The organism is Variovorax paradoxus (assembly GCA_016806145.1).
Classification (GTDB): Bacteria; Pseudomonadota; Gammaproteobacteria; order Burkholderiales; family Burkholderiaceae_C; genus Variovorax.
The window spans coordinates 4,850,761-4,966,103 of the sequence record CP063166.1; the positions used below are offsets into that span (position 1 = coordinate 4,850,761).

Consider the following 115,343-nt stretch of genomic DNA (forward strand, 5'->3'; position numbering starts at 1 on the left):
GGCGTGCTCTATTGGGAGCTGCCGCGCGGCGAGAGCACCGACACGCCGGTGGCGAAGCTGCTCGCGAAGACGCGCTACAAGTCGAGCACCACCACGCGCAACCTGCGCACGGTCGAGAAGCTGATCGCGGGTTGAGCCGCCCAGGGGCCACGGCATAGGGGCAATCGCCCCTGCGCAAGGCACGGGATTTGCAATAGATTGAAAGGCCGACCGACGCGTCGGCCTTTTTCATTCGAGCGCCACGATGCACCCCTCCAGAATCATTCCAACAGTCCTGCTCGCCGTGACCGCGGCGACGCTTTCCGCCTGCGGCGGCGGTTCCAGCGGCGGCTTCGCCGCGCTTCCCATCGGCAGCGCGCCGCCGCCGCCGTCCGCGCCGCCGCCGGCCCCGCCCGGCGCGCGCTTCGATCCCGCGCTGTGCGTGCAGCAGGCCGGCACGCCGCACGGCCAGACGGCCGGCATCAGCGGCACCAGCCTGATGGTGACCTCGGCCCACTACGAGGCCTCGAAGGCCGGCTGCAAGGTGCTGGCCACCGGCGGCAGCGCGATCGACGCGGCCATCGCGGTGCAGGCGGTGCTCGGCACGGCCGAGCCCTTCGCCTCGGGCCTCGGCGGCGGCACGCTGATCACCTACTACGACGCGGCCACGCGAGCCGTGCGCACCTTCGACGGCCTCTCGGCCGCGCCCGCGGCCACCGGCGGCGCGACCACGCTCTACCAGGCCGTGGCGCAGGACGTGTCGAGCGTCGCGCCCTACAACGTCTGCAAGAGCGGCCTCGCGGCCGGCGCGAGCATCTCCTCGCAGCAGGGCAACACCAACATCTCGGCGCGCGCGGTGGGCATTCCCGGCACGGTGGCGGTGCTCGACCTGGTGCACCGCGCCTACGGCCGCAAGGCCTGGAACGCCCTGTGGGACGACGCGATCGCGCTGGCCGAGAACGGCTTCCCGATGACCAGGTACATGTACTCGACGCTCTATGCCGACAGCGCCGAGTTCGACGACGACGGCAACACGGTGGACGCCGGCAGCGGCGTGCCGGCCTGGGTCAACTCGGCCGGCACGGTGCGCGGCGCGGCGCGCTGCAAATACCCCGATATCGCGAAGCGCTACTGCGACCCGGCCGATGCCACGATGCAGAAGCCGCTGCCGATCGGCACGCTCATCAAGAACCCCGAGCTCGCCCAGACCATGAAGCTGGTGCGCGACGGCGGCAGCGCGGCCTTCTACGATCCGGCCCGGCCCACGGTGCAGGCGATCGTGCAGCGCACCACCGCCGCCAGCCTGCCCTGCCGCTCGGTCCTGCCGACCGCGGGCACGCCCGCCAGGCCGGCGGTGGCGACCACCATCGCCTCGATCCCGAGCCTGATGCAGCCGACCGACTTCGCGGCCTACCAGGCGGTGGAGCGCAAGCCGCTCGTGGGCACGCGCTTCGGCACCACGATCTACACCCAGCCCGCGCCCTCGTTCGGCGGCTTCGTCACGCTCTATTCGCTCGGCATCCTCGAGCGCAAGAAGCTGCAGGACGAGAAGGCGCTCGACACGCCGCGCTTCGTCTACTACGCCGCGGAGGCGAGCCGGCTCGCCAACGTCGACCGGCGCGCCGTGATCGGCGACCCCGCCTGGTCGAACGTCAACGCGCGCGCCTCGGTGCTGCTGAGCGAGGCCGAGCTCGACCGCCGCGCGGCGCAGATCGGCGACAAGGCCTTCGACACCGCGCCCGCGGGCAACATCGGCAGCTTCGTGGCGGCTGACCCGGCGCTCTACGACACCATGGCCGCGCTCGACAAGGGACGCGCCGCCGCGCCGGCCACGCGGCTGGCGCAGGCTCGCCCCACGGCGCGCGACGAGGACTGGAACACCACCAGCAACGTGGCGGTGGTCGATGGCTACGGCAACGCGCTGTCGATGACGACCACGATCAACACGCACTGGGGGGCGCACATGGAAGCGGCCGGCATCATGCTCAACGACGTGATGTCGAACTTCTCCGCCGGCTCGAGCGCGCCGCCGAGCACCGGTTCGGACGTCAACGGCTACCAGGGCACGAAGCGGCCGCGCACCTCGATCGCACCCGCGATCGCCTTCGATGCCGAGGGCCGGCTGCGGCTGGTCTGGGGATCGGCGGGCGGCGGCCCGATCCCCGACTACATCGTCAAGAGCTTCATGGGCCACGTGGTCTACGGCCTCGACCTGCAGGCCGCGATCAACGCGCCCAACTTCACGGGCCAGAACGGCGTGGCCGAACTCGAGGCCGGCTCGGCGCTGGCGCCGCTGGCCGACAGCCTGCGCGCGAGCTATGGCTACGACACCGACACCCTGCGCGTGACGGGCCTGCTCAGCGGCCTCAGCGGCATCGCGGTGACGCGCGACGCGAACGGCCGCGCGGTCTACAGCGGCGCGGCCGACAACCGGCGTTCGGGCGCGGCCTTCGGCTACTGAGCCCGCGCGGCGCGCACGAAGAAAAGCCTGGCGGTGCCAGGCTTTTTCATGGGGCGCGGATCAGCAGCCGAGCAATTCGGCCAGCTGCAGGATGTCGCGCGCATGCAGGTTGTTGGCCACCACCGGCGTCACGTCCTTGGGCTGCGCGCGGCCGAACTCGAAGGGCCGCTCGATGTAGCCGGTCTTGAGGCCGCAGGCGCGCGCGGCCGCGAGGTCGTCGTGGTGCGCGGCCGCCAGCATCACCTGGCCCGGCGTGACGTCGAACACGCCGGCCACGCCGAGGTAGGTGCGCGGGTCGGGCTTGTAGGCCTTGAAGACCTCGGCCGACAGGACGCAGTCCCAGGGCAGTCCGGCGCGCTTGGCCATCTCGGTCAACAGGCCGATGTTGCCGTTCGACAGCGAGCAGATGGTGAACTTGCGCTTCAGGCGCGTGAGCCCTTCCACCGCATCGGGCCAGGCCGGCAGCCGGTGCCAGGCGCGGCTCAGTTCGCGCCGCGCGGAGGCATCGAGCCGGTCGCTGAGGCCGAAGTCGCGCAGCACCTGCTCGAGCATGCTCAGGTGCAGCTCGTCGAGCAGGGTGAAGCCGCCCTCGCCCGCGGCGATGCGCTCCATCACCTGCTTCATCGCGGGCTGGTAGCCGGCGCGCCAGGCCAGCGCGAAGGTCGCGCCGTCGACGCCCGGCAGGGCCTGTTCGGCCTCGGCGGCGATGCCGCTGTGCCAGTCGACCACGGTGCCGAAGACGTCGAAGGCCACGACCTTGAGGTCGCTGGCGTCGAAATCCGCGTTGCCCATGGCGGCCTCAGCGCGAAAGCTGGCTCGCGGCGCGCGCGAGCTGTTCGATGCGGGCCCAGTCGCCGTCGCGGATGGCGTCGGTCGGCACGATCCACGAGCCGCCCACGCAGGCCACGTTCGACAGCGCGAGGAACTCGGCCGCGTTGCCCGCATGGATGCCGCCCGTGGGGCAGAAGACGACGTCGCCGAACGGCCCCTGCCAGGCCTTGAGCATCGGCAGGCCGCCGGCCTGCAGCGCGGGGAAGAACTTGAGCTGGGTGTAGCCGTCCTCCTGGGCCGACATGATCTCGCTGCCGGTGGCCACGCCGGGCAGAAGCGGCAGGCCGAGGTCGTGGCAGGCCTTGCCGACCGCACGCGTGTAGCCCGGGCTCACGCCGAACTTCGCGCCGGCCAGCGCCGAGGCCTGGGCATCGGCCGCGCTGCGGATGGTGCCCGCGCCGGCCACGGCCTCGGGCACTTCCTTGGCGATGATCTCGATGCACTCGAGCGCCTGCGGCGTGCGCAGCGTCACCTCGAGCATGCGGATGCCGCCGGCGACCAGCGCGCGCGCGAGCGGCACGGCGTGCTTCACGTCGTTGAGCACGATCACCGGGATCACCGGCGCGTCGCGCATCACGTCGAGGGAAGTCAGTGCGTTCTTGTCGTTTACAGCCATGAGCAGGCTCCTTCTTCAGCAGTCAATGCATTGCGCCGCATGCCGGCGAACAGTTCGCGCCCCAGGCCGTGGCCGTCGGCGAAGCGCTGGGCCTCCGACAGCGTGGCGGCCTCGCGCCCGGCCCACTCGTCGGCGGGCAGCAGGACCTCGAGCGTACCCGCGACGGCGTCCAGGCGTATGACGTCGCCGTCGCGCACCTTGGCCAGCGGTCCGCCCGCGGCCGCCTCGGGCGACACGTGGATGGCGGCCGGTATCTTGCCCGAGGCGCCGCTCATGCGGCCGTCGGTGACCAGCGCCACGCGGAATCCCTTGCCCTGCAGCACCGACAGCGGCGGCGTGAGCTTGTGCAGCTCGGGCATGCCGTTGGCCTGCGGGCCCTGCCAGCGCACCACGCAGACCACGTCGCGCTCGAGCTCGCCGGCCGTGAAGGCCTTCTGCAGCGCGGCCTGCGAATCGAACACCCGCGCGGGCGCCTCGACCACATGGCGGTCGTCGGGCACCGACGAGACCTTGATGACGCTGCGACCCAGGTTGCCGCCGAGCAGCTTCAGGCCGCCGGTGGCGCTGAAGGGCGCGGCGGCGGGCCGCGTGACGGCATCGTTCTGCAGCGCGGCGGCCGGCGTCCAGCGCAGACGCTTCTCGTCGGCCTCGCCATCGAGCGACGGCACCTCCGCGAATTCGCGGATGCCGCCCGAGCGCACCGTCAGCACGTCGGCATGCATCAGTCCGGCCTCGACCAGCTCGCCGATCACGAAGCCGGGGCCGCCCGAGGCCTGGAACTCGTTCACGTCGGCGCTGCCGTTGGGGTACACGCGCGTGAGCAGCGGCACCACGTCCGACAGCTTCGAGAAATCGTCCCAGTCGATCACGATGCCCGCGGCGCGCGCCACGGCCACCCAGTGGATCAGGTGGTTGGTGGAACCGCCGGTGGCGAGCAGCGCGGCCATGGCGTTGACGATGCAGCGCTCGTCGACCATCTCGCCGATCGGTGGGCACTGGAAGGCGGCTTCGCCCGCCTTGCCCAGCACCGTGCGCACGGCCTCGCGCGTGAGCGTCTCGCGCATCGCGTCGCCGGGCTGCACGAAGGCCGTGCCGGGCACGTGCAGGCCCATGGCCTCGAGCAGCATCTGGTTGCTGTTGGCGGTGCCGTAGAAGGTGCAGGTGCCGAGCGTGTGATAGGCCGCCATCTCGGCCTCGAGCAGGCCCTGGCGACCCACGAGCCCCTGCGCGGCCTGCTCGCGCACCTTCGATTTCGCGTTGTTCGACAGGCCCGAGGGCATCGGGCCCGCGGGCACGAACACGGTGGGCAGGTGGCCGAAGTGCAGCGCGCCGATCAGGAGGCCCGGCACGATCTTGTCGCACACGCCGAGCATCAGCGCGGCATCGAACATGTCGTGCGTGAGCGCGACCGCGGTGCTCATCGCGATCAGGTCGCGGCTGAACAGGCTCAGCTCCATGCCGGGCGTGCCCTGCGTGACGCCATCGCACATGGCGGGCACGCCGCCGGCCACCTGCGCGGTGGCGCCGAGGCGGCGCGCCTCGTGCTTGATGATGTCGGGGTAGCCCTGGTACGGCGCATGGGCCGAGAGCATGTCGTTGTAGGCGGTGACGATGCCGATGTTGGGCGCGCGCTCGGCGACCACGCGGAACTTGTCGTTGGCCGGGATGCCGGCCACGGCATGCGCCACGTTGGCGCAGCCCATGCGGTCGGAGCCGCGGTCGCGCTGGCGCAGTTCGGCCAGGCGCGCGAGGTAGGCGCCGCGCTGCGCCTTGCTGCGATCGCGGATGCGATCGGTGACGTCGAGGACGATGGGGTGTGTGCTGCTCATGGGGATGTTGTGTCGGTGGCTCTGCCGATCGATCGCCACTGTCGCGTGGGGCGACCTCGAGATGGATTCATCGTAGCAAGGACGACGCCAGGGCCCGATGGAAATAGGGCACCGTGCCAATACGAATCCACGCCTGGATACCGATGCTTGCAGAACACCGGACGCGGGCCCGCGCGAGCCCGCGTTGCGGCGCATTCCGCGCGCCGCGGCGGCCTCGAATCAATCGAGCAGCTTGACCTCGACCCGACGCGCCTGCGCATCGTTGCCGCTGCCGGCCGTGACGGGCGGGCGCAGCAGGTCGATCTTGTCGGCCGGCACGCCGAGGCCGACGAGCACGTCGCGCACCGTCTCGGCACGCTTCTTCGCGAGCTGTTCGTTGACCGCCGCATCGCCGGTGGTGTCGTGGAAGCCCGAGACCACGGCCTTGCGGCCGGCCTCGACGCCCTTGATGACCGCGGCCAGCGCTTCCGCGGCGCCGGGCGCGAGGTCGGCGCTGCCGGTCGCGAAGTAGAAGTTCACCACGCCGTTGGCGACGCGGATGCTGGCGCCGTCGGGGATCGTGACGGTGACGGTCTCGGTGACCTCGGCCACCGTGGCCTGGGTGGCCGGGGCCGCGGCCGGCACCGTGATGGCGGTCTGCGCCGTCGCGGAAGCCTTCGCGGGCGTCTTGTGCCACGCCGCGAAGCCGATCACCCCACCGACGATCAGCAGCAGCAGGATCGCGATCAGTCCGAGGGCGAAATTCTGCTGGCTGTCGTCGGTGTTGTTCGTCACGCGTGCTCCATAGGATGAAAGCGGCCGGTAAATAATGGGGTGGTCAACCATGATCAGGAAATTGTAGGCATGGGTCCTTCTCCCGACACTGTAGGCGCTGGCCCCACCTCGGGCTCGGACCCGGCGCCCAATCCCGGGCCGCCGGGTCTGGATCCGATGCCGAAGCCGCTGCGCGACCCGCAGCCGATGCTCGAGCGCACCATCGCCGAATGGGGCGGCCACGAGGACCTCTGGCTGTTCGGCTACGGCTCGCTGATCTGGCGGCCCGAGTTCGATTTCATCGAGCGCCGCCCGGCCTGGGTGCGCGGCTGGCATCGCGCGCTGAAGATGTGGAGCCGCGTCAACCGCGGCAGCGTGCAGACGCCGGGCCTGGTGTTCGGCCTGCTCTCGGGCGGCAGCGTGCGCGGCATGGTGTTCCGCGTGCCGGCCGCGCAGGGCCTGGACACGCTGCGCCGGCTCTGGCTGCGCGAGATGCCCACCGGCGTCTACGACCCCAAGTGGCTGCGCTGCAGCACCGCCTCGGGGCCGGTGAGCGCGCTGGCCTTCACGCTGTCGCGGCGCAGCCCCAACTTCACGGGCGAGCTCAGCGACGAGCGCTACCGCCACATCTTCGCCAATGCCGTGGGCCGCTACGGCAGCTCGCTCGACTATGCGCGGCAGACGCTCGAGGAGCTGCGCCGCCATGCCATCCACGACGTGGCGCTCGCGCGGCTCGTCGCGCTGGCCGTCCCCGCCGACACATCGGCCGGGCACACTGCATCGCCGGCCCCGGCCGATTGCGATGTGGTGCCGCCTCCGGTATACGTCGCAGGGTCTTCCGACAAGAAATCCTCTCAACCTTCCGGACCCTCCGGATCTCCCGACAAGGACCAACAATGAAGAACTCCTCCCGCCGCCTCGCCGGCGCCGCCACCGCCGTGCTCGCGGCCACCTTGCTGGCCGCCTGCGGCACGCTGGGCGGCAAGCCCGCCACCACGGTCGACCTGGTGCCCACCGGCGCGATCACGCCGAACCCGACCACGGGCACCGTGACCTTCACCGCGCTCGAGCATGGCGTGCGCGTGGCCGGCATCGTGCGCGGCCTGCCGCCGAACACCGAGCACGGCTTCCACATCCACGAGAAGGGCGACTGCGGCGACAACGGCAATGCCTCGGGCGGCCACTTCAACCCCAGCGGCGGCACGCACGGCAAGTTCGCCGCGCCCGGCAGCCATGCGGGAGAACTGCCGAGCCTGGTGGCCAACGGCGCCGGCGAGGCCCGCTTCAGCGTCGAGAACCATGCGATCTCGCTGACGCCGGGCGCCGCCAACAGCGTGATCGGCCGTGCGCTGGTGGTGCACCGCGACAAGGACGACTTCACGACCCAGCCGGCCGGCAACTCGGGCCCGCGCATCGCCTGCGCGGTGATCGGCAAGTAAGGGCTTCGTTCAGCCGGCGCGCTGTGCGCCGGCTGCCTCGCGCGCGCGCCACAGCGCCTCGGCGCGCGCCAGGGCCTCGGGAGTGTCGATGTCGGTCACGACGCCGGCATCGTCGAGCGCCAGGTCAGCTACCGAATTCATAGCACGCAAAGCCCGCAGCACGGGCGCCGCGCCGAAGTTGCCTTCGAGCGCGGCGAGCGCCGCATGGCAGCCGGCGGCAAAGCCCACCGGATGCCCGCGCTCCCCCTGGTAACTCGGCTGCGCCGCCTGCACGCCGCCCGCGAGCGCCGCGGCCACCGCGCGCATCGTTTGCGGCAGCACGAGCGGCAGGTCGCCCGGCAGGATCAGCCAGCCGGCCGCGGCCGCCGTGGCGCGCACCGCGGCGGCAATGGAATCGCCCATGCCCGGATGGCCCGCGTCCTCCACATGCCAGGGCAGGCCGCTCGAGCGCACCGCGTCGAGCGTGCGCTCGAGCACCGGTTTTCCGGCCAGCGGCGCGCGCAGCTTGGAGCCGCTGCCGCCGGCGGCCACGAAGCGTTCGCCGCGGCCCGAGGCCAGCACGATCACGGTCGGGGGATTCGCGAGGGAGGTCACGGCGCGAGTATCGCTTGCGCAACAATGCCGTCATGACTTCCCCGACTTCCAAAGAATCGCTGGCCGCGCTGCGCAAGAGCTACGAGCGCGCCGAGCTCGGCGAGGCGCACAGCGCCGACGATCCGCTGCGCCAGTTCGAACGCTGGCTCGACGAGGCCATCGACGCCCAGGTGCCCGAGCCCAACGCGATGACCTTGTGCACCGTCGGCAGCGACCTGCGGCCCTCGAGCCGCATCGTGCTGATCAAGGGCTACGACGCGCGCGGCCTGGTCTGGTACACCAACTACGAGAGCCGCAAGGGCCGCGAACTCGCGGGCAACCCCTATGCCTCGCTGCAGTTCCACTGGGTCGAGCTCGAGCGCGTGGTGCGCATCGAGGGCCGGGTCGAGAAGGCCGGCGCCGACGAGAGCGACGCCTACTACGCGAGCCGCCCGCTCGATTCGCGCCTGGGCGCCTGGGCCAGCCCGCAGAGCGAGGTGATCGGCGGGCGCGAGGTGCTGGTGAAGAATGCGGCCGTCGCCGCGGCGAAGTACCTGCTTTCGCCGCCGCGCCCGCCGCACTGGGGCGGCTACCGGCTGGTGCCCGACCGCTGGGAGTTCTGGCAGGGCCGCAAGAGCCGGCTGCACGACCGGCTGCGCTACCGGCTCGAGGCCGGCCAGTGGACACGCGAGCGGCTAGCCCCCTGACAAATCAGGCCTCGCAGGCCGTCACCTTGAATTCGACGCGGCGATCGAGCGCATCGCTCGCATCGTCGGCGCCCGTGCCCACGATGTTCTCGCGGAAGCCGGCGCCGGCTTCGCGCAGCTTCTTCGCCAGCGGCGGGGCCTCGCCCACCAGCCGGGTCTTGACGGTCACCGCGCGCTGCAGCGACAGCCGTTCGTTGACGGCCTCCGAGCCCGTGCGGCTGGTGTGGCCGGTCACGACCACGCAGGAATCGATCTGCGCGGCCTGGCGCGCGATCTGGCGCAGCCACATCGGGTAGGCGGCGCTGATCTTCGGGTCGGCCAGGAAGTCGGTCGAGCCCGGCTTGAACAGGAACTTCACGCTGAGGTTGTTGGTTTCGAGCCCCAGCCGCGCGAGCGTGCCGAAGGTCTTCTCGGCATCGGCGGTGCGACCGAGCTGCGACTGCGTGAGATACAGGCCGCTGTAGACGCGCAGCTGCTGCCCGTCGGGGCGACGCGAGGCGGCGTCGTAGCGCGCCAGCGCCTCCTGCAGCCGGCCGGCCTCGTAGGCGGCGGTGGCTTCCTGCATCACGGTCGCGGTCGGCAGGCGCTCGAGGTAGAGCGCGTCGGCGGCCTGGCCCGGCTGGGTCTCGGCGGTGCGGATGTAGCCCTCGACGCCGCGGTCCTTGCCGTTGACCGGGCTGTCGCGGAAGAAGGCCGTGGGCCGGGTGTCGAGCGAGGCATCGCTGATGCGCGCCACCGACTGCGCGATCACCACGCCGCTCTTGATCTCGGTCAGCGCCAGGTTCAGCCGGTAGGGCGAGCCGCCCGCCTCCTTGTCGCGCACCAGCGTGCCGTTGAGCACGTACTGCGCGGTGGCGATCTCGGTGCTGTTGAACGGCGTCACGGTGAACTGCTTGAACTGCGCCTGCATGCGCTGGACGATGCGCTGCTCGGCCACGCGCGTGACCTCGGTCTGCTGGCCGCTGGCGCTCTCGAGCAGCGGGTCGATGACGATGCGGCTCTGCTTCATCGACGACTCGACCTTGGCGAGGAAGCCCGGCAGCTTCTTGGTCTGCACCATCAGGTCGTCCACCGCCTGGTCGACGGCCTGTTCGAAGGGCATCGCATTGCCCGGCTGCGGGCGCTGCGCCGCGCAGGCCGCGAGCAGCACGGCGGCGGCGCCGAGCGCCATCGCGCGCAGCGCGCCGCGCAGGCTGGAGGGGATCTTCATCATCAGCATTGGCTCCTCAAGTACGTCATGTCCTGGTCCGACAGCGGCTCGCCCACGGCGGCGCGCATGTTGATCTCGGTGCAGCGCTTCGTCGGCGCCGGCCGGCGCGCGGGCGCGGGCCGGTCGGCCTCGTGTTCCGCCACGCGGGCCGGCGGCGCCTCGGCCGGCGCGCGCGGCTTCGGCGGCGGCCGCGTGGCCGCCTTCTCGCTCGGCCGGTCGACGGCGGCCGGCGGCTTCGCCGGTTCGGGCGCCGGTTTCTCCTCCGGCTTGGGCACGGCCAGACAGGGCGTGCGGCACGGCTTGGCCTGCGCCGCCGCGGGCGTGGCGGCGCCCAGCAGCAGCCATGGCGCGATCGCCGTCGCGATCAGCACCATCGCAGCAACGGGCATGGATCGCGTCTGGCAAATCATCAGCGGGGAAATGTAGAGCGGCCGGCGGCGCTCCACATCTCGCCAAACGGCCACCCTGCCGAACGGCATAGGGGGCGCGGGGCGGGCAGGAAATCGAAAGGCTACGGTTTCGCGTGGCCCGCGGCCGCTCTCAGGGCAGCCACTGCACCCAGAGCATCACCAGCGTGAGCGTGGCCAGCGCCAGCAGCGTGGAGACCGCGACGCTGGCGGTCACCAGGTCCTCGGCGCTGCGGTAGCGCTGCGAGAACAGGAACACGTTGGCGCCGATCGGCAGCGCGGCCGCGACCACCATCACCGTGAGCGGAAGGCCGCGCACGCCGAGCGCCCAGCCGATGATCGCCACCAGCAGCGGATGCAGCAGGTTCTTGACGCTGGCCTGCACCAGCGCGCCGCGCCAGTGGCGCCCCACCGGCGTGAGCGCCAGCGTGATGCCCACCATCACCAGCGCGACCGGGCCGAAGGCCTGGCCCAGCAGCTCGATGGTGCGGTCGACCGGCTGCGGCATGACCCAGCCGCTCTGCGCGAACAGCAGGCCCGCGATGATCGGCAGCGGCACCGGATGGATGATGGCGTTGCGCAGCGCGCGCAGCACGGTGCGCAGCATCGAGCGCTTCTCGGCGCCGCTGACCACCGCATGCTCGCGCGCCACCGCGAGCTCGAGCACCACGGTGGCGCTGGTCATCAGCACCAGCGAATGCAGCGAGATCAAGGTCAGCAGCACCACCATGCCGGCCTCGCCATAGGCCAGGCCGACCAGCACGATGCCGATCATCACGGTGTTGCTGTAGGTGTTGGCGAGCGCGAGCACCGCGCCCGTGCGGTTGAAGCCGCGCAGCGCCAAGGTGGCCGCGAACAGCAGCCCCGAGGCGATGAAGTAGGCGGCCACCGGCTTGAAGCGCAGTTCCTCGACGTGCACGCCGCTCATCGCGCGGAACAGCAGCGCCGGCGCGAGCAGCAGGAAGATCAGGTTGGAGAGGTCCTTGACCGCGGGGCCGCCGATCCAGCGGCGCCTCCCGGCCAGGTAGCCCGCCGCGATCAGCAGCACGACGGGCAGGAGGGAGGAGATGACGAACGAATTCACCGGTCGAGGATAGCCGAGCGTTCGCGCCGGCCTCCCTCCCCCGCCAGGGGAAGGAGGCACCCTCCGGTCAGAAGGTCACGCGCACGCCCACCTTCAGCGACCGCCCCGGCAGCGGCGCGGCCGGATACACCGTCGTCGTCAGGATCGAGGTCGCGCTGTACGCCAGCTTGTTGCCGATGTTGTCGATGCGCGCATACCAGGTGAGGTTGGCGCGCTGCACCTTCATGCGGTAGGCGATCGAGGCATTCCACAGCGTATAGGCATCGGTCTCGCGCGCGCCGACGCCCGGCACGCGGTGCTGCGCGGCGTTGTAGTCGAAGCCGACGCGGCCGCTCCACGGGCCGTTGCCGTAGACCAGCGTGGCGCCCACGCGCACCGGCGCGATGCGCGGCAGCGGCTCGCCGGTGTCGGTGTTCTTCGCGCGCACCAGGTCGCCGCGCCATTCGAGGTCGAGCGTGCCGGCGTCGGCCATGCGCGCGAAGCCGTCGCTGCCCAGCAGGCGCAGGTTGCCGCTGGCCTCGATGCCGGTGAAGCGCGCGCGCACGCCGTTGTAGAGGTACTCGGCCAGCGTGTCGGTGACCTCGGGATCGGTCACGACCTGGCCCTCTTCGTCGAGCGTGCGGCCCGAGGCGGTCAGGCCGATGTAGTTGCGAAAGCGCGTGACGTAGGCGTTGACGCGCGCCGTGTTCGGCCCCGACTTCCATTGCGCGCCGAGGTCGAAGCCGGTCGACTGCTCCTTGCTCAGGTTCGGGTTGCCGACCTCCCACGCGGCCGTGGCCACGTGCGGGCCGTTGGCCAGCAGCTCGTAGTCCTTGGGCGCGCGCTCGGTGTAGGCGATGTTCGAGGTCAGCTGCCACTGCGGCGCGAGGTTGACCAGGGCGCCGAAGGCGGCGCTGTTCGGGTTGAAGGTGCGCTCGCCGATCGCGAAGCGGTTGATGCTGGGATCGTCGGGATAGCCGAGCGAGCGCACCGTGACGCGCTCGGTGCGCGCGCCGAAGCTCAGCTTGCCCCACGAGGTGCCCATCTCCTCGTAGAGGAACAGCGCGCGCGAGCGCGTGCGGCTGTGCGGCGCGAAGGCTTCCTCGCCGTCGGCAGCGAAGCGGTTGGTCTCGGCGCTGAAGCCCATCAGGCCTTCCAGCGGCCCGATCTTCTCGTGCCGCACCTCGACGCGCAGGTCGTTGCTCATGTTCGAGAAGGTGGTGCCGGCCTCGGCGCCCTCGAACTCGGTGTGGCGGTAGTTGGTGTGGCTGAGCTTGGCGTGGACGCTGCGGATGATGCCGCCCGGGCGCCATTCGCCCTCGATCGCGTAGCGGTCGGACTTCATCGCGATGGTCACGTCGTCCTCGGCCACGGTGCCGTAGTTGCTGCGGTAGGTGCTGGCCGAGGCGCCGATCCAGCCCCGGTCGAAGAACAGCGTGCCGCCGATCGCGCCGCCATGCGCCTCGTTGGCCGAATTGCAGATCTTGCGCGCGCGCCAGGGCGAACCGGGCTTCTCGCAGTTGAGGTCGATCGGCGCCGAGACGTCGCTCGAATCGCGCTTGAAGGCATCGGCATGCAGCGCGAAGCGGCCGTTGCCGCCCTCGAGCATCACGGCGCCGTTCTTCTCGCGGTTGCCGGTGGCATAGCCGAGGTCGGCGCGGCCGCCGAAGCCCTCGATCGGCTCGCTCGGGATGCGGTTGTCGATCAGGTTGACCACGCCGCCGACCGCGCTGCCGCCGTACTGCAGTGCCGACGGGCCGCGCAGCACCTCGACGCGCTCGGTGACCAGCGCGTCGACCGGCACCGCGTGGTCGTAGCTCAGCGCCGAGGCGTCGGGCGCGCCACCGCCGTTCTGCAGGATGCGGATGCGGTCGCCGTCCTGGCCGCGGATGATCGGCCGGCTGGCATTGGGGCCGAAGTAGGTGCTGCTGACGCCGGGGATGTTGTCGAGCGTCTGGCCCAGGGTGGACTGCGAGCGCAGCAGCAGTTCGTCGCCCGAGAGCGTGGTGGTGGGCGCGATCAGGTCGCTGGCACCGAGCGGGTTGCCGGTGACGGTGATCTCGCGCAGGCTGGTGGTGGGTTGCTGCGGGTTCGGCGAGGGATCGGTGGGTGCGGTCTGGGCCAGGGTGGCGACGGAGGCGAGCGAGAGGACGGCAGCGCCGATGGCGTTGCGACGGAATTGGGGGGTCATGAATGAAAACTCGTTGAATCGATGAGCGACCGCCGGCCACCCGTGCGCGACGGGTGGCGGCGAATCGGAAACGGGGGATTCAGCGAGCGACAGGCGGGCCGCGTGCGTCGAACAGCGCGACCCAGCGCGCCAGCGCCTCGCCCTGCAGCCAGGCGAAGGTGGCGAAAGGCAGCAGCACCGGCAGCACCACCAGCGGCACGCCGAGCGCGCTGGCGCCGTGCGAGAGCTGGTCGTAGAGCCGGCACTCGGCATCGGTGTGCAGCCCGAACAGGCTGGCGATGCCATGCGGATGCACATGCTCGGCCCGGGACGCCGTGGCCTCGGCGGCCGTGGCCGTCGCCAGCCCGGGCACGTGCAGCGTGCGGTGCATCAGCCCGAGCGTGCCGGACAGCCACAGGGCCACCGCCAGCACGACGAGCATCGCGCGGGCGGAGACGGGGACGGGACGGCGGAGCGGGTGCACGAGGGAAAAGCTGGCAGGAATCGGGCCAGGACGGCCCGGGAGCGAAGCGGTCAGGCCTTCTTCACTTCTTCACGCGCGCGGCGAAGGTCTTCTGGAACTTCTCGACCTTCGGTCCCACGACGAAGGCGCAGTAGCCCTGGTTCGGGTGGTTCAGGAAATAGTCCTGGTGGTAGGCCTCGGCGGTCGAGTAGTTGTCGAGCGGCTTGACCTCGGTCACCACCGGCGAGGCGTAGGTCTTGCCGGCCTCGATCTCGCGGATGACCTCGTCGGCCACCTGCTTCTGCGCCTCGGTCGTGTAGTAGATGCCGCTGCGGTATTGGGTGCCGACGTCGTTGCCCTGGCGGTTGAGCGTCGTGGGGTCGTGCACCACGAAGAAGATCTCGAGGATCTCGCGCAGGGCGATCTGCGCCGGGTCGAAAGTCAGCTTGACCACCTCGTTGTGGCCGGTGCGGCCGGTGCAGACCTGCTCGTAGCTGGGGTTGACCGTCTGGCCGTTCGAATAGCCCGATTCCACGTCGACCACCCCCTGCACGCGGTCGAACACCGCCTCGGTGCACCAGAAGCAGCCGCCGCCGAGCACGATGGTTTCGGTGGAGGAAGGCGAAGAGGTCATGGGGGACTCCAGGAACGGACTGACAAGGGAACCCGATATTGTCGCGGCTTGACGCATTCGATGCGGCTCACTACATTACTAACCCGCGAGTCATTAAACAATGCCCACTCCCCGATTCCTTGCCGACAAGCTCTGCCCGGTCCGCGCCAAGCGCGAGCGGCGCAAGGAGGCGCGCCCCGGCGAACTGCTGGCGGCGGCACTCGATCTGTTCGTCGAGAAGGGCTATGCCGCCACCCGCTCGGAAGAAGTGGCGGTGCGTGCCGGCGTCTCCAAGGGCACGCTGTTCCTCTATTTCCCGAGCAAGGAAGAGCTGTTCAAGGCCGTGGTGGTCGAGAACCTCGGCGGCCGCTTCACCGAGTGGAACCAGGAATTCGAGACCTTCGAGGGCACCACGGCCCAGATGCTGCGCTACTGCATGCGCGTGTGGTGGGAGCGCGTGGGCCTGACCCAGGCCTCGGGCCTCACCAAGCTGATGATGAGCGAAGGCGCCAACTTCCCCGAGCTGGCCGACTTCTACCGCCAGGAGGTGGTGCGGCCGGGCCATGCGTTGCTTCGGCGCATCATCCAGCGCGGCATCGACCGCGGCGAGTTCCGGCCGGTCGACGTCGACCACACCATCTACTCGGTGGTGGCGCCGATGATCTTCCTGATGCTCTGGAAGCACTCGGCCAACCTGTGCGTCGACGAGGGCGACAACTTCGACCCGCTCAAGTACATCGAGATGCAGGCCGACGCGGTGCTCTACGGCCTGAGCACCCGGCCGCGGGCCGAGGCGGAACCCGACGAAGCCGCTGGCCCGTCGGGTGCCGCCTAAAATTGAAGGTTTGTCCTGACCCGCCCCCAGAAGGAAAACCCATGAGCACCGCCCCCACCCTCGAGCGCTTGCGCTTCAACATGATCGAACAGCAGATCCGCCCCTGGGATGTGCTGGACCTGGAAATCCTCGACCTGCTGGCGGTCATCCGCCGCGAGGACTACGTGCCCGAGGCGCACCGCGCGCTGTCCTTCTTCGACATGGAACTGCCGCTGCTCGACGGCTCGGTGCCCGGCGAATTCATGCTGTCGCCCAAGGTCGAGGCGCGCACGCTGCAGGACCTGCACGTGCAGAAGCACGAATCGGTGCTCGAGATCGGCACCGGCTCCGGCTTCATGGCCGCCCTGCTCGGCGCCCGCGCCGCCAAGGTGCTGTCGCTCGAGATCAATCCCGCGCTGGCCGCCCGCGCCGCCGAGACCCTGCGCCAGAACGGCGTGACCAACGTCGAGGTGCGCCATGCCGACGGCGCCGTGCCGCTGCCCAGCGGCCCGAGCTTCGACGTGATCGTGCTCAGCGGCTCGGTCGCGCGCATTCCGCAGAACCTGCTCGGCTCGCTCAAGGTCGGCGGCCGCCTGGCGGCGATCGTCGGCGACGAACCCATGATGCGCGCCCACTTCGTGAACCGCACCAGCGAGAGCAAGTGGGACACGATCCAGCCCTGGGACACGGTGGCGCCGCGCCTTTTGAACTTCCCCGAGCCGTCGCGCTTCGCGTTCTGATCGGGCCGGCCGCATGATCGATCAAGTCCGCCCCGCCGACCTCGCCGCCTGGTTTGCACAGGACGCCGACGCACCCGCCGTGCTGCTCGACGTCCGCGAGCCCTGGGAGCTGCAGACCGCGAGCGTCGCCCCGGCGGGCTTCACGCTGCTGGCGATCCCGATGAACGAGATCCCCGCGCGCCTGTCCGAGCTCGACGAGAACCAGCGCATCGCCTGCCTGTGCCACCACGGCGCCCGCAGCCAGCGCGTGGCCGCCTTCCTGCACCAGAACGGCTTTGCGCAACTGGCCAACGTGGCCGGCGGCATCGACGCCTGGTCCGCGCAGCACGACCCTGCCGTGCCGCGCTACTGATTCTTCCGCTCCCAAGGACTTTCAATGCCTCCCAGGCCCCGGCTCCTGCCTCTTTCCGCAGCCATCGCAAGCCTTCTTGCCACGCTGCTCGCATCGCCGGCCCAGGGCCAGACACTGAACGAACTCTACGAATCGGCGCGTGGCTTCGATGCCACCTACCAGGGCGCGCGCGCCCAGTACGACGCCAGCGTGGCGCGCGCCGCGCAGGCCAAGGCCGGCATCCTGCCGGCCGTCGGGCTCAGCGCGGGCGTGAACCGCAACAACCTCGACATCGACGTCATCACGGGCAACCAGCAGGGCAGTTCCTCGCGCGACTTCACGCAGCAGAACGTCGGCATCAACGCCATCCAGCCGCTGTACCGACCCGCCAACTGGGCCACCTGGGAGCAGGGCAAGCGCCAGGCCGAGATCGCGCAGTCGGTGTTCACCATCGCCGAGCAGGACCTGATCGTGCGCGTGAGCCAGGCCTATTTCGACGTGCTCGCGAGCCAGGACAGCCTGTCGCTGGTGCGCGCGCAGAAGGCGGCCGTGTCCGAGCAGCTCGCCTCGGCCAAGCGCAACTTCGAGGTCGGCACCTCCACCATCACCGACTCGCGCGAGGCCCAGGCCCGCTACGACCTCGTGGTGGCGCAGGAGATCGCGGCCGAGAACGACCTGCGCGTGAAGAAGATCGTGCTCGACCAGCTGGTGGGTCGCCCCGGCAGCGTGCCGGTGCCGCTGGCGGTGCCCGTGGTGCTGCCGACCGCGCAGCCGGCCGACATCGAGGCCTGGGTCTCGCAGGCCGATGCCGGGCACCCGGCGATCCGCCAGGCGCAGCTCGGCGTCGACGTGGCGGGCCTCGAGATCGAGAAGGCGCGCGCCGGCCACAAGCCCACGCTGGACGCCAACCTCGGCTACAACGTCACGCGCAACCCGAACGGCACCAGCACCAGCACCGTGGGCACGCGCATCAACGCCGCCACCGTGGGCGTGACCTTCAACATGCCGCTGTTCGCGGGCTTCGCGACCGAGAACCGCATCAAGGAAACGCTGGCCCTCGAGGACCAGTCGCGCAGCGTGCTCGACGGCACGCGCCGCAACGTGGCGCAGGCCACGCGCGCGGCCTACCTCGGGCTGGTGTCGGGCGCGGGCCAGGTCAAGGCGCTCGAGGCGGCCGAGGCCTCGAGCCAGAGCGCGCTCGACGCCAACCGGCTGGGCTACCAGGTGGGCGTGCGCATCAACATCGACGTGCTCAATTCGCAGAGCCAGCTCTACCAGACCAAGCGCGACCTCGCGCAGGCGCGCTACAACGTGCTGCTGGGCAACCTGAAGCTGCGCCAGGCCAACGGCACGCTGACGGTGGCCGACATGGACGCCATCAACGCGACGCTGGCGAAGAACGGCAGCGTGCCCGCGGTGCCGGCCCCATCGACCACGCCGGCCGATCCGAACGCCGTGGCCGTGCCGCCCGCGCGGCCCAGCGTGCCGGTGGTGCCGCCGGTGCCGGTGGCGCCGTTCAATCCGCCGCCGCCCGCGATCCCCGTCGCACCGCCGCCGCCGCCGGTGCTGAACCCGGGGCGCTGAAACCCTAGTCGAGCGTGGGCTCCGCGCGCTCGCGCGGACCTTCCGCCGCCGGCTGCGCGGCCTGGACCGGCGGCTTCGCCGGCTCGTCGGCCAGCGCCGGCTCCACCGCTTCCTCGGGCTCGGCCGCCATCGCGATCGCGAGCACCGCGGCCGCCGTGCGCTCGGCCGCGCCGCGGTTGGAGGACGAGAAGGCCTGCGCGGCCTGCGACATCGCCTCGCGGCGCTCGCGGTTCTCGACCAGCTTGAGCGCGCTGGTCACGGCCTGCTCCATGGTCTCGACGCGCAGCGAGGCACCGGCCGCGAGCGACAGCTGCGCGGCCTCCGCGAAATTGAAGGTCGACGGCCCCATCACGACCGGGCAGCCGCAGGCCGCGGGCTCGATCAGGTTCTGGCCGCCCAGGGGCTCGAAGCTGCCGCCGAGCAGCGCGACATCGGCCAGGCCGTAGTACAGCGCCATCTCGCCGAGCGAATCGCCGAGCCAGATCTCGGCCTCGGCCGGCTGGCCCGCCGTGCTGCGGCGCGCCACCGCGAAGCCCTCGGCCTCGATCAGCGCCGCCACCTCGTCGAAACGCTGCGGATGGCGCGGCACGATCATCCACTGCACGTCGTGCACCCGCTTCGAGATCGAGCGGACCGCGCCCTGCTCGGGCGGCACGGGCGCGGTGGCGCCGAAGCGGCGCAGCACCTCGAGCAGCAGGCGTTCCTCGCCGTCGCGCGAACTGGCCAGCACCACGATCGGCTTGGGCAGCGTGCCGCGCAGCCGGGCGGCCGCGTGCAGCTGGCGCACGTCGGGCGTGGCGTCGAACTTGAGGTTGCCGTAGATGCCCGAGACCTTGGCGCCCAGCGACACCAGCCGGTGCGCGTCGGCTTCGGTCTGGGCCCAGACGGCGCTCAGCGCCGAATAGGCCGGCCGCGCCAGCCAGCCCAGCCGCTCGGCCGAGGCCAGCGATTTCTCGTTGAGCCGCGCATTGGCCAGCACCAGCGGGATGCGGCGCTCGGCGCAGGCCGCGGCCATCTCGGGCCAGACCTCGGTTTCCATCAGCACGCCGATGCGCGGCTGGAAGCGGTCGAGGAAGCGCGCCACGGCGCCCGGCGTGTCCCAGGGCTGCCAGACCTGCGTGTCGCCCTCGCGCAGCAGCTTGGCGCCCTCCTCGCGGCCGGTGGCGGTGCCGTGCGTGAGCAGGATCGGGATCTCGGGGAACTGGCGCCGCAGTTCCTCGATGAGGATGGCGGCGGCACGCGTCTCGCCGAGCGAGACCGCATGCACCCAGCACTGGGCGTGGCCGGTGAGGGCGGCGTCGTAGTGGCCGAAACGCTCCTCGACCGCCACCGCGTAGCCGGGCTCGGCCACGGCGCGGCGCCGCAACTTGCGGCGCACCAGCGGCTGGGCCAGGGTGGTGAAGGCGCCGTACAGGCGCAGCAGCAGCGAACGCACGATGTCCTAGTGCGCCGCTTCGGCCAGCGTGGCGTCAGGCTTCACCGTCTTGAGCAGCGCCAGCATGCGGGCCTCGATGCGCTCGAGCGCCGCCTGGGTCTGGCCCTCGAAGCGCAGCACCAGCACCGGCGTGGTGTTGGAGGCACGGATCAGGCCGAAGCCGTCGGGCCAGTCGACGCGCAGGCCGTCGATGGTCGACACCTGCGCCGGGGCCTCGAAGCTCGCCGCCTTCAGCAGTTGTTCGACCACCGCGTGAGGCTCGCCCTCGGCGCACTTCACGTTGAGCTCGGGCGTGGAGAAGCTCGTGGGCAGCGCGTTGAGCACGTCGCTCGCGTTCGGGCTCCTGCTGAGGATCTCGAGCATGCGGCAGCCGGCATAGGTGCCGTCGTCGAAGCCGAACCAGCGCTCCTTGAAGAAGATGTGGCCGCTCATCTCGCCGCCCAGCGGCGAATCGAGTTCCTTCATCTTCGCCTTGATCAGCGAATGGCCGGTCTTGAAGATCAGCGGCTTGCCGCCCGCGGCCTCGATCGCCGGGCCCAGGCGCTGCGAGCACTTCACGTCGTAGACGATGGTGCCGCCCGGCACGCGCGACAGCACGTCCTGCGCGAACAGCTGCATCTGGCGGTCGGGGAAGATGTTCTGGCCGTCCCTGGTGACGATGCCCAGCCGGTCGCCGTCGCCGTCGAAGGCCAGGCCCAGCTCGGCATCGCCCTGCTGCAGCGCGGCGATCAGGTCCTTCAAGTTCTCGGGCTTGCTGGGGTCGGGATGGTGGTTCGGGAAGTTGCCGTCGACCTCGCTGAACAGCTCGGTCACCTCGCAGCCCAGCGCACGGAAGATGGCGGGAGCCGTCGCGCCGGCGATGCCGTTGCCCGAGTCGACCACGATCTTCATCGGCCGCGCGAGCCGCACGTCGCCCACGATGCGCTGCACGTAGGCCTCGGTCACGTCGACCCGGCGCACGCTGCCGCCGGGCGCGAGCGTCGCGCTGCCTGCTTCCATGGTCTTGCGCAGTGCCTGGATCTCGTCGCCGTAGATCGCGCGGCCGGCCAGCACCATCTTGAAGCCGTTGTAGTCCTTGGGGTTGTGGCTGCCCGTGACCTGGATGCCGCTGGTGGCGAGCGTGTGGGCCGCGAAATAGAGCATCGGCGTGGTGACCGCGCCCACGTCGATCACCTCGACACCGGTGGCCACCAGGCCGCGGATCAGCGCTTCGGAGAGCGAGGGACCCGACAGGCGCCCGTCTCGCCCCACGGCCACCGATCTTTCGCCGGCGGCCCGCGCCGCACTGCCGAAGGCCCGCCCCAGGGCTTCAGCCACTTCGGGAGTCAGCGTGGAGGGCACCACGCCGCGGATGTCGTAGGCCTTGAAGATCGACGCGCTGAGCTGCATGAAAAAGGATTCCTCTGTGGATTCGTGGACCCCGGGGATTGTAGGCATCGCCAGGGGTACCCACATGTCCGAAAACGGCCAGTCGAAACGCCTCGAAACCTTAATATTTGGCCCATGACACACGCCAACGCCTCCCCCGACGTGCTCGAGAGCGATGCCTGCTACCTGGCGCTGAAGACGCACGACGCGCGCTTCGACGGCTCGTTCTTCACCGCGGTGACCTCCACCGGCATCTACTGCCGCCCGGTCTGCCGCGTGAAGCTGCCGCGGCGCGAGAACTGCCGTTTCTTCCGCCACGCGGCCCAGGCCGAGGCCGAGGGCTTCCGCCCCTGCCTGCGCTGCCGGCCCGAACTGGCACCGCGCCCCATGAGCACGGCCAACTGGTCGACCGAGGACGCCTCGCGCATCCTCGCGCAGCAGGCGGCGCGGCTGATCGACGAGCCCGACGCCTGGACCGACGAGGGCCCGGGTGCCGCGCAGATCGCGGCCCGGCTCGGCGTCAGCGACCGCCACCTGCGCCGCATCTTCGAGGCCCAGTTCGGCGTCTCGCCGCTGCAGTACCTGCAGACGCGCCGCCTGCTCGCGGCCAAGCAGCTGATCGCCGACACCCGCCTGCCGATGACGCAGGTGGCGCTGGCCAGCGGCTTCGCGAGCGTGCGCCGCTTCAACGCGGCCTTCGTCGAGCACTACGGGCTCAATCCGAGCGCCTTGCGGCGCGCCGGCGGCGCCGAGGGCGGCGACGGCCGCGCGATCGAGGTGCGGCTGGGCTTTCGCCCGCCCTACGACCCGAACGCGATGCTCGGCTTCTTCGCGCGGCGCGCGCTGCGCGGGGTCGAGCTGGTGACGGCCGAGGACGGCAAGGTGCCGGTGGCGGGCAAGAACACCCAGGCCCCGGCCTTCACGCGGCTGGCGCGCACGCTGCGCGTGCAGCACGGCGCGCAGGTGCATGCCGGCTGGCTGCAGCTGCGCTTCGACATGGCGCGCGAACAGATGCTGCTGTCGGTCAGCGATTCGCTGGCGCCGGTGCTGCCGGTGGTGATCAGCCGCGCCCGCGCCATGCTCGACATCGACGCCGACCCGATGGCCATCAACGCCGCGCTGCACGACGCCTTTCCGCATGGCGACGGGCTGCGCGTGCCCGGCACGGTCGACGGCTTCGAGCTCGCGGTGCGCGCGGTGCTGGGCCAGCAGATCACGGTGGCCGCGGCACGCACCCTGGGCTCGCGGCTGGTCGAGGCCTTCGGCGAAGCGATCGCCACGCCCATCGACGGGCTCGACCGCCTGTTTCCCACGCCCGCCGCCATCGCGGCCGCCAGCGGAGACGCGCTGGGCCAGCTCGGCATCGTGCGCCAGCGCCAGGCCGCGCTGCATGCGCTGGCGCGCGCCGCGGCCGAGGGCCGGCTGCCGCTGCACGCGGGCGCCGACGTGCCCTCGACCATCGCCGCGCTGCAGGAACTGCCGGGCATCGGCGCCTGGACCGCGCAGTACATCGCCATGCGCGCGCTGCGCTGGCCCGATGCCTTCCCGGCCGGCGACGTCGCGCTGCAGAAGGCGCTCGGCGTGAGCACCGCGCGCGCCGCGAGCGAGGCCTCGCAGGCCTGGCGCCCGTGGCGCAGCTATGCGGTGCTGCGCGCCTGGCATGCACCCACCTCTTCCACGCCGTCCGCCGAGCCAGCGCCCGCGGCCATCCCTTCCACTCCCACGGCAGGCCTCACCGCCTGAGAAGCCATGAAGTTCAAGAAGACCGTCATCTACACCTCGCACTTCGACAGCCCGCTCGGCGGCATCACCATGGCCGCCACCGACGCCGGCCTGGCCGGTGTCTGGTTCGACCAGCAGCGCCACTGGCCCGACACCACGGGATGGCAGACGCGCGACGACCATCCGGTGTTCGTCGAAACGGCCGCGCAGCTGCGCGACTACTTCGCCGGCAAGCGCGACCGCTTCGAGCTGCCGCTCGACCTGTCGCACGGCACCGCGTTCCAGCAGAGCGTGTGGCAGGCGCTGCTCGCGATCCCCGCGGGCGCCACCACCAGCTACGGCGCGCTGAGCGCGAACGTCGGCAACCCGGCCGCGGTGCGCGCGGTGGGCGCGGCCGTGGGCCGCAATCCGATCAGCGTGATCGTGCCCTGCCACCGGGTGCTCGGCGCCAACGGCTCGCTGACCGGCTATGCGGGCGGGCTCGAGCGCAAGAGCGCGCTGCTCGAACTCGAAGGCGTGCGGTAGGCTCGCGGGTCGGGAGCGCCCGACCTCCGCTCCGCGCGCGAAGAACACACAACGACAACACCGCATGACCACCACCTCCACCAGCGCCGCCGGCGCATCCAGGCCCAAGGGCTGGCTCGTCGACCTCGTGCTGCTCGGCGCGCTCTGGGGCGCCTCCTTCCTGTTCATGCGCATCGGCGCCGCCGAGTTCGGCGCGCTGCCGACCGCGGCCGTGCGCGTGGGCATCGCCGCGCTGTTCCTGCTGCCGATCGCGCTGCTGCGCGGCCAGGGCCCCGCGCTCGCGCGCCACTGGAAGCCCAGCTTCTCGGTCGGTGTCTTCAACTCGGGCCTGCCGTTCGCGCTGTTCAGCTTCGCGGTGCTCAGCATCAACAGCAGCCTCGCGGCCGTGCTCAACGCAGCCACGCCGATGTTCGGCGCGCTGGTGGCCTGGGCCTGGTTCCGCGAGCGGCCCGACGGCTCGCGGCTGGTCGGCCTGGTGATCGGCTTCATCGGCGTCGCCATGCTCGCCAGCGGCGGTGCCGGCCTGCACACCGGCGCCAGCAATCTCGCGGCGCTGTGGGCCATGCTGGCCTGCCTCGCGGCCTGCCTGTGCTACGGCATCTCGGCCAGCGCCACGCGGCGCTTCCTCACGGGCGTGCCGCCGCTGGCCACCGCCACCGGCAGCCAGATCGGCGCCTCGCTGTTCCTCGCCGTGCCCGCGATCTGGCTCTGGCCCGCGCAGATGCCCGGCGCGCGCGCCTGGCTCGCACTTCTCGCGCTCGGCATCGCCTGCACCGGCGTGGCCTACATCCTGTTCTTCCGGCTGATCGAACGCGCCGGGCCGGCGCGCGCGCTGACCGTGACCTTCCTGGTGCCGGTGTTCGCGGCCTTCTACGGCGCGGTGTTCCTCGGCGAGACCATCACGCAGTGGATGCTGACCTGCGCCGTGGTGATCGTCTGCGGCGTGGCGCTGTCGACCGGCCTCGTGAAGCTCTGGCCCCGCGCCGCCAAGGCCTGAAGACTTCGGCCGGGATCAGATCGCGCCGGCCACCACGTTGACCGACAGCGCGAGCACCAGCATGTTGAACGCGAAGGCCAGCACGCTGTGGATCAGCGTGATGCGCCGCATCTCGCGCGAGGTAGCCTGCACGTCCGACACCTGCGAGGTCATGCCGATCACGTAGGCGTAGTAGAGGAAGTCGAAGTAGTCGGGGTCCTGCTTGCCCGGGAAGTCCAGCCCGCCCGCGTCGGGCCCGCGGTGCTTCTCGTCGTTGTAGTAGCGGTGCGCGTAGTGGAAGGCATAGATGGAATGCATCATCAGCCACGAGCCCGCGAGCGCCACCAGCCCGAGCCCGATGTGGACCGCGCGCTCGATGCCGCTCAACTGCTTCACCTGCTGCAGCAGCATCGCGATCGCCACCACGCTCGCGCCCACCACCACCAGCATCGACACCAGGATCATCAGGTTCGGCTGGTCGAGCGACTGCGCGCGTTCGCGCGTGCGCTTGGCGTCGAAGGTGTCGGCCAGCCACCAGGTCAGCACCTGGTAGACCAGCACCGCCGCGCACCAGCCGGCCAGCCCGCGCGCCATCAGGCCCAGCGGCCAGGGGATCGCCGCGACGGCGACGCCGACGATGCCGCCATACAGCAGGCGCTGCGGACCGGTGGTGGTGGACAGGGGATGGAGCGTGGACATGGGGCGCAGCTTAGCGCCGTGGCCACGGCGCTGCGCGGGGCGACGCGAGCGATGGGACTTTTTGTCCCAGCGTACGCCGCGGCGCGCGGGCGCTGGTATGGTCACGACGTCCCCGGGGCACCGCGCCGGGCCCGACGACGCTTTCCCACGAAGCAACGACGTGCGGCCGATGCAGCCGCGCCCTTCCGCCATGAGACACGTGCGACTTCTCCCTCGACCACCGCACCACGGGCTGCGCGCCACGCTGGCTGCACTGGCCGTCGCGACCCTCGGCCTGCTCGGCCTGGTTGGTCTGCAGCCCGCGCGCGCGGCCGAACCGGCCGGCGTCCCCAACACCATCGAGCAGCGCGTGGCCGCCTGCATCGCCTGCCATGGCCGCCAGGGCTCGACCGGCAACGCGGCCTTCTTCCCGCGGCTGGCCGGCAAGCCCGCGGGCTACCTGTTCAACCAGCTGCGCAGCTTCCGCGACGGCCGGCGCTCCAACACCGACATGAACTACATGGTGCGCCACATGTCCGACGCCTACTTGCGGGAGATCGCGGACTACTTCGCCGGCCTCGACCTGCCCTATGCCGCGGTTTCGCCGACGAGCGACGCCGCCCCCGCCCAGCTCGCGCGCGGCCGCCAGCTCGCGCTCGAGGGCGACGCCACGCGCAACATCCCGGCCTGCGTGCATTGCCACGGCGCCGCGCTCACGGGCGTGCAACCGGCCATCCCGGGCCTGCTGGGACTGCCGCGCCTCTACGTCTCCTCGCAGCTCGGCGCCTGGCTCACCAACGAGCGCCATGCGCTCGCGCCCGACTGCATGGCCGAGATCGGACGGCGCATGACCACCGCCGACATCAACGCCGTCGCGAGCTGGCTCGCGGTGCAGCCGATGCCCGCCAACCCCAAGCCGGCGTCCGCGCCGGCCGCGCCGCTGCCGATGGCCTGCGGCGGCATGCAGTGAGGCGGCAACGATGACCGCGCTCAAACGTCTTTTCTGGACCCTGCTGGTGCTCGTGCTGCTGCTGGCCGCCGTGGCCGGTGGCGTGGTCGCGCTCAACCTGCGTGGCGAGGCCGCCATCCCCGAGCAGGCCGAGGCCTTCGAAGCCACGCCGCAGCGCATCGAGCGCGGCCGCTACCTCGCGCTGGCCGGCAACTGCGCGGGCTGCCACACCACGCGCGGCGGCCAGGCCTACGCGGGCGGCCTGCCGATCGAGACACCCTTCGGCACCATCCACTCGACCAACCTCACGCCCGATGCGCAGCACGGCATCGGCGGCTGGAGCAGCGCGCACTTCTGGCGCGCGATGCACAACGGCCGCTCGAAGGACGGCCGGCTGCTCTATCCCGCCTTCCCCTATCCGAGCTTCACGCGCGTCACGCGCGAGGACTCCGACGCCATCTACGCCTACCTGCGCAGCCTGCCCGCGGCCGACACGCCGAACCGGCCGCACCGCCTGCGCTTCCCCTACGACACCCAGGCCGCGCTCGGCGTCTGGCGCGCGCTGTTCTTCACGCCGCAGACCTTCGTCGCCGACGCGGGCAAGCCGGCCGAATGGAACCGAGGCGCCTACCTGGTCGACGGCCTGGGCCACTGCATCGCCTGCCACGGCAGCCGCAATGCCTTCGGCGCCACCGAGACGCAGCGCGGCCTCTCGGGCGGCCTGATCGCGGTGCAGAACTGGTACGCGCCCTCGCTGGCCGATCCGCGCGAGGCCGGCGTGTCCGGCTGGCCCGCCACCGAGGTGGTGGCGCTGCTGAAGAACGGCAGCGCGCCGCGCGGCTCGGTGATGGGCCCGATGGCCGACGTGGTGTTCGAGAGCACGCAGCACCTGTCCGAGGCCGATCTCTCGGCGATGGCCGCCTACCTCAAGGACCTGCCGGCCGTCGCGCAGGAGGCGGGCGACGCCAAGCCCGCGCGCCCCGCCACCTACCGCCGCGATGCCGGCGAGATGGCGCGCGGCAACCGCATCTACGACCAGCGCTGCGCCTACTGCCATGGCGACCAGGGCCAGGGCGCGCCGGGCGCCTACCCGCCGCTCGCGGGCAGCCGCGCCGTCAACATGGCGCGGCCCGTCAACCTGATCCAGGTCGTGAGCCATGGCGGCTTCCTGCCGACCACCGCGGGCAATCCGCGCCCCTACGGCATGCCGCCCTTCGGCGAGACCCTCGACGGCACCGACCTCGCGGCCGTGCTGACCTACATCCGCGGCTCGTGGGGCAACGACAGCGCGCCGGTCACGCAGCTCGACATCGCTCGGCGCTGAGGCGCGGCGCCGTCATTCGGGCTTCGCGGGCAGGCTCAGCAGCGCTTCCAGGCCGCCCTCGGGGCGGTTCGACAGCCGCAGCCCGCCGCCGAGCGCGGCCGCCAGCTCGCTCGCGATGGCGAGCCCGAGGCCCGTGCCGCCGGTCGCGCGGTTGCGCGACGACTCCACGCGGTAGAAGGGCTCAAGAACCTTGTGCAGCTCCGCCTCGGGAATGCCCGGCCCGCTGTCGCGCACGGCGATACGCAACTCGGTGTCGGTTCTCGCCACGACCACGCGCGCGCCGCCGCCGAACTTGATCGCGTTGTCGAGCAGGTTCACGAGCGTGCGGCGCAGCGCGAGCATGCGGGTCTTCAGCGGCGCGCCGGCCTGGCCCTCGAGCACCACCTGCGCGCCGGCATCGAGCGCATCGCAGACCAGGCCATCGAGCAGCGCGTCGATGTCGACCGCGCGAAAAGGCTCCTGGCCCGCATGAGCGGCCCGCGCATAGGCCAGCCCCTCCTCGACCAGTGCCTGCATCGCATCGAGATCGCCCGCCAGCCGCGCGCCGCACGGGTCATCCTTCCAGGGCTCGAGCCGCAGCCGCATGCGCGTGATCGGCGTCTGCAGGTCGTGCGAGATGGCCGCGAGCAGCCGGTGGCGCTCGGCCAGGTGCGCATCGATGCGACGCTGCATGTCGTTGAAGGCGCGCGCCGCCTGCACCACCTCCACCGGGCCCGCCTCCTTCAGCGCGACGGCCCGCGTACCGGGCTTGATGGCATTCGCGGCCCGCGCCAGCGCGCCGAGCGGCCGCACCGCGACGCGCACGCCCCACCAGGTGGCCGCGCCCAGCAGCAGCACCTGCAGCACGAGCAGGGCGATGGCGCGCCCCGAGAGGCCCAGCGCGGGCGGGCGCAGCGTCAGCGTGAGCATCGTGCCGTCGGCCAGGCGCAGCGGCAGCAGCAAGGCGGCATCCGCGTCGGGGCCGGGCCCACGCAGCATCGGCCCCGTGCGCGCCTCGCCCACGGCGGCCGCCACGCTGCGCGCGAGGCTCAGCGACAGCGCATCGCCCGCGGGCGCGGCGGCCGGCAGCGCGGCGATCGCATAGTCGTAGTTCCTGCGCGCCAGCCGCGGCAGCCATGCCGCGCGCTCCGGGGGCGGCACACGGTCGAGGATCGCCAGCGCGCTCGCGACCTCGCTGCCCAGGTACGAGGCCATCATGTCGCGCGCCAGCAGGCCGCGCTCGTGCAGCAGCACCGCGAAGGTCAGCGCATGCGCCAGCGCCAGGCCCGCGAACACCACGACCGCGACCCGGCCGAACATCGTCTGCGCGCGCTTCATGGCGCCTCGGCCTCGGCACGCACTTCGCAGCAGAACACGTAGCCGGCCGCGCGCACCGTCTTGATGTAGCGCGGCTCGCGCGAGAGGTCGCGCAGCCGGCGGCGCAGGCGGCTCACCAGCAGGTCGATCGAGCGGTCGAAGGCGTCGCTGTCGCGGCCCTGGATCAGGCTCTGCAGCTGGTCGCGGTGCAGGATGCATTGCGGCCGCTCGAGCAGCACCTGCAGCAGCCGGTATTCGGCGCCCGTGAGCGCGACCAGCGTGCCGCTCGCGTCCACCAGGTGGCGCCCCAGCGTGTCGAGCCGCCAGTCGCCGAAGGCCAGGAAGCGCGGCTGCTGCGCGCGCCGCAGGTTGGGCGGCAGCATGCGCGTGCGGCGCAGCACCGAGCGGATTCGCGCGAGCAGCTCGCGCGTCGCGAAGGGCTTGGTCAGGTAGTCGTCGGCGCCCATCTCGAGGCCGAGGATCCGGTCGGCCTCGTCGGCGCGCGCGGTCAGCATCAGGATCGGAATCGGCGCCGCGTCGCGCGCACGCAGGTCGCGGCACAGCGAGAGGCCGTCCTCGCCGGGCAGCATCAGGTCCAGCACGATCAGGTCCACCGCGTGGGCGGCGAGCACCTCGCGCATGCGCGCGGCATCGCAGGCCGTGCTGACGCGCAGCCCGCCCTGCGTCAGGTAGTCGCGCAGCAGCGCGAGGATCTGGCGGTCGTCGTCGACGACGAGCACATGGTCGGGGCTTTCCATCGCGGCACGATAGTCGCGGCGGCGCCTGGCGCGGCCGCGGTTTTGTATCGCAGTTTGTCCGGGCCGCGCGCGGACAAGCATTGCTACAGATCCGCCGGCTTTTCGACATCGCCGCGGCGACGCCGGCCGATGCAATGGCGGCTCCCATCACCCGTGGAGCCTCCATGCACTCGATGACTTCCGCCTGCCGCGCCCTCGCGCTCGGCCTTTTGCTCGCCGCCGCTCCGGCGGCCTTCGCCCAACCCGCCGCCGGCGATCCGCGCGGCCGCTGGATCACCGCCAACGGCAACCTCGAGGTCGAGGTCTCGGCCTGCGGCGACGCGCTGTGCGGCACCGTCACGCAGGTGTTCGGCAATCGCTCGATGGCGCCAGAGGGCGGCGAGATGCAGGCCGTCGACACGCGCTCGCCGCTGGGCATGACGCTGCTCAAGGACTTCAGGCCCACGGCCGCCAGCGAGCCGCCCGGCGAATGGGAAGGCACGATCTACAACCGCGAGAACGGCAAGACCTACCGCTGCCGCATGTCGGTCGCCACCGCATCGATCGCCGCCGGCGAGCTGGTGCTCCATGCCTATGTCGGCCTGCCCTTGTTCGGCAAGACGCAGCGCTGGACCCGCGCCCCGTCGCGCCACTGAAGCAAGGCCGGCACATGCTGCAAACCCTGCTCGCCCTGGGCGCCGGCGTCGCGACCGTCGGCAGTCCCTGCATCCTGCCGATGCTGCCCCTGCTGCTCGGCGCCACGCTCGCGCCCACCGGGCCGTCCGCGCGCACGGCATCGCTGCGGCCGCTGCTGATCGTGGCCGGCTTCGTGCTCTCGTTCGCCGCCGCCGCGCTGGCCTTCGGCGCCTCGACGCGCGTGCTCGGCCTCTCGCCGCAGGCGCTGCGCGACGCGAGCATCGTGGTGCTGCTGGCCTTCGGGCTGCTGCTGTCGTGGCCGCGCCTGCTCGACCGCCTGGCCGCGCCGCTGGGCTTTCTCGCCGATGCCGGGCAGAGGCTCGGCGACCGCGCCGGTGCCAGCCATCGCGGCGCGCTGCTGCTGGGCGCGAGCCTGGGCCTGCTGTGGACGCCCTGCGCCGGCCCCGTGCTGGCCTCGGTGCTCACCCTGATCGCGACCGAGGAGCAATCGTGGACCGCTGCCTGGCTGCTGCTGATGTACGCCATCGGCGCCGGCGTGCCGATGCTCGCGATCGCCTACGGCGGACAGGCCGCGAGCGCGCGGATCCGCGTCGTGGCGAAGCACATGCACGCCCTGCGCCGCGTGTTCGGCCTGCTGATGATGGCGACCGCTTTGGCCATGGCCCTGCCGGTCGACACGCAGCTGTCGGCGTGGCTGTCGCGCGCCGCGTGGTCCTCGGGCGGTTCGTCCTCCGCGGCGTCCGTCACGACGGCGCCGGACTTCGTCGGCATCGACCAGTGGTTCAACTCGCCCGCGCTCACGATCGAGGGCCTGCGCGGCCAGGTCGTGCTGGTCGACTTCTGGACCCACGGCTGCGTCAACTGCGTCAACACCCTGCCCCACCTGCGCGAATGGGCCCGGCGCTACCGCGAGCGCGGCTTGGTGGTGGTCGGCGTGCACACGCCCGAGTTCGCGTTCGAGCGCGACGCGGCCGGGCTGCAGTCGGCGATCCGGCGCCACGGCATCGACTACCCCGTGGCGCAGGACAACCGCTACAGGACCTGGAAGGCCTGGGGCACCGCGTACTGGCCCAGCCTCTATCTCGTCGACCGCACGGGGCGCGTGGTCTTCCGCCACGTGGGCGAAGGCGACTACGAACACATCGAGCGGCAGATCGAGCAGGCGCTGCAATGACGCAGGTGCGGAACAACAGGCGCATGGCCCCTTCTCCTACAAGCACCGTCGCCATCGACGCATAGGCGCGTGCACGCTCTCTTATTAACTTGTGGGTCATCAACAGGGAGCAGCACCTCAGGAAGCCGAGCAACGCGCAAGGTCCGGGGTTTCCTTTTTTTTGCCTTTCATCCTTCGAAGGACCTTCTTCATGCCCTTGCTTCGCTCGCGCGCCCGCGGCCACGCCACCCTCGTCGCCGCCCTGGCCGGTAGCGGACTGCTCGCAGCCGCCACGCCCGCCCTCGCCGACCCGTCGCCGGCGCTCGACCGCTTCAGTCTTTCCGTCGGTGCCTATGGCGCCGATCCCAAGTTCGACGCCTCGGTGGGCACGCCCTACGGGTCGCTGCACACCGGCGACATCAAGCCCGGCCGCGTGACCATGCCGCGCATCACGGCCGACGTGCTGCTCGGCGACACGCAGGGCATCTCCTTCGACTACTTCCGCTACAAGCGCGACTACTTCGGCGGCCTCTCGGGCGCGAGCTCGCTCGGCGGCTTCGGCACCATCGCGGCCTTCGGCAACGCCAACGTCGACACGCAGGTCGACTTCGCCAAACTCTCGTACAAGTGGTGGATCGGTTCGGGCAACACGGTGCTGGGCCTCGGCGCCGGCGCGGCCTACTACCGCATCAAGCTCGGCGTGAGCGCGCTCGCGGGCGTCAACGGCCAGTACGGCACCTTCAGCGAAAGCTCGAGCCGCGACGCGATCGCGCCGCTGCTCGAGATCGGCGTGCGCCACGCGATCACGCCCGACCTGCGCCTGTTCGCCGACGCCTCGGGCGTGTGGAAGAACGGCGGCAGCTCGCACGGCAACATCTACAACGCCGCGGCCGGCGTGGAGTGGTTCCCGGTGAAGAACGTGGGCCTGGTGCTGGCCTACAACGTGACCAACATCGACATCACGCGCGACAGCGGCACGGCCGACGCGCGGCTGAAGATCCGCCTGCAGGGGCCGACGGCCTCGCTCAAGGCGCGCTTCTAAGCGCTGGTTGATCGCGGGAGATCGGCGGTGCAGCGCCGCCGATCTCCCGCCCCTATTCGCCCGGCTCGCGCGCCGAAGCCGCGAGCAGGATGGTGCGCACGTCCTTCTTGAGCACCTTGCCCACCTTCGAGCGCGGCAGGTCGGCCCACACCTCGACCTGCTTGGGCGCCTTCACGCTGCCGATGCGCGCCTTCACAAAAGCCTTGATCGCCTCGGCGTCGATGCTACGGCCCGCATGCGGCTGCAGCACGGCTACCACGCGCTCGCCCCATTTCTCGTCGGGCAGGCCGATCACCGCGCTGTCCTGCACGTCGGGATGCTGCATCAGCGCCTGCTCGACCTCGGCCGAATAGACGTTGAAGCCGCCCGAGATGATCATGTCCTTGGCGCGGTCGACGATGTAGAGGAAGCCGTCCTCGTCGAGCCGGCCGATGTCGCCCGTGTGGTGCCAGCCGAAGCGCGAGGCCTCCCGCGTGGCCTTCGGGTCCTTGTAGTAGCCCTGCATCACGAGCGAGCCGCGCACCACGATCTCGCCGCTCTCGCCCGTGGGCAGCAGCGCGCCCTCGGCATTCATCACGCCCACCTGCACCAGCGGCCCGGGCCGCCCCGCCGAGGCGAGGCGATGCCGGGCCACCGAGCCGTCGGCATTGAAGTGATCGCGCGGCGACATCATCGAGATCATCATCGGCGCCTCGGTCTGGCCGAAGAGCTGGGCCATCACCGGGCCGATCTTCGTGAGCGCCTCCTCGAGCCGCGCGGCCGACATCGGCGCCGCGCCGTACCAGAAGCACTGCAGCGAATCGCGCTTCGTCGCCGCGAGCTCGGGATGCTGCAGCAGCATGTAGATCAGCGTCGGCGGCAGGAAGGCGTGGGTGATGCGGTGGCGCTCGATCAGCGCGAGGAACTCGCCGAGGTCGGGCTTGGGCATGATGACCACGCGCCCGCCGAGCGCCATCACCGGCAGGCACAGCACGCCGGCCGCGTGCGTGAGCGGCGCGAGCGCGAGGTAGGCGGGCCGGCCCTCGAAGGGATAGCCCATCAGCGTGAGCGCCGACATCGCCTCGAGGTTGCGCCCCGTGAGCATCACGCCCTTGGGCTGGCCCGTGGTGCCGCCGGTGCCCGCGATCATCGCCACGTCGTCGGGCGGCGCGATATCGAGCGGCGCGTCGTCCAGGCCCTCGAGCCAGTCGTCCATCGAGGGCGCGAAGGGTTGCCGCGCGTCGAGGCAGACCAGCGCGCGCAGCTTGGGCAGCTGCGAACGCATCTGCTCGACCATGGGCGCGTAGTTGCCGTGGAACACCAGGCAGGCGCAGTCGAAGGCATCGAGCACGAAGGCGTTCTCGCTCGCTTCGTTGCGCGGGTTGATCGGGCACCACACGCAGCCCGCGCGCGAGATGCCGAACACCGTGGCGAAGGCCATCGCATCGTTGCTCGAGAGCACGGCCACCTTGTCGCCCGGCTCGAGGCCCGCGCGCCGCAGGCCGCGCGCCACGCGCCAGCTGATGCGCTGCACCTGGGCATAACCGAGGTCGGTCTCGCCCAGGGTCAGGCAGGGCGCGTCGGCGCCCAGCTGGGCGCCCTTGTCGAGGTAGTCGACGAGACGCATCGGGGTCAGCCCATGCGCGTGAGCACGGGTTCCTGCACCAGGCCGAAGCCGCGCAGCGCGCCCAGCAGCTCGCGGTGGCCGAAGGCCTGGCAGCCCGAGGCGAAGCCCGCGCGGCGCGGCGGCTGCTGCAGCAGCGAGGCCGCCGCATAGGCCTGCAGCAGGCCGGTCTGCTTGTAGTTGCAGTTGCCGAAGATCACGCAGTGCACGCGGCCCAGCGGACCGGAGGCATGCACCGAGTCGACCGACTTGTTGATGCGCGGGTTCTCGCGTGGCGGCATGGTGTTCATCACGCTCGAGGCGGTCTTGGCCAGCGCCTCGTAGCGGTCCTGCTCGTTCATGCCTTCGGTGGCCTCGAGCGCGGCGGCCACGATCTGCGGCACGCCCATCATCAGCGGCTTGTTGAAGACGCCGCCGAGCACCTTCACGTTGGCCACGCGCGGATCGCGCTTGAACCACACCGGGTGCGAGGTGCCGCCCCAGGGCAGCGCGAGCGCGGCCTCGTGCTGGCCCGGGATCGACAGGTGGTAGAGGCCGGCATCGGGCTGCCACTCGACATACTCGTTCTGCTCGAGGTAGTAGGCCTTCGACGTCGCTGCATTGACGAGGATGGTCTGCGTCGACGCGATGGTCGGGCTGCCGCCCCAGAACACGGCGATGTCGAGCGTGTCGAGGCCGGGGGTCTCGAGGCACAGCTGGGCCGCGATCTCGCCCGTGGTGTACATGTGGGCCAGGCCCGGCGAGAGCAGCAGGCCGGCGGCGGCGAATCTGGCGCCCCATTGCTGGTCGAGCGTGATAAGCCAGTCCTGCTCGCCCGTGGTGTCGGTGTAGTGGCAGCCGGCGTTGAGGCAGGCCTCGACCACCTCGGGGCCGAATTTGGCGAACGGCCCCACGGTGTTGAGCACCACCGAGGCGCCGGTGAAGAGCTCGGTCAGCGCCGCCACCGAATGCGCCACCTCCACCACCTCGTAGCGCGCGGTCTCGATGCCGGGCACGTTCGACTTCATCGCGGCATCGAGCTTCTCCTGGCTGCGGCCCGCGGCGATGAACGGGATGTTGTATTCGCGCAGGTACTCGCAGACCAGCCGCCCGGTGTAGCCCGAGGCGCCGTACACGATGACCGGCTTCTTGTTCTTGCTGCTCATTTCTTGTCTCTCCTTGTCTTGATCGATCACATGCCCATGCCGCCGTCCACCGCGATGCCGGCGCCGGTGATGAACCGGGCCGCGTCGGAGCAGAGGAAGACCACCACGTCGGCCATGTCGCCGACCTCGCCGAGCCGGCCCAGCGGCGTCTGGCCGATCACGTCGCCGACGGCCGCCTCCACGCTGGGCGCGAGGCCCGCGGCGACGATGTCGTTCGCGAGCTTCATGCCCATGTCGGTGGGCACCAGCCCCGGGTAGATGCAGTTGACGCGCACGCCGTAGCCCAGCTTGCCGGACTCCATCGCGGCCACGCGGGTCGCGCGGTCGACCGCCGACTTGGTGGCCGAGTAGCCCGCGATGGCGGGAAAGGCGATGGTCGCGGCGACCGAGGCGATGTTGACCACCGCGCCGCCCGCGCCCGCGGCACCGCCCGGACGCATCGCGCGGAACGCGTGTTTCATGCCGAGCAGGGTGCCGGCCACGTTCACGTCGAGCATGCGCCGCAGGTCGTCGGCCTGCACGTCGACCACCAGCGAGGTGATCTCGATGCCCGCGTTGTTGACCACGATGTCGAGCCCGCCGAGCTCCTTCACCGTGGTCTCGACGGCCGCGGCCCAGGCCGCGTCATCGGTGACGTCGAGCGGCACGAAGCCCGCCTTCGCCCCGCCGGACGAGAGGCGCTGGGCGGTCGCGCGCCCCACGTCGGCGAGCACGTCGCCGATCATCACCGCCGCGCCGGCCTCGGCCAGCGCCTGCGCGATGCTGGCGCCGATGCCGCGCGCGCCACCCGTCACGAGCGCCTTGCGCCCCTTCAGATCGAACTGTCCCATCGCTTGTCTCCTGTGGTCTGGTTGTGAGATGGAGCGGCCATCCTAGAAATCGTCTTGACGAGTGTCAAGATTTTCTTTGACGACTGTCCAGATTTTCTAGAATGGGTTCCGCACGGGCCGGAACGCCGTTTCGCACGGGCGTGCCATGCGTGCTATGGTTTGCAGATCAACCGACAACGAGAGCGGCCCGCGCATCGCGCGGCGCGGTGGAAATGACGACACGACAGCAGGAACAACCGTCGACGGCCCGGGTGCCGAAGGCCAGGGTCGACAAGTTCGAGGAACGACGCGCCGAGCTCGGCGAGGCCGCGCTGACCACGCTCGCGACGCTCGGCTACGCGCGCACCAGCCTGCGCGAGATCGCGCAGAACACCGAGTTCTCGCACGGCGTGCTGCACTACTACTTCAGCGACAAGGTCGATCTGATCGTCTGCAGCGTGAAGCAGTACAAGGCGCGCTGCGTCACGCGCTACGACCATGCGGTCGACAGCGCCACCACCTTCGACGAACTGACGGAAGGCTTCCTGCAGAGCCTGGCCGACACGCTGCGCGACGAGGGCCACATGCACCGCCTCTGGTACGACCTGCGCTCGCAGGCGCTGTTCGAGGCCGCCTTCCGCGACGACGTGACCGAGATCGACAGGAGCCTCGAGGCGATGATCTGGCGCATCATGGTCCGCTTCGAGGAGCTCGCGGGCGTGCCCACGGGCCTGCCGCCCGCCGCCGCCTATTCGCTGTTCGACGGCCTGTTCCAGCAGGCGCTGCTGCGCCACCTGTCGGGCGAGGCCGATGCGGCCGAGCGCATGAAGGACGACGTGCGCGCGGCGATCCTGCGCCTCTTCCCGCGGCCCGCCGAGCTCCGCAAGCCGGCGGCCGCGCGCAAGCGCCGCGCCTGACTCAGGCCTTCGTTTTCTTCGCGGCCTGCACCGCCCGCGCGCCGGCCCATTCGCCCGACGCGCACAGCCCCTGCATCACCTCGGCGATCAGCGCGCAGATCGCGCGCTTGGCATTGCTGGTCGGCAGGTGCTGCGAGACGCACAGCCCCAGCGTGCGGAACATCGCGGGCGAGGCGATGCGGTGCGCCGCGAGCCGCCCTTCGCTGACCTCGCGCTGCGCGAGGCCCAGCGGCATGATGGTCGGCCCCAGCCCCGCCTCGACCGCGGCCTTGAGGGTGTAGACCGAATTGATCTCGGCCGCCACGCGCGCGGCCGGCTGGCCCGCGGCCTCGAGCACCGCATCGACCAGCCAGCGCGTGCAGTGCCCGTGCGCATTGGCGGGCCACACCAGCGGCCGCGCGGTCGCCTGCGCGATGCTCACCTCGCCCTCGGGCAGCGCATGCGGGCTCTGCGGCGATTCGAGGAACACGAAGTCCTCCTCCACCAGCGGCGTGAAGGCCACGTCCTCGGCGGGCATGGTGGGCGAGAACACGGCCACGTCGACCCGGCCGCGCGTGAGCTGGTCGGCCATGTTGCCCGTGAGTTCCTCGTTGAGGTGCAGCACCACGTCGGGATAGCGGCGCGCGGCCGCGCGCATCAGCGGCAGCGCGATCATCGGCGACACGCTCTGCGGCAAGGCCGCCACCACCGAGCCCACCACCGCGTCGGCGGCCACGCGCACCGCGGCGCGCGCGTCGCTGACCTGCTTGGTGATGCCCTGCGCGTACTCGTAGAACACCTTGCCGGCCTCGGTCATCGCCACGCCGTTGCGGCTGCGCAGCAGCAAGGGGGTGTCGAGCTCGGCCTCGAGTTCGGCCATCTGCTTGCTCAGCGCCGACTGCGCCACGTAGAGCTGCTGCGCGGCGCGCGAGAGGCTGCCGCAATCGACGATGGCAACGAAATACTTGAACTGGCGCAGTTCCATCGGCGGGGGTCTCCGGCCATTCGCCACAGGGTTGCGGGAACGGCCGGCCATTCTAGGCCGCCCCCTCGCGGCCCCCGGGTCGGACGAGGCCTCAGTTCACGCAATCGAAGCTCGCCGCATCCTTCGTATTGCCCGCGCCCTTGTAGCGCGGGTACGCGGGGTATTTGCACATCGGCCGCGCGAGCGCCGTGGCGCCCGTACCTGCCTCGAGCTTGCGCTGCACCAGGCCCTGCGCCGACGCCGGCACGCCCTGCTCGACCCAGGTCGCCATCGCCTTCAGCAGGTCGACCTTGTCGGCGCCCGGCCCGCCCGCGCAATGGCCGACGCCCGGCGCGAGGAACAGCTCGACGGTCTGGTCGGCCTTGGCCTGCCCGAGCTTGCCGACCACCTGGTCGTAGTAGCGCGAGGTGTCGCGCGCGCTCACCGAGGTGTCGTTGGTGCCGTTCCACAGGATCAGCTTCGAGCCGCGCGCATGCAGCCGCTCCAGGTCGGGATCGGCCGCGCTGAACAGGCCGCCGACCACGCCCATGCGCGTGAGCCACTGGTCGGGGTTCCAGGCCAGCGTGTCGAAGGCCGGGTCCTGCGTGATGAACGAGCGCACGAAGCCGTCCGAGAACATGCCCTGGATCGAGTTGCCGCCGAGCGCCGCCTGCGGCCAGATGTACGAGCCCCAGCCATCGGCCGTGTTCTCGAGGCCGAAGTTGTAGCCCGGATGCGACCAGGCCCCGTCGGACGTGGCGACCGGCGAGGTGATGATCTTCACCGTGGCGATCTGCGCGTCCGACAGGCAGGCATCGCCGGTGTCGGCGCCGCCCGCGCAGCGCAACGGCGCGGGGTCGTAGTTGCAGGCCGCGGGCTTCGAGACGATGCCGTCGGCCACGCCGTCGAGCGCATCGCACTGCGCGAGCACCGCGTTGGCCAGCAGGGTCTGCTTGGCCGGGTTCAGCGTGTTCGCCGGCACGCGCACCTGCTTCGAGATGCGGTTGAACTGCACGAACAGGCCCATGATGTTGCCGGCCGGCGCGCGCGCGACGATGCCGTCGAAGTCCTCGGGGAAGCGCTGCGCGAGCATCAGCGCGTCGTGGCCGCCCATCGAGCAGCCCTCGAAGTAGCTGCGCGCGGGGCCGCTGCCGAAGAAGGCCGCGATCAGTTCCTTGCCCGGCGGCAGCGCGCGGTGCTCCGATTGCTGCGTGAAGTCGAGCAGCTTCGCGGGATCGGCCGCGAAGCGCGCCGCGAAGTAGCCCGCGTCGCGCACGCCGGGATAGTCGTAGCCGCCGTTGGTGCCGATGGTGGCGTAGCGCTCGCTAAAGATCGAGGCGCTGAACTGCGGATCGGCCGCGCTGGGCAGCGCGCCGTCGAAGCCGCCGCCGCCGATGAAGGCCAGCTTGCCGTTCCAACCCGAGGTCGGCAGGCGCGCCTCGAAGCGCAGGCTCGAGCCCTGGAAGCTCGCGGTGAGCACGCAGTACTCGGGCTGCACGCCGGTGGCGGCGACCAGCTTCGCATCGTCGACGCGCACCGCGCCTTCGGCAACGGATCGGCCCTTGAACGCGGGGCATTTCTCGGCCAACGACTGCGCGGGCGGCGGTGCCGCCGGTGGTGCGCTCGCCGGTGGCGCGAGCGGCACGAAGCCGGCCCCACCGCCCCCGCCGCCACATCCCGCCATCAACGCAGCCGCGGCCATCGCGACCCATGGGTTCCTGTGCAGATGCTTCATCGTCCTGTCTCCTGTGTTGTCGTCTTCGGATGCATTCAGAGCATGGCGTGGTCCACGACCTTGCCGGGATTGAAGATGTCGTGCGGATCGAGCGCGCGCTTGATCGCGCGCATCAGCCCCACCGCCTGCGCGCCGTGCTCCTCGACCAGGTACTGCATCTTGTGCAGCCCCACGCCGTGCTCGCCGGTGGAGGTGCCGCCATGGCGCAGCGCGCGCTGCACCAGCCGGTGGCTGAAGGCCTCGGCGGCAGCGTTCGCGGCGGCATCGTCGGGATCGACCAGCACCAGGCAATGGAAATTGCCGTCGCCCACGTGCCCGAACACCGGCGCCAGCAGCCCGTGCTCGGCGATGTCGGCCTGGGTCTCGTCGATGCACTGCGCGAGCGCCGACAGCGGCACGCAGGCATCGGTCGTGAGGCTGCGGCAGCCGGCCTGGAGCTGCAGGCAGGCGAAGTAGGCGTGATGGCGCGGCGTCCACAGCCGCGAGCGCTCTTCCTGCCGCAGCGCCCACTGGAACGCACCGCCACCATGGCCGGCCACGATCTCGCGCACCAGTTCGGCCTGTTCGTCGATCTGCGCCTTGCTCGCGCCGAACTCGAGGAACAGCGTCGGCTGCTCGGCCAGCGTGGTGCGGCTGTGGGCGTTCACGGCGCGGATCGTCAGCGCATCGAGCATTTCGGCGCGCGCGAGCGGCACGCCGAGCTGGATCGCCTCGATCACCACGTCGACCGCCGCGCGCACCGAGGGGAAATGCACCACCGCCGCCGCATGCGCCTCGGGATGCGGATGCAGCCGCACCGTGGCCTCGGCGATCAGGCCCAGCGTGCCTTCGGAACCGCAATAGAGTTGCGTGAGGTTGTAGCCGGCCGAGCTCTTGCGCGCCTGCGTCGCGGTGCGCACCACCTCGCCGTCGGCCGTCACCACCGTGAGGTTCACGAGGTTGTCGCGCATGGTGCCGTAGCGCACGGTGTTCGTGCCCGAGGCGGCGGTCGCGACCATGCCGCCGATCGAGGCGTCGGCACCGGGGTCGACCGAGAAGAAGAAGCCGCTGTCCGCGAGCGCCGCGTTGAGCTGGCCGCGCGTCACGCCGGCCTCGACCGTGGCCGTGAGATCGCCGCCGCGGATCGCGAGCACGCGGTTCATGCGCGAGAAGTCGATGCACACGCCGCCCTGCACCGCGAGCAGGTGGCCTTCGACCGACGAACCCACGCCGAAGCCGATCACCGGCACGCGTTCGCGCGCACAGGCGCGCACCACGAAGGCCACTTCGTCGGTGCTCTGCACGAACACCACCGCGTCGGGCGGCTGCGGCGCATAGGCCGATTCGTCGGTGCCGTGCTGCAGCAGCACGGCCTGGCTGGTCGACAGGCGTTCCTCGAAACGCCGTTGCAGGAGCGCGAGCAGTTCGGCCGAAGGCGAACGGCGCGCAGGGGAGATCACGACCGCATCCATGGGGTGGGACTTTCTGTGGGGAACCGGGAATGAAGCGCCGCGGACGAACGCCGCGGCGCGAAAAAGACGAAGACTCAGCGCCGCGCGGCGGCCGGCTTGACCAGCAGCACCAGCACCGCGCCCGCCACCAGCAGGCCCGCGAGCATGTGCAGGCCCGCGTCGGTGCTCTGCGTCGCGTCCTTGATCAGGCCGATGAGGAAGGGCGCGCTGAAGCCCGAGAGGTTGCCGAAGGAGTTGATCAGCGCGATGCCCGCGGCGGCGGCCGCACCGCCCAGGAAGGCCGTCGGCATGCCCCAGAAGATCGGCAGGGTCGACATGATGCCCATGGTGGCCAGCGTGAGCCCGGCCATCGCGAGCACCGCGTTGCCGTGGAAGGCCACGCTGAGCACCAGTCCGACCGCGCCCACGATCGCGGCCAGCGCGCTGTGCCAGCGGTACTCGAGCCGGCGGTCGGCGCTGCGCGCCATCAGGTACATCGCGACCACGCCGAAGGTCCAGGGGATGGCGCTCAACAGGCCGATGTCGAGCGCGCCCTTCACGCCGATCGCCTTGATGATGCTCGGCAGCCAGAACGAGATGCCGTACAGGCCCGAGGTGTAGGCGAAGTACACCAGCGCCAGCAGCCAGACGCGGCCGTTGCCCAGCACCTCGAGGATGCGCGGCTCGGCCTTGCCCTGGTTCTCGGCCGCGATGTCGCGCGCGATCAGTTCGCGCTCGGCGGGACTGAGCCACTGCGCGTCCTTCACGCGGTCGTCGAGGTAGCGCCACACGAGCAGGCCCAGCGCCACCGTCGGCAAGCCCTGCAGCAGGAACAGCCATTGCCAGCCGGCCCAGCCGTTGACGCCGCCCATGCCCTGCAGGATCCAGCCCGAGATCGGGCCGCCGAGGATGCCCGCGAACGGGATCGCCGCGAGGAACAGCGAGGTCGCCTTGCTGCGCCGCGCGGCCGGGTACCAGTAGGTCAGGTACAGGATGATCCCTGGGAAGAAGCCCGCCTCCGCCGCGCCCAGCAGGAAGCGGATCACGTAGAAGGACATCGGCGAGCTCACGAACATGGTGCCGGCCGACAGCAGACCCCAGGTGATCATGATCCGCGCGATCCAGCGGCGCGCGCCCACGCGGTGCAGCACCACGTTGCTCGGCACCTCGAACAGGAAGTAGCCGATGAAGAAGATGCCCGCGCCCAGGCCGTACACCGCCTCGCTGAACTGCAGGTCGCCCTGCATCTGCAGCTTGGCGAAGCCGACGTTGACGCGGTCGAGGTAGGCCACGATGTAGCAGACGAAGAGCAGCGGGATGAGCCGCCAGCCGACCTTGCGGTAGACGTCATCGGCGCCGCCGTCCTCTTGCGCCGCCGCTGCCCGGGGCCGTGTGATCGCGCTCGTGTTCATGGAGTGGGTGTCTCGCTGTGCTGGTGATTCGGTGCGCCGATGGTCGCGGCGGCACGCGAGGGCACCGCAGCGGGTTTACGCGCAAGATTCATATGGATTGAAGATCGGCGCATCTCCGATCGAGATGCTTGGCGCGGCGGCCTTGTCCCCACGAGGCGTCGGTCGCGATACGCGTGCGATCATTTCCCTCGCCTCCTCCTTCGCCGCCCATGCCCTCCTTCAACCGCGCCTACCAGCAGACCCTCCAGGCCGGCCGACTCACGCTCGGCCTCATGACACCGATCGCGCGCCCCGACGATGCGATGGCCGACCTGGCCGTCGAACGCGATCTCGCGCAGCGCGCCGACGCGCTGGGCTACGCGGCGCTGTGGACGCGCGACGTGCCGGTGCTCGCGCCGCAGGGCGAACAGATGATGCCCACGGCCCCGCTCGACGAGCCCCTCCTCTGGCTCGCCACGCTGGCCGCGGCCACGCAGCGCATCGCGCTCGGCACGGCCGCCGCGGTGCTGCCGCTGCGCCAGCCGCTGCACCTGGCCAAGGCCGCGCTGTCGCTCAACCGGCTGTCGGGCGAGCGCTTCATCCTCGGGCTCGGTTCGGGCGACCGCGAGGCCGAGTTCGCGATCTTCGGCGAGGACATCGCGCAGCGCGCCGAGACCTTCCGCGAGCGCTGGATGCTGGTGCGCTCGGCCCTCTCGCCGCTGGCTGCCGAACGCGCCGCACTGCGCGAGGCCGCGGCGGGCCACGAGCTGATGGCGGCGCCGGCCGAACGCATCGGCATGGTGGTGGTGGGGTCGGCGCGGCAGTCGCTGCAATGGACCGCGTCCCATGCCGACGGCTGGGCCACCTACCACCGCGACGAGGCGCGCCAGCAGGGCCGCATCGGCCTGTGGCAGACCGCGCTGCGCGAACGCGCGGGCGGCGAGGCCAAGCCCTTCATCCAGTCGCTGCAGCTCGAATTGCTCGAGCGCGCCGACGCGCCGGCCGAGCCGATCGAGCTGGGCCTGCGCACCGGGCGCGACGCCTTGGTGGCCTACCTCGACCGGCTGGAAGACGCGGGCGTGGCCCACGTGCTGATGAACATCGCGCGCGGGCCGCGCGATGCGCGCGAGATCGTGGAGGAACTCGGGCGCGAGGTGCTGCCGCGCCTGAAGAGCGCGACCGCTCGTTCCCCTACCCGTTCACGCTGAGCCTGTCGAAGCGCCGCGCAAGGCTTCGATCCTTCGACAAGCTCAGGACGGGCCGAGCTCAGCCCGAACGGTTTGGAGAATCCCCCGTTTTCAGTTCGCGCTCAACGCCATCAGCATCCGCGACAGCAGATACAGCCGCGGCACGATGCTCTCGACCTCCGCGTATTCCTCGGGCGTATGGATGCCACCGCCCACGATGCCGAAGCCGTCGAGCACCGGCACGCCGACACCGGCCACCAGGCTCGCATCGGCGGCACCGCCGCTGCTCTCGATGGTGAGCTTCTTGCCGATCTCGGCGTAGATGCCCTCGGCGGTCGCCACCAGCTTGTCGGAAGCGGGCGAACGCGGCATCGGCGGCAGGCCGCGGATCAGGCGCACCTTGACCTCGGTGTCGGGGATCAGCTTGTTCTGCGAGATGCGCTGCAGGTCCTTCTCGACGCGGTCGAGCTCCTCGGGCGTGGCGGCGCGCACGTCGCCGCGCGCGCTGGCGGTGGCGGGGATCACGTTGGTCGGGCCGTTGGCGGTCAGCACCGTGAAGTTGACCGTGGTCTTCTTCGCGGCATCGGCGGTCTTCGACAGCTGCAGCACCTGGTGCGCCACTTCCATCGCGGCATTGCGGCCGGCCTCGGGCGCCACGCCGGCGTGCGCGGCCAGGCCCTTCACCTCGATCAGCGCGGTGGCCGAGCCCTTGCGCTCCACCACCAGGCCGTCGGCCGGACGGCCCGGCTCGAGGTTCAGCGCCACGTCGTGCTGTTTGGCCACGCGCTCGATCAGCGCGCTGGTGCCGACCGAGCCGGTCTCCTCGTTGGTGTCGATCAGGAAGGTGAGCTGGCCGTAGTCCTTGAAGCCCAGCTGCTGCAGGATCTTGAGCGCCTGCAGGCCCGCGACCACGCCGCCCTTGTTGTCCATCACGCCCGGGCCGTAGGCGCGGCCGTCCTTCACGTAGAAGGGCTTGGCGGCGGCGGTGCCGTCCTTGAACACGGTGTCGATGTGGGCCAGGATCAGGATCTTCTTCTTGCCGGTGCCGGTGAAGGTCGCGACCACGTTGCTGCCCGGATGCGGCTCGGCCGGGAAGGTCTCGATGCGCGCGCCCAGCTGGCGCAGTTCGTCCACCACCAGCGTGCGGACCTTCTCGAGGCCCTCGGCATTGGTCGAGCCCGAGTCGATGTTGACCAGGCGCTCGAGCAGCTTGAGCGATTCCTCCTTCTTCTGCGTGGCGGCGTCGAGCACGGCCCGGTTCGGCTGCTGCGCCGAAGCAGCGCCCGAGAAGGCGAGCGCGCTGGCCAGCACGATGGCCGGCGTGCGAAGGGAGGGGAAGGCGAAAGTCTTCATGAGTCTTGTTGTCCGTTCTTTGTCGATGGCTGTTGGCTCCGCGAGGAGGCGCGCCGCTCCCCGCGACGCGCCGCCGCAGCCTATCGCCCCGGTCGCACGCGGGTCAAGCGCGGCTCAGCATTCCTTCGGTACCAGGTAGCCCAGTACCTCGCTGGTGGCCGCCGCCTCGCGCAGCACGGCCGTCGCGATCGCGCCGTCGGCCGAGGGATCGAAGCCGCCGCTCGCGCCCAGCGCGGTGATGACGGCGCACACGCGACCCGTGAAGTCGTGCACCGGCGCCGCGACCGCGCTGATGCCGCGCAGGTAGGTGTCGCGCACCACCGCGCAGCGCAGCGCGCGCACCTCGGCGCGCAGGGCCTCGATCGGCTGCTTCGCATCGAGCTGCGCACGCATCTCGCGCGGCGCCGCGGCCAGCTCCTGCTCGGCCAGCTCGCGCACGCTGCGCTCGTTAAGCAGGCCGAGGAAGGCGCGGCCCGTGGCCGACCACAGCATCGACATCACCGAGCCCGCGCGCACGTTGACCGTGACCGGCAGGCCCGGCTCCTCGAAGCGCATCACGGTCGGGCCCTTGTTGCCCATCACGGCGACGAAGCAGGTCACCTCGAGCCCTTCGCGCAGCCGCACCAGCGCGGGCTCGGCCGCGCGCACCGGGTCGGACTGGCGCATCGCGGCCAGCCCGATGTTGATGGCCTCGGGGCCGAGCCGGTAGCGCTGCGAATCGACGTCCTGCGCCACCAGCCCTTCCTGCACCAGGCTCGCGAGGTAGCGGTGCACCTTGGCCGGGCTCTCGCCCACGTGCGCCGCGAGGCCCGACAGGCCCGCGTTGCCGCCCATGCGCGCCAGGCCCTTGAGCACCGCCATGCCGGTCTCGGCCGACTGCACGCGCTGGCGCCGCTCGCGCGGCGCGGGCGTGGCGGACGACCTTGCGACTGCGGCCTTCGGCTTGGCGGGGGCGCTTTTCTTCGGGGTGGAAGCCATGTGCGGATCGTCTCGTTCTCGAAAAAAGGGGCGGGCACCCGATGGTAAGTACGGTGGCCCGAGGGCTTGCCTCGCGATTTACGCTATGCGTACAATCATTACGCAAAACTCGCCGTCGCGGATTTTGACCCCGGATTGCGCTTCCCAGAACCCTAGAAACCAGGAGACACGATGAAGAAGTTCCTGGCCGGCTGCCTGCTGGCCCTCCCCGCGCTCGCCGTCACGAGCACCGCCTTCGCCCAGGCCGCCGCCTACCCCGCCAAGCCGATCCGCTGGCTCGTGCCCTATGCCGCCGGCGGCGGTTCCGACTTCCTCGCGCGCACGATCGGCCAGACGCTGTCGACGCAGGCCGGCCAGCCGGTGCTGGTCGACAACAAGCCCGGCGGCAACACCGCCATCGCGGCCGCGGAGACGGCGCGCTCGGCGGCCGACGGCTACACCGTGCTGTCGGCCGACAACGGCACCATGGTGTTCAACCCCTCGCTCTACAAGACGCTGTCGTACAGCCCCACCAAGGACCTCGCGCCGGTCACGCTGATGGGCCGCTTCCCGATGATCCTGGTGGTCAATCCGGCCAGCGGCATCGCCGACGCCAAGACCTTCATCGCCCAGGCCAAGGCCAAGCCCGGCAGCTTCTCGTACGCCTCGGCCGGCGCGGGCAGCCCGCACCACCTGGCGATGGAACTGCTCAAGACCGAGGCCGGCCTGTTCATGGTGCACGTGCCCTACCGCGGCGCGGCACCGGCCCTCACCGACGTGGCCGGCGGCCAAGTGCAGGCCATGATGGTCGACCTCGCCGCGGGCGCGGGCTTCATCAAGGGCGGCAAGGTCAAGGCCATCGCCGTGGCCAACGCCACGCGGCTGCCGCAGCTGCCCGACGTGCCCACCTTCGCCGAGCTCGGCCACAAGGGCGTGGAAGCCGCCGCGCTGGTCGGCATGGTGGTGCCCGCCGCCACGCCGCCCGAAGTGGTGAACGCGCTCAACAAGCGCGTGGTCGCGGCCATCAACGAACCCACGGTGCGCAAGCGCCTCGAGGACTTCGGCGTCGAGCCCGTGGGCAACACGCCCGCGCAGTTCGGCGAACTGCTGCGCAGCGAGACCGTGCGCTGGCAGAAGCTGATCCGCGACCTGAAGATCACCCTGGACTGACGCGCCGCGCGGAAGGAGCCTTCTCGATGTCCACCGTTTCCGAAGCCGCCGCCGCGCGCACCGGGGGTTGCCCCGTGGCGCACGGCGACCTGTCCGCCGAACGCTCGCCCACGGGTTGCCCGGTGAGCCGGCGCGCCGCCGACTTCGATCCCTTCGAGGACGGCTACCAGCAGGACCCGCCCGAGTACGTGCGCTGGGCGCGCGAGCAGGAGCCGGTGTTCTACAGCCCGAAGCTCGGCTACTGGGTGGTCACGCGCTTCGAGGACATCAAGGCGATCTTCCGCGACAACCTCACCTTCAGCCCCTCGATCGCGCTCGAGAAGATCACGCCCACCGGCCCCGAGGCCAACGCGGTGCTCGCGAGCTACGGCTTCGCGCTCAATCGCACGCTGGTCAACGAGGACGAGCCGGCCCACATGCCGCGCCGCCGCGTGCTGATGGACCCGTTCACGCCCGAGGCGCTCAAGCACCACGAGCCGATGGTGCGCCAGCTCGCGCGCGAGTACGTCGACCGCTTCATCGACGACGGCCGCGCCGACCTGGTCGACCAGATGCTGTGGGAGGTGCCGCTGACCGTGGCCCTGCACTTCCTCGGCGTGCCCGAGGAGGACATGGACACGCTGCGCCAGTACTCGATCGCCCACACCGTCAACACCTGGGGCCGCCCGAAGCCCGAGGAGCAAGTGGCGGTGGCGCATGCGGTCGGCAACTTCTGGCAGTTCGCGGGCAAGGTGCTCGACAAGATGCGCCTGAACCCCGACGCGCCGGGCTGGATGCCCTACGGCCTGCGCAAGCAGAAGGAGCATCCCGAGGTCGTGACCGACTCCTACCTGCACTCGATGATGATGGCCGGTATCGTGGCCGCGCACGAGACCACCGCCAATGCCACGGCCAATGCGATGAAGCTGCTGCTGCAGCATCCGCAGGCCTGGCGCGACATCTGCGAGGACCCGGGCCTGATCTCGAGCGCGGTCGAGGAATGCCTGCGCCACAACGGCTCGGTCGCGGCCTGGCGCCGTCTCGCGACCAGGGACGTGCAGGTCGGCGGCATAGACATTCCCGCCGGCTCGAAGCTATTGATCGTCACCTCGTCGGCCAACCACGACGAGGCGCATTTCGCCGATGCCGACCTGTTCGACATCCGGCGCGACAACGCCAGCGACCACCTGACCTTCGGCTACGGTTCGCACCAGTGCATGGGCAAGAACCTCGCGCGCATGGAGATGCAGATCTTCCTCGAGGAGTTCACGCGCCGCCTGCCGCACATGAAGCTGGCCGAGCAGCAGTTCAGCTACGTGCCCAACACCTCGTTCCGCGGCCCCGAGCACCTGTGGGTCGAATGGGACCCGGCCCACAACCCCGAGCGCCGCGATGCCGCGCTGCTCGACCAGCAGGTGCCCGTGCGCATCGGCGAGCCCTCGAAGCATGCGATCTCGCGCCAGATGGTGGTGCAGAGCGTGACCCCGGTCGCCGAGGGCGTGCTGAAGCTGCGCCTGGCCACGCCCGACGGCCGCCCCGTGCCGCGCTGGACGCCGGGTTCGCACATCGACATCGAATGCGGCTCGCCCGACCTCTCGCGCCAGTACTCGCTGTGCGGCGACCCGGCCGAGGCCGACGTGCTCGAGATCGCCGTGCTGCGCGAGGACGAAGGCCGCGGCGGCTCGGCCTGGGTGCATGCCAACGTGCGCCCCGGCGACAAGCTCAAGGTGCGCGGCCCGCGCAACCACTTCCACCTCGACGAGAGCCGCCAGCGGCTGATCCTGATCGCCGGCGGCATCGGCATCACGCCCATCGCCGCGATGGCGCGCCGCGCCAAGGCCTTGGGCCTGGATTACGAGATCCACTACAGCGGCCGCAGCCGCGCGCGCATGGCCTTCGTCGACGAGCTGGCCGCGCTGCATGGCGAGCGCCTGCATGTCTACGCGAAGGAGGACGGCCTGCGCTGCGACCTCGCCGCGCTGCTCGCCACCCCGCGCGAAGGCACCCAGGTCTATGCCTGCGGCCCCGCGCGCATGCTCGACGCCCTCGAGGCCTGCTGCGCCGCCTGGCCCGAGGACTCGCTGCGCGTGGAGCATTTCGAATCCAAGCTCGGCACGCTCGACCCGTCGAAGGAACATGCCTTCGAGGTCGAGCTCAAGGACTCGGGCATCGTCGTGCCCGTGCCGGCCGACCGCACCGTGCTCGACGCGCTGCGCGCCGCCAACATCGACGTGCAGAGCGACTGCGAGGAGGGCCTGTGCGGCTCGTGCGAGGTGCGCGTGCTGGCCGGCAAGGTCGACCATCGCGACGTGGTGCTGACGCGCTCGGAGCGCGAGGCGAATGCAAGGATGATGACTTGCTGCTCGCGGGCTTGCGCGGGGGAGCGGTTGGTATTGGAGCTTTGAGGCTCCTCGCGCAATGTTGATCCCTGCCGTTCGGGCTGAGCTTGTCGAAGCCTCGCGCAAGGCTTCGACAAGCTCAGCCCGAACGGTTGAAAAGCGCGTTCAGGGCCGCAGCGTCTCGCGCACCAGCAACGGATCGCGCGCGATCTCCTCCTCGCGGAACGGAAAGCGCAGCCAGTCCTTGCGCGCATAGCGCAGCACCGGCGCGGCGCCCGCGCCGTTCGTCACCGCGGTCTCGCGCTCGCCGTGCGCGAGCAGCGTGCGGGCCTGCACGCCGCGTGCGTCGAAGTGGACGATCTGCAGGTAGGTGTTGCCGTGCGAAGTCTCGCGCAGGGTGTAGTCGCCGTCGCGCGCGCAGGCGTTGGTGAAGTAGCCCTCGGCGTCGCAGCCGCCGTAGAGCGGCACCGTGCGCCCTTCGCTGCGCGCGAAGCGGTACATGCCCAACGGAGCGTCGAGCGACCAGCCTTTCGAAGCCATGTCTTCGACCGCACCGGCCAGCGCGAGCGCCACGCGCGGATCCGATGCACGGATGCCGTCGGGCGTCGACAGCGGCGCCTGCGGCGAGAACGGCGTGGCGTAGAGCTCGGCGGGCGGAATCTTCCGCAGCCGGTCCCAGAAGAAATCCCACAGCAGCGCGCCGCGGTCCTGCGCGTCCGCGCGGTTCGACCAGCGCCGCAATACCGCGCAGGCCGGTCCGATGCCGGCCATGGACACGGCCTTGCCGCACAGCGCATCGAGCAGTGGCGCCTTGAAGCGGTCGGCGCTGTAGGCGCGCGGTTCCAGCGCCTCGACCGCCAGTCGATCCGCGAGATCGCGCGCCGAGCCCGCGCCGGCACCGGCGAGCTGGGCCGCGATGCGGTGGCCCTCGCGCCCGCGCAGCGAGAGCGGTCGTGCTTCGTCGCCGAGGCCGGCCGCGAAGCCTTCGAGCGGTTGCGCCGGATTGGCCAGCCAGTGGCTGTCGTTCATGTTGGCGACATAGTCCTCGCGCAGCAGGCCGGGCATTCGCGCGGCGGGCATGGCGCCAGGCTGCACGGCGGTTGGATCGGTGCGCCAATCGCAGGCCGAGCGGCTGCCGTCGAGCACGGGCACGGTCGCATCGAGGGCGGCGAAGGCCTTTGCCAGCGGTGTCGCGCAGGCGGCGCGCAGTGCATCGGGGACGTCGGGCACCGCGCCGATGTCGGCATACCAGGCGCGCTGGTCGCCGCGGCCGATGGCGATCGTGTTGACCCACGACATCGCGGCCTCCTCGCGCTGGATCGCCATGAACTCGTCGAGCGAGCGCGCGCGGTTCCAGCGCAGGAAGTTGCGGAAGATGCGCGGGTTGTCGGCATTGACGTCGCGGATCGCGAGCGCGCCGACCGCGCTCCAGCCCAGCGCCGGATGGCGCGCGCCGAGATCGATCACGGGCCCGAAGCGCGTGCGCCAGAGCGTGCGGCGCACCGTTGCGAAACTCCCGTCGGGGCGGCGCACGGCGACCGCGAGCGGCAGCGGCTGCATCGGCTCGGAGATGCCGTCGAGCATGTAGCGCGTGGGGGCCGCCGGGTCCAGCCGCAGCGCGAACAGGCCGAAGCGCCGCGCGGCCGACACGGTGTGGCTCCACGCGACGTCGTGGTTGAAGCCGATCATCACGATCGGGATGCCGAGGAAGCTCACGCCCGCGACGTCGAGCGCACCCGGCAGCGTGAGATGAACCTGGTAGAAGCGATCGGGGCCACCCCAGTACCAGTGGGGATTGCCGAGCAGCACGCCGCCCTGGGCACCGGTGGCCGCGCCGCCGAAAGCGAGCGCATTGCTGCCGATGCCGGGCGCGTCGCCCACGGGGATGCGAAGCCGCTCCGGGAGCGAGAGCCGGTCCGTGGGCGATGGCGGCGCGGGCGCGGTCGGCTGTGCCTTCGCGATCTCGGCGACGAACTGCGTGTAGCCGCCCGCGAGGCCGGCCGCGATCATGCGGCGCTCGATGTCCTCGGGGCCGATGGGTTGCACCCAGGCCGCGTCCATGCAGGCCGGCCGCTCGGTGTCGGTTTGGCGCGCGCCGGCCGCGCGCAGTTGGCGCAGCTGACTGTTGTAGCCCCGCGCATAGCCCGCGACCAGTTCGCGGATCTCGGGCGGCTGGGCCCGCCGGAAGCGCTCGAGGGCGTCGGCATCGGCGAAGGCCCTGAAGAAGAAATCGAGATCGAGATTGGTCGGCAGGCCGAAGGTGGAACGGGTCGACGGCTTCGCGTCGGGCCCGAAGTAGAAGGAGCGCTGGCCGCTGTAGGTGACGAAGGCGTCGGCGAGCGTGCACAGCGCATCCTGCGCCTGCGCATGGCCCTGGCCGAAGCCCAGGCCGTGCCAATCGGTCGCCCGGATGTGCGGAATGCCGTCGGTGGTGCGGCGGATGTCGACGGCCGTGCGGCCATCGGCCGGCAGCGCGGCGGGCCGGGCCTGGACGAGCACGGCGACGCCGAGGCCCAGCGCCAGCGCCGCTGCCGCTTTCCGGATCGGCCGAAGCGCTTCAGCCCGGCGCATCGGCCAGCGCCGTGTCCGACGCCCCGGCGCGCCAGCCGCCACCGAGCGCCCGGTACAGCGCGACGCGGGCTTCGAGCCTGGCCTGCATGAGTTGCACCTCGCGGTCGCGCGCCTCGTGCAGCGTGCGCTGCGCGTCGAGCAGCACCAGCAGCGTCTCGGCACCGGCGCGGTAGCGCGACTCGGCGAGGGTTTCGGCACGCCGGGCCTGGTTCAGTTCCTCGGCCTGGGCCAGCGCCTGCGCGTCGAGGCTGGAGACCGCACCGAGCGCGGTCTGTGCATCGGACAGCGCGGCGGCGATGGCAGCGCGATAGGACTGCAGCAGTTCCGCGCGGCGAGCCTCGGCGAGCTCGCGCTCGCCCGCGAGACGGCCGCCGTCGAACAGCGGCGCGGCGATGCCGGCGGTGAGCCTGTAGAGCGGATTGCCGAACCAGCCGCCGGTGCCCGAACCGGACCCGCCGAGCATGGCGCCCAGCGATACGCTCGGCAGCAACGCGGCGCGCGCGGCATGCACGTTCTGGTCGGCTGCGGCCAGCCGGGCCTCGGAGCGCGCGATGTCGGGCCGGCGTACCAGCAGTTGCGACGGCAGACCGGGATCGACGGGCGGAATGCGCAACTGCGCGAGCCGCGTGGCATCGCCCCCGGCCGCATCGCCCGGCCGTGCGATGGCATCGAGTCCGCGCAACAGCGCCAGTTCGGTGACCGCATCGTCGGCGCGCTGACGCATCGCCGCGAGTTCGCGCTCGCGCGCGGCCACCAGGCCACGCTGCTGCGCGAGTTCGAGCGGTGTCGCGGCACCGGCCGCATGGCGCGCGCTCACCAGCCGCAGCAGCCGGCGCGCGTTGTCGAGGCTGTCGTGCGCGATCGCCGCGCGCTCGCGCAGGCCGCGCAGCCGCAGCCACGACGACGCGACTTCCGCGCGCAGGCCCACGCGCACCGCGTCGCGGTCGAAAACGCTCGCACGCCAGCCCTGCAGGCCTTCCTGCCCGAGGGCCGCCTGGCGGCCCCAGAGGTCGAGCTCGTAGCGCGCCGCGAAACCCGCGAGATGCCGGCTGCCCTCGACCGTTCCCTGGCCGCCCAGGCGGCCCTCGCGGCTGGCATCGACATTGGCGCTCAGCACGGGCCAGCGCGCCGCGCCCGCGACCCTCGCCTGGGCCCGGGCCGCCTGCACGCGCGCGAGCGCCATCGCGAGATCGTGGCTGCCGGCGTCGGCCTCGTCGATCAGCGCGTCGAGCTCGCCGCTGCCGAAGCCGCGCCACCATTGCGCGTCGGGCGCGGCCGCGGATGCCGCCCGAACGGCAGGCGCCTCCAGCGGCAACGCCGCCGCCCGCCAGGCGACGGGCAGCGGCACCGCGCGCTCGGCGGACTCGGGCGGTGCGGCGCAGCCCGCCGCGACCAGCGCGCCGACCAGCACGCCGGCGCGCCACCGATGCGGGGAGGCGCAGGAGGTCGATGTATCGAACGTGCGGGACAGCGAGAAGGGCATGGGAATTCGGGACCGCTATTGGGACGCCAGCGCGACCACGGGATCGAGGCGCGCCGCGTGGCGCGCGGGCATGAAGCCGAACACCAGGCCGGTCAGCACGGCGCAGCCGAAGGCGCCGAGCACCGCCAGCGGCGAGAACACCACCGGCACGCCGGCCAGCAGCAGCGCGGACACGACCAGCAGGCCGACGACCACGCCGGCCGAGCCGCCGACCGCGGTCACGAGGACCGCCTCGGTCATGAACTGGCGCTGGATGTCGGTCTGGCGCGCGCCGGTGGCCATGCGGATGCCGACCTCGCGCGTGCGCTCGCGCACCGTCATCAGCATCACGTTCATCACGCCGATGCCGCCGACCACCAGCGAGATCGCCGCGATCAGTCCGAGCATCAGCGTCATCGCGCGCGCGGTCTCGGACTGCGCCCGGATCGCCTCGACGCGGTTCCACACCCGCACATCGTTCACGCGCCGATGCTCGGCGAGGCTGGCCTCGATCGCGGCGCCCGTGGCGGCCGCACGCTCCATGTCGCGGACCTGCACGCCGATCCAGGTCGGATGCGAATGGCCGAACAGCCGCGCGGAAGCGGCCGAGAACGGCACGACCACGCGGCTGTCCTGGTCTTCGCCGCCGCTGGTGCCCTTGGCGGCAAGCACGCCGACCACCTCGAACGGCACCTTGTCGATGAGCACGTCCTGCCCGATGGGATCGCCGCCGTCCGCGAACAGCGCCTTGCGCACCGTCTGGCCGATCACCGCCACCTTGGCGACACGGCGATCGTCCTCCTCGTCGAACATCCGGCCCTCGGTCGTGGCCCAGCCCAGCACGCGGGAGAAATCGACCGTGGTGCCGCCGCCCTCGGTGTCGAGGTCGATGTTGCCGCGGCGCACCACCACGCGGTCCTCGATGTACGGCGCGACGGCCTCGACGTTGGGCAGGCCGCGCAGGATCTCGACGTCGGCGGGCATCAGCGGCGCCGTTGGCGCGCGCGTGCTGCCGCCGCGCGCGGCGACGAACATCGTGCGCACACCGAAGATCTCGAACTGCGCGAGCACCTTCTTCTGCGAGCCGCCGCCGACCGCGAGCATCGCGATCACCGAGGCGACGCCGATCACGATGCCCAGCAGCGTGAGGCCGGTGCGGAAGCGGTTGATCCACATCACGCGCCAGGCGGCGCGCGCGGCTTCCCGCAGGTCGGCGGCTATCGAGGCCTGGCCGGCGCGCGGCCCGCGCGACGCATCCCACGCCGGGCGCGGCCCGTCGGCGGCACACGCGTCGCCGGAGTCGGCCACGATCTCGCCGTCGCGGATCTCCACGATGCGGCGGGCCTGCGCGGCGACCTGCCGGTCGTGCGTGATCAGGATCACCGTGTGCCCCGCGTCTGCGAGTTCGTGCAGCAGCTTCATCACTTCCGCGCCGCTCTGGCTGTCGAGCGCGCCGGTGGGCTCGTCGGCGAGGATGACGCGGCCGCCGTTCATCAGCGCGCGCGCGATCGCCACGCGCTGCTGCTGGCCGCCCGACAGCTGGCCCGGCCGATGGTCGAGGCGGGCGCCCATCGCGAGCCGTTCGAGCAGCGCGGTGGCGCGCACGCGGCGCTCGGCCTCGGGCATGCCGGCATAGAGCGCGGGAATCTCGACGTTCTCGCGCGCCGACTCGGTCTGCACCAGGTGGTAGCCCTGGAACACGAAGCCGAAGGTCTCGCGGCGCATGCGCGCGAGCGCGTCGGCATCGAAGCCGGAGACGTCCCGCCCCTCGAACAGGTAGCGCCCGCTGTTCGGCCGGTCGAGGCAGCCGAGGATGTTCATGAGCGTGGACTTGCCCGAGCCCGAGGCACCCATGATGGCGACGAACTCGCCCGCCTTGATCTGCAGCGAGATGCCGCGCAGCACCGGGGTCGGCGGGGGATCGTCGGGCGTGCGCTGGGGCAGGCCATAGGCCCTGCGGATGTCCTGCAGCTCGACCAGCGGCGGCGTGCTCATGGCTTCGCGGTCTTGCCGAAGGCCGCATCGGCCACGATGCGCTCGCCCGCTTCGATGCCTTCGAGCACCTGCGCGGCAACGCGGTTGCGCACGCCGATGCGGAGCTGCCGCGTCTCGATGCCGCCATCGCCTTGCAGCACCCGCACCGTGTAGCGGTCCGCGGTGCCCGCCACCGCCGTCATCGCCGCGGTCGGCACCATCACGGCATCGGCGGCCGAGGCCTCGACGAACGTGACCTGCGCGGTCATCTGCGGCATGAGCTCGCCGTCGGCGTTGTCGATGTCGAACAGCGCCGTGTAGACCACGACCTTGTTCGGCGTCGCGGGGGCCGCGGCGGTGCTGTCGCTGCCACCGGTCCTGGCCGTCGGCGCCGGCGGGGCCGGCAGCACCTGGCGCACCCTGCCCTGCCAGCGGCGCCGGTCGTTGCCCAGGGTCGTGAAGTAGACCGGCATGCCGGCCTTGACGCGGCTCACGTCGGCTTCCGACACCTCGGACCACACGGTCATCGCCGACAGGTCGGCGATGCGCAGCACGTCGGGCGTCTGGTAGGTGGCGTTGAGGGTCTGGCCCTCGCGCGCGGTCACCGACACCACGGTGCCCGCCATGGGCGCGAAGATGCGCGTGTAGCCGAGCCGCGCCTCGTCGGCCTTGAGCGTGGCCTGGGTCTGCGCGATCTGGGCCTCGAGATGCTCGATGCGCGCGGCCGCCGAGGCGAACGCGGCCTCGGCGCTCTGCACGTCCTCCTCGCGCGTGGCGCCATCGGCGGCCATCCGGCGCTGGCGCGCATGCTGCTGGCCCGCCAGCCGATGCTGCGCGCGCTGGTCGGCCAGCTGGGCGCGCAAGCCGGCCAGCGAAGCCCGGCCCGCATCGACGGTGGCACGCTGCACGCTGGGATCGATCTCCACCAGCAGCTGCCCCTTGTCGACCACGTCGCCGGGCTGAACCAGCAGCCGCAGGATCTGGCCCGACACCTGTGCGCCGACGTCCACGTAGCGCCGCGGCTGCAGCGTGCCGAAGGCGGTGACGCTCGATTCGATCGTGCCGCGCCGCACGACCGACGACTCCACCGCACTCGCGGGACGCCGTGCCCAGAGATAGCCGGCCGCCGCCAGGGTGAGGACGAGAACGAGAAGGATGGAAACGATTCTGCGCATGTCGAGGAAAGGGAGCGTGCGGGCCGTCGGGGCTTGCGCGGACGCCGCGAGCGGCGCGGTCTTTGGGGGTTGGCGCGTGATCCCGTACGGTGCGGAATCGGCCGCACGCGGCGCGAGGTCGATGCCCTCGCGGGCCGGGGATGGCCGGGCGGCGGCCTCCCCTTCCCTACGCGGCCGCCTGCTGCGGCGCGCGCACGCGCTCCTCGGCGATGCGGCCGGCCTTCATGGTGATCACGCGGTCGGCGATGTGGAAATAGCGGTCGTCGTGCGAGATGACCACCAGCAGGTGGCCCTTGGCGCGCAGCTCGGGCAGCAGCTCGGTGTAGAACAGATGGCGGAAGGTCGGGTCTTGGTCGGCGGCCCATTCGTCGAACACCAGCACCGGACGGCCCTCGAGGTAGGCATGCACCAGCGCGAGCCGCTTGCGCTGGCCGGTCGACAGGTCGGTGGTGCTGAAGGCGCCGTCCTTGACCGAGACCTTGTGCGCGATCTCCAGGCGCTGCAGGTAGGGCAGCGCGGTCTCGGGCAGCGTCTGCCGGCCGCCCTCCCCGCCGGCCACCAGGTCCTCGAACAGGTAGAAGTCGGAGAACACGGTGGTGAACAGCTGCCGGTAGTCGTCGCGGGTCTGGGGCGTGACGGCCTCGCCGTCGAGCACCACCTCGCCCTGCTGCGGCGCATAGAGGCCGAGCAGCAGCTTGATGAGGGTGGTCTTGCCCGAGCCGTTGTCGCCGACGATGAAGACGATCTCGCCGCGCTCGATGCGCAGGTCCACCGGACCGAGCACGAACGCCTCGCTGCCCTCGGGCGTGTCGAACGCATAGCGCACGCCGCGCATCTCGATGGCCTCGCGCAGCGGCGGCGACGTCGGCGGAGAGTCCAGATGCAGGTGCGGTTCCGGCGTGGCGAAGCGGGCCGACAGGTCCGCGATGCGGCCGAAGGCCACCTTGGCGCGCCCCACGCGCGGCAGCGCGCCGACGATCTGGTCGATCGGCCCCTTGATGAACAGCAGCACCAGCACGAAGCCGCTGAGCACGGCGGGCTCGGTGGTGCGCCACGCGGCCCACCCGAGGATCATCGCGATCAGCAGGAAGAACAGCGCGGAACCGAAGGAGGTGGCGAGCACGAAGATGTTGATCGCGCGGCGGTTGATGTCGCGGATGGCGTCGACGGTGCGCGCGATCTGCCCTTCGTACACGCGGGAGCGGCGCGCGCGGTGCATGCGCAGTTCCTTGGCGCCCTCGCTGATGCCGCGGTAGGCCTTGTGCAGCAGCTCCTCCTGCTCGCGCGACTCGAAGAAGCCCGCGATGCCGCGCGCATGGGCCCAGGTCTGGACGGCCACGCCGACCAGCATCGCCACCACCAGCAGGCCGAACAGCGGCAAGGACAGCCAGGCCAGGTAGCTCAGGCAGCCGAGCGCGACGGCGGTCGAGATCATGGTCGCGGCCAGCATGAAGGCCACGTCGCTGATCATGTCCACGTCCTGCGTGAGCACGGGCATCAGCCGGTGCATGCGGTAGCGCTCGAGCGCATCGATCGGCGCCGCGAGGATCCTCATCGCGAGGTCCTTGCGCACCTGCGCGACCAGGCGCTGGCCCACGATGTTGTTCGAGATGTCGGAGATCGCGCGGCCGACCAGCGCGCCGGCACACAGCACGATGAAGGTCAGCAGCAACCCGCCGGCCATGCCTCCGGGCCGGCTCAGGACCTGGTTGATGGTCGCCAGCAGCGCCACGGTCGCCATCGCCGCTCCGATGCCGGTGGCGGCGGACAGCGCGATCCAGGGGGCAAAGGGTTTCAGCAGCGCGAGCAGGTCGGAAGCCTTGGCACTGGCGGGTGGAGTGTGCATGACCGGTAAGACGGCCCGGCATCCGGAATGTTTAGTGCGGATGCCGGCGGCGGCGCTATTGGAGGATCGAGGATTTTCGCGCTTCGTCGTCCGACCCGGAGCCGACCATGGCGGCGCCCGCCAGCGCCCACAGGGTCAGCGCCTCGTCGAAGGCACGCACGTGCCTGGCATCGCGCCCGAGCCACAGGACCAGCTTCTCGGCGCGCTCGAGCGACGGGGCGTCATGCAGTTCGCGAAAAAGTCGCCAGGCCTCGCTGCAGGCCGGATCGGAAGTGAGGTGGTGCCTAGAGTTCATCGCGTCGGGACGCCTGGGTGGGTAAGGATGCGCAGATAGACGCGGCGCGCCGCCCGGTGTTTAGCGGCTGTCATCTTCGTGTCTCGAAGTCGTGACTTGCTTCACGCGGCAGCGGCGAGCGGCCGCGCTAAACAAACCGGCCGGCCGCGCGTCTTTCGGGGATATGCATCCGTTCATGGATGCGACTGCGACGCTCTCATGCCACTGCATCCCGATCTCGAAGCCTTCCTCGAACTGGCCGCCCTCGCCGAAGAGGACGGGCGCGCGCCGATGTGCGCGCTGGAACCCGCGCAGGCGCGCGCCAGCTACGACCAGTCGACCCTCGCGCTCGACGGCGTCGGGCCCGAGCTTCCGGTCGAGGACATCGGCTTTCGCGCCCGCGACGGCGCGACGCTGCGCGCCCGGCTGTACCGGGGCGAAGATGCGGGCACGCCGTTGCCGACCGTGCTGTACTTCCATGGCGGCGGCTATGTCGTCGGCGGACTCGATTCGCACGACGCGCTGTGCCGCGCGCTGGCGCAGCGCACGCCCTGCGCGGTGCTGGCCGTGGACTACCGGCTCGCGCCGGAGCACAAGTTCCCGACCGCCTTCCACGACGCCGAGGATGCCGCCCTGTGGCTCGCGGCGCAGGGCGCATCCCACGGCCTGGACACCGCGCGCGTGGCCTTCGCCGGCGACAGCGTCGGCGGCACGCTCGCCACGGCCCTGACGCTGGCCGCGCGCGATGCCGGACGGCCGCAGCCGCTGCTGCAGGTGTTGCTCTACCCCTGCACCAGCATCCGCCAGGACAGCGATTCGCACCGGCGCTACGCGAGCGGCCACCTGCTCGAGCAGCGCACGCTGCAATGGATGTTCGGCCACTACCTGCGCAGCGAGGACGACCGCGCGGACTGGCGCTTCGCCCCGCTCGCCGCGCAGGACCTGTCGGGTCTCGCGCCCGCGCACCTCGTGCTGGCCGAGTACGACCCGCTGGTCGACGAAGGCCGGGCCTATGCCCAGCGGCTGCAGGCGGCCGGCGTGCGCACGCAACTGCGGGTGCACGAAGGCATGGTCCACGACTTCGCCCGCCTGAGCCAGGTGGTGGAGGAAGCCGACACCTTGCGCTCGTCGATCGCGCACACGCTGGCCGAGGCATTCGGACGCGCACGCGTCGCCGCGGCCGCGCCCGCACCCACGCCGGCATCGGCGATCGGCGCCTGGGTGTTCCATGCGCACCCCGACGGCGAGCCGCTCGAGGTGCGTCTCGACGGCTCGAAGCTCACGGTCGGCCCGCAGGCCGGCCATGGACCGACCAGCCACTGGCTGCTGCACGCGCAGGCGGGCGCACTGCGCCTGGAAGCATCGAACAGCCACGACGCCGAGCCCGCGCAGACCCATCTGCTGGCCGCCATCGAAGCCGCCTTCGTGCGCCATCCGCAACGCGCCACGCTGTCCCTGCGGCTCGCACCGTCGAGCCCGGCAGGCCTGGCCCAACTGGTCGATACCGGCGCGGCGAGCCTGCCGCCAGGCAGCGATGCGATCGTGGCGCGCGAAGCCTTCTGGCAACTGCCGCGCGTGTGGCGGTGCGGGCCGCGCGAGCCCTTCGCGCTGCGCTACACGATGAGCCAGGGCCGGCGCCATCCGCTGCGGCCGGCCAAGCCCTCGGGCACCGTCTACCGGCGCCACATCCCGTGGCTGTCGCAGACGCTGACGCTGGCCACGGTCGACATCGAGCGCGACCTGCCGGCCTTCCATCGCTGGATGAACGATCCGGTGGTGGCGCACTTCTGGGAAGAACAGGGCGAGCTCGCCAGGCATCGCGCCTACCTCGAGGCGATCGCGGCCGATCCGCGCGTCACCGGGCTGATCGGGCGCCTCGACGGCGAGGCCTTCGGCTACTTCGAGGCGTACTGGGCCAAGGAGGACCGCATCGCGCCCTTCTACGACGCGGGCGACCACGACCGCGGCTGGCACGCGCTGATCGGCGAGGCGCGCTTTCGCGGCAAGCCCTTCCTCACGGCCTGGATGCCCTCGGTGTCGCACTACCTGTTCCTCGACGACTGCCGCACGCAGCGCATCGTGATCGAGCCGCGCGCGGACAACCACAAGATGATCAAGAGCCTGGGCCGCTGCGGCTACGCCCACGTGAAGGAATTCGACTTCCCGCACAAGCGCGCGATGCTCGGCATGCTGCTGCGCGAACGCTTCTTCGGCGAAGCCCTCTGGATTCCCCAGGGGGACGCCACCGTCTCGCCACCTTCGGCCGATCGCGCCGAACCTCCCCTCAAGGACATTCCATGCAAATCCACGACCTGATCGGCATCGGCTTCGGCCCGTCCAACATCGCGCTGGCGATCGCGCTCGACGAGAAGCGCCACCACGGCCAGTTCGTGGATGCCCTGTTCATCGAGAAGCAGCCGGGCTTCGTCTGGCACAAGAACATGCTGCTGGACAACGCGCACATGCAGATCTCGTTCATCAAGGACCTGGCGACGCTGCGCAATCCCTCGAGCCGCTTCACCTTCCTGAACTACCTGCACGAGAAGCAGCGCCTGCAGGACTTCGTCAATCTCAAGACCTTCTTCCCGAGCCGGCACGAATTCAACGACTACCTGGGCTGGGCCGCGGCGCAGTTCGAGGACCGCTGCGCCTACGGCGAGAGCGTGTTCGAGGTGGTGCCCGAGATGCGCGGCAGCGAGGTGCAGCTGGTGCGCGTGCGCTCGCGCCAGGCCGACGGCAGCGTGCGCGAGCGGCTGGCGCGCAACCTGGTGGTGAGCGTGGGCGGCGTGCCGAAGATCCCGGCGCGCTTCCAGCCCTTCAGGGACGACCCGCGCGTGTTCCATTCGAGCAGCTACCTCGAGGCGATCGCGCGGCATCCGAAGGCCGAGCGCATCGCCATCGTGGGCGCGGGCCAGAGCGCGGCCGAGATCTTCATGGACCTGCAGAGCCATCCCAACAAGCCCGCGGTCGACCTGATCATGCGCGCCCGCTCGATCAAGCCTTCGGACGACAGCCCCTTCGTCAACGAGATCTTCAACGCCGACTTCACCGACTTCGTGTTCAACCGCTCGCAACCCGAGCGCGCCGAGCTGCTGGAGGAGTTCTGGCACACCAACTACGCGGCGCCGGACCTCGAGCTGATCCAGCAGATCTTCAACGTGTTCTACCGCCAGCGCGTCGCGGGCGTGGCGCGCCACGGCTTCCTGCGCCGCCACGAGGTGTCGGCGGTGCGCGCGGCGGCGGACGGCATCCACCTGTGGCTGCACGACCTCAACACCGACCAGCGCGCCGAGCATGGCTACGACGTCGTGGTCCTCGCCACCGGGTACGAGCGCGACGGCCACAGGACGCTGCTGGATCCGCTCGCGCCGTACCTGGGCGACTTCACGGTCGATCGCCACTACCGGCTGCAGGGCACGCCGGAGCTGAAGCCGGGCATCTTCCTGCAAGGCGCCTGCGAGACCAGCCATGGCCTCAGCGACACGCTGCTGTCGGTCACGGCGATCCGCTCCGACGAGATCGGGCAGGCGCTGCTGGAGGCCAATCCACGGCCGGCGCAGGCCGCGCAGGCCGCCGGACGCACGCCGTTGCCGGCCGCCGTGATTTAACGCCCCGGACATCGCGCGGTGATACACTTAATAAGAATCGTTCTTATTACAGTCCCTCGGGATCACCCCAGCGCCCTGCCGCATCGCCGGCTCGTCATTCCTTGCCGAAGCTGACGAGCCCGAAGGCACGACCGGCGACCGGGCTCCCGGGGCCCATCGTCGATGCTTGCGAGAAGGCGACCGGATGCGCGACCTCGTCCAGGAACTTGTAGCTCACTATGCGGACTTGCGCCGACAGCTCACTCGCGACCTGAGGGATCCTCATTACGCGGCGGACATCGCGCAGTCGAGCTTCGAGCGGGTGTTCGTCCAGGCCACGAAATCATCGGGCAGCGCCGGCAGCGACGACGCGAAGGACGGTTCCGGCATCGAATCGCCGCGCGCCCTGCTGTTCCGCGTGGCGCGCAACCTGTGCATCGACGAGGCGCGCCGGCGCAAGGTGGCGCAGGAATGGGCGGGCACGCACGCCACTCTCGGATCGAACCTGGTGGCGCCATCGAGCGAGTTCGTCGTGGCGCAGCAGCGCGTGCTGGCGCGCGTGGTCGAGACCCTCGAGAAACTGCCGCCGCGCCGGCGCGATGTGTTCCTGCTGTTCCGTGCCTACGGCCACACGCGCGCCGAGATCGCCACGCAGCTAGACATCACCGAGATGGCGGTGGCCAAGCACCTGCTGCGCGCCACCATCGACTGCTCGCGCGTGTTCGCCGAGTTGCGCGCCGACCTGATCGCGCCGCAGCACATCCAGAACCACGCGGGCTTCGACACCGCACTGGCCGAAGACTTCTCGTGAGCAGCCTGACGGTGGGCGCGCCGCGCGAACGGCTGGTCGAGCGCGCGCTCGCGCTGATCGTGGAAGGCGAGATCGCGCCCGGCGAGGCCGCGCAGCACAGCCGCCTCCTGTTGAACCAGTGGCGCAGCAAGTCGCCCGAGCACGCGGCCGCCTTGCTCGAAGCGCGTCAGCGCTGGAATGCACTGGGCGGCATGGCCGACGACCTGCGCGCGCATTTCGACGCACCAGCCACCCGCATGGTGGCCGCGGCCGCGACCTCGGGCCGCGGGCCGCAGCGCCGCAAGCTGCTGCTGTCGATCGCGGGCCTGCTGGGCACCGGCGTGCTGGCCGGTCGCGGCCTGCAGTGGTATTTGCAGCAGCCGGTCTTTCACGCCGCCTACAGCACGCGCACCGCCCAGATGCTGAAGCTGGCGCTGGCCGACGGCACCGCCGATGCGCCGGGCAGCCAGCTCGACATCGCGCCGCGCAGTGCCATCGACGTCACGCTGTACCGCCAGCGGCGTGTCGTCGAGATGGCGCGCGGCGAGGTGCGCTTCGAGGTGGCGCACGATGCCGCTCGGCCTTTCCAGGTGCTCACGCGCAGCGCCGTCATCGAGGTGGTCGGCACGGTGTTCTCGGTGCGCGACCGGGGCGGTCCGGTCACGGTGGGCGTCGAGCGCGGGCATGTGCGCGTACGGGTGCGCGCGCGCGAGGGCGCCGAGGCGCCCGCCGTGGAGATCGTCGACCTGCGCGGCGGCGAACTGGTGGAGGTACAGGGCGGGCATGCCGAAGCCGTGCGCCAGGCCGACACCCAGGCGCTCTCGGCCTGGCGCGATGGCTGGCTGGTGTTCGACAACACGCCGCTGCGCGATGCGCTGGCCGTGATCAACAGCTACCGCCCGCGCCCGATCGTCAGCAGCGATGCGCGCACCGACGCCCTGCGTCTGTCGGGGCGCTTTCGCACCGACGACTCGGTCGGCCTGGTCGCGCTGCTGCCGCGGATCCTTCCGCTGACGGCCGTGCCGCAGGCCGACGGCAGCGTGGCGCTCCAGGCGCGCTGAACGACACGCCCGCGGCGCCGCATGCGCCGCACCGCTTCGGCGGGTGTCTCCGTTTGGCGAGTTCAAACGTCTTACATCGAGAAGCGCCAAGGCCGCGGAGTTTTCGCGGGACCCGGCGTCGATCACGGAATACGTCGCATTTACCTTGACCTGGAGCCTCGACCCATGCGTTCTACGCCTCGCCACCGCCTTCTGAGCGCCGCGCTTGCCGCCGCCTTCGGCACCGTCTTCGTCAGCTGGAACGGTCCGGCACTCGCCCAGACACCGGCCCAGACGGCAGCGCCCGTCTTCGACATCAACGTGGCGGCGCAACCGCTCGCCGCGGCGCTCAACGAGCTGTCGCGCCAGACCGGCACGCAGATCCTGGCGTCGGGCGAGGTGGTATCGCGCATCAACGCGCCGGCCGTCTCGGGCCGCCTGAACTTCCAGCAGGCGCTCGACCGGCTGCTCGCCGGCAGCGGCCTGGCCGCGTCGCGCGAAGGCGCCGCGGTGGTCATCCGCGCCGCCGGCGCGGCCGAGGCGGGCCGCACGCTGCCGCCCGTGCACGTGACCTCGACGCTCGATGCCGACACGACGGCCGCGGTCCAGCGCGAAGGCACGGCGGCCGAGGGCTACCGCGTCCGCTCGGCCACCTCGGTCGGCGCGCTCGGCAACATGGACCTGCGCGATGCGCCGTTCGCGATCAACGTGGTGCCGCGCGAACTGCTGCAGAACATCCAGGCGCAGTCGCCCGACGACGTCTACAAGGTCAGTCCCTCCACCCTGTCGCAGACGCCGCAGGTCAGTGGCTGGGCACCGATGGTCAAGATCCGCGGCTTCAGCAGCTACGACCGCGCCGAGGACGGCCTGCGCCGTTCGTTCGGCTTCGCCGCCTCGCTCGAGGACAAGGAGCGCGTCGAGGTGCTCAACGGGCTCTCGGGCTTCCTGTTCGGCGCGGCCTCGCCCGGCGGCATGGTGAACTACGTCAACAAGCGCCCGACGCTGGAGCGCCTCAACAGCGTGACGGTGGGCAACTACGGCGGCAGCCAGTACTACGTGCATGGCGACTTCGGCGGCCAGTTCGACAGCGAAGGCCGCGTGGGCTACCGCCTCAACCTCGTGCGCCAGAAGGGCGAGACCGCCGTCGACGACCAGAAGATCGACCGCTCGCTCGCGAGCCTGGCGCTGGACTTCAAGGTCACCGACAAGCTCAAGCTCGAGCTCGGCGCGAGCTACAGCGACTACCACATGCAGGCGCCCACGGCCTACTGGTCGTTCCGCGAGGGCGTGCGCCGCATCCAGGCGCCCGATTCGAGCAAGAACTGGGGCCAGCCCTGGATCCAGGACGAGACCGAGAGCCGCAAGCTGATGGCCAAGGCCATCTACGAGGCCAACGACCATCTCACGCTGCGCGCGGCCTATCTGCGCGACAGCCAGGAGCGGCCCAAGCAGGACCACACCCAGAACTCGGTGCGCTCGCCCACCGAGTACTACCAGATCCGCATCCACTCGGGCCCGACCAAGACCAAGTCCGAGGCCTGGCAGGCCCTCGCCGACCTGTCGTTCGACACCGGCCCACTCGCCCACAAGCTCACGATGGGCTACTACGGCTTCGAAGACACGCAGTGGCAGACCTCCTACGCCCCGAACACCGGCTACCTCGGGCCGAACGGCTTCATCACGCCCAACCACGTGCTGCAGCCGGTCTGGCCGGCCATCCCGCCGAACTCGATGTACTACTCGAGCCGCATCCGCAACGAGAACTGGGTGATCGGCGACATGATCCGCTTCAACGACCAGTGGTCGGTGCTGGTGGGCGCCAACCGCAGCACCATCAAGACGCTCGACCGCAACCGGTACGGCGCGCCGAACCAGCCGGACTACGACCGTTCGCGCACCTCGCCCAACGTCTCGCTGATCTTCAAGCCGCAGCCGTGGCTGACCACCTACGCGACCTACATCGAGGGCCTGGAGCCCGGCGGCATCGCGCCGCTGACCGCCTCCAACAGCATGAGCGTGATGCCGCCGATGCAGAGCAAGCAGAAGGAAATCGGCGCGAAGGCCGAGCTCGGCGGCGTGCTGCTGAGCGGCGCGCTGTTCGACATCGAGAAGGCCTACGAGTACACCGACCGCAACAACACCTATCGCCAGGACGGCAAGCAGCGCCATCGCGGCGCCGAGGTCTCGGCCTCGGGCAAGCTGACCGAATCGTGGAGCATCGTGAGCGGCGTGACCTGGCTCACCGCCAAGGTCGAGGGCGGCACCTACAACAACAACGCGCCGATGAACGTGCCGAAGCTGCTGGCCAAGCTCTACACCGAGTACGAGCTGCCCTTCGTGCCGGGCCTGAGCCTGACCGGCGGCATCTATCACGTCGGCAAGCAGTGGGCGACCGCAACCAACACCAGCCGCCTGCCCTCGTTCACCACCGTCGACCTCGGCCTGCGCTACGCGACCAAGGTCTCGGGCAAGCCGGTGTCGCTGCGCCTGACGGTAAACAACGTCGCCAACCGCGACTACTGGCTCAACAGCTACTACCTGGGCAACCCGCGCAGCGTGGCGTTCTCGGCGCAGATGGCGTTTTGAGCGGGCTCGTCGCACCCGGCCTGTCGCGCCGCGGCCTGCTGGGCGGCATGCTACTGCTCGCGGGACGCGGGTCCGGCGCCGCCACGCGGCGCATCGCGGCACTGGACTGGGTCAGCGCTCAGAACCTGATGGCGCTGGGCGTGGCGCCGCTGGCGATGCCCGAGCTCGATCTCTACCGGCACGTGGTGGTGGAGCCCGGCCCGGGCGCCGCGACGCGGGAGCTGGGACTGCGCGCGGAGCCCAACTTCGAGCTGCTCGCGTCGCTGAAGCCCGACCTGCAGGTCTACACCGCGGAGATGGCCGCGCTGCTGCCCAAGCTCGGCCGCATCTCGCCCACGCTGCGCTTCGACCCCTATCCGCCCGGCGGCGCGCCCGACCTCTGGCTGGCGGGACGCGACGCGCTGCTGCGCCTGGGCAGCGCGCTCGGACGCGCGCCGGCCGCCGAGGCCTACGCGCGCGCCTGCGCCGAGGAACTGGACCGGTGGCGCGAGCGCATGCGCGGCTACGACGGGCGGCCCGTCTACGTGGCCACGATCCTCGACGGCCGCCGCATGCTGGTGTTCGGCCGCGGCAGCCTGTTCCAGAGCGTGCTCGACCGTTACGGCGTGATCAATGCCTGGGACGGCCCGACCTCGCGCTTCGGCCACCTGACGGTGTCGGTGGACCAGTTGCTGCGTCGGCCCGAAGCGCGCCTGCTGGCGGTCGGCAACGACACGCCGCAGCACCTGCTGCGCGTGCTGCGCACGCCGGTCATCGCGAGCCTGCCGTTCTCGCGCGCCGGCCGCGTGAGCATCGTCCCCAACGTGCTGTTCTATGGCGGCTTGCCACCGGCACGCCGCTTCGCGCGCCTCGCGGCCGAGGCGCTCGGCCGCCGCGACGACGGCGAGGGCCGGCCATGAGATGGCGCAGCCACCCGCAAGCGGCCGGACTGGCCATGGCCGGCGGCATGACGCTGGTGATGGGCCTGTTCGCCGCCTACAACCTGAGCGCCACGCTGTCGGGCGGCGCGGCCGCGGGCGCCGCGCCCGGGCAGCAGGAAACCCGCGCGCTGATGGTCTATTACCTGCTGCTGCCGCGGCTGGCCGTGTCGCTGCTGGCCGGCGCCGCGCTGGGACTGTCGGGCGCCATCCTGCAGCGCCTGCTGCGCAATCCGCTGGCCGAGCCCTCGACGCTGGGCGTGTCGGCCGGCGCCTATCTGGCGCTCGCGGTGGCGACGCTGTTCGCGCCCGCGCTGGCGCTGGCGGCGCCGGAGCTCGTGACCTTCGCGGGCGCGCTGGCCGCGCTCGGCGCGGTGCTGATGCTGTCCTGGCGCAAGAGCCTGTCGCCGATCACGGTCACGCTCTCGGGCCTGATCGTGAGCCTCTACTGCTCGGCCGTGAGTTCGGTGCTGGCGCTTTTCTTCCACGAGTTCCTGGCCGGCCAGATCCTCTGGGGCGCGGGCTTCCTCGACCAGCAGGACTGGAGCGGCGCGCAGTACCTGTGGCCGCGGCTGCTGGTCGCCGCCGCGGCGGCCGCGCTGCTCATGCGGCCGCTGAGCATCATGGCGCTGGGCGACGAGAATGCGCGCAGCCTGGGGCTGCCGCTCGCGGCCTACCGGCTGCTCGCGCTGGTGGTGGCGGCCGGCCTGGCGGCGGTGGCGACCTCGGCGGTCGGCATCATCGGCTTCATCGGCCTGGCGGCACCCACGCTCGCGCGCGCGAGCGGCGTGCGCGTGGGCGGCTCGATGTTCTTCTGGTCGGGCCTCATGGGCGCGCTGCTGCTGGCCACGGCCGACCAGATCGTGCAGTCGCTGCCGGTGACCTTCCGCATCTTCCCGACCGGCGCCGTGACCGGCCTGCTCGGCGCGCCGCTGCTGTTCCTGCTGATCCGCCGCCTCAAGATGCTCGCGCCCCAGTCCTCGAGCGGCCCGCGCCACGTGCGGCTGCTCGCGCATCCGGGCCGCGTGCTGGCGGCCATGGCGGGGTTGTCGCTGCTGGCCGCATGGATCGCATTGGTCGTCGGCCGCGGCGTCGAGGGCTGGTCCGTCGCGCTACTGCCGCCGGCCGACCTGTTCGAATGGCGCGCGCCGCGCGTGCTCGCGGCCTTCAGCGGCGGCGCCATGCTGGCGCTGGCCGGCGCGATCCTGCAACGCACCACCGGCAACGCGCTCGCCTCGCCCGAGGTGCTGGGCGTGTCCTCGGGCGCGATCCTGAGCCTGATCTGCTTCACGCTGCTGTCGAGCGAGCCGACCCGCACCGCGCAGATCGCGGCCGGCGGGTTCGGCGCCTTCGCGGTGCTCGCGCTGATGCGCCTGCTGTCGCGCCAGCCGGGATTCAGCGGCGACCGCCTGCTGCTGATCGGCATCGCGCTCGGGTCGGTGTCGAGCTTCATCACGGCGGTGCTGATGGTCTCGCAGGACCCGCGGCTCAACCAGCTGCTGGCATGGTTGTCCGGCTCGACCTACGCGGTCAGCGGCGGCGAGGCCCTGCTGGCCGCCGGCCTGCTGGGCGCGGGCCTGGCCTGCGTGCCGCTGGTGAGCCGCTGGCTGGATCTGCTGCCGCTGGGCGAGGTGCACGCGTCGGCGCGCGGCATGCGCCTGAACGCCAGCCGCAACATGCTGTTCACGCTGGCCAGCGCGCTCACCGCGGGCGCGACCATGCTGGTCGGGCCGCTGAGCTTCGCCGGCCTGATGGGCCCGCACCTGGCCCGGCTCGTGGGCTTCCAGCGCGCCGGCACGCACCTGTTCGCCTCGGCACTGGCCGGCGGGCTGATCCTGCTGCTGGCCGACTGGATCGGCCGCAACATCCTGTTCCCGTTCCAGGTGCCGGCCGGCCTGCTGGCGGCCCTGGTGGGCGGGCCTTTTCTCCTCTACCTGATCGGGAGACGCGCATGAGCACCGCGCCGCGAAGCACGAAGCCACTTCCATGAGCGTCGACAAGATGCTGCCGCTGCGCGTCGTCGCATCGACCCGCCTGACGCCGCACATGCTGCGGCTGCGGCTGGCCGGCCACGGCCTCGCGCCCTACGAGGACATGCGCGAACTGCACGTGCGCCTGTACGTGCCGCGACTCGGGCACCACGCGGCCGTGCAACGGGCGCTGCGCGAACTCGAGGGGCCGCCGGATGCCGCGCTCGTGGCCCGGATGACCGCGCGCTACTACACCGTGCGCCGGGTCGATGCGCGCGCGGGCTGGCTCGACATCGACTTCGTGCTGCACGAACCCGCCGGCCCGGGCAGCGCCTTCGCGCTGCAGGCCCGCCCGGGCGACCTGTGCGCGATCTCCGCGCCCTGCGGCCGTGGCGCGCGAGCGGCCCAGCGCTACCTGCTGGCCGGCGACGAGTCCGCCCTGCCCGCGATCGCGCGCATCGCGGAATCACTGCCCGCGCGCGCCCTCGGCACCATCGTGGTCGAGGTCGCGTCGGCCGACGAACGCATCGACTTCGAGCGGCCGGCGGGCATGCCGCTGCACTGGCTGCATCGCGACGGCGAGCCGGCGTGCGCGAGCACGCGGATCGAGGCCCTGGTGCGCGCGGAGCTCGCGCGGCTGCCGCCCCCCGATCCCGCGCTGTTCGTCTGGCTGGCCGGCGAATGGACCGTCGCCGCCAGTCTGCGGCCGCTGCTCGCCGCCTACAAACCGCACAGTCTCTGCGTCGCCTACTGGCGCGACGAACCACCCCGCGAGGACAACGACACGTGACGACGGATACGCCGCTCTATTCCCTGCGCGATGTGCGCTTCGCCGTTCCGGGCCGCGAACTGCTGCATCCGCTCACGCTGGAGCTGCCGGCGCGGCGCGCCATCGCGCTGATCGGCCACAACGGCTCCGGCAAGTCGACGCTGCTCAAGCTGCTGGCGCGCCAGCAGCCGCCCAGCGGCGGCAGCATCTCGTTCGAGGGTGAGCCGCTCGCGCGATGGAGCGATCGCGCGTTCGCGCGCAAGGTCGCCTACCTGCCCCAGTCGACGCCCGATGCCTCGGGCATGCTGGTGCGCGACCTGGTGGCGCTGGGCCGCTACCCGTGGCACGGCGCGCTGGGCCGCTACGGCGCCGCCGACCGGCGCAAGGTGGCCGAGGCGATCGAGCTGACCGACATCGGCCAGTACGCCGACCGCCTCGTGGACACGCTCTCCGGCGGCGAGCGCCAGCGCGTCTGGCTCGCCATGCTGGTGGCGCAGGACGCGCAGTGCCTGCTGCTCGACGAGCCGATCTCGGCGCTCGACATCGCGCACCAGGTCGACGTGCTGTCGCTGGTGCACCGCCTCGCGCGCGAGAAGGGCGTGGCCGTGGTCGTCGTGCTGCACGACGTGAACATGGCCGCGCGCTTCTGCGACGAGATCATCGCGCTGCACGGCGGCGCGATGATCGCGCGCGGCACGCCGGACGCGATCATGCAGCCCGAGGCGCTGCGGCGCATCTACGGCATCCCGATGGAGGTGCTCACGCAGCACGCCACGGGCAAGCCCGTGGCGCTGGCCTGCTAGGCCCGCTGCCCGTCACACCGCCTCCACTCCCGAGCGCAGCCCGACCTGGCCGGCCAGCGTGTCGGCCACCGCCTGCAGCAGCCCGGCGTCGCTCGGCATGCCGTCGTGCGTGGCATCGACGCGGACCCGCGCCATCTCGGGCTGTCCGAGCTGCAGCGCGAGCGCGCGCGCATCGTCGCGCGGGCGCTGCGCGGCCCACCAGGCGCATGCCGGCACCTCGAGCGCCGGCAGCGCCGGGCTGTCGAGCGAGAGCCGGCGCAACCGGTGGCCCACGACCAGGTGGCGCGCCAGCTCCGCGTCGCTCATCGCCGCGAACACCGGATGCACCGCCTGCGCACGCGGCCCGCGCGAGGCCGCGACCCGCGACAGCCAGCCCGCCAGCGCCGCGGGGTCGGCATCGTGCGCCGGCAGGCCGTCGGGCAGGGCCGGCGCCGCGCCGGCGCCGGGCCACATCGCCGCCACGAAGTCCGCGACCTCGCGCTGCCAGTCCAGCGGCTCGCGCGCGCCGGCGGCCGGCACGTAGGGATCGATAAGCCCCAGGTAGGCCACGCGCTGCCCCTCGGCCTCCAGCCGCGCCGCCACCAGCGCGGCCAGCGTGCCGCCGAGCGACCAGCCCAGCAGCAGGTACGGCCCGCGCGGCTGCTCCTGCCGGATCGCGCGCGCATGGTCGGCCGCCATCTGCTGCAGCGACGCATCGCGGTGCGCGGGGTCGGCGAGCATCCGGCACATCACGCCGATCACCGGGCGCTGCTCCTGCAGCAGCCGCGCGAGCGGCTGGTAGTCGAAGACGGTGCCGTAGCCCGCGTGCAGGCAGAACAGCGGCGTGCCTTCCTGGCCCGTGCCGTTCAGGCGCACCAGCGGCGAACCGACCGGCGCGGCCGGTGCCGGCGGCGCGGCGCCGAGGCCGAGCAGGCCCGCGATGGTCGGCCGCTGCAGCAGGTCGCGCAGCTTCAGGCGCGGCCCGGGCAGGCCCAGCGCCGCCATGCGCCCGACGGTCTTCAGGCTCAGCAGCGAATCGCCGCCGAGCTCGAAGAAGTTGTCGGTCTCGCCGACGCGCGGCACGCCCAGCACCTGCTGCCACACCGCCGCCACCGCGGCGGCCTCGGGCGTGGAGGGAGCCACCCAGTGCCGCGTCGCGCGCGCATCGGGCGCGGGCAGCGCGTTGCGGTCGAGCTTGCCGCTGATCAGGCGCGGCAGCGCCTCCATGGGAATCACGTGCGTGGGCACCATGTAGTCGGGCAGGCTCTCGGCCAGCCCGGGCCTGACGCGCGCCGCGAGCGCCTCGGCGTCCTCGCCGGCGGCGGGCACCACGTAGGCCGCCAGCTGCCGCCCAGCGCCGGCCTCGACCGCGGCGACCACCGCATCGGCCACGCCGGGCAGGCTCCGCAGCCGCGCCTCGATCTCGCCGAGCTCGATGCGGAAGCCGCGGATCTTCACCTGGTGGTCCTGCCGCCCCACGTACTCGAGCTGGCCGTCCTCGCGCCAGCGCACCAGGTCGCCGGTGCGGTACAGGCGCCCGCCGGCCGCGTCGTACGGGTCGGCCACGTAGCGCTCGGCGGTCATGCCGCCCTGGCCCTGGTAGCCGCGCGCCAGCCCCTCGCCGCCGATGTAGAGCTCGCCGACCACGCCGCGCGGCAGCAGCCGCAGCGCGGCATCGAGCACATAGGCCTGGCGTCGCCCCACCGGCTGGCCGATCGGCGCATAGGCGCAGTCGAAGCTCTCGCCGGCCTGCGCCTTCCAGATCAGCGGCGTGACCACCGTCTCGGTCGGGCCGTAGCCGTTGATCAGCAGCCGCGGCCGCAGGTGCGCGCGCACCCGCTCGTAGGCTTCGCGCGGCATGGCCTCGCCGCCGAACACGTAGAGCTCCACCGGCGGCGCCGTGCCCTGCGTCTCGGCGCACTCGGCCAGCTGCGCCAGGTAGGCCGGCGGGAAGGCGGCGTTGGTCGCGCGGTGGCGCTCGAGCGCCTCCAGGGTGCGCGGTGCCTCCCACAGCTCGTCGTCGCGCAGCGCGAGCGCGGCGCCGATGCTCAGCGCGGTCAGCCAGCGCTCGTGCGCGCCGTCGAACGAGAAGGACATGAAATGCAGCTCGCACGACCGCGCGCGCATGCCGTAGATGTCCGCCACCGCCTGGCAGTGCATGGCCAGCGGGCCGTGCGCCACCGCCACGCCCTTGGGCCTGCCGGTCGAGCCCGAGGTGTAGATCACATAGGCGATCTGCGCCGGATGCACCGCCACGCGCGGCGCGTGCGCCGGCATCTCGCGCAGGTCGAGCTGGTCGACGCACAGTTGCGGCACCGAGGCCGGCAGCCGGTCCGCCAGTGCCGCCTGCGTCAGCACCAGGCCGAGCGCGCTGTCGGCCACGATGTAGGCATTGCGTTCCTCTGGATTGGCCGGGTCCAGCGGCACGTAGGCCGCGCCGGCCTTGAGCACCGCCAGGAAGGCGACGATGCTGTGTTCCGAGCGGCGCAGCGCGACGCCGATCCGCGTCTCGGCGCGCGCGCCCGCGGCGATCAGGCGGTGCGCGAGCCGGTTGGCGGCCGCGTCGAGTTCGGCGCAGCTCAGCACCCGGTCCGCCACGCGCAGCGCGTCGGCCGATGGCTGCAGCGCCGCCTGGGCCGCGATCAGTTCGTGGATCGCGAGCGAATGCGGCGCCACGCCCACGCCCTGCGCCATCGACCGCAGCGCGGCAAGCTCGGCCTCGTCGACCAGCTCCAGCGAGCGCAGCGGCCGCTGGCCGTCCCGCGCCAGTTGCCGCAGCAGGTGCATGAAGCTGCGGCTCAGGCGCTGCACGTCGTCCTGGCGCAGCATGTCGCGCCGGTGGATCAGCTTCACCGACAGCTGCTCCGCCAGGTGGACCTCGACGTCCATCGGGTAGGTGGTCACGTCGTGCGTGCGCACGTTGTCGAAGCGCAGCGAGCGCTCGCGGTGCTCGGCCAGGGTGGCGTCGACCGGGTAGTTCTCGAACACCACGATGCTGTCGAACAACCCCTCCCCGCCATGCCCCGCCCAGCGCTGGATCTCGTGCAGCGGCGTGTGCTCGTGCTCGCGCGCCACCAGGTTGCGTTCCTGCAGCGCGCGCAGCCAGGCGCCCACGCCGGTCTCGGGATCGGCCTCCACCACCACCGGCAAGGTGTTGATGAACAGGCCGAGCATGCGATCGGCGCCCGCGAGTTCGGCCGGACGACCGGCGACGGTCGCGCCGAACACCACCGTGCGCTGGCCCGTGACCGCGGACAGCGCGAGCGCCCAGGCGCCCTGCACCAGCGTGTTGGGCGTCACGCGCTCGCGCCGCGCCGCGGCCACCAGCGCCGCGGTCTGCGTCGCGTCGAGCCGCGCGTGCACCGCGCCGTGCCCGGTCTCGCCGAGCGGGCGGCGCAAGGCGTCGGCCAGCCGCGTGGGTTCGGGCAGGCGCGCCATTTCCGCGCGCCAGTAGCGCTCGTGCGCCGCCGCGTCGCGGCCGCCGAGCCAGGCGATGTAGTCGCGATAGGGGCGCGGCGCCGGCGTGGGCTGCGCGCCGTGGTAGCGCGCGAGCACCTCGCCCAGCAGCTGCGACGTGCCCCAGCCGTCGAGCAGCAGGTGGTGGCGGGTCCAGACGAAATGATGGCTGCGCTCGCCGCTGCGGATCAGCGCCAGCCGCAGCAGCGGCGGACGGCTCAGGTCGAACGCGCGGTGCTGGGCCTGCGCATACGCATCGAGTGCCTGCGCGAGGTCGGCGCGACCGCGCCAGTCGAGCCGCTCGAACGGCAGCGCCACCTGGCGCGCCACCCACTGCAGCGGCTGCGCGTCGTCCTGCACGAAGCCCGTGCGCAGGATCGGATGGCGTTCGGCGGTCGCGTGCCAGGCCTCGGCGAAGCGCTGCTCGTCCAGGCCTTCGATGTCCACGCGCAGCTGGTTGACGTAGGCGGTGCCGGCGTCGTCGAGCATGCTGTGATAGAGCAGCCCGCGCTGCATCGGCCCGAGCGGGTACAGGTCGGCCGTCTCGGCCAGCGGCACCGGCAGCGCGTCGAGGCCGGCCTGGCTCAGGCCCGCGAGCGGGAAGTCGGCGGGCGTCAGCGCGATGGCGCCCGACAGGCAGTGCTGCAGCAGCGCCTCCAGGCGCTCGCGCATGCCGGCCAGCAGCGCCTCGATGTCGCGGCCCGCGTGGATGTGGCGGCTGTAGGTCCACTGCAGCGACAGCCGTCCCTGGTAGACGCGCGCGCCCACGTCCAGCCAGGCGCGGCGCCGGCTGCCCGGCGCGCGCTGCGTGCCCGCGCTCTCGTCGGCCATGCGCCAGGCCGCCTGCGCGCCGGTGCGCTCGTCGAACTGGCCCAGGTAGTTGAACTTGACCTGCGGGTACGAGGCCTGCGACAGCACCGCCCCCTGGTCATGCATGTGGCGCAGCACGCCGTAGCCCAGCCCCTTGCCGGGCACGGCGCGCAACTGGCCGAGCACCGACTTCAGGTCGGCGTCGAGGTTCTCGCCGCCGGCGGCCAGCCGCTGCGGATACAGCGAGGTGAACCAGCCGACGCTGCGGCTCAGGTCGAGATCGCCGATGTCCTCGCGCCCGTGGCCCTCGAGCTCGACCAGCACGCTGTCGCGGCCGGTCCAGCGGCACAGGGTCTGCGCCAGCGCGGTCAGCAGCAGCTCGTCGATGCGCACCCGGGCCTGGCGCGCCGCGTCGACCACCAGCCGGCGCGTGAACGCGGCGTCGAACTCGAGCGTCGCCACCTCGGCATCGGCCACGGTGTTGGACCCCTGCGCGTTGCCGGGCAGGTCGGGTTCGCCGCTGCCGCACAGCGCGCGCCAGTAGGGCAACTGCGCGAGCAGCGCCGGGCTGTCGGCATGGGAACGCAGCTGCGCCACCCACGCCTGCCAGCTCGCGCTCCGCGGCAGCGGGTCGGCGTGCGCGTCCTCGTCCCGTGCCTGCACATAGCAGGCCTCGAGGTCCTCGAGCAGGATGCGCCACGACACGGTGTCGACCACCAGGTGATGGGCCGCAAGAAGCAGCCGCGAGCCCGCGCTGCCCAGGTCGATCGAAGCGGCCCGGAATGGCTGCTCGAGGCTCAGGCCGCGCTGCAGGCGCTCGACGGCCTGCGCCAGCGCCGCCTGCGGGTCGACGGCCGCGCTCAGGTCGAGGAAGTCGATCGGCGCGGCACCGCCCGGCGCCGCGGCCTGCTGCTGCCAGCCCTCGTCGGCGCGCGTGAAGCGCAGTCGCAGCGCACCGTGGTGCGCGACCAGGCGCGCGATCGCGCGCTCCAGCCGGCGCGCATCGATATCGTCCTCGCCGGCCAGCATCAGCGACTGGTTCCAGTGGTGGGACGCCTCGAAGCGCTGCTCGAAGAACCACGACTGGATCGGCGAGAGCGCGAACGGCTGCGCGGGGTCGAGCGGCTCGGCCTGCGCAGTCGCTTCGGCAGGCGCGTCGCTCATCGTCTGCGCCAGCGCGGCCACGGTCTGGGCCTGCATCATCTGCCGCGGCGTGACGACCAGGCCCTGGCGGCGCGCGCGCGCCACGATCTGCAGCGTGAGGATGGAGTCGCCGCCGAGCTCGAAGAAGTTGTCGTGCCGGCCCACGCGCGGGGCCTTGAGCAGCGCGGCCCAGACGCTCGCGAGCGTCTCCTCCACCGGGCCCACGGGCGCCTCGTAGGAGGCCTCGGGCCGGGCCTGCGCCTGCGGCAGCGCGCGCCGGTCGAGCTTGCCGTTGGCGGTCAGCGGCAGCGCGTCGAGCACGGTCAGCGTGGCCGGCACCATGTAGTCGGGCAGCGCGCGCGCCAGCGCGGCGCGCAGGTCCGCCGCATCGAGCGTGACGCCCGCGGCGCGCACCGCGTAACCGTGCAGCTGCAGCCGGCCGCCGTCGCCCGCGCGCGCGACCACCGCGGCATCGGCCACGTCGGCGCACCCGCGCAGCACGCGCGCGATCTCGTCGAGCTCGACGCGATAGCCGCGCACCTTGACCTGGTCGTCCAGCCGGCCGAGGAACAGCAGGCTGCCGTCGTCGAGCTGGCGCACGCGGTCGCCGCTGCGGTAGAGCCGCTGGCCCGGCTGCCGCGGATGCGCCACGAAGCGCTCCGCGGTCTGGCCCGGCCGCCCCTGGTAGCCGCGCGCGAGCTGCGCGCCGCCCAGGTAGAGCTCGCCGGCCACGCCCGGGGGCACCGGCTCGAGCCGCTCGTCGAGCACGTGGGCCGAGTTGCCGGCCAGCGGCACGCCGATCGGCAGCGTCTCCTGCGCCGCATCGGCCTGCGCGGCCGGCTGCGTGAGGATGCCGACCGTGGTCTCGGTCGGGCCGTAGTGGTTGAGCACGCGCAGTCCCGGCCGCAGCGCGGCCACGCGCTCGAGCAGCGCGCGGCCCGTGGCCTCGCCGCCGAGGATCAGGCAGCGCTCGGGCAAGGCGCCCGCGGGATCGGCCGCCGACAGCAGTGCCTGCAGGTGGCTCGGGACGATCTTGAGCACGTCGACGCGCTGCGCGCGCAACGTGGCGGCGAAGGCGTCCGGGTCGAAGGCCTCGCGCGCGCCGACCAGATGCAGCAGATGCCCGCCGCAGAGCGCGCCGAACAGCACGGTGTTGCCCAGGTCCGCCGCCACGGTCGACACCATCGCCATGCTGCCCGGGCGCTGCGGCAGCTCGAGCCGCGCCAGCAGTGCCTGCACGTAGTTGGCCAGCGCCGCGCGCGTGACGACCACGCCCTTGGGCTGGCCGGTGGAGCCCGAGGTGTAGACCAGGTAGGCCGCCTGTTGCGGCTGCAGCGGCGGCGCCGCGAGCGCGGCATCGGCGCCGGCATGCGGCGTGCCGAAGCCCGGCAGCGCGTCGTCGCGCAGCGGCCAGCCATGCAGGGGCCACACCGGGACGCCGGCCTCCCAGTCCAGCGGCCCGGCCGCCAGCAGCAGGACCGCCGCGCTGTCGCGCAGCTGGTAGGCCAGCCGCTGCGCCGGCAAGGCCGGATCGAGCGGCACATAGGCGCCGCCGGCCTTGAGCACGGCCAGCACGGCCAGCACGAACGGCACGCCGCGCTCGGCATGGATCGCCACGCGCACCTCGGGCCCGACACCGGCCTGCCGCAGCGCGGCGGCCAGCCGGTCGCTGGCCGCGTCGAGCCGGCCCTGGTCCAGCCTGCCGACCGGATCCTGCGCGCCGCCTTCGCGCGGCTGCGCCAGCGCCCGTTTACGCCAGAGCGCCACCACGTCGGCCGGGCCACCGGCCAGCGCGGCGGTCTCCAGGGCCGGCGCACCGGGCGCGCCGGCGACATCGGCCAGCAGCGCACGCGCGCCGGCCTGCGTCGCATGCAGGTCGACGAAGGCCGCGAGGAAGGCATCGACCTCGCGCGCCATCGATTCGACGCGCGATGCGTCGATCCAGGCCAGGTCGGCCAGGTAGTCGAGCGTGAGCGAGGCGCCGACCATCACGCGCAGGGTCAGCGGATAGTGGCTGCCGCCCTCGCCTTCGAGCGGGCCGAAGTGCAGGCCGTCGGGCGCGCCCTGGCGCAGCGCCTCGTCGACCGGGTAGTTCTCGAACACCAGGATGGTGTCGAACAGGGTGCCGGCGCCGTCGGGGCCGGCGCGCTGGATCTCGTTGAGCGGCGTGCGCTCGTGCTCGCGCGACGCGGCGTTCTGCGCCTGCAGCTCGCGCAGCCAGTCCCACAGCGCCTGGCCCGGCGCGCATCGAGCGACCACGGGCAGCGTGTTGATGAACAGGCCCAGCATCTGCTCGGCGCCCGGCAGGCTCATCGGCCGCCCCGCGACGGTGACGCCGAAGACCAGGTCGCGCTGGCCCGAATGGCGATTCAGCGCCAGCGCCCAGGCCGCCTGCAGCAGCGTGTTGAGCGTCACGCGCGCATGCCGCGCGACCGCCTGCAGGCGCTGCGTGCGCGCCTCGTCGAGCACCGTCTGGCGCTGCCCCCGGCGCGCCGCCGGCGGCAGCTCGCGCGGCACGGCATGGCCGATGCGCGTGGGTTCGTCGAGCACGGCCAGCCGCTCGCGCCAGTAGGCCAGGCTGGCCTGCGCGTCGCGTCCGCCGAGCCACTGGATGTAGTCGCGGTAGCGCCCCGTGCGCGCCGGCAGCGCGCGGCCGCCGTAGACGGTCAACACCTCGCCGATCAGCTGCGTCTTGCTCCATCCGTCGAGCAGCAGGTGGTGGTTGGTCCACACCAGGTGATGCGCCTGCGCGCCCGTGCGCACCAGCACCAGCCGCAGCAGCGGCGGCTGCGCCAGATCGAAGCCGCGCTCCAGCTCCTCGCGCGCCAGCGCATCCAGACCGCCCGCCATGTCCTCCCAGCGCCGGCCGTCCTCCACCCGCAGCGGCACCTGCGCCTGCCGCGCCACCCACTGCAGCGGCCGCTCCCCCTGAGCGAGGAAGCCCGTGCGCAGGATCTCGTGGCGCTCCAGCACCGCCTGCCACGCCTGGCGGAAACGCTCCACCTCCAGCCCCTGCACGTCCACCCGCAGCTGCGTCACGTACGCGCTGCCCTCGCGCTCGTACAGGCTGTGGAACAGCATCCCCGCCTGCATCGGCGACAGCGGGTACAGGTCCTCCACCCGCGACGCCCGCAGCCCCAGCGCATCGAGCTCCGCCTGCGCCAGCCGCGCCAGCGGGAAGTCCGAGGGCGTCATGCCCTGCGCGCCGCTCGTGCAGTGCGCGATCAGCCCTTCCAGCTCGCGCTGGAACGCACCCACCCAGGCGCGCACCGCCTGCGCATCGTGGCGCGCGCGGCTGTAACTCACCCTCAGCCGCAGCTCACCCTCGTACACCTGGCCGTTCACCGCGAACTCGTGCGTCAGCGCCGCGTCGGGATGCACCTCGTCGCCGGCCGGCTCGGCCGCCGGCCTCCAGCGCGCCTGCTCGCCGAAGCTGCCGTCGAACTGGCCCAGGTAATTGAACAGCACCTGCGGCCGCGCGCCGGCGCGCAGCGCCTCGCGCTGCGCGGGCGTTCCCATCGTCTTCAGCAGGCCATGGCCCAGCCCGCGGCCGGGCACCGCGCGCAGGGTCTCCTTGACGCGCTGCAAGGCCTCGCCCGGACCGCCCGCGGGCTCCAGCAGCACGGGGTAGACGGTGGTGAACCAGCCCACGGTGCGCGACAGGTCGATGTCGTCGAACAGGTCCTCGCGGCCATGGCCCTCGAGATCGATCGCCACGCGCGGGACGCCGCCCGCCTCGCACAGCGCGCGCGCCAGCGCGGTCAGCAGCAGGTCGTTGACCTGGCTGCGATAGGCCGCGGGCGCGCGCTGCAGCAGCGCCTGCGTGAGCTCGCGCCCGAGCCGGACCTCGACGCTGTCGCGCTCGCGCTGCGTGGCCGGGCCCCGCGGGTTCGCGCAGGCCAGCGCCGGCGCCGCGCGCTGGGCGAGCCAGTGCGCGAGTTCGCCGGCGCGCTCCGGCGCATGCCGCTCGAGCGCGAGCGCCCAGTCCTGGTAGCTGCCGCCGCGCGGCGCGAGCACCGGCGACTGGCCGGCCAGCGCCTGCCCGTAGGCCTCGTCCAGGTCCTGCAGCAGCACGCGCCACGACACGCCGTCGACCACCAGGTGATGGATCGCCAGCAGGAGCCGCGCGCTGCCGTCGGCCACCTCGATGGCCACGGCGCGCAGCAGCGGCCCCGCCTCGATGTCGAGGCTGCGCTGCGCCTGCTGGCAGATCGCCGTGATGCCGGCCGCGTCGTGCGCCTGCCGCAGCCACAGCGATTCGTCGAGTGCCCGCGCATCGAGCGTCGCATGGTCTTGCGTCCAGCGGCCGTCGGCAGCGCGCGCATAGCGCAGCCGCAAGGCATCGTGCCGTGCGATCAGCGCCGCGAGCGAGCGCCGCAGCGCCGGCAGGTCCAGCGGCTGCGCCGCGTGCAGCAGCACCGACTGGTTCCAGTGCCAGCCGGGCACCTCGCGCGCGAGGAAGTCCGCCTGGATCGGCAGCAGCGGGACCGGGCCGCTCGGCAGCGGGCGCTCCCGCCCGGACGCGGCGCCCTCCCGCAGCGGCACGCAGTGCGGTGCGAGCTGCGCGATGGTCTGGGCCTCGAAGAGCTGCCGCGGCGACACCTGCCAGCCCGCGCGGCGCAGCCGCGCCACGATCTGCAGGCTCAGGATCGAGTCGCCGCCGAGCTCGAAGAAGTTGTCGTGCCGACCCGGCTGAGGCTGCCGCAGCACCTCGCTCCAGGCCGCCGCGAGCGCCAGCTCCACCTCGCCTTCGGGCGGCTGCGCGTTCGCCGCGACGGCGGCTGCGATGGGCGGCAGCGCGCGTCGGTCGACCTTGCCGTTGACCGTGCGCGGCAGGCGCGGCAGCAGTGCGATCGCCGCCGGCACCATGTACTCGGGCAGGCGCAGCGCCAGCGCCGCGCGCAGCGCGTCGGCCTGCACCTCGGTGAGCGGCTCCAGGCCGACGTAGGCCACGAGCCGGTTGCGCCCGGCCTCGCCCTGCGCCAGCGCGACGGCCTCGCGCACGCCGGCCTGCGCCAGCAGCGCGAACTCGATCTCGCCGGGTTCGATGCGGAAGCCGCGCACCTTGATCTGGAAATCGGCGCGGCCGATGTACTCGAGCTCGCCGTCGGCGCGCCAGCGCACCAGGTCGCCGCTGCGGTAGAGCCGCTCCCCGGCCTGGCCGAAGGGATCGGCCACGTAGCGTTCCGCCGTCAGCGCCGGGCGTTCGAGGTAGCCGCGCGCCAGGCCGGTGCCGCCGATGTAGAGCTCGCCGACCGCGCCCGGCGGCACCGGGCGCAGATCGGCGTCGAGCACGCGCACGCGGCGCGCACCCACGGGCCGTCCGATGGGCGCATAGGCGCCCGACGCCGCGTCCGCGCGATCGCAGCGCCAGACGCAGGGGCTCACGACCGCCTCGGTCGGGCCGTAGGAATTGGCCAGCCATTGCGGCCTGAAGGCATCGAACACGAGCGCGATGTCCTCGGCCGGCAGCGCCTCGCCGCCCGCGATGCACACGCGCAGCGGCAATCGACCGCCCGCGTGGGCCTGCGCCAGCTCGCGCAGGTAGGCCGGCGGGAAGTGCACGACGCTGACCTGCCGCTCGGCGATCAGCCGCGCCATCTCGTCGAGCGCCCATTCGTGCTCGCGCAGCACCACCACCGACGCGCCCGCCGCCAGCGGCGCCATCCATTGCGAGCCCGCGGCGTCGAAGTTGATCGAGGCCGCCAGCAGGCAGCGATCGTCGTCGCGCAAGCCGAAGCGCGGCCCGACGGCCGCGATGTGCATCGCGAGCGCGCCATGCGACACCGCCACGCCCTTGGGCACGCCGGTCGAGCCCGAGGTGTAGATCACGTAGGCCAGGTCCTCGGCATGCAGCGGCAGCGCGGGCGCCGCGTCGGACGCGCCCGCCACGGCCGCGTCGTCGAGGTCGAGCAGCCGCACGCCGGCCGGCCAGGCCGCGACCTTCGCATCGTCGGCACGGCCCAGCAGCACGGAGATGCCGCTGTCGGCCGCGATCCGCGCCAGCCGGTCGGCGGGATACGCGGGGTCCAGCGGCACGTAGGCCGCACCCGCCTTCCAGATCGCCAGCAGGCCGGCCAGCATGTCGGCCGAGCGCCGCAGCGCGATGCCCACGCGTTCGCCGCGCCCCACGCCGCCGGCGATCAGTGCCTGGGCGATCCGGTTGGCGCGCCGCTGCAGGCCGTCGCGCGTCCATGCGGTCTCGCCGCAGCACACCGCCGGCGCATCGGGCTGCTGCGCCGCCAGGCGCGCGAGCAGCGAAGGCAGCAGGCGGGCCGCCGCGGGTGCGGGGTCGCCGCCCTCGCCCTGCGCCCAGCAGCCGCTGCGCGGCCTGCGGCTCGAGCAGGTCCAGCGCGCCCACGGGCCGTGCCGCGGACCGCGCGAGCGCGGCCAGCAGCCGCAGCAGCTGGTCGGACAGCTCGGCGATGCGCCCGGCATCGAAGCTGCGCGTGGCATGGCCGAACTTGAACGAGAGCACCTCGCCCTGGTGCACGGCCACGGTGAGCCCGTAGTGCGTCTCCTCGCGCACCGCCGCCTCGCCGAAGACCGCCCCACCCGGCGCACCGGCCCGGCGCAGCGCCTCGTCGACGGGATAGCTCTCGAACACGACGATGCTGTCGAACAGCGACTGCCCCCCCTGCCCGGCCCAGCGCTGGATGTCGTTGAGCGCCGCGTGCTCGTGCTCGCGGGCCGCCAGGCCGCGCGCGAGGATGCCACGCAGCCAGTCGCCGACCGGCAGGGCGGCGGGCACCTCCACCGCCGTGGGCAGCGTGTTGATGAACAGGCCCAGCGTGCGCTGCGACTGCGGCAGGTCCGCGGGACGGCCGGCCACGGTCGCGCCGAAGACCACGTGGCGCTGGCCGGTATGGCGGCTCAGCAGCAGCGCCCAGGCGGCCTGCACCAGCGTGTTGAGCGTGACGCGCTGCGCGCGCGCGAATTCCACCAGCGCCGCGGTGCCGGCCGCATCGAGCGCCACGCGGTGATGGCGGTAGGGCACGGCGTCGGCGGCCACGGCGGGCAGGGCCTCGGCCAGCAGCGTCGGGGCCTCGAGCCGCGACAGCTCGCGGCGCCAGAAATCCGCGTCGGCCCGCGCGTCGCGCGCGTCGAGCCAGCCGATGTAGTCGCGGTAGCGGCCGGCCGCCTCGGGCCGCAGCCCCGCGTAGTGCGTGAGCACGTCGCCCATGAGCTGGCTCGCGCTCCATCCGTCGAGCAGCAGGTGGTGGTTGGTCCACACCAGGTGATGCGCCTGCGCGCCCGTGCGCACCAGCACCAGCCGCAGCAGCGGCGGCTGCGCCAGATCGAAGCCGCGCTCCAGCTCCTCGCGCGCCAGCGCATCCAGACCGCCCGCCATGTCCTCCCAGCGCCGGCCGTCCTCCACCCGCAGCGGCACCTGCGCCTGCCGCGCCACCCACTGCAGCGGCCGCTCCCCCTGCGCGAGGAAGCCCGTGCGCAGGATCTCGTGGCGCTCCAGCACCGCCTGCCACGCCTGGCGGAAACGCTCCACCTCCAGCCCCTGCACGTCCACCCGCAGCTGCGTCACGTACGCGCTGCCCTCGCGCTCGTACAGGCTGTGGAACAGCATCCCCGCCTGCATCGGCGACAGCGGGTACAGGTCCTCCACCCGCGACGCCCGCAGCCCCAGCGCATCGAGCTCCGACTGCGCCAGCCGCGCCAGCGGGAAGTCCGAGGGCGTCATGCCCTGCGCGCCGCTCGTGCAGTGCGCGATCAGCCCTTCCAGCTCGCGCTGGAACGCACCCACCCAGGCGCACACCGCCTGCGCATCGTGGCGCGCGCGGCTGTAGCTCACCCTCAGCCTCAGCTCGCCCTCGTACACCTGGCCATTCACCGCGAACTCGTGCGTCAGCGGCACCTGCTCATCGACCAGGGCGCCGGCCGATTCCTCGGCCGGCATCCACGGCGCGCCCTCCTCGAAGCTGCCGTCGAACTGCCCGAGGTAGTTGAAGACGACCTGCGCCCGCGGCACCGCCCGCAGCGCCTGCCGCTGCGCTTCGGTGCCCATGTGCCGGAAGACGCCGAAGCCCAGTCCCTTGTCCGGGATCCGGCGCAGGTCCTCCTTCACGCGCGCGATGGCCGCGCCGGGCTCGCCGAGCGGGTGCAGCGCGACCGGGAACAGGCTGGTGAACCAGCCCACGCTGCGCGACAGGTCGATGCCCTCGAACAGGTCCTCGCGGCCGTGGCCCTCGAGGTCGATCAGGATCGACTCGTGCCCGCCCCAGGCGCACAGCGCGCGGCCCAGCGCCGTCAGCAGCAGATCGTTGACCTGCGTGCGATAGGCGGCCGGTGCGTCCTTCAGCAGCGCCTGCGTGCGTGCCCGGTCGAGCTGCAGCACCACGCTCTCCAGGTCGGCCGTGCGGTTGTCCGCCTCCGGGCGGGCACAGGGCAACGCGAACGGCGTGGCCTCCAGCGCCCGCCAGAAGTCCGGCGCGCCGTCATGCGCGGCGGCGTGGGCCCGCAGAGCGAGCGCCATGTCCTTGTAGCTGCTGGTCTTCGGCGGCAGCGACACGGCCTGACCGGCGCGGCACTGCGCGTAGGCGGCCTGCAGGTCCTCGAGCAGGATGCGCCACGAGACCCCGTCGACCACCAGGTGGTGGATCGCCAGCAGCAGGCGCCAGCTGCCGTCGCCGACCTCGATGGCCAGCACGCGCAGCAGCGGGCCCCGTTCGATGTCGAGGCTGCGCTGCGCTTCGTCGCACAGCCGCTCGATCTGCGCGGCGTCGCGCGCCTGCCTCACCCACAGCAGGGGCTGCGCCTCGCACGCAGCCAGGGGCGCGTAGGCCTGGCGCCAGATGCCGTCCTCGCCGCGCGCGTAGCGCAGGCGCAGGCTGTCGTGCTGGCGCAGCAGCGCGGCCAGCGCGCGTTCGAGCGCCGCCGGCGCCAGCGGGTCGCGGCTTCGCAGCAGCACGGCCTGGTTCCAGTGGCGCGAAGGCATCTGCTGCGCGAAGAAGGCCGACTGGATCGGCAGCAGCGGCACCTCGCCCTCGGCCAGCGCGTCGGCGCCGTGAAGCGCCACCTCGGCCGGCTCGGCGACGAGCGCGAGCTGCGCCACGGTCTGCCGCTCGAACAGCTGGCGCGGCGTGATCTTCCAGCCCGCCTGGCGCGCGCGCGCGACGATCTGCAGGCTCAGGATCGAGTCGCCGCCGAGCTCGAAGAAGTTGTCGTTGCGCCCGACCCGCGGCAGGCCGAGCACCGCCACCCAGAGGCCCGCGAGTATCCGCTCGACCTCGCCCTGCGCGGCCTCGTGCGCGTCGGCGCCGGCGAAACTCGGCGCCGGCAGCGCCGCGCGGTCGACCTTGCCGGCGCCGTTCAGCGGCAGCGCCTCGAGGACGACGAGCGCGGCCGGCACCATGTAGTCGGGCAGCACCCGGCCCAGGCGCTCGCGCAGCGCCTGCGCGTCGATGCGTTCGCCGGGCAGCGGCGACACGTAGCCCACGAGCCGCGAGCCGCTCGCGCCCTTGCGCGCCACGACCACGGCCTCCTGCACCTCGGGCTGCGCGAGCAGTTGCGCCTCGACCTCGCCGAGCTCGATGCGGAAGCCGCGGATCTTCACCTGGTGGTCGATGCGTCCCAGGTACTCCATCTGGCCGTCGGTGCCCCAGCGCACCAGGTCGCCGGTGCGGTAGAGCCGGCCGCCGGGCGCGCCGAAGGGGTCGGCCACGAAGCGCTCCGCGCTCAGGCCCGGCCGGTTCAGGTAGCCGCGCGCGAGGCCGTGTCCGCCCAGGTAGAGCTCGCCCGCCACGCCCTCGGGCACCAGCGACAGCCGCGCATCGAGCACGTAGGCGGTGCGGTCGCCGACCAGCCGCCCGATCGGCATGTAGGCCGCGTCGAACGCGGTGCCGGGCCCGGCCTTGGCGATCATCGGCGTGATGACCGTCTCGGTCGGACCGTAGCCGTTGATGATCCGCGGCGGCCGCAGCACCGATTGCACCAGCTCGAGACTGGTGCGCGGCATGGCTTCGCCACCCACGGTGTAGGAACGGATCGGCAGCCGGCTGGCCGCCTCGCCCACGAGTTCCGCGATCTGGTGCAGGTAGCTCGGCGTGAAGCAGGCGATGGTGATGCCGTGCCGCTCGATCTCGGCGCAGGTGCGTTCCACCGACCAGACCTCCTCGTCGCGCGGCATCAGCGCGCTGCCGAAGGCCAGCGGCACCCAGGTGCGTTCGTGCGCGCCGTCGAAGCTGATGGAGGCGAACTGCAGCTCGCGGTCCTGCGGCGTCATGCCGTAGGCCTCGCCGATGGACCGCACGTGCATCGACAACGGTCCGTGCGCCACGGCCACGCCCTTGGGCTTGCCGGTGGAACCCGAGGTGTAGATCACATAGGCCAGGTGGGCGGCGTGCACCGGCACGCCGGGGTCGTGCGCGGGCCCCGCGTCGAGGTCGAGCGTGTCGAGCGCGAGCGTGCGCGGCGCGGCGATCCGCCGCCCCGCCTCGCCGTCGCTCAGCAGCCATCCGATGCCGCTGTCCTCGACCATGTACGCCAGGCGCTCGGGCGGATAGGTCGGGTCGAGCGGAACGTAGGCGCCGCCCGCCTTCAGGATCGCGAGCAGCGCGACCACCATGTCGGCCGAACGCCGTACCGCGAGGCCGACCCTCGACTCGGGCTGCACGCCCAGCGCGATCAGCCGGTGCGCGAGCCTGTTGGCGCGCGCGTTCAGCGCGGCATAGCTCAGTTGCCGCGCGCCGAAGATCAGGGCGGTCGCGTCGGGCCGCAGCGCGGCCTGGCGCTCGACCAGCCGGTGCACCGGCTCGCCGTCGAACCAGGCCGGCGCGTTGGTGCCCCAGGCGCCGAGCCGTTCGCGCTCGGCCGGCGCCAGCAGCTCGGCATCGATCAGCGGCCGCGTCGCGCCCGACGCCAATGCGTCGTGGACATGGCGCAGCGCGCGCTGCATGCGGTCGCAGAGGCCGCGCGCGTCGACCGCCGCATCGACCTGCACGATCAGCTCGAAGCCGTCGGCGCGGTCGTTCACCGCCAGCGCGAACGGATAGTTCGACGCCTGCCTGAACGCGAGGTGCTCGACACCTTCCCAGGCGGCGTCGTGGGCTTGGTCGTCCTCGCGGTTCGCGATGTGCAGGTAGTTGATCAGCGCCGCGAACAGTGGCGTGCCCTTGGGCAGCCCGCTGCATCGCTGCGCCAGCGTCAGGGGCGTGTGCTCGTGGTGCAGCAGCCCGGTGAGCGCGGCATGCGTCTCGCGCAGGCAGGCGGCCGCGCCGAGCCGCCCCAGTCGCACGCGCAGCGGCAGCGTGTTGATGAACATGCCGAGCGCCCGCGCGCCGCCCTCGCCGGCGCGCGTTCGACCGGACAGCACGGTGCCGAACACCACGTCGTCGCGGCCCGTCGTCCTGGCCAGCACCAGGGCCCACGCCAGGTGGAACAGGGTCGCGGCCCCCACGCCCGCGCGCCGGGCCTGCCGGCGCAATCCATCCGCGAGACCGGCGTCGAGCCGCAGCCGGGCCTCGACCAGCGCGCTGCCGTCGCCGCGCACATCGAGCAGGTCGAAGGGCGCGGTGGGCTCGGTCACGTCGCCGAGCATGGCGTCGAAGAAGGCCTGCGCCTCGGCCGGTCCCGCGCCCCGGCGCGCCTGCGCGACGAAACGGTGGAAGGGCATGGGGGCGGAGAGCGCGTCGTGCCGGCCGCGCATCACCAGCGCGATCTCCTCCACGAGCACTTCGATGGAGGCATGGTCGAGCACCAGGTGATGGCTGGGCAGCTGCAGCAGCCAGCGCCCGTTCGCCCGGTCGTGCGCGGCGATGGCGCGCAGCATCGGCGCGCGGCGCACGTCGATGCGGTAGCGCGCGGGCGCCACGTGGGCCTGCAGCAGCGCGGCGACGTCCTCGCCGGGCGCCGCGTCGAGCCACTCCAGGGCCACCCCGGCGCGGCGGTGGACCACCTGCAAGGGCTCGGGCAGGTCCTCCCACAGCACGGCGGTGCGCAGGATGTCGTGGCGCGCGATCACCTCGTTCAGGCTCGCGACGAAATCCGCGAGCCGCGCCTCGCCGTCGAAGGCCAGCAGGAAGGCATTGACGTAGACATCGCCCTCGGCCTGCATCAGGTGGTGGAACAGGATCCCCTCCTGCAGCGGCGCGAGCGGATAGATGTCCTGGATGTTGGCGGCACCGCCCGGCACCTCGGCCTCGATGCGTCGCAACTGGCCCGGCGTCAGCCCGATCAGCGGGAGCATGCCGGGCTCGATGGCCGCGCAGCCCTCGGGAATGCGGCCCGCCGAGTCGGGGACCGGCGCCGGCGCCTCGGCCGCGGACACCAGCGCCTGGGCCAGGTCGGACAGCCGGGGCTTCTGGAACACGCTGCGCACCTCGAGGTGCCAGCCCTCGCGCAGCACGCGCTCGACCATCCGGATGGCGAGCAGCGAGTGGCCGCCGAGGTCGAAGAAGCTGTCGTGGCGCCCCACGCGCTCCACGTCCAGCACCTGCGCCCAGATGGTCGCCAGCGCCTGCTCCGCCTCCCCCTGCGGCGCCTCGTACGCCTGCTGCGCGTCCTGCTCGGGCTGCGGCAACTGCTTGCGGTCCACCTTGCCGTTCATGTTCAGCGGCAAGCGCTCCAGCACCACCAGCGCCCCGGGCACCATGTACTCCGGCAGCACCCGCCCCAGCCGCTCGCGCAGCCGCGCCGGGTCCAGCCCCGGCTCGCCCACCTGCGCCTGCGCCGACACGTACCCCACCAGCCGCGCACCGCCCGCGCCCTCCTTCGCCACCACCACGGCCTCGCGCACCCCGGGCTGCGCCAGCAGCTGCTCCTCGATCTCCCCGAGCTCGATGCGGAAGCCCCGGATCTTGATCTGGTGGTCCACGCGCCCCAGGTACTGCAGCCGCCCGTCCGCGCTCCAGCGCACCATGTCGCCCGTGCGGTACAGCCGCTCCCCCCGCGCGCCGAACGGATCGGCCAGGAAGCGCTCCGCGCTCAGCCCCGGGCGCCCCAGATAGCCGCGCGCCAGCCCCACGCCGCCGATGTAGAGCTCGCCCGCCACGCCGCGCGGCACCGCCCGCAGCCCGGCGTCGAGCACGCGCAGCTGCGTCGCGGCGATGGCTTCGCCGATGCCGGGATGACCCTGCGCCACGCGCTGCGCGCTCGACCAGATCGTGGTCTCCGTCGGGCCGTACATGTTCCAGAGTTCGACGCCCAGGCCGTGCAGGTCATCGGCCAGGTCGGACTGCAGCGCCTCGCCGCCGCACAGGCCCTTGAACCCGCGCAACGGCGCCGACGGCCAGCCTGCCGCGCGCAGCAGCCGCCAGCCCGCGGGCGTCGACTGCACCACGGTCGCGCCGCTGTCCTCCACCAGCCGCGCCAGCGCGCGCCCGTCGCGCACCGTTGCCTGCGACGCCAGCACGATGCGCGCGCCACGGCTCAGCGGCAGGTACAGCTCCAGCGCCGCGATGTCGAAGGACAGCGAGGTCACCGCCACCAGCACGTCGTCGCTGCCCAGCCCCGGCGCCTGCTGCATGCTCAGGATGAAGTGCGACAGCGCCTCGTGACGCACCATCACCCCCTTGGGCTTGCCCGTCGAGCCCGAGGTGTAGATCACGTACGCCAGGTGCTCGGCATGCAGCGGCACGTCGGGGTCGTGCACCGGCTCGCCCGCGAGGTCGAGCCCCCGCAGCGCGAGCACCGCCACGTCACCCAGCCGCTGCGCTCCAGCGCCTTCGTCGGCCTCCACCAGCAGCAGCGACACCCCGCTGTCGCGCACCATGTAGTCCAGCCGCTCGCGCGGGTACTCCGGGTCCAGCGGCAGGTAGGCCGCTCCCGCCTTCAGGATCGCGAGCACGCCCACCACCATGTCCACGCCGCGCGGCACCGCGATCCCCACCCGGGCCTGCGGTCCCACGCCCAGCGCCATCAGCCGGTGCGCGAGCCGGTTGGCGCGCTCGTTCAGTTGCGCGTAGCTCAGCGACACATCGCCGAACACCAGCGCCACCGCGTCGGGGCGCCGCGCCGCCTGGCGCTCGATGAGCCGGTGCACCGGCTCCACGGCCGCGAAGCGCTGTCCGTTGACCCCGTCGCGCAGCAGCGCATCGCCCTCCTCGCGCCCGTACAGCAAAACGTCGCCCACCGCCTGCTCCGGCGCCTGCGCCAGCGCCTCCAGCAGCGCCATGTAGTGACCCGACAGCCGCTCGATCGTCCGCGCCTCGAACAGCTCCCGCGCATAGACGAACGCCAGTCGGATCGCGCCGGTCTCGTCCTGCACGGCATTGAGGCTCAGTTCGAACTGCGCGGCCTGCTCGCCCAGCGCGTAGTCCCGCGCCGAGAGAGCGGCCGCCGGACGCAGGGCCTGACGGTCCTGGTGCTGGAAATTCATCATGACCTGGAACAGCGGGCTGTGGCCCATGCTGCGCTCGGGCTGCAGCGCCTCGACCAGCTGCTCGAACGGCAGGTCCTGGTGCGCCTGCGCGCCGAGTGCCGCCTGCACGGCCTGCGCGAGCACCTCGCGCATCGGCATGCGCGCGCCGACATGGCCGCGCAGCACCTGGGTGTTGGCGAAGAAGCCCACCACGCCCTCGGTCTCGGCGCGGTGGCGGTTGGCCACCGGCACGCCGACGCGGATGTCCTCCTGCCCCGTGTGCCGGTGCAGCAGCACCTGGAAGGCCGCCAGCAGCGCCATGAAGAGCGTGGCGCCCTGGGCCTGCGCACCCTGTTGCAGCCGTGCCGCCAGCGCCGGCGGAACCGCCAGCGCGTGCTGCGCCGCCAGATAGCCGCCCTCGGCCTTGCGCGGATGGTCGTTCGGCAGCTGCAGCACCGGCTGTGCGTCGCCCAGCTGCGCGCGCCAGTAGGCCAGTTGCCGCTCGCGCTCGCCGGCCTCCATCCAGTGCTGCTGCCAGGCCGCGTAGTCGGTGTAGCGGACCGGCAGGGCCGGCAGCGCGGCCTCGCGCCCCTCCACGCGGGCGCCGTACAGCGCCATGCATTCGTTCACCAGGACCCGCATCGACCAGCCGTCGGAGACGATGTGGTGCATCACCACCACCAGCACGTGCTCGTCCGCGGCCAGCCGGATCACGCTCGCGCGCAGCAGCGGTCCCCGCGTCAGATCGAAAGGCAAGGCGTTCACCCGGTTCGCGGCCTCCGCGGCCAGCGCCTCGCGCCGCGAGGCCTCGGCCGTGCCCAGGTCGACCAGCGGGATCTCCAGCGCCGCGGCCGGCAGCGTCACCTGCTCGGCCAGGCCGTCCTCGGTGGGCACGAACACCGTGCGCAGCGCGGCATGGCGCGCGACCAGTGCCTCGAAGGCCGAAGCCAGCGCGTCGAGGTCGAGCGCGCCGCGCAGGCGCAGGCCGCCGGCGATGTGATAGGCCGTGCTCGCGGCATCGAGCTTCCAGAGGAACCACTGGCGGCGCTGCGCATACGACAGCGGCTCGGGCGTTCCCGGCGCGACATCGCTCGCGACGATCGGGAACTGCCCGATGCTCAGGCCCTCGGCGCGGATCTTCTGGAACACCGCGCGACGCTGTGGCGCGGACAGGTGCGCGAAGCGCTCCGCGATGCGTCGGGTCATCGTGCCGTTCATCAAACTTCTCCCAGGCTGTCTATGAATGCGTCGACGGACGACAGCGCGTCGTCGGTCCCGCCCTGCGTCGCCGCCGCGGCGCGCGATGCCATGTCCTTGAGGACCGGATGGCGGAATACGTCCTGGATGGCGATGTCGGCGCGCATCGAGGACTGGGCTCGGGCCACGAGCTGGATGGCGAGCAGCGAGTGGCCGCCGAGGTCGAAGAAGCTGTCGTGCCGCCCCACGCGCTCCACGTCCAGCACCTGCGCCCAGATGGCCGCGAGCGCCTGCTCCACCTCGCCTTGCGGTGCTTCGTAGGCCTGTTGCGCGCCCTGTGCCAGCTCGGGCAGCTGCTTGCGATCGACCTTGCCATTCACATTCAGCGGCAGCGCCGGCAGCACGGCAATGGTCGCAGGCACCATGTATTCGGGCAGCGCCCGAGCCAGCTGCATTCGCAGGCCGGCGGCGTCCAGGTCCTGGCCGGACCGTGGCGACACGTAGGCCAGCAGCCGCGCACCGCCCGCGCCCTCCTTCGCCACCACCACGGCCTCGCGCACCCCGGGCTGCGCCAGCAGCTGCTCCTCGATCTCCCCGAGCTCGATGCGGAAGCCCCGGATCTTGATCTGGTGGTCCACGCGCCCCAGGTACTGCAGCCGCCCGTCCGCGCTCCAGCGCACCATGTCGCCCGTGCGGTACAGCCGCTCCCCGCGCGCGCCGAACGGATCGGCCAGGAAGCGCTCCGCGCTCAGCCCCGGGCGCCCCAGATAGCCGCGCGCCAGCCCCACGCCGCCGATGTAGAGCTCGCCCGCCACGCCGCGCGGCACCGCCCGCAGCCCGGCGTCCAGCACGCGCAGTTGCGTCGCGGCGATGGCTTCGCCGATGCCGGGATGACCCTGCGCCACCCGCTGCGCGCTCGACCAGATCGTGGTCTCCGTCGGGCCGTACATGTTCCAGAGTTCGACGCCCAGACCGTGCAGGTCATCGGCCAGGTCGGACTGCAGCGCCTCGCCGCCGCACAGGCCCTTGAACCCGCGCAAGGGCGCCGACGGCCAGCCCGCCGCGCGCAGCAGCCGCCAGCCCGCGGGCGTCGACTGCACCACCGTCGCGCCGCTGTCCTCCACCAGCCGCGCCAGCGCGCGCCCGTCGCGCACCGTTGCCTGCGACGCCAGCACGATGCGCGCGCCACGGCTCAGCGGCAGGTACAGCTCCAGCGCCGCGATGTCGAAGGACAGCGAGGTCACCGCCACCAGCACGTCGTCGCTGCCCAGCCCCGGCGCCTGCTGCATGCTCAGGATGAAGTGCGACAGCGCCTCGTGGCGCACCATCACCCCCTTGGGCTTGCCCGTCGAGCCCGAGGTGTAGATCACGTACGCCAGGTGCTCGGCATGCAGCGGCACGTCGGGGTCGTGCACCGGCTCGCCCGACAGGTCGAGCGCGTCGACAGCCAGCACGCGCAAGGCCGCGTCGGCCGCGATGCGCGCCCTCAGGCTGTCCTGCGTCAACAGCAGCGACAGGCCGCTGTCGTTCGCCATGTAGGCCAGCCTGTCCCGCGGATGCTCCGGGTCCAGCGGCACGTACGCCGCGCCCGACTTGAGCACGGCCAGGACGCTCGCCACCATGCCGGCATCGCGCTCCATCACGATGCCGACCTGGGTCCCGGGCCCCGCGCCCGAGGCGATCAGCCGGTGCGCGAGCCGGTTGGCGCGCTCGTTCAGTTGCGCGTAGGTCAGCGACGCCGTGCCGCACACCAATGCCACGGCCTCGGGATTCGAACGGACCTGCTGCTCGATCAGCCGGTGCACGGGCTGCGCATTGGCGAAGCGCAGCGCGTTCAGACCCTGCCGCGGCACCCCGGGGGGCGCCGGCTCGTCGTGCAGCGCCACGTCGCCCACCGCCTGCCCGGGCGCATCGGCCAGCGCCTGCAGCAGTGCCAGATAGTGCCCCGCCATGCGCGCGACGGTGCCGGCCTCGAACAGCTCGCGCGCGTAGCCGAAGACGGCCTTGATCCCGCCCTCCGAATCCTCGATGGCCGTGAGCGTCAGCTCGAACTGCGCGGCCTTGTCGCCGAGCGGGCAGCCCTCCATCCGCAGTCCAGGAAGCGCGCGCAATGCTTCGTAGCCGCCGCGCAGGTAGTTGAACATCACCTGGAACAGCGGCGAATGGCCCATGCTGCGCTCGGGCTGCAGGGCTTCGACCAGCTGCTCGAAAGGCAGGTCCTGGTGCGCCTGCGCGCCGAGCGCCGCCTCGCGCACACTCTCAAGCAAGCGGGCGAACGGCAGGCGGTCATGGACCCGCGCGCGCAGCACCTGCGTGTTGACGAAGAAGCCGATCACGCCCTCGGTCTCGGACCGGTTGCGGTTGGCCACCGGCACGCCCACGCGGATGTCCTCCTGCCCGGTGTAGCGGTGCAGCAGCGCCTGGAAGGCCGCGAGCAGCAGCATGAACGGCGTGGTGCCGCGCTCCTGCGTCTGGCGCCGCAGCGCCTGCGCCAGCGCGGCCGGCAGTTCGACGGCATGGCTGGCCGCGAGATAACCGCCTTCGGACTTTCTCGGGCGGTCGACCGGAAGTTGCAGCACCGGCTGCTCGGTGCCCAGCTGCTCGCGCCAATAGGCGAGCTGCCGCTCGCGCTCGCCCGCTTCCAGCCAGCGACGCTGCCAGGCGGCGTAGTCGGCGTACTGCACCGGCAGCGGCGGCAGCCGGGGCGCGCCGTCGCCCCTGGCGATGGCGCCGTACTGCGCCACGAACTCGTCGACCAGGATCTGCATCGACCAGCCGTCCGACACGATGTGGTGCATCACCACCATCAGCACGTGCGCCTGTTCGCTCTCGCGGATCACGCTCACGCGCAGCAGCGGGCCGCGCAGCAGATCGAAAGGCTCCCGGCTCACGCCGCGCGCCGCCTCGCCGGCCAGCCCGGCGCGCAGCGCCTCGGGGGCGCCGCTCAGGTCGACGAGCGGAATCTCCAGCACGAGAGCGGGCAGCACCACCTGCTCGGCCAGCCCGTCATCGCCGGCCCTGAACACCGTGCGCAGCGACTCGTGGCGCGCCACCAGCGCCTGGAACGCCAGCCTGAGCGCATCGACATCGAGCGCGCCCTCGAGGCGCAATCCTTCGGCGATGTGATAGGCGGTGCTGGCGGGGTCGAGCCTCCAGAGGAACCACTGGCGGCGCTGCGCGAAGGACAGCGTCGCGCGGTCCGCGGCATCGGTGCTCGGGACCAGCGCCGGCTCGCGCGCTTCGGATGCCGGCAGCCCCTTCAGGCGGCTCGCCAGCAGGGCTTGCTGCGCCGGCGTGAGGCCGGCGCGTCGATCGGACAGTTTTCGGGATGTGGACATGGGGTGAGGAAGATTCGGTCTGCGCGATACGCGCGACCCGCGTGGCGGGCCTCACCCCTGATGACGTATACGGTGCCGCTTTGTTCAGGCCACCCCTTCCGCCTGCCCTTGTGCCCGTCCCTCGCCCTGCTGCTCGATCTGCTCGATCACGTGCAGCTCCACCAGCGCGGCCAGCGCCGCCACCGTCGGCTCGTTGAAAAGCGCCGCCGGATGCAGCACCACGCCGAACTGCTTGCGCACCCGGCCCAGCAACTGGATGGCCGTGAGCGAATCGCCGCCCAGCTCGAAGAGGCTGTCGTCGACGCCTATCGACGAGAAACCCAGCGCCTCGGCCCACATCCGCGCGATGTCGGCCTCGAGCTCGCTCCCGGGCGGCGCGAAGGGCGTCGCCAGGGCAGGCCGCTCATGGGCCGAACCCATGGGACGTGCCGGGGCCCGCGCGTCGGGTTCCAGGTCGAAGTCGAGCGAAACCAGGCGCGCGCGCTTCTCCTCCACGCTCAGCGGCGAAACGAACAGCTGGGGCAGTACCGCGCCCGCGAGCACGCGCTCGAAGGCCAGCACCCCCATCGCCGGCGGGATGCCGACGCCTTCCGCATGCTCGCGGTGCGCGGCCATGCCGACCTCGCGCCAGGTGTCCCAGTTGAGCGACCAGACCGGAAAGCGCGACGCGCGCAGCGCGAGCCGCGCCGTGGCGTCCAGGTAGCAGTTGGCCGCGCAATAGTCGGCATCGCCGAAGGCGCCCAGCGCGGCGGCCGTGGACGAGCACAGCAGCACGAAGTCGGGCGCATGGCCTTCGAGCGCCGCCATCAGGGCCCGCGTGCCCTGCACCTTGGGTGCGCACACGGCCTCCACGGCCGCGCGCTCGCGCTGCGCCATGACACCGCCGCCCGGCAGGCCGGCCGCATGCACCACGCCGTGCAGCGCGCCGAACTTCGCCACGGCCTCGCCCACGACCGCGCGCATGCGCGCCGCATCGGCCACGTCGGCCTGCAGCACCAGCAGTTCGGCCCCGGCCTGCGACAGCTGCGTCAGCTTCTGCAGGCGCTCGCGCAGCACCGGCGCGGTGGAGGGATCGGCGATGAGCTCTCCCCACAGATGGCGCGCCGGCAGCGCCGAGCGCCCCACGAGCACCAGCCGGGCCTGCCATTCGCGCGCGAGGCGCTCGGCCAGCGCGAGGCCGATGCCGCCCAGGCCACCGGTGATCAGGTAGACGCCCTGCTTCCTCAGCCGCTGGGCCGAAGCGCCCGCGTCGCCCGGCGCGGGCTCGAAGGCCAGTTGCCAGCGGTGCGGCCCGCGGTAGGCCACCAGCGCCGGCGGTTCGGCCGCGCGCGACTCGGCCAGCACCTGGCCCGCCAGGCGGGCCAGCGCGGCGCCGTCGCCCTCGGGCAGCACCACGTCGATCAACTGGCAGTCGATGTCCGGAAACTCCTGCGGCAGCACCTTGCAGGGACCCTGCAGCATCGACTTGGCCGGGTTCAGGCTCTCCAGGCCCGTGACGTCCTCGGCCTGGCTCGCGACCACGGTCACGCGCAGACGGCCGCCCTGGCCGGAGACGCCTTCGCCGTAGAGCGCCTGCACCAGCGCCAGCATGCTGTGGAAACCGCGCGCCAGCACCGGCTCCAGCGCAGCGTGCGCGTCGTGTTCCTCCAGGCTCCAGAGATGGAACACCTGCCGCAGCGGCCCATGCGCCGCGCCGGCTTCGCCGAGCAGGCGGGCCAGGTCCTCGCGCGCGTCGGTGCGCAGGCGGTAGTGCCGTGCGTCCACGGCCTCGAAGGCCTGCGCGCTTTCCGCCACGACGATCGGCAAGGACGACGCAGCCAGCGCCGCCAGCAACGCCGCGCGAAAGTCGCCCGCGTCGCCGAGCACGAGGCAATAGCCGGCTTCGACCTCGGCGGCCTGTGGCGCCGGCCGCGAAGGCAGCGGCGCCGCGCGACGCCATGCCGGTGCCTGGAACCAGTCGGCGAGCTCCCTGCGCGCGGGCCCGCCCCGCGCCGGCGCGCCGGCCACGGCCGCCTTGCCGGGTTCGATCCAGTAGGAGCGGCTCTCGAACGGATAGGTGGGCAGCGGCACGCGCCGCCGACCGGTGCCGGCATGGCAGGCCTGCCAGTCAACCGGGACGCCGGCCACCCACAACTGCGCCAGCGCGCGGGCGCATTGCGCGTCGCCCTCGCGCCATTGCTGCGGGCGCGGCTGCGAAGCCACGATGCAGGCGGCCGATGCCGCGCGGGCATGGCGCCGCGCCAGCGAGACCAGCACCTCGCCCGGCCCCGCCTCCAGCAGCGCGACACGGCCCGGCATGTCGAGCACCTCGCCCAGACCCTGGGCGAAGCGCACCGTGCCGCGCAGATGGCGCACCCAGTACTGCGCGCTCATGGCCTCGGCATCGGTGATCGGGCGGCCCGTGACGTTGGACACGAAGGGAATCGAAGGTGCGCTCCTGCGCGTGCGCTCGACCTGGGCCTGGAACGCCGGCAGCGCCGGCTCCACCATCGACGAATGGAAGGCATGGGACACGTGCAGCCGGCGCGCCACCGTGCCGTGCGCGGCCAGTGCCTGCTCCACCGCGTCGATGGCCGCGGGCGTCCCGGACAGCACGCAGAGCTTCTCGTCGTTGACGGCCGCGAGGCTGACGTCCTGCGAGAGCCATGGCTGCAGTTCGGACTCCGACATCGCGACGGCGATCATCTCGCCGCGCGGCAGCGCCTGCATCAGGCGCCCGCGCGCGGCGATCAGCGCCAGCGCATCCTCGAGGGCGAACACGCCGGCGATGCACGCGGCCACGTACTCGCCGACGCTGTGCCCGAGCATGAGGGCAGGCTGCACGCCCCGGTGCATCCACAGGCGCGCCATCGCGTACTCGACGACGAACAGCGCGGGCTGCGTGATGGCCGTCTGCGACAGCCTCTGCTGCGCGGCCGCTTCGTCGGCCTCCGCCGGGAACAGGGATTGCCGCAGATCGATTCCGAGCAGGGGCTGCAGCAGGCCGCAGCATCGATCGACCACCTCGCGGAACAGCGGCTCGCTCTCGTAGAGCCTGCGGCCCATGTGCGGATGCTGCGCGCCCTGCCCCGGAAAGAGGAAGGCGACCTGGGGTGCCTCGGCGGGGCACGCATCGGCCCAGCCGTGCGCCGCATCGGGCGTCTCGAGCTGGCGCACGGCCTGCGCCGCGCTCGATGCCAGCACCGCGCGCCGATGCGCGAAATGTCTGCGGCCAGTCTGCAGCGTGTAGGCGACGTCCGCGAGCGGCTGCTCGCCGTGGTCCGCGATGTGGCGCGCCAGCCTCGCCTGAGCCGCCTGCGCCGCGTCGGCGCTGCGCGCCGACACCGGCAGCACCTGCCAGGCGCTCGCCGCGCCGGACGAGGCCGCGACGGGCGCCTCCTCCAGCACCACGTGCGCATTGGTCCCGCCCATGCCGAAGGAGCTCACGCCCGCGCGGCGCGGCGTGGCGCCGGCGGGCCAGTCGCGGGCCTCGGTGTTGACGTAGAACGGACTGCCCGCGAAGTCGATCTGCGGATTCGGCCGCTCGTAGTGCAGGCTGGGCGGCAGCGTCCGGTGGCGCAGCGCGAGCACCGCCTTGATGAGGCCGGTCACGCCGGCCGCCGCGTCGAGATGGCCGATGTTGGTCTTCACCGAGCCGATGGCGCAGTAGCCGGTGCGCGCGGTGCCGCCGCGGAAGGCCTGCGTGAGCGCGGCGATCTCGATCGGATCGCCCATCGGCGTCGCGGTGCCGTGCGCCTCCACGTAGCCGATGCTGTCGGGATCGACGTCGGCGATCATCTGCGCGGCGAGGATGGCCTGTGCCTGCCCTTCCACGCTGGGCGCGGTGTAGCCGACCTTGCCCGAACCGTCGTTGTTGATGGCCGAGCCCTTGATGACGGCATGGATGGTGTCGCCGTCGGCCACCGCGTCGGCCAGCCGCTTCATCGCCACGATGCCCACGCCGCTGCCGCTGATGGTGCCGGCCGCGCGCGCGTCGAAGGCACGGCAGTGGCCGTCGGGCGAGGCGATGGAGCCGGCCTGGTATCGGTAGCCCAGCCCCTGCCCCAGGTTCAGCGACACGCCGCCGGCCAGCGCCATGTCGGCCTCGTGGTTCAGCAGCGCCTGGCAGGCCATGTGCACCGCCACCAGCGACGTCGAGCAGGCGGTCTGCACCGTGACGGCGGGGCCCTGCAGGTCGAGCTCGTAGGCCACGCGGGTGCACAGCGCGTCCTTCTCGTTGCCGTTGAGCAGCGTCTGCAGCGAGGCCTCTTCGCCCTTGCCGCCCAGCACCCCGGCCGGCAGCAGGTTGCGCCAGGCGTACTGGTTGGTGCTCGCGCCGCCGTAGATGCCGATGCGCCTGGGCTGCCGCTCGCCAAAGTAGCCGGCATGTTCGAGCGCCTCGACCGCGGTCTCGAGGAAGAAGCGCTGCTGCGGATCGAGGTACTCGGCTTCGCGCGCCGAATAGCCGAAGAAGCCCGCGTCGAAGCGGTCCATGCCGTCGAGCACGACGCCGGCCTTCACGTAGTCGGGATCGGACAGCGCTTCGGGCGGCACGCCGCGCGCGCGCAGTTCATCGTCGGAGAAGAAGCTCACCGACTCGACCCCCTCGCGGATGTTGCGCCAGAAGGCGTCGATGTTCGGCGCGCCCGGATAGCGCCCGGCCAGGCCGACGATGGCGATATCGATCTCGCCGATCGCGCCGGTTTCGATGGCATCGCTCATCAGTGCATTCCTCCCGCGGCTCTTCTTCGCCGCAACATGGCCTCGCGCTGCCTGCGCGCACCGTCGCGCGCGAGCTGCATGGCGGGTTCTTCCGAATGGGCCGGGCTCAGCCGCTGCGCCTGCGACGCGACGGTGGAATGCCGGAACAGATCGACCAGCGGCACCGCGAAACCCAGCCGCGACTGGATCTGCGACTGCACCTGCACCAGCAGCAGCGAATGGCCGCCGATGTCGAAGAAGTTGTCGTGGATGCCGAAGCCGTCCTGGCCCAGCACCTCGCTCCAGATGGCGCAGATCGCGCGCTCGATCTCGCGCGCGGGGGCCACGCGGGTGGCGGCACCGGGAGCCTCGGGCAGGGGCAGGGCCTTGCGGTCGACCTTGCCGTTGGCATTCAGCGGCAGCGTCTCCAGCACCACGATCGCCCCCGGCACCATGTACTCGGGCAGCACCTGCAGCAATCGCTGCTTCAGCGGCGCCGTCTCCAGCACCTGCGAAGGCGCGGGCGAGACATAGGCCACGAGCCGTGCCCCGCCGGTCGCCGGCTGCGCGACCACCACCGCCTCGCGCACGCCGGGCTGCGCCAGCAGTTGCGCCTCGATCTCCCCGAGCTCGATGCGCAGGCCCCGGATCTTCACCTGGTGGTCGATGCGCCCCAGGTACTCCAGTTCGCCGTCGTCGCGCCAGCGCACCAGGTCGCCGGTGCGATAGAGCCGCTCGCCCGTGTCGCCGAATGGATCGGCGACGAAGCGCTCCGACGAGAGCGCACTCCTGCCCAGATAGCCGCGCGCCAGCCCGATGCCGCCCAGGTACAGCTCGCCCGGCATTCCCGCCGCCGCGAGATTCAGTCCGTCGTCGAGCACATAGGTCTTCGTGCCCGCGATCGGGCGGCCGATGGCGACGTGGTTGCGGCCGTCCGCCCTGCAGCGCCAGTGCGTGACGTCGATGGCCGCCTCGGTCGGGCCGTACAGGTTGTACAACTGCGCGCTCGGCAGGCGTTCGAACACCCTCGCCTGCACTTCCGCCGGCAGCGCCTCTCCGCTGCACACGATGCGCCGGAGGCTGGCGCACGCCTGCACGCCGTCGTGGGCCAGGAAGGCCTGCAGCATCGAGGGCACGAAATGGAGGGTGGTGACACCGTGCCGGCGGATCAGATCGACCAGCCTGGCCGGCTCGCGGTGATCACCCGGCCGGGCCACCACGAGGCGCGCGCCCTGCATCAGCGGCCAGAAGAACTCCCAGACCGAGACATCGAAGCTGAACGGGGTCTTCTGCAGCACCGTGTCGGCCTCGCCGAGCGCGTACGCATCCTGCATCCACGCGAGGCGGTTGTACAGCGAGCGGTGGCGATTGGCCGCGCCCTTGGGACGGCCGGTGGAGCCGGAGGTGTAGATGACGTAGGCCAGGTGCTCGCCGTGCAGCTCCACGCCGGGGTCGGTGTCCGGCCCGGCCTCCAGGTCCAGCAGGTCCAGTTCGATCGTCCGCACGCCCTCGCGCTCGGGCAGCGTCGCGCCGACGTGGCTCTGGGTCAGCAGCAGCGCGACGCCGCTGTCCTCGAGCATGTAGGCGATGCGGTCCCTCGGGTATTCGGGGTCGATGGGCACGTAGGCGCCGCCGGCCTTGAGGATGGCCAGCAGCCCCACCACCATCTCGAAGCCGCGCTCCAGCGCGATGCCGACCGGTGTGTCGGGACGAACGCCCAGGCCGACCAGGCGATGGGCCAGGCGATTCGCGCGCGCGTCGAGCTGGGCATAGCTCCACGCGCTGTCGCCGAACACCACGGCCACCGCATCGGGTGCGCGGCGCGCCTGGCGAGCGATGAGGCGGTGCACCGGTTCGGCGTCGCCGCGGTGCGGCAGGTTCTCGCTCCAGCGCATGAGCCGCGCGCGCTCCTCGCCGCCCGTCAGCACCAGGTTCGCCAGCAGGCAGTCGGCATCGGATGCCAGTGCCTGCAGCACGCGCAGGTAGCTGTCGACCAGCCGCTGCGCGGTGCGCGCCTCGAACAGGTCCGTGTTGTATTCGAGCCGGCCGCGCACGCCCTGCGCGCCGATGTAGAAATCCAGCGAGAGGTCGAACTTGGCGCCCGCGTCGTCGAACTCCTCCATCTCCGCGCGCACGCCTTCGAGATCGAGCCCCACCGCCTCGCCCGACATCTGCACGCCGAACATCACCTGGAACAACGGGCTGCGCGCAGGATCGCGTCGTTCCTTGCGGCTCGCGAGCAGCACCTCGAACGGAAGGTCGGCGTTGTCGAGCGCGGCCAACGCGTCGGAGCGGACCTGCCGGCAGACCGCGCGCAGGCTCTGCCGCGGCGAGAGCCGCGCGCGAAACACCTGCGTGGTCACGAAGAAGCCGAGCAGCTCGCTCACTTCCTCGCGATGCCGCCCGGCATTGGGCACGCCGATGGCGAAATCGCCCTGCCCGCTGTGTCGCGACAGCAGGACCTGCCATGCCGCCAGCAGCGCGACGAAAGGCGTGCACTTCTCGGCGCGGCAGAACTTCTGTACCGCGAGCGCCAGCGCCGGCGGCAGTTCGAAGCCCAGCGCCGTGCCCGCGAAGGTCTTCCGCGCGGCGCGCGTGCGGTCGGTCGGCAGGTCGAGCGCGGGAACTTCCGGGCCCAGGTGCCGGTTCCAGAGCTCGAGCTGCCCCGCCAGCGCCCCGCCCTGCACGCTCGCGCGCTGCCACACCGCATAGTCGGCGTACTGCACGGGCAGCGGCGGCAGCGCGACCGCGCCGCCAGCGCGCAACGCCAGCCTGTAGGCCTGGGCCAGGTCGCCGGCGAGGATCGGGTTCGACCAGGCATCGGACACGACGTGATGCAGGCACACGGCCAGCACGTGCCGGTCGTCGCCCAGCGTCACCAACTGGGCGACCAACGCGGGCGCGCTGCCCAGATCGAACACATGCGCGGCGGTGCGGCGCACGGCCTCGGCCAGCGCCTGCTGCCGCTCGTCGGCCGGCAGCGTCCCGAGGTCGAGGCGCTCCAGCGAGAACGGCGCGCGGGCGTGCACGCGCTGCATCGGCACGCCGTCCTGCTCGAAGAAGCTGGTGCGCAGGATGGCGTGGCGCGCGATCACCGCGTGGAAAGCGCGCTCCAGCGCCTCGGCGTCGAGCGCGCCCTCGAGGCGGAACACCCGCGGCAGGTTGTAGGCCGTGAGACCGGGCTCGAGCTTCTGCAGGAAGCAGAGCTGCTCCTGCGCATAGGAGAGCCCGACGGCATCGCCATCGCGCACCGAGGGGACGATGCCGATGCTCATGCGGCCTCGCCCACTTCGCTCGGCTCGGGTTGCCGTGCCGCTTGCGCCAGCCGCTCGAGCGCCTGCGCATCGCCGCTCGCTTCGCGCAGCGCCGCTGCCAGCGCCGCCGGCGTCGGATGGTCGAACACCAGGCCCGCCGCCACCTCCACCTGCAGCAGCTTGCGGATGCGCGCGACCAGCTTGATGACCTGCAGCGAATGGCCGCCGAGTTCGAAGAAATCGTCCTCCACGCCGATCGGGTCGCTGCCGAGCAAGGTGGCCATGCCCTCGGCCAGCACGGCCTCGAGCGCATCGCGCGGCGCGACATGAACCTTGCGTTCGGCCGCGGCCGGTGCGAGCACGCTCAGCGCGAGACGGTCGATCTTTCCGTTCGGCAGGCGCGCGAAGGCCTCCAACGCGGTGAAGCTGGCCGGCACCATGTGCGCGGGCAGCAGCGCGGCCAGCCGCTCGCGCAGCGCATGGCCGTCGGCCGAGGCGCCATCGGCGACGAAGAATGCCGACAGCGCCGTCGCGCCCGCCGCATCGGGCGCGGCGAGCACCACGGCCTGCCGCACGCCGGGCTGTGCCAGCAGCACCGCCTCGATCTCGGCCGGCTCCACGCGAAAGCCATGCACCTTGACCTGGTGGTCCGCGCGCCCCGCGAGGCACAGGCCGCCGTCGGCCAGCACATGGGCCAGGTCGCCGGTGCGGTAGAGGCGCTCGCCGGGCGCGAACGGGTCGGCGACGAAGGCATCGCCGGGCTCACGGTTCAGGTAGCCACGGCACAGCTGCGCGCCGCCGACATAGACCTCGCCGAGTCCGCCCGCCGGCACCAGGGCCAGCGCGGCATCGAGCACGCGCACGCGGTTGTTCGCGAGCACCTGCGTCAGCGGCAACTGCGCGGGCAGCGGCGCGCCCGGCGTCACGGCATGGACCATCACGCCGACCGTGGTCTCGGTCGGCCCGTAGTGGTTGTAGATCGCGCACTGGGGTGCGAGCGCCGCGATGCGCTCGACCAGCGCACGCGGCGCGGCCTCGCCGCCCAGCACCAGGGTGCGCGGCAGCCGCGGCGCTTCGCATTCGAGCAGCGCCTCGAGGTGCGAAGGCACGATCTTGAGCGCGTCGATCGCGTGCCGCTCCATGAAGTCGGCGAAGGCCCGCGCATCCTTCGCCTCCTGCCCGGACGCCACCACCAGGCAGGCGCCGTTGAAGAAGGCGCCGAACAGCGCGGTGTTGCCGAGGTCGGCCACGACCGAACTCGTGAGCGCCCAGCGGCGGCAGCCGTCGAGCTTCATCGCGGCCGAGGCGGCCGCCACGTAGTTCAGCAACTGGCCGTGCTCGATGGCCACGCCCTTGGGCGTGCCGGTGGAGCCCGAGGTGTAGAGCACATAGGCCAGGTCGTTCGGCGCGATGCGGTGCGCGGGGGCATGCGCGGGCAGGCCGTCGAGCGCGGGCAGCGCGCCCTCGAGCACCAGCGCGGGCCGGGCATCGGCGAGCACGGCCGCGCGCCGCGCCTCGGGCCAGCCCGGCTCCAGCGGCAGGTAGGCGGCGCCCGCGCGCCAGGCGGCGAACATGGCCAGCGGCAGGTCGACCGAACGCGGCAGGTTGAGCGCGACGATCGCGCCGGGCGTCACGCCCTGCGCCACGAGCCAGTGCGCCAGGCGGTTGATGCCTTCGTCGAACTCGCGATAGCCCAGGCACTGCGTCCCGGCCGCGAGCGCCGCGGCGTCGGGCGTCGTCCGGGCCCAGTGCGCGACGCGCTCGGCCACGGTCTGCGTGCCGACATCGAGCGGCGGCGTGTCGTGCGCGAGCAGCAGCGCGCGTTCGCGCGGCCCGACCAGCGGCAGCGTGCCGACCGGTGCAGCGGGCTGCGCGACGGCGGCCTCGAGCAGCGTGACGAACTGCAGCAGCAGACGGTCGAGCGCGGCAGGGCCGTGGCGCGCGGCATCGGCGTGCAGCGACAGCTGCGCGCCGTCAGTGCCCCATGCGGCCTGCAGCGCGAGTTCGAAGCCGGGCATCGGGCCCGGCAATCCGGTCAGGCGCCAGCGCACGGAGGAACCATGCTGCCGCGGTGCCTCGTGCGAGACGAAGCCGACCGCCGCCTGGGCCGCGATCGGCGGCGCATCGACCGGCCAGTACTCCTGCACCTCGACATGCGCGGCCAGGGCGGCGTCGAGCCGGCCGGTCCAGTGGGCGAAGGACTCGTCCTCCGCCACGTCGACCAGCACCGGCAGCACCTTGTCGAACAGGCCGACCGCCCCCTGCATCGGTGCGTAGTCGCGCCGGCAGTCGTGCTGCCAGCCGCCGACGAAGCGGCCCGCACCGTGGAGGCGCGCCATCAACAGCCACCAGGCGGCCTGCAGCAGGGTCTCGGGCTGCGTGCCGAGGGCCTCGGCAAGTGCCGTCACGCGCGTCGCCAACGCGGCGTCGATGGCGGCCTCGGCCACGATGCGACGTGCGGCATCGGCCGGGGCACCACCGCGTCCCGCCAGCAGGCGCGGCGGCGCGAGCGCCGCGGCCTCGGTCGCCAGCCGCTGCCAGTAGGCGCGGCCCTGGTCCGCGTCCTCGCCCTCGAGCAGGTCCTCGCGCCACTCGACGAAACGCGCGTGCTGGAAGATGTCCTCGGGGTCGAGCGCGCCCTCGCCGAGGCTCGCGGTGGCGATCTGGTCGAACAGGTTCTGCAGGCTCTCGCGGTCCGCCACCAGCGGGCTCAGCGACAGCGCCAGCGTGTGGCTCGCCGCGCCCGTGCGCAGCAGCGCGGCGCCGACGACTTCGCCGCGCTCGATCGCCAGCGGCTCGGCATTGAAGGCCTCGAGCCATGCGTCGAGCGCGCCATCGGCCGCGCCGCCGAGCTCGGCCGAACGCCACGTCAGCGGCGGCATCTCGTCGAAGTACTGCTGCCGCGGGCCGCGGTAGCCGGGCACCTGCCGGATCGCCGCGCACAGCGCGCCATGGGCGCGCAGCACGCTCTCGACGGCGATGCGCAGGGCCGCGGCATCGAGCGTGCCGTCGATGCCCATCGACAGCAGCAGGCGGGCCGCGCCCGCGGGCACGGCGCGCTGCTCGGCGCTCAGCGGGAAGGTGGTGTCGGGGGTGGGGGCGATGGTGCTCGTCACGCTCATGCTCCCTGCTCGTCGGCCAGGCGGGTGTCGGCCGTCGCCGGCGGCGCGCCCTCGAGCGCGGCGCGGTCGAACATCGCGCCCATCGCCACCACGATCTTGCGCGGCCCCTCGTAGGGGTCGCGCGCATGGGCCGCGAGCATGTTGTCGAGCATCACGATGTCGCCCTGCCGCCAGTCGAAGCGCACCGCGCATTCCTCGTAGACGCGGCCCACCACGGCCATGGTCTGGTCCGCGATCGGCGAGCCGTCGCCGTACATCACGTGGCGCGGCAGCCGGTCGATCCCGCCCATGGCGAGCAGGTCCTCGCGCACCTGCGGCTCGAGGCAGGCCACGTGGTGCAGCTGGATCTGGTTGAAGAACACCTTCTCGCCGGTGATCGGATGGCGGATCACCGCGGGACAGCGCGTGCGCGTCTGCAGCGTGTTCTCGTCGAGCCAGCGCCAGGCGATGCCGGCGGCGGCCAGGCGGGCCTCGACCTCCGCGCGGCGATCGGTCTTGTAGAAGTCGCGCCAGCTCACGTCCAGGCCGGGCGTGAAGGTGCGCACGTACAGCAGTTCCTTGCGCTCGAACTCGGCCACCATCTCGGCCGGCAGGCGGCGCAGCATCTCGCGGCAGTCGACGATCGGCGTGGCGCCGCCCACCGGCGAGGGCAGTTCGCAGAAGAACCACTGCTTGCGCGGCCAGCGGTCGAGGTGCGAGCTCTCGTTGTGATAGAGGATCATCTGCCGCTCGGGGTACGGCGTGGAGCGGTAGGTCTTCTTGCCGCCCTCCTTCTTCGGCAGGTCGCCATAGCTGCCGTAGAGCTCGGGCTCGATGGCCTCGGCGAAGGCCTCGAAGTCCTGCGGCGTCTTCAGGCCGAAGTCGCGGAACAGCACGCCGCCATGCCTGGCGACCAGCATCTCGATGTAGTCGGCCTGGCTCCGGGCCCAGGCCACGGTGTCGAGGTCGCCGGTGGTGGCCTGCAGCACGATCGGGAATTCCGCGCCGGGCCGCAGGAAGGAGGTCTGGACCACGGGGCGCGCGGCGGCGCGCGGCGCCTCGCGGCCGGCGGCGCCACGGCCGAGCCTGTCCAGCTTGCCGAGCTTGTCCATCTTGCCGGTGGTGCCGGTGGTGCCGAGGGGTTTGGCGGTGTTCATGGTGAATCGCTCCTGCATTTGCGTGGGGGCCAGCGCGTCGATGGCCTGGCCCGGTGTTGCGACGATCCGCTCCAGCAGCGCATGCCACGAAGCGGTGAACTGCTCGACGGTCTCGCGCCGGTACAGGTCCGTGGCGTACACCCACTCGACGGCGAGCGCACCGGCCTGTTCCCTGGCGAAGACCGCCAGGTCGAACTTGGATTCGTTCATCTGCTGGGGCAGCACTTCGACCTCGGCGCCTTCGATGGCGAACCGGATCTCGGGTGTGTTCTGGAGGACGAAGAGCACCTGCACCAGCGGATTGCGGTCGCGCGCGCGGCGGGCGCCGGCGAGCTCCACGATCTGGTCGAAGGGCAGGTCCTGGTGGTCCATGGCGGCGAGCGCCTGCTGCTTCGTCCGCGCGAGCCATTGGCGGAAATCGACCTTCGGGTCGGCCCTGCGCGAACGCAGCGGCACGACGTTGACGAAGAAGCCCAGCAGTTGCTCGAGGTCGGGATGGCCGCGTCCCGCCACGTCGGTGCCAATGACGAGGTCGTCGGCACCCGAGGCCTGGTGGAAGAACAGGAAGAAGGAGGCGAGCAGCAGCGTGAACAGCGAGGCGTCCGATTCGCGCGCCAGCGCGCCCAGGGCCTGCGACAGCGCCGGCGACATTTCGAGCAGCACCGAGTTGCCCGCATGCGAGGCCGTGGCCGGGCGCTCATGGTCGGGCTTCAGGCCCGAGACCTGCGGCGCGTCGCGCAGGTAGGCGCGCCAGAACTCGGCCTTGGGCGCGAAGGCGGGCGAGGCCAGCGCGCGGCCGTACCAGGCGGCGTAGTCCACGTACTGCACGGGCAGCGGCGCGAGCGCGAGCGGCTGGCCGCGCAGCGCGCGCTGGTAGAACTCGCCGAGCTCGCGCGCGAACACCGCGATCGACCAGCCGTCGAACACGATGTGGTGCACCACGAGCACCAGCACATGCTCGCGTTCGCCGAGGCGCACCACGGTGGCCTTGAGCAGCGGCCCCTCGGCCAGCACGAAGGGCTGGCGCACGAGCGCGTCGAACAGCGCGGCGTAGCGCCGCGCGCGCACGGCCGGGTCGGCTTCGGCGATCTCGACCAGCGGAATGTCGAGCCGCTGCCCGGCGCGGATCAGCGCGACGGGCTCGCCCTCCTCGTCCTCGGCGAACACCGTGCGCAGCACCTCGTGCCGCGCGGCAATGGCGTCGATGGCCGCGCGCAGCCGCTCGACATCGAGCGCGCCATGCAGTGCCAGTCCGGCCGACATGTTGTAGGCCGCGCGCCCCGTCAGGTTGCCGGCATCGGTGAGCCGGTCGACCAGCCAGAGGCGGCGCTGCATCGGCGACAGCGGCAGCGCGCCGCCGCGCGGCACTGGCGCGATCTCCATCGCGGCGGCCGGTTGCGGCGGAACCGCGGCGTCGCGCGCCGGCAGCTTCGCGATCAGGCCGGCGAGGGTCGGCGCCTTGAAGAACTCGCTGGGATGCAGCTCGACCGCGTAGGCCTTGCGGATGCGCGACAGCAGCTGGATCGCCACCAGCGAATCGCCGCCGAGCTCGAACAGGTTGTCGTCCATGCCGATCGGCGCGATGCCCAGGCGCTCGGTCCACAGCGCGGCCAGCGCGTTCGCGCGTTCGCCCTCGGGCGCGACGAACGGGGTCGACAGCGCGGGACGCGGATGGCTGCCACCGGCCGCCGCGGGCGGCGCGCCGCCGTCGTCGTCGAGCAGCTCGAGCATGCCTGCGTCGAGCGGGCCGAGGCGCTGCGCGAGGTCGGTGGTCGAGATCACGGTCTGCGGGCGCAGCGGCCCGTTGACGATGCGCTCGAAGGTGCGCGCGCCTTCGGGGCCGTCCATGCCGATGCCTTCGGGCACGACCATGTGCTCGGCCATGCCGAGGCCGCGCCAGGCATCCCAGTTGACCGAGAAGACGGGCCAGCCGCCGACGCGCGCCTGGGCGATCGCCACGGCATCGAGGTAGGCGTTGGCCGCGGCGTAGTCGCTCATGCCGAGGCCGCCGGCCACGCTCGAGATCGAGGAGCAGAGCTGCACGAAGTCGAGCGGCTGCCCGCGCAGCGCGTCGAGCAGCGCACGGGTGCCGCGCACCTTGGTCGAGAACACGGTGTCGACCTGCGCGCGCGTGCGCTGCGCCATGAGACCGCCGCCGGCATCGCCCGCCGCATGCACGATGCCGTGCAGCGCGCCGAAGCGCGCGTTCGCCTGCGCGAGCGCCGCCTGCAGTTGCGCGGGATCGGACACGTCGGCCGACAGGGTCAGCACCTGCGCGCCCAGCGCCTCGAGCGCCAGCAGCTGGCGCAGCCGGTTGCGTTGGGCCTCGGGCTGGCCGGTGTCGGCCGCGAGCGCGGCCCAGGCGTCGCGCGCCGGCATCGCGGTGCGGCCGAGCAGCACCAGCCTGGCCTGCCAGTGCTGCGCCAGATGCCGCGCGATGGCGAGGCCGACGCCGCCGAGGCCGCCGGTGATCAGGTAGACACCCTCGCGGCGCAGGCGCGGCCGTGCGGCGGCCGGCAGCGGCGCGGGCTCGTAGGCTTTCACCCAGCGGTGCGCGCCGCGGTAGGCCGAGAGCGGCTCGCCGGGCTCGGCACGCAGCGCGGCGGCCTCGGCGGCGATCTGCTCGACCAGCCGGGTCTCGGCCTCGCTCTCGGGCGCGGCCAGCATGACGTCGATCACGCGGCAATGGATGCGCGGGCATTCCTGCCCGATCACCTTGGCGATGCCCAGCAGCGTGGCCTTCTCGGGGCACAGCGCCTCGGCGCCGGTGATGTCCTCGATCTGGTTGGCAACGATCGCGATCGGCAGCGTGGCGGTGGCCGCGCCGCCACCATCGAGCGCCTGCACCAGCGCCAGCAGGCTGAAGAAGCCGCGCTCGAGCAGCTCGGGCTGCGGTTGCGCGGCCGGCGCTTCGTCGAGGCACCAGAGGTGATGGATGGCGCCGACAGTGCCGAGCTCGGCCTCGACCTCGCGCAGCAATCGCGCATGGTCGTCGCGCTCGCCGGGGCGCAAGGTCCAGCTTTCGCGGCCGGTGCGCGCGAACGAGAGGCCGCGCTGCGCCAGCGCCACCGCATGCCCCTGCGCGCGCAGGTGGCGCGCGAGATGGCCCGTGAGGCTGCGCTCGTCGCCGTAGAGCAGCACGCAGCCCGCGCCGGCCGCTGTGGCAGGCATCAAGGGCTCGCCGCGCTTCCACACGGGCACGTAGAAGGCATCGGGCGCCGGCGTGCGCGCGGACGGCGCCGACGCGGACGCCTCGACCCAGTAGCGGCGGCGCTGGAACGGATAGGCCGGCAACGGCACGCGGCGCGGGGCCTGGCCCGCATGGCAGGCCGCCCAGTCGATCGCCACGCCCGCGAGCCACAGGCCGGCGAGCGTCTGCGCGAGCTGCTGCGCATTGCGCGCCTGCTGCTGCGGATGGACCTGGCTCGCAAACACCCCGGCGGCCGATGCCGCCATCGGGTGCTGGCGCGCGAGGCCGGCGAGCGTTTCGCCGGGGCCGACCTCGAGCACCACGCGGCCGGGCCGTTCGAACAGCGTGCGCAGGCCGGCTTCGAACTGCACCGTGCCGCGCAGGTGCTGCGCCCAGTAGTTCGGGCTGGTCGCCTGCTCGGCCGTGATCAGCCGACCGGTGACGTTGGAGACGAAGGGAATCTTCGGCGCCTGCCTCGGCACCGAGGCGACGAGCCGTTCGAGCTCGGCGAGCAGTGGCTGCGTCATCGCCGAGTGCGAGGCGATCGACACGTGCAGGCGGCGCGGCAGATGGCCCTGGGCGCGCAGCCGATGCTCGGCGGCCTCGACCGCCTCGATCGGACCCGACAGCACGCACAGCTGCTCGCCATTGGCGGCCGCGAGATCGCAGCCGTCCTGCAGGAAAGGCGCGAGTTCGGACTGCGACAGCGGCACCGCGGTCATCGCGCCGGGCTGCATCGATTGCAGCAGGCGGCCGCGCAGGGCCGCCACGCGCAGGGCGTCCTCGAGCCGGAACACGCCGGCCAGGCAGGCCGCGACATATTCGCCGAGGCTGTGGCCCATCATCGCGGCGGGCCGCACGCCGCGGCGCATCCACCACTGCGCCAGCGCGTACTCGACGACGAACAGCGCCGGCTGGGCCATGGCGATGTCGAACAGCCGCGCATCCGCCTCGGCCTCAGCGCCCGGCGCGGGGAACAGCAGCTCGCGCAGGTCGAAGCCGAGCTCGGGGCGCAGCAGTTCGCAGCAGCGGTCGACGTCGGCGCGAAACGCATCGTCGTCGCGATAGAGCGCGAGGCCCATGTTGGCGTGCTGCGTGCCGCCGCCCGGGAACAGGAACACCACCTCGGGCGCTTGCTCGGGCACGGGGGCCGATGCCACGACGAGGCCCTCGCCCGTGGCGAGCATGCGCGCGGCGGCGGCCGGTCCGTCGGCCACCACGGCGCAGCGATGCGCGAAGGCACGGCGGCCGGTCTGCAGCGTGTGGGCGACATCGACCAGCGCGAGTTCGGGATGGCTCTCGAGGTGCGCGCCGAGCCGCTGCGCGGCCTGTCGCGCGGCGGTGGCGCTCAGCGCCGACAGCGGCAGCACCTGCCAGTCGGGCTCGCGCCGTGTCGGCACGCGCGCAGCAAGCGGCGGCGCTTCCTCGAGCACCACGTGCACGTTGGTGCCGCCGATGCCGAAGGAGCTGACACCCGCGCGGCGCGGCGCGGCGCCCCGCGGCCATGGCCGGGCCTCGGTGTTGACATAGAACGGACCGCTCTCGAAGTCGATCTGCGGATTGGGCTCGTCGAAATGCAGGCTCGGCGGCAGCGTCGCATGCCGCAGCGCGAGTGCCGCCTTGATCAACCCGGTCACGCCGGCGGCCGCGTCGAGGTGGCCGATGTTGGTCTTGACCGAGCCGATCGCGCAGCTTCGCGGCGTGGTCGCGCCGCCGCTCGCGAAGGCCTGCGTCAGCGCGGCCATCTCGATCGGGTCGCCGAGCGTGGTGCCGGTGCCGTGCGCCTCGACATAGCCGATGCTGGCCGCGGGAACGTCCGCCACCATCTGCGCCGCGCGGATCGCGCTGGCCTGGCCCTGCACGCTGGGCGCGGTGAAACCGATCTTGTCGGCGCCGTCGTTGTTGGCGGCCGTGCCCTTGATGACGGCATGGATGGTGTCGCCGTCGCGCTGTGCCTCGGCCAGCCGCTTGAGCACGACGATGCCCGCGCCGCTGCCGATGACCGTGCCCGCGGCCTTCGCATCGAAGGCGCGGCAGTGGCCGTCGGGCGAGAGGATGGCGCCGTTCTGGAAGCGGTAGCCGCCCTCCTGCAGCAGGTTGAGCCAGACGCCGCCGGCCAGCGCCATGTCGCAATCGTGGCTCAGCAGCGCCTGGCAGGCCATGTGCACCGCCACCAGCGAGGTCGAGCATTCGGTCTGCACGCTGACGGCCGGGCCGCGCAGGTCGAGCTTGTAGGCCACGCGCGTGCACAGCGAGCCCGCGGAGTTGCCGCTCATCAGGCCCAGCATGTCGGCGATGCCGGTGCCCGCGTCGACGCCGAAGGCCGGCAGCAGGTGCCGCATCAGGTAGAGGTTGGGGCCGTCGCCGGCATAGACGCCGACCGAGGCACCGCCCCTGCCGGCCTGCCAGCCGGCGTGCTCGAGCGCCTCCCAGGCGCACTCGAGGAAGATGCGCTGCTGCGGATCGAGATGCTCGGCCTCGCGCGGCGAATAGCCGAAGAAGCCGGCATCGAACTGGTCGAAGCCGTCGAACAGCACGCCGGCCTTCACGTAGTCGGGATCGGCCAGCGTGCGCTCGGGCACACCGCGCGCGCGCAGTTCCTCGTCGCTGAAGACGGTGACCGACTCGACGCCGTCGCGGATGTTGCGCCAGAAGGCATCCACGTCCGGCGCGCCCGGAAAGCGGCCGGCCATGCCGACGATGGCGATCTCGAGGCCCGTGAGTTCGGGCGGCGACACGGAGTCTTGCATCAGAAGCTTCTTTCGGTGGGACGGCGGCGTTGCAGCAGGGCCGTGCGCTGGCGCTGCGCGCGCGCCTGTTCGCCGTCGTCGCTGCCGCCGGCATCGGATGGCATCGCGCCGCCGCCCTGTTCGATGCGCCGCGCGAGCGCGCCGACGGTCGGGTACTTGAAGAGGTCGACCACTTTCAGGCCCGGGTTCAGCCGGTCTTCCATCAGCCGGTGCATGCGGATGAGCAGCAGCGAATTGCCGCCGAGGTCGAAGAAGTTGTCGTTCATCCCGACCTGCTCGACCTTGAGCAGTCCGGCCCAGATCGAGGCCAGGGTCTGGGCCACGTCGCCCTGCGGCGCCTCGTAGCCGCGCGAGGCAGCGGCGAGGGTCGGGACGGGCAGCGCGCGGCGGTCGACCTTGCCGCCGCTGGTGAGCGGGAAGCTGTCGAGCGCCACGATGGCGGCCGGCACCATGTAGTCGGGCAGCGCGCGGCCCAGGTGCTCGCGCAGCGCGGCGGCATCGATGCGCGCGGACGGCGCGGGCGAGACGTAGGCGGCCAGCGACGGGCCGGCCGCGCCGTCGTGCACGAGCACCAGCGCCTCGCGCACCGCCGGGTGCTCGCGCAGCCGCGCCTCGATCTCGCCGAGCTCGATGCGGAAGCCGCGGATCTTCACCTGGTGGTCGAGCCGGCCGAGGTATTCGAGCTGGCCATCGCGCCCCCAGCGCACCAGGTCGCCGGTGCGGTAGAGCCGGCCGCCCTCGGCATCGAAGGGATCGGCGACGAAGCGTTCGGCCGTGAGCGCCGCGCGGCCGAGGTAGCCGCGCGCGAGCCCCGCGCCGCCGAGGTACAGCTCGCCGGCCACGCCCTGGGGAACGGGCTGCAGGTCGGCATCGAGCACATGGGCCGTGCGATGGCCCACGGGACGGCCGATGGGTGCATAGCCCTGCACGGGATCGTGCGCCGTGCCGCTCCATGCGGTGGGCGTGATGACGGCCTCGGTCGGGCCGTAGGCATTGACGATGCGCGCGGGACGCAGCACGCGGCGGATCAGCGCCAGGTCCTCGCCGGTCCAGGCCTCGCCGCCGAACAGCGCGAGGCGCACGGCATGCGCGAACGGCGGCTGGCCCTGCAGCAGCTGGCGCGCATAGGCCGGCGGCAGGTCCACCACGCTGACGCGGTGGCGCTGCAGCAGGGCGTCGAGTTCGCTCGCGAGCGAGCACCACTGCGGCTGCACCACGAGGGCCGCGCCCGACACCAGCGGCAGCAGGCATTGCTCGAGCGCCGCGTCGACGTGCGGCAATGCGAACTGCAGCGAGCGGTCCTCGGCGCGCATGTCGCAGGTCCGCGCCATCGCCTGCAGGTGCATCGAGAGCGCGGCATGCGGCACGGCCACGCCCTTGGGAACGCCGGTGGTGCCGGAGGTGTAGACGAGGTAGGCGAGCTGGCCGTCGTGCAGCTCGATGGCGGGGTCGGCGGCGGCTTCGGACTGGCGCTGCACGGGGTCGAGCGGGACCCTGGCGATGCCCGGCGGCAAGGTCGACGCCTGCGCGCCGTCCGCGAGCAGCACGCTGGCGTCGCTGTCCTCGAGCAGTTGCGCGATCCGCTGTGCGGGATGGGATGGATCGAGCGGCAGATAGGTGCCCCCGGCCTTGAGCACGCCGAGCAGGCCCGCCACGCGCTCGCCCACGGCCTCGATGGCCACGGCGACGACACTGCCGGGCCGCACGCCCGCGCGCAGCAGCCGGTGTGCCACGCGGTTGGCGCGTTCGTTCAGGGCGGCATAGCTCGAGGGCGTGTCGCCGTCGATCAGCGCGACGGCCTCCGGGTGCG

The 115,343-nt window shown here is 72.2% G+C and carries 68 protein-coding genes and 4 pseudogenes (2 of these 72 only partly in view); 30 read left to right on the forward strand and 42 right to left on the reverse strand.

The features are described 5' to 3' along the window. Together INQ48_22710 and INQ48_22715 are read left to right on the forward strand one after the other, a co-directional pair. A protein-coding gene (locus INQ48_22710) for a DUF1697 domain-containing protein (protein ID QRF56162.1) crosses the window boundary here: on the forward strand, positions 1-135 show its 3' end. 474 nt of this gene lie to the left of the window's left edge; the window shows 135 of its 609 coding nt (coding positions 475-609); its start codon lies beyond the left edge, outside the window; its stop codon occupies positions 133-135. A gap of 109 nt (positions 136-244) precedes the next feature. After that, on the forward strand, positions 245-2,440 hold the full coding sequence (locus INQ48_22715) for a gamma-glutamyltransferase (GenBank protein QRF56163.1): 2,196 nt from the start codon (positions 245-247) through the stop codon (positions 2,438-2,440). Between the two features lie 60 nt (positions 2,441-2,500). On the opposite strand, the gene INQ48_22720 is transcribed toward INQ48_22715, so the two are convergent. The 4 genes from INQ48_22720 to INQ48_22735 all read right to left on the reverse strand — a co-directional run bounded on the left by INQ48_22720 (position 2,501) and on the right by INQ48_22735 (position 6,541). Then, a complete protein-coding gene (locus tag INQ48_22720) occupies positions 2,501-3,232 on the reverse strand; it encodes a haloacid dehalogenase type II (GenBank protein QRF56164.1) in 732 nt (243 codons plus the stop codon). 7 nt (positions 3,233-3,239) lie between these two features. Beyond that, positions 3,240-3,887 carry a bifunctional 4-hydroxy-2-oxoglutarate aldolase/2-dehydro-3-deoxy-phosphogluconate aldolase gene (gene eda, locus INQ48_22725; GenBank protein ID QRF56165.1) on the reverse strand — a complete coding sequence of 216 codons (648 nt, stop codon included), beginning with the start codon at positions 3,885-3,887 and terminating at the stop codon, positions 3,240-3,242. Further along, positions 3,878-5,716, reverse strand: a complete 1,839-nt coding sequence (locus INQ48_22730; protein QRF56166.1) for a phosphogluconate dehydratase — start codon at positions 5,714-5,716, stop codon at positions 3,878-3,880. The genes eda and INQ48_22730 overlap by 10 nt, the downstream gene beginning before the upstream one ends. 219 nt (positions 5,717-5,935) lie before the next feature. Further along, the gene (locus INQ48_22735) at positions 5,936-6,541 is read right to left on the reverse strand and encodes an OmpA family protein (protein QRF56167.1); all 606 of its coding nucleotides are present in this window, start codon (positions 6,539-6,541) and stop codon (positions 5,936-5,938) included. Positions 6,542-6,646: 105 nt separating this feature from the next. Here INQ48_22735 and INQ48_22740 point away from each other — a divergent pair, with 105 nt between their 5' ends. Together INQ48_22740 and INQ48_22745 are read left to right on the forward strand one after the other, a co-directional pair. After that, positions 6,647-7,369, forward strand: coding sequence for a gamma-glutamylcyclotransferase (locus INQ48_22740; GenBank protein QRF56168.1), 723 nt, complete (start codon positions 6,647-6,649; stop codon positions 7,367-7,369). After that, the gene (locus INQ48_22745; protein ID QRF56169.1) at positions 7,366-7,908 is read left to right on the forward strand and encodes a superoxide dismutase family protein; all 543 of its coding nucleotides are present in this window, start codon (positions 7,366-7,368) and stop codon (positions 7,906-7,908) included. Before INQ48_22740 ends, INQ48_22745 begins: the two co-directional genes overlap by 4 nt. 9 nt (positions 7,909-7,917) lie before the next feature. Here INQ48_22745 and INQ48_22750 read toward each other — a convergent pair whose 3' ends face one another. After that, a complete protein-coding gene (locus INQ48_22750; protein ID QRF56170.1) occupies positions 7,918-8,502 on the reverse strand; it encodes an NTP transferase domain-containing protein in 585 nt (194 codons plus the stop codon). Between the two features lie 32 nt (positions 8,503-8,534). On the opposite strand from INQ48_22750, the gene pdxH reads away from it, so the two are divergent. Then, positions 8,535-9,188, forward strand: coding sequence for a pyridoxamine 5'-phosphate oxidase (pdxH, locus tag INQ48_22755; protein QRF56171.1), 654 nt, complete (start codon positions 8,535-8,537; stop codon positions 9,186-9,188). A gap of 4 nt (positions 9,189-9,192) precedes the next feature. Here the strand turns inward: pdxH and INQ48_22760 are convergent, their stop codons facing one another. The 6 genes from INQ48_22760 to msrA form a co-directional block, all read right to left on the reverse strand. Further along, the gene (locus INQ48_22760) at positions 9,193-10,401 is read right to left on the reverse strand and encodes an OmpA family protein (protein QRF56172.1); all 1,209 of its coding nucleotides are present in this window, start codon (positions 10,399-10,401) and stop codon (positions 9,193-9,195) included. Continuing rightward, positions 10,401-10,787, reverse strand: a complete 387-nt coding sequence (locus INQ48_22765) for a hypothetical protein (protein ID QRF56173.1) — start codon at positions 10,785-10,787, stop codon at positions 10,401-10,403. Before INQ48_22765 ends, INQ48_22760 begins: the two co-directional genes overlap by 1 nt. Positions 10,788-10,938: 151 nt before the next feature. Beyond that, positions 10,939-11,889, reverse strand: a complete 951-nt coding sequence (locus tag INQ48_22770; protein QRF56174.1) for an AEC family transporter — start codon at positions 11,887-11,889, stop codon at positions 10,939-10,941. 67 nt (positions 11,890-11,956) lie between these two features. Further along, positions 11,957-14,059: a TonB-dependent receptor gene (locus INQ48_22775; GenBank protein QRF56175.1), complete on the reverse strand. Its 2,103-nt coding sequence runs from the start codon at positions 14,057-14,059 to the stop codon at positions 11,957-11,959. A gap of 79 nt (positions 14,060-14,138) precedes the next feature. Then, positions 14,139-14,480 carry a hypothetical protein gene (locus INQ48_22780; GenBank protein QRF56176.1) on the reverse strand — a complete coding sequence of 114 codons (342 nt, stop codon included), beginning with the start codon at positions 14,478-14,480 and terminating at the stop codon, positions 14,139-14,141. Positions 14,481-14,583: 103 nt separating this feature from the next. After that, positions 14,584-15,135, reverse strand: coding sequence for a peptide-methionine (S)-S-oxide reductase MsrA (gene msrA / locus INQ48_22785; GenBank protein ID QRF56177.1), 552 nt, complete (start codon positions 15,133-15,135; stop codon positions 14,584-14,586). 100 nt (positions 15,136-15,235) lie between these two features. Here msrA and INQ48_22790 point away from each other — a divergent pair, with 100 nt between their 5' ends. Genes INQ48_22790 through INQ48_22805 form a run of 4 tightly spaced genes read left to right on the forward strand, consistent with a single transcriptional unit; the run spans position 15,236 to position 18,583 of the window. After that, a complete protein-coding gene (locus tag INQ48_22790; GenBank protein ID QRF56178.1) occupies positions 15,236-15,949 on the forward strand; it encodes a TetR/AcrR family transcriptional regulator in 714 nt (237 codons plus the stop codon). 41 nt (positions 15,950-15,990) lie between these two features. After that, the gene (locus INQ48_22795; GenBank protein ID QRF56179.1) at positions 15,991-16,668 is read left to right on the forward strand and encodes a protein-L-isoaspartate O-methyltransferase; all 678 of its coding nucleotides are present in this window, start codon (positions 15,991-15,993) and stop codon (positions 16,666-16,668) included. 13 nt (positions 16,669-16,681) lie between these two features. After that, positions 16,682-17,020: a sulfurtransferase gene (locus INQ48_22800; protein QRF56180.1), complete on the forward strand. Its 339-nt coding sequence runs from the start codon at positions 16,682-16,684 to the stop codon at positions 17,018-17,020. Between the two features lie 24 nt (positions 17,021-17,044). Continuing rightward, a complete protein-coding gene (locus tag INQ48_22805; GenBank protein QRF56181.1) occupies positions 17,045-18,583 on the forward strand; it encodes a TolC family outer membrane protein in 1,539 nt (512 codons plus the stop codon). A 115-nt stretch (positions 18,584-18,698) separates the two neighbouring features. On the opposite strand, the pseudogene INQ48_22810 reads toward INQ48_22805, so the two are convergent. After that, a pseudogene (locus tag INQ48_22810) lies at positions 18,699-20,018 on the reverse strand (3-deoxy-D-manno-octulosonic acid transferase). Between the two features lie 6 nt (positions 20,019-20,024). Then, positions 20,025-21,407, reverse strand: coding sequence for a phosphomannomutase/phosphoglucomutase (locus INQ48_22815; GenBank protein QRF56182.1), 1,383 nt, complete (start codon positions 21,405-21,407; stop codon positions 20,025-20,027). A gap of 114 nt (positions 21,408-21,521) precedes the next feature. Between INQ48_22815 and INQ48_22820 the strand changes: the two genes are divergently transcribed. The 3 genes from INQ48_22820 (at position 21,522) to INQ48_22830 (ending at position 24,630) form a co-directional block, all read left to right on the forward strand. Then, positions 21,522-23,129, forward strand: coding sequence for a helix-turn-helix domain-containing protein (locus INQ48_22820; GenBank protein QRF56183.1), 1,608 nt, complete (start codon positions 21,522-21,524; stop codon positions 23,127-23,129). Between the two features lie 6 nt (positions 23,130-23,135). Then, positions 23,136-23,633, forward strand: a complete 498-nt coding sequence (locus tag INQ48_22825; GenBank protein ID QRF56184.1) for a methylated-DNA--[protein]-cysteine S-methyltransferase — start codon at positions 23,136-23,138, stop codon at positions 23,631-23,633. Between the two features lie 64 nt (positions 23,634-23,697). Beyond that, positions 23,698-24,630: a DMT family transporter gene (locus tag INQ48_22830; GenBank protein QRF56185.1), complete on the forward strand. Its 933-nt coding sequence runs from the start codon at positions 23,698-23,700 to the stop codon at positions 24,628-24,630. 15 nt (positions 24,631-24,645) lie between these two features. On the opposite strand, the gene INQ48_22835 is transcribed toward INQ48_22830, so the two are convergent. After that, a complete protein-coding gene (locus INQ48_22835; protein ID QRF56186.1) occupies positions 24,646-25,308 on the reverse strand; it encodes a DUF1345 domain-containing protein in 663 nt (220 codons plus the stop codon). 232 nt (positions 25,309-25,540) lie between these two features. On the opposite strand from INQ48_22835, the gene INQ48_22840 reads away from it, so the two are divergent. Then, positions 25,541-26,257: a cytochrome c4 gene (locus tag INQ48_22840; GenBank protein ID QRF60847.1), complete on the forward strand. Its 717-nt coding sequence runs from the start codon at positions 25,541-25,543 to the stop codon at positions 26,255-26,257. Between the two features lie 10 nt (positions 26,258-26,267). After that, entirely contained in the window at positions 26,268-27,560 is a 1,293-nt protein-coding gene (locus INQ48_22845) for a cytochrome c (GenBank protein QRF56187.1), read from the forward strand. Positions 27,561-27,572: 12 nt separating this feature from the next. Here INQ48_22845 and INQ48_22850 read toward each other — a convergent pair whose 3' ends face one another. Together INQ48_22850 and INQ48_22855 are read right to left on the reverse strand one after the other, a co-directional pair. Next, positions 27,573-28,877: a HAMP domain-containing protein gene (locus INQ48_22850; GenBank protein ID QRF56188.1), complete on the reverse strand. Its 1,305-nt coding sequence runs from the start codon at positions 28,875-28,877 to the stop codon at positions 27,573-27,575. Next, positions 28,874-29,614, reverse strand: a complete 741-nt coding sequence (locus INQ48_22855) for a response regulator (GenBank protein ID QRF56189.1) — start codon at positions 29,612-29,614, stop codon at positions 28,874-28,876. The genes INQ48_22850 and INQ48_22855 overlap by 4 nt, the downstream gene beginning before the upstream one ends. A gap of 164 nt (positions 29,615-29,778) precedes the next feature. Here INQ48_22855 and INQ48_22860 point away from each other — a divergent pair, with 164 nt between their 5' ends. The 3 genes from INQ48_22860 (at position 29,779) to INQ48_22870 (ending at position 32,445) form a co-directional block, all read left to right on the forward strand. Next, positions 29,779-30,249, forward strand: a complete 471-nt coding sequence (locus tag INQ48_22860) for a DUF2147 domain-containing protein (protein QRF56190.1) — start codon at positions 29,779-29,781, stop codon at positions 30,247-30,249. Between the two features lie 14 nt (positions 30,250-30,263). Beyond that, positions 30,264-31,424, forward strand: a complete 1,161-nt coding sequence (locus INQ48_22865; GenBank protein ID QRF56191.1) for a cytochrome c biogenesis protein DipZ — start codon at positions 30,264-30,266, stop codon at positions 31,422-31,424. Positions 31,425-31,614: 190 nt separating this feature from the next. Beyond that, on the forward strand, positions 31,615-32,445 hold the full coding sequence (locus tag INQ48_22870) for a hypothetical protein (GenBank protein ID QRF56192.1): 831 nt from the start codon (positions 31,615-31,617) through the stop codon (positions 32,443-32,445). Positions 32,446-32,497: 52 nt separating this feature from the next. Here the strand turns inward: INQ48_22870 and INQ48_22875 are convergent, their stop codons facing one another. The 3 genes from INQ48_22875 to INQ48_22885 are packed head-to-tail and all read right to left on the reverse strand — an operon-like array spanning position 32,498 to position 36,023. Beyond that, entirely contained in the window at positions 32,498-34,051 is a 1,554-nt protein-coding gene (locus INQ48_22875) for a long-chain fatty acid--CoA ligase (protein ID QRF56193.1), read from the reverse strand. 5 nt (positions 34,052-34,056) lie between these two features. After that, positions 34,057-35,193 carry a saccharopine dehydrogenase NADP-binding domain-containing protein gene (locus tag INQ48_22880; protein ID QRF56194.1) on the reverse strand — a complete coding sequence of 379 codons (1,137 nt, stop codon included), beginning with the start codon at positions 35,191-35,193 and terminating at the stop codon, positions 34,057-34,059. A gap of 26 nt (positions 35,194-35,219) precedes the next feature. Beyond that, positions 35,220-36,023, reverse strand: a complete 804-nt coding sequence (locus INQ48_22885; protein ID QRF56195.1) for an SDR family oxidoreductase — start codon at positions 36,021-36,023, stop codon at positions 35,220-35,222. A 212-nt stretch (positions 36,024-36,235) separates the two neighbouring features. On the opposite strand from INQ48_22885, the gene INQ48_22890 reads away from it, so the two are divergent. Then, on the forward strand, positions 36,236-36,919 hold the full coding sequence (locus INQ48_22890; protein QRF56196.1) for a TetR/AcrR family transcriptional regulator: 684 nt from the start codon (positions 36,236-36,238) through the stop codon (positions 36,917-36,919). A gap of 1 nt (position 36,920) precedes the next feature. On the opposite strand, the gene INQ48_22895 is transcribed toward INQ48_22890, so the two are convergent. The 4 genes from INQ48_22895 to INQ48_22910 form a co-directional block, all read right to left on the reverse strand. Further along, positions 36,921-37,883 carry a LysR family transcriptional regulator gene (locus INQ48_22895; protein QRF56197.1) on the reverse strand — a complete coding sequence of 321 codons (963 nt, stop codon included), beginning with the start codon at positions 37,881-37,883 and terminating at the stop codon, positions 36,921-36,923. Positions 37,884-37,974: 91 nt separating this feature from the next. Then, positions 37,975-39,597 (reverse strand): tannase/feruloyl esterase family alpha/beta hydrolase, encoded by a 1,623-nt coding sequence (locus INQ48_22900; GenBank protein ID QRF56198.1) that lies wholly within the window; start codon positions 39,595-39,597, stop codon positions 37,975-37,977. Between the two features lie 35 nt (positions 39,598-39,632). Next, complete coding sequence (locus INQ48_22905; GenBank protein ID QRF56199.1) at positions 39,633-41,048, reverse strand: FAD-binding protein; 1,416 nt, start codon at positions 41,046-41,048, stop codon at positions 39,633-39,635. 74 nt (positions 41,049-41,122) lie between these two features. Next, positions 41,123-42,439, reverse strand: a complete 1,317-nt coding sequence (locus INQ48_22910) for an MFS transporter (protein ID QRF56200.1) — start codon at positions 42,437-42,439, stop codon at positions 41,123-41,125. Between the two features lie 209 nt (positions 42,440-42,648). Between INQ48_22910 and INQ48_22915 the strand changes: the two genes are divergently transcribed. Further along, positions 42,649-43,626 carry a TIGR03571 family LLM class oxidoreductase gene (locus tag INQ48_22915; protein ID QRF56201.1) on the forward strand — a complete coding sequence of 326 codons (978 nt, stop codon included), beginning with the start codon at positions 42,649-42,651 and terminating at the stop codon, positions 43,624-43,626. A gap of 90 nt (positions 43,627-43,716) precedes the next feature. Here INQ48_22915 and INQ48_22920 read toward each other — a convergent pair whose 3' ends face one another. Then, on the reverse strand, positions 43,717-44,958 hold the full coding sequence (locus INQ48_22920; protein QRF56202.1) for a M20/M25/M40 family metallo-hydrolase: 1,242 nt from the start codon (positions 44,956-44,958) through the stop codon (positions 43,717-43,719). A gap of 114 nt (positions 44,959-45,072) precedes the next feature. Further along, positions 45,073-45,936, reverse strand: a complete 864-nt coding sequence (locus INQ48_22925) for an IclR family transcriptional regulator (protein ID QRF56203.1) — start codon at positions 45,934-45,936, stop codon at positions 45,073-45,075. Positions 45,937-46,107: 171 nt separating this feature from the next. Between INQ48_22925 and INQ48_22930 the strand changes: the two genes are divergently transcribed. Together INQ48_22930 and INQ48_22935 are read left to right on the forward strand one after the other, a co-directional pair. Continuing rightward, positions 46,108-47,085, forward strand: a complete 978-nt coding sequence (locus tag INQ48_22930; protein QRF56204.1) for a tripartite tricarboxylate transporter substrate binding protein — start codon at positions 46,108-46,110, stop codon at positions 47,083-47,085. Between the two features lie 26 nt (positions 47,086-47,111). Beyond that, the gene (locus INQ48_22935; GenBank protein QRF56205.1) at positions 47,112-49,469 is read left to right on the forward strand and encodes a cytochrome P450/oxidoreductase; all 2,358 of its coding nucleotides are present in this window, start codon (positions 47,112-47,114) and stop codon (positions 49,467-49,469) included. 99 nt (positions 49,470-49,568) lie between these two features. Here the strand turns inward: INQ48_22935 and INQ48_22940 are convergent, their stop codons facing one another. The 6 genes from INQ48_22940 to INQ48_22965 form a co-directional block, all read right to left on the reverse strand. Next, entirely contained in the window at positions 49,569-51,974 is a 2,406-nt protein-coding gene (locus INQ48_22940; GenBank protein QRF56206.1) for a penicillin acylase family protein, read from the reverse strand. Continuing rightward, on the reverse strand, positions 51,961-53,457 hold the full coding sequence (locus INQ48_22945; GenBank protein QRF56207.1) for an efflux transporter outer membrane subunit: 1,497 nt from the start codon (positions 53,455-53,457) through the stop codon (positions 51,961-51,963). The genes INQ48_22940 and INQ48_22945 overlap by 14 nt, the downstream gene beginning before the upstream one ends. A gap of 15 nt (positions 53,458-53,472) precedes the next feature. Next, positions 53,473-55,431 (reverse strand): MacB family efflux pump subunit, encoded by a 1,959-nt coding sequence (gene macB, locus INQ48_22950; GenBank protein QRF56208.1) that lies wholly within the window; start codon positions 55,429-55,431, stop codon positions 53,473-53,475. Continuing rightward, positions 55,428-56,585, reverse strand: a complete 1,158-nt coding sequence (locus tag INQ48_22955) for an efflux RND transporter periplasmic adaptor subunit (GenBank protein QRF56209.1) — start codon at positions 56,583-56,585, stop codon at positions 55,428-55,430. Before INQ48_22955 ends, macB begins: the two co-directional genes overlap by 4 nt. A 166-nt stretch (positions 56,586-56,751) precedes the next feature. Further along, positions 56,752-58,431, reverse strand: coding sequence for a cyclic peptide export ABC transporter (locus INQ48_22960; GenBank protein QRF56210.1), 1,680 nt, complete (start codon positions 58,429-58,431; stop codon positions 56,752-56,754). 55 nt (positions 58,432-58,486) lie between these two features. Next, positions 58,487-58,726, reverse strand: coding sequence for a hypothetical protein (locus INQ48_22965; GenBank protein QRF56211.1), 240 nt, complete (start codon positions 58,724-58,726; stop codon positions 58,487-58,489). Between the two features lie 1,047 nt (positions 58,727-59,773). Between INQ48_22965 and INQ48_22970 the strand changes: the two genes are divergently transcribed. The 9 genes from INQ48_22970 (at position 59,774) to INQ48_23010 (ending at position 71,167) form a co-directional block, all read left to right on the forward strand. Then, the gene (locus INQ48_22970; GenBank protein QRF60848.1) at positions 59,774-61,021 is read left to right on the forward strand and encodes an acetyltransferase; all 1,248 of its coding nucleotides are present in this window, start codon (positions 59,774-59,776) and stop codon (positions 61,019-61,021) included. Then, complete coding sequence (locus INQ48_22975; protein ID QRF56212.1) at positions 61,003-62,313, forward strand: lysine N(6)-hydroxylase/L-ornithine N(5)-oxygenase family protein; 1,311 nt, start codon at positions 61,003-61,005, stop codon at positions 62,311-62,313. Before INQ48_22970 ends, INQ48_22975 begins: the two co-directional genes overlap by 19 nt. 184 nt (positions 62,314-62,497) lie before the next feature. Then, positions 62,498-63,103 carry an RNA polymerase sigma factor gene (locus INQ48_22980; protein QRF56213.1) on the forward strand — a complete coding sequence of 202 codons (606 nt, stop codon included), beginning with the start codon at positions 62,498-62,500 and terminating at the stop codon, positions 63,101-63,103. Between the two features lie 32 nt (positions 63,104-63,135). Then, positions 63,136-64,143 (forward strand): FecR domain-containing protein, encoded by a 1,008-nt coding sequence (locus tag INQ48_22985; protein QRF60849.1) that lies wholly within the window; start codon positions 63,136-63,138, stop codon positions 64,141-64,143. Positions 64,144-64,308: 165 nt separating this feature from the next. Further along, a complete protein-coding gene (locus INQ48_22990; GenBank protein QRF56214.1) occupies positions 64,309-66,708 on the forward strand; it encodes a TonB-dependent receptor in 2,400 nt (799 codons plus the stop codon). Further along, a complete protein-coding gene (locus INQ48_22995; protein ID QRF56215.1) occupies positions 66,705-67,607 on the forward strand; it encodes an ABC transporter substrate-binding protein in 903 nt (300 codons plus the stop codon). Before INQ48_22990 ends, INQ48_22995 begins: the two co-directional genes overlap by 4 nt. 35 nt (positions 67,608-67,642) lie before the next feature. Further along, a complete protein-coding gene (gene fhuB / locus INQ48_23000; protein QRF60850.1) occupies positions 67,643-69,580 on the forward strand; it encodes a Fe(3+)-hydroxamate ABC transporter permease FhuB in 1,938 nt (645 codons plus the stop codon). 31 nt (positions 69,581-69,611) lie between these two features. After that, on the forward strand, positions 69,612-70,385 hold the full coding sequence (locus tag INQ48_23005; protein QRF56216.1) for a siderophore-interacting protein: 774 nt from the start codon (positions 69,612-69,614) through the stop codon (positions 70,383-70,385). Then, a complete protein-coding gene (locus INQ48_23010) occupies positions 70,277-71,167 on the forward strand; it encodes an ATP-binding cassette domain-containing protein (GenBank protein QRF56217.1) in 891 nt (296 codons plus the stop codon). The genes INQ48_23005 and INQ48_23010 overlap by 109 nt, the downstream gene beginning before the upstream one ends. Positions 71,168-71,179: 12 nt before the next feature. Here INQ48_23010 and INQ48_23015 read toward each other — a convergent pair whose 3' ends face one another. The 11 genes and pseudogenes from INQ48_23015 to INQ48_23065 form a co-directional block, all read right to left on the reverse strand. Beyond that, positions 71,180-72,151 (reverse strand): hypothetical protein, encoded by a 972-nt coding sequence (locus INQ48_23015; protein ID QRF60851.1) that lies wholly within the window; start codon positions 72,149-72,151, stop codon positions 71,180-71,182. A 171-nt stretch (positions 72,152-72,322) separates the two neighbouring features. Then, a pseudogene (locus INQ48_23020) lies at positions 72,323-73,933 on the reverse strand (amino acid adenylation domain-containing protein). A gap of 1,230 nt (positions 73,934-75,163) precedes the next feature. Continuing rightward, positions 75,164-76,615 (reverse strand): annotated as a pseudogene (locus INQ48_23025) (non-ribosomal peptide synthetase). A 204-nt stretch (positions 76,616-76,819) separates the two neighbouring features. Then, positions 76,820-78,544: pseudogene (locus INQ48_23030) on the reverse strand (amino acid adenylation domain-containing protein). 1,330 nt (positions 78,545-79,874) lie between these two features. Further along, entirely contained in the window at positions 79,875-92,084 is a 12,210-nt protein-coding gene (locus INQ48_23035; protein QRF56218.1) for an amino acid adenylation domain-containing protein, read from the reverse strand. After that, entirely contained in the window at positions 92,084-95,401 is a 3,318-nt protein-coding gene (locus INQ48_23040; protein ID QRF56219.1) for an amino acid adenylation domain-containing protein, read from the reverse strand. Before INQ48_23040 ends, INQ48_23035 begins: the two co-directional genes overlap by 1 nt. Positions 95,402-95,485: 84 nt before the next feature. After that, positions 95,486-100,102 (reverse strand): SDR family NAD(P)-dependent oxidoreductase, encoded by a 4,617-nt coding sequence (locus tag INQ48_23045; protein ID QRF56220.1) that lies wholly within the window; start codon positions 100,100-100,102, stop codon positions 95,486-95,488. After that, entirely contained in the window at positions 100,102-103,356 is a 3,255-nt protein-coding gene (locus tag INQ48_23050; GenBank protein QRF56221.1) for an amino acid adenylation domain-containing protein, read from the reverse strand. The genes INQ48_23045 and INQ48_23050 overlap by 1 nt, the downstream gene beginning before the upstream one ends. After that, entirely contained in the window at positions 103,353-106,457 is a 3,105-nt protein-coding gene (locus INQ48_23055) for an amino acid adenylation domain-containing protein (protein ID QRF56222.1), read from the reverse strand. Before INQ48_23055 ends, INQ48_23050 begins: the two co-directional genes overlap by 4 nt. Then, positions 106,454-113,533 carry an SDR family NAD(P)-dependent oxidoreductase gene (locus tag INQ48_23060; protein ID QRF56223.1) on the reverse strand — a complete coding sequence of 2,360 codons (7,080 nt, stop codon included), beginning with the start codon at positions 113,531-113,533 and terminating at the stop codon, positions 106,454-106,456. Before INQ48_23060 ends, INQ48_23055 begins: the two co-directional genes overlap by 4 nt. Further along, positions 113,533-115,343: the end of an amino acid adenylation domain-containing protein gene (locus INQ48_23065; protein ID QRF60852.1), read on the reverse strand. The gene runs 3,490 nt beyond the window's last position; the window shows 1,811 of its 5,301 coding nt (coding positions 3,491-5,301); the start codon falls outside the window, past its right edge; the stop codon is at positions 113,533-113,535. Before INQ48_23065 ends, INQ48_23060 begins: the two co-directional genes overlap by 1 nt.

Coding starts and splice junctions, on each gene's coding strand:
- INQ48_22940 (QRF56206.1), bottom strand. CDS start 51,974: ATGCGCCGGGCTGAAGCGCTTCGGCCGATCCGGAAAGCGGCAGCGGCG.
- INQ48_23045 (QRF56220.1), bottom strand. CDS start 100,102: ATGAGCGATGCCATCGAAACCGGCGCGATCGGCGAGATCGATATCGCC.
- INQ48_22855 (QRF56189.1), bottom strand. CDS start 29,614: ATGGAAAGCCCCGACCATGTGCTCGTCGTCGACGACGACCGCCAGATC.
- INQ48_22885 (QRF56195.1), bottom strand. CDS start 36,023: ATGGGACAGTTCGATCTGAAGGGGCGCAAGGCGCTCGTGACGGGTGGC.
- INQ48_23040 (QRF56219.1), bottom strand. CDS start 95,401: ATGTCCACATCCCGAAAACTGTCCGATCGACGCGCCGGCCTCACGCCG.
- INQ48_22815 (QRF56182.1), bottom strand. CDS start 21,407: ATGCAGCTCAGCGCGTCGATCTTCAAGGCCTACGACATCCGCGGCGTG.
- INQ48_22920 (QRF56202.1), bottom strand. CDS start 44,958: ATGAAGACTTTCGCCTTCCCCTCCCTTCGCACGCCGGCCATCGTGCTG.
- INQ48_22730 (QRF56166.1), bottom strand. CDS start 5,716: ATGAGCAGCACACACCCCATCGTCCTCGACGTCACCGATCGCATCCGC.
- INQ48_22900 (QRF56198.1), bottom strand. CDS start 39,597: ATGAAGCATCTGCACAGGAACCCATGGGTCGCGATGGCCGCGGCTGCG.
- INQ48_22975 (QRF56212.1), top strand. CDS start 61,003: ATGCAAATCCACGACCTGATCGGCATCGGCTTCGGCCCGTCCAACATC.
- INQ48_22845 (QRF56187.1), top strand. CDS start 26,268: ATGACCGCGCTCAAACGTCTTTTCTGGACCCTGCTGGTGCTCGTGCTG.
- INQ48_22905 (QRF56199.1), bottom strand. CDS start 41,048: ATGGATGCGGTCGTGATCTCCCCTGCGCGCCGTTCGCCTTCGGCCGAA.
- INQ48_22850 (QRF56188.1), bottom strand. CDS start 28,877: ATGAAGCGCGCGCAGACGATGTTCGGCCGGGTCGCGGTCGTGGTGTTC.
- INQ48_22745 (QRF56169.1), top strand. CDS start 7,366: ATGAAGAACTCCTCCCGCCGCCTCGCCGGCGCCGCCACCGCCGTGCTC.
- INQ48_22930 (QRF56204.1), top strand. CDS start 46,108: ATGAAGAAGTTCCTGGCCGGCTGCCTGCTGGCCCTCCCCGCGCTCGCC.
- INQ48_22780 (QRF56176.1), bottom strand. CDS start 14,480: ATGCTCGTCGTGCTGGCGGTGGCCCTGTGGCTGTCCGGCACGCTCGGG.
- INQ48_23035 (QRF56218.1), bottom strand. CDS start 92,084: ATGAACGGCACGATGACCCGACGCATCGCGGAGCGCTTCGCGCACCTG.
- eda (QRF56165.1), bottom strand. CDS start 3,887: ATGGCTGTAAACGACAAGAACGCACTGACTTCCCTCGACGTGATGCGC.
- INQ48_22735 (QRF56167.1), bottom strand. CDS start 6,541: ATGGTTGACCACCCCATTATTTACCGGCCGCTTTCATCCTATGGAGCA.
- INQ48_22775 (QRF56175.1), bottom strand. CDS start 14,059: ATGACCCCCCAATTCCGTCGCAACGCCATCGGCGCTGCCGTCCTCTCG.
- INQ48_22955 (QRF56209.1), bottom strand. CDS start 56,585: ATGCGCAGAATCGTTTCCATCCTTCTCGTTCTCGTCCTCACCCTGGCG.
- INQ48_22880 (QRF56194.1), bottom strand. CDS start 35,193: ATGAGCAGCAAGAACAAGAAGCCGGTCATCGTGTACGGCGCCTCGGGC.
- INQ48_22720 (QRF56164.1), bottom strand. CDS start 3,232: ATGGGCAACGCGGATTTCGACGCCAGCGACCTCAAGGTCGTGGCCTTC.
- INQ48_22870 (QRF56192.1), top strand. CDS start 31,615: ATGCCCTTGCTTCGCTCGCGCGCCCGCGGCCACGCCACCCTCGTCGCC.
- INQ48_22965 (QRF56211.1), bottom strand. CDS start 58,726: ATGAACTCTAGGCACCACCTCACTTCCGATCCGGCCTGCAGCGAGGCC.
- INQ48_22820 (QRF56183.1), top strand. CDS start 21,522: ATGACACACGCCAACGCCTCCCCCGACGTGCTCGAGAGCGATGCCTGC.
- INQ48_22830 (QRF56185.1), top strand. CDS start 23,698: ATGACCACCACCTCCACCAGCGCCGCCGGCGCATCCAGGCCCAAGGGC.
- INQ48_22945 (QRF56207.1), bottom strand. CDS start 53,457: ATGCCCTTCTCGCTGTCCCGCACGTTCGATACATCGACCTCCTGCGCC.
- INQ48_23050 (QRF56221.1), bottom strand. CDS start 103,356: ATGAGCATCGGCATCGTCCCCTCGGTGCGCGATGGCGATGCCGTCGGG.
- fhuB (QRF60850.1), top strand. CDS start 67,643: ATGGCCGGCGGCATGACGCTGGTGATGGGCCTGTTCGCCGCCTACAAC.
- pdxH (QRF56171.1), top strand. CDS start 8,535: ATGACTTCCCCGACTTCCAAAGAATCGCTGGCCGCGCTGCGCAAGAGC.
- INQ48_22990 (QRF56214.1), top strand. CDS start 64,309: ATGCGTTCTACGCCTCGCCACCGCCTTCTGAGCGCCGCGCTTGCCGCC.
- INQ48_22740 (QRF56168.1), top strand. CDS start 6,647: ATGCCGAAGCCGCTGCGCGACCCGCAGCCGATGCTCGAGCGCACCATC.
- INQ48_22765 (QRF56173.1), bottom strand. CDS start 10,787: ATGCCCGTTGCTGCGATGGTGCTGATCGCGACGGCGATCGCGCCATGG.
- INQ48_22890 (QRF56196.1), top strand. CDS start 36,236: ATGACGACACGACAGCAGGAACAACCGTCGACGGCCCGGGTGCCGAAG.
- INQ48_22970 (QRF60848.1), top strand. CDS start 59,774: ATGGTCCACGACTTCGCCCGCCTGAGCCAGGTGGTGGAGGAAGCCGAC.
- INQ48_22910 (QRF56200.1), bottom strand. CDS start 42,439: ATGAACACGAGCGCGATCACACGGCCCCGGGCAGCGGCGGCGCAAGAG.
- INQ48_22895 (QRF56197.1), bottom strand. CDS start 37,883: ATGGAACTGCGCCAGTTCAAGTATTTCGTTGCCATCGTCGATTGCGGC.
- INQ48_23005 (QRF56216.1), top strand. CDS start 69,612: ATGAGCGTCGACAAGATGCTGCCGCTGCGCGTCGTCGCATCGACCCGC.
- INQ48_22715 (QRF56163.1), top strand. CDS start 245: ATGCACCCCTCCAGAATCATTCCAACAGTCCTGCTCGCCGTGACCGCG.
- INQ48_22865 (QRF56191.1), top strand. CDS start 30,264: ATGCTGCAAACCCTGCTCGCCCTGGGCGCCGGCGTCGCGACCGTCGGC.
- INQ48_22795 (QRF56179.1), top strand. CDS start 15,991: ATGAGCACCGCCCCCACCCTCGAGCGCTTGCGCTTCAACATGATCGAA.
- INQ48_23060 (QRF56223.1), bottom strand. CDS start 113,533: ATGCAAGACTCCGTGTCGCCGCCCGAACTCACGGGCCTCGAGATCGCC.
- INQ48_23055 (QRF56222.1), bottom strand. CDS start 106,457: ATGAGCGTGACGAGCACCATCGCCCCCACCCCCGACACCACCTTCCCG.
- INQ48_22915 (QRF56201.1), top strand. CDS start 42,649: ATGCCCTCCTTCAACCGCGCCTACCAGCAGACCCTCCAGGCCGGCCGA.
- INQ48_22925 (QRF56203.1), bottom strand. CDS start 45,936: ATGGCTTCCACCCCGAAGAAAAGCGCCCCCGCCAAGCCGAAGGCCGCA.
- INQ48_22805 (QRF56181.1), top strand. CDS start 17,045: ATGCCTCCCAGGCCCCGGCTCCTGCCTCTTTCCGCAGCCATCGCAAGC.
- INQ48_22835 (QRF56186.1), bottom strand. CDS start 25,308: ATGTCCACGCTCCATCCCCTGTCCACCACCACCGGTCCGCAGCGCCTG.
- INQ48_22760 (QRF56172.1), bottom strand. CDS start 10,401: ATGATGAAGATCCCCTCCAGCCTGCGCGGCGCGCTGCGCGCGATGGCG.
- INQ48_22875 (QRF56193.1), bottom strand. CDS start 34,051: ATGCGTCTCGTCGACTACCTCGACAAGGGCGCCCAGCTGGGCGCCGAC.
- msrA (QRF56177.1), bottom strand. CDS start 15,135: ATGACCTCTTCGCCTTCCTCCACCGAAACCATCGTGCTCGGCGGCGGC.
- INQ48_22790 (QRF56178.1), top strand. CDS start 15,236: ATGCCCACTCCCCGATTCCTTGCCGACAAGCTCTGCCCGGTCCGCGCC.
- INQ48_22935 (QRF56205.1), top strand. CDS start 47,112: ATGTCCACCGTTTCCGAAGCCGCCGCCGCGCGCACCGGGGGTTGCCCC.
- INQ48_22825 (QRF56184.1), top strand. CDS start 23,136: ATGAAGTTCAAGAAGACCGTCATCTACACCTCGCACTTCGACAGCCCG.
- INQ48_23010 (QRF56217.1), top strand. CDS start 70,277: ATGGACCGTCGCCGCCAGTCTGCGGCCGCTGCTCGCCGCCTACAAACC.
- INQ48_22860 (QRF56190.1), top strand. CDS start 29,779: ATGCACTCGATGACTTCCGCCTGCCGCGCCCTCGCGCTCGGCCTTTTG.
- INQ48_22980 (QRF56213.1), top strand. CDS start 62,498: ATGCGCGACCTCGTCCAGGAACTTGTAGCTCACTATGCGGACTTGCGC.
- INQ48_22800 (QRF56180.1), top strand. CDS start 16,682: ATGATCGATCAAGTCCGCCCCGCCGACCTCGCCGCCTGGTTTGCACAG.
- INQ48_23015 (QRF60851.1), bottom strand. CDS start 72,151: ATGGCGGCGCTGGGCCTGCCCGGGCCGCGCCTGAAGCTGCGCGACCTG.
- INQ48_22960 (QRF56210.1), bottom strand. CDS start 58,431: ATGCACACTCCACCCGCCAGTGCCAAGGCTTCCGACCTGCTCGCGCTG.
- macB (QRF56208.1), bottom strand. CDS start 55,431: ATGAGCACGCCGCCGCTGGTCGAGCTGCAGGACATCCGCAGGGCCTAT.